Origin of the sequence: Paenibacillus marchantiae (assembly GCF_028771845.1) — a bacterium.
Taxonomy (GTDB): domain Bacteria; phylum Bacillota; class Bacilli; order Paenibacillales; family Paenibacillaceae; genus Paenibacillus; species Paenibacillus marchantiae.
The window spans coordinates 519,045-634,387 of the sequence record NZ_CP118270.1 but is presented as its reverse complement, the minus strand read 5'-3'; the positions used below and the strand labels follow the sequence as shown (position 1 = coordinate 634,387).

Below are 115,343 nucleotides of genomic sequence, written 5' to 3'. Positions count from 1 at the left end.
CAACTTGCGGGATACATTGCCTCATACGGCAGTGCTCGGTGCGATTTTTGTTCTGGTCTGCGATATTTTGGGTCAATTGATTATTTATCCTTATCAGCTCTCCATCAGTTTGACTGTGGGAGTTGTAGGTAGCGTGCTGTTTCTGTATTTATTGCTTCGAAGAAAGGCTTATGAATCATGAGAATGAAGTATACGGCGAATACCTGGAAGTTTGGCATTTTGATTGCAGCGGCAGTGTTGTTAATTGGTGTATTTCTGGTCATTCAATCCGGGGGCAACTGGGATTATATTCTGCCTCGCAGAGGGAAAAAGATTCTTGCCATTGTGCTCACAGGTGCCTGCATCGCGTATTCCACTGCCATCTTCCAAACGATAACCAACAACCGAATTCTTACACCTGGCATTATGGGGCTCGACTCCCTGTATATGTTGTTTCAGACCTTTGCCGTATTTGTGTTTGGGAGCACGCATATCAGCTTTGTGAACAAAAATCTTAACTTTGCGGTATCTGTTCTGTTAATGAGTCTGTTTGCTCTACTCCTGCATCAGTTCATGTTCCGTAGAGAACGGGGGCGCAATATCTATTTGCTGCTGCTCGTTGGCCTTATTCTGGGTACGCTGTTTCAGAGCATGTCCTCCTTCATGGAGGTGCTGATTGATCCCAATGAGTTCCTTGTGCTGCAGGGCAAGATGTTTGCGAGTTTTAACAATGTGAATACGGATTTGCTGATCATCTCAATGGTGGCCATTATTTTGATCCTGCTGTATGCACAGAGGTTTACCAAATATCTCGACGTACTATCCCTCGGCAAAGATCACGCGGTTAATCTTGGCGTGGACTATCAATACATCGTGAAAAGGTTGCTGCTGGTTGTGATGGTTCTGGTGTCGATCTCCACAGCGCTGGTCGGCCCAATCATGTTCCTGGGACTGCTGGTCGTGAATCTGGCGCATCAGATATTCCGATCACATCGTCATAAAGTGCTGATCTGGGGTTCAGTCATTATAGCCGTGGTTTCATTGGTCGGTGGACAGCTCATTGTAGAGCGAGTATTTACTTTTGCTACTACAGTAAGTGTCATTATCAATTTTGTAGGCGGTGTGTACTTCATCTATTTACTGCTAAAGGAGAATAAGTCGTGGTAGAAGTCAGAAATGTAACCAAACAATACGGCGGCGTCCGGGTAGTGGATGACGTATCACTGAATATTGCCAAAGGGAAAATCACTTCATTCATTGGTCCCAATGGTGCAGGCAAAAGCACACTGTTATCCATGATCACCAGGCTAATCAGCAAGGATACAGGACAAGTCCTGATCGAAGGGCAAGAGATTGAAGGCTGGAAGAACAAGGATCTGTCCAAAAAAATATCAGTTCTCAAACAATCCAATCACATAAATATCAGGTTGACTGTGGAGGATTTGGTTGCTTTTGGCCGTTTTCCTTATTCACAAGGAAGACTTACAGCAGAGGATCGGCAGTGGATTCAGGAAGCCATCGATTATATGGAGCTGGCTCCATTCCGCAAAAAGTATTTGGATGAGCTAAGTGGTGGACAGCGACAGCGGGCTTACATTGCCATGGTTATCGCGCAGAATACCGAGTATATTCTCCTTGATGAACCCTTGAATAATTTGGACATGAAACATTCGGTGCAGATTATGAAGGTGCTTCGCAAAATGGTGGATGAATTGGGCAAGACGATTGTTATTGTCATTCATGACATCAATTTTGCCTCCTGTTATTCAGACTATATCGTTGCACTCAAAGATGGGCGTGTCGTGCAGGAAGGTAAGACGGAAGACATCATTAATACAGATGTATTGCAGAAAGTCTATGACATGCACATCCCTGTGCAATGGATTGATGGGCGTAAGATTTGTGTGTATTTTGCTTGAAAAAGTTAAACCAATATAGAGAGAGCGAGAGGTGTCTATTTATGAAAAAGGGTTGGTTGTTTACGTTGCTTGTGGTGTTGTCGGTTGTTCTGGCAGCTTGCGGTGGAAGTAAAACAGCAGAAAATACAGGTGCCAGCAGTGGCACAGGATCAGAAGCGAATGCAGCAGCAGATCAGTCCAATGATGAAATCGTTATTAAACATAAACTTGGCGAAACAACAGTGAAGAAGAATCCGGAGAAAGTGGTTGTATTCGACTATGGTGTGCTGGATACATTGGATCAGCTTGGGGTAGAGGTTGCCGGTGTACCTCAGGAGGGAGTTCCTTCTTATCTGGAAAAGTATAACGATGCAAAGTACGCCAATGTTGGCGGTTTGAAAGAGGCTGATTTTGAGAAAGTAAATGCTTTGAAGCCTGACCTGATTATCATCTCAGGACGACTGCAAGACTCCTATGAAGAGCTTAGCAAGATTGCACCGACCATTTATATGGCGGTAGATACAGAAGATTATATGAACTCCCTGACTTCGAATGTGAAGACGCTTGGAGAGATCTTTGGTAAAGAAAAAGAAGCAGAAGAGGCACTGGCATCCATTGATACCTCTGTTAAAGCTTTAAATGATAAAGTAACGGCTGCTGGAAAGAATGCACTGGTTGTTCTGACGACCGAAGGCAAATTGAGTGCTTATGGTGCAGGTTCCCGATTTGGTATCATTCATGATGTGTTCGGTTTTACTCCGGCAGATGCAAATATTGAAGTGTCGACCCATGGACAAAGCGTTTCATTCGAATATGTTATGGAGAAAAATCCGGATTATCTGTTCGTGGTAGATCGGAGTGCAGTGGTTGCAGGCAGTGGTGAGGCAACGCCTGCCAAACAGGTGGTCGAGAATGATTTGGTCAAAAATACGAATGCTTATAAAGACGGACACATTGTTTATCTTGACCCAGATTACTGGTACTTGTCCGGCGGTGGTTTGGAATCCATTCAGGAAATGATTAAAGAAGTGGACAAGAGTATCAATTAAGTGAATGAAGATTTGATGCAAACTTTTGATGAAACCCCAAAGGTCTCTGTAATTCATACAGAGGCCTTTTTTGTTGTCTGAAATGAAGATGCCATTGGATATTTTATAAAAAGACCACATAATTCTGCGCGCTCTGGCACAAGCTACCTTGTATAAAAAAACAGGAACGGAGGGGCGGCATATGGCGGACAAAACATCAGGGAAAGATGGTTCCAAGGATTCAGAAAAGAAGAAACACATCCCCTTAGGGCTGCCGTCTCCCCCTATTCTGAAACAACCGATAGGCCTTTCACATGAAAGCCATATGTTGGCACTGGAAGACATTTTCTCGGATTGCTCGGATGTGATCTTCCGCAATGTCAAGATTTCACCTGAAGTGGAAGGACTACTGGTGTACATCGAAGGCATCGTGAATTCGACGGATATTCAGGATCATATGCTTCGGCCTCTGATTCGTGGTCTGATCGAACAACGAACCGATGAACCTGCAGCTCCTCTGGATGATACACGTATCGCCCTGACGCAGGTGAAGAAAGTGGATACCTGGGCAGACGCAGCGGATGGTGTGCTTGAATCCTCTGCACTTCTGTTGATCAACGGAAGCAAGGAGGCTTGGCTATTCAACGTCAAGGGCGGCATGCGGCGCGGTGTCGAGGAACCCCAGACCGAGTCGGTTATCCGCGGGCCACGCGAAGGCTTCACCGAAACATTGCGCGTAAACACAGCTCTGCTTCGTTTCAAGCTGAAAACACCTGGGCTTAAGATGTTAAGCATGACGATTGGAACCGAGACCAAAACCAATATAGTCCTGTCCTACATCGATGATATTGCCGATCCCAAGCTGATTAAGGATGTCAAAAAACGCCTCAACAAGATTAAGATCGATGGGATTCTTGAGTCCGGGTATATTGAGGAATTGATAGAGGATCATCCGTATTCCCCTTTTCCGCAGATGCATTATACCGAACGTCCAGATACAGTTGCAGGTAACTTGCTGGAAGGGCGATTTGCCATCTTTGTGGATGGTAGCCCGTTTGTCCTTATAGCCCCAGTAACCATGTGGCAGATGCTTCAGGCGAGTGAGGATTATTACGAACGGTTCTTTATCAGCAATCTGGTGCGGTGGATTCGGTTTTTGTTTGTAGCTATCGCGCTATTTCTGCCTGCACTCTATATCGCCATTACAACCTTCCATCAGGATATGCTGCCGACCACGTTGATTCTGAGTATTGCCGGGGCAAGGGAGGCCATTCCGTTCCCTGCACTGGTTGAAGCCCTCATTATGGAGCTATCATTCGAGGCTTTGCGAGAAGCGGGAGTCAGGTTACCCAAAACGGTAGGTCAGGCCGTCAGCATTCTGGGGGCACTCGTGATTGGACAGGCAGCGGTTCAAGCGGGAATCGTCTCTGCACCCATGGTTATTATCGTATCCATGACAGGGATTGCGTCGTTCACGATCCCTCGTTTTAACTTTGCCATTACGGTTCGTTTACTGCGTTTTCCCATTATGCTGCTTGCCGGAGCGCTTGGTTTATACGGCATTGTGTTCGGACTGGTGCTGATCTCGGTTCATCTGACGCAAATGACTTCTTTCGGTGTACCGTATTTGTCGGGCCTCAGTCCCTACAGCAAAAAGGATACCAAGGATATTGTTATTCGTGCACCATGGTGGAAAATGATCAATCGTCCTTCAACGGTTCATCGTGACCAGCAGCGGATGAATGAGAAAATCAACGGTTCACCTGAAGCTGAGGAGGGGTGGTAAGCACATGTTTTTTGTCCATAAACGGCATGTTGTCGCCATCATGCTCCTATGTACCATTTTCATATCAGGGTGCTGGGATCGGAAGGAAATTAATGATATAGCTTTTGTGATTGGTCTCGCCATCGACAAGGAAGAGGATAATTACAGAACCAGTCTGCAAATTGCCCTTCCCGGCCAATCCGGTTCCACTGGAAGTGAGGGTGGTGGTGGGGGCACAAGTGGCGATAAATCGTGGTTCATGTTATCCAATACAGCCAAAACGTTGCGCGGAACATCTATTGAAGGCCAAAAGGCACTTTCCCGTGAGCTTTATTATGCACATCGGCGTACCATGCTGATCGGAGAGGAGCTTGCACGTGAAGGCGTTGCTCCCATGCTGGACCTACTTACGCGTTACCCGCTTAACCGACTCTCTGCTCTACCTATTGTTACCAAAGGTTCTGCTTACAAGGTGCTGAATACCGATGCGCCGATTGAAAAATTTCCTTCGGAAATGGTACGTGAACTGTGCTTTCTGAATATGCGCAGACCACGTTCTCTCAAGACATTCACGGATGCGATTCTTTCCGAGGGGGTAGATCCATTCCTGCCTGTCGCCTCGACCGTTGACAATGTGCCGAGCAACTGGAAGGACGTCAAGACGAACATCAAGTTGGATGGACTCGCCATCTTTAAGAAGGACAAACTGATAGGCATGATTGAAAAAGCGCCTGCTGGTGCACTTATACTGGCTATGGGGGAAGCCAACGAGCCAGAAATTATGGTTAAGGCTCCTCGTGGGAAAGGTGATATTTTCATCAAGCTGAACGAAAACAACTCTACATTACATCCTCATATTGAAAATGGAAAAATATCGGTGACGATTGAACTTTATGCCAAGGGAGTCTTGGTGGACAACGAGTCGAACTACGGTGACCTGAGAGAGCAAGAGATTAAGAACCTGAATCAAGCACTTCATCAGAAAATCCAGGATGACATCAAGGAAGGGATAAGGCTGATTCAGAAAGAATATCCTGCCGACATTTTGGGTTTGGGTCGCTCGATTCACCAACATCTGCCCAAAGAATGGGACAAGGTTAAGGATCGTTGGGATGATATTTATCCAAGTGTAAAAGTTGTGGTTGAACCACATATCGTTATTGAAAATGTAGGAGTTATCAACAAACCGTTTGGATTACCTGAGGAGGATATTGTCCATGATTAAGCCGCTGCTGTTCACTTATTTGGGTATAGTCGTTGCCGTAATCATCATGGACTTCAAACATTTGAAGCAGGCAGCGGCTATTAATCGCTGGTTATCCTACGGACTGATCGCCATCAGCGCCGGGATTTGGTTCTATGTAACGAATTTGAGCAAAACAGTCTTCGTCACGACATGGCTTACCCAATTCATTCAGCGGTGGCTACCGTTACCATAAGGCTTTTTCAATGAATAAGCATGAAAGATAAGACAGAAAGGAGGTATTCCATGAATCAAAAAGTGACCAGTCGTCAGTTGGTGCTGCTCATCATGCTGCTCAGTATTACAGGTACATTGATTCAGCCCCATGCACAAGCCATCTTTTATGCTGAACAGCACGCCTATTTATCCTATATCCCCGTGTTTCTTGTCATGGTGGCATCCCTATGGATGTTAAGCCGTGTTCAGCGACGGTTCCCCGATCAGGATCTGTTTGAATCTCTGGTGGAGCGTTTCCCCTTTTTGGGACGTGTGACAGGACTGTTGTATATCCTGTTTTTTCTCTTTATATTTGCCCGTGATATCCGCCTAATCGGTGACTATGTGAGCATTACCTTGCTGGAGACGACCCCGATTTCCATGATTTTATTGACCCTGTTGGTCATGGCTGTTTTTATCGTGAGGGGAGGGCTGGGGTCCTTAATTGGGATGTCAGAGCTGTATGTTACTTTGTTTATGCTGAATTCGTTGATTTTGCCGTTTATGCTCATTCAGCAAATAAACATGGATAATCTCATGCCGTATTTTGACATTGATGTTGCGGGTGTTGGCAAGGGAAGCTGGTACATATTTTCCTTTTTTGGAGAGATGATTGCAATTCCCTTTGTAATTAAGGGCAGTGATTTCCGATTCAAGTCGGTCATGTGGGGGATTACGATCGCAGCCCTGTTAATGATTTTGATTATCGTCGAAACTATCTTGGCAGTGGGGGTACCCATCGCATCCAGGTTGGTATATCCCTCCTATGAGCTTGCAAGGCAGCTGCAAATCAGTGATTTCCTTGATCGGTTTGATCTTGCACTAGCAGCAGCAACTCTACCTACGATGATTACCAAAATTGCATTTGATCTGTACTTTGTCTGTTGGGGAATGAAACGAATGATTCCAAAAGTTTCGGGTAAAGTGATGACAGGACCCGTGGCTTTGGTTGGTTACGTGTGTAGTTTCTGGTTTTTCAAAAACGCGGTTCAGCTCTTTCGCTTTACAAGGGAATGGACATGGATTGGGATTGTGTTCGAGATACTATTTCCCATCATACTCTTTGTGTTCCTTCGTCCTCGCAAAAAAGATGCGAAAAATCGCCGAGCAACGGATGACCAGAAGCAAAAGCAGCAACCAAAAGAGGATAAACAAGGGAAAGCATCACAGGAACGAGATGAGCCTGACAAAAGTAAACGTGATGGACATCAGGGTGGAGAACTACAGCCTTCCTGATATATTCCATCAAAAATCGTTATAGATGAACCGCCGAAAAGAGGGGAAACTCGGTTTCCCTCCATAGAAGTACCCTGTATACTGTAGTCAGACTGATGACTTTCGGCTGAATTAACGGGGGGAACATGGATGGCTCAACATTTGGCAGGTATACGCGTAGCATTGACCGGACCACGAAAATCCAAAGAGATGTCTTTGCTGGTTGAGAAAATGGGCGGGATTCCACTAGTCCGACCTGCACAAGGAACTGTTTTTCTGGACGATCGTAATATTCGAGATGGTCTGGTATCCTGGATATCCGACCCGCCAGACTGGACGGTATTAACCACGGGTATGGGATTGGACGCTATTTTTGATATGGCTGAGGATATGGAGATTGCTGATCAATTGCTGGACGTATTATCGGAATCCTTGATTGCTGCAAGAGGGTACAAAACAGTCAATGCACTCCGAAAACGTAAACTGACACCGCTGGTACGGGATGATGATGGCAGCACAGACGGGCTGATTCGTGAATTTGCGCCTCATGAACTTAAGGGACAGAAGGTCATGTTGCAACTGCATGGGGAAACCGCGCCCAAGTTGGTCGGTTGGCTGGAGGAACAAGGGGCGCAAGTACGTCAGGTGCTTCCTTATCGTCACGTCCCGCCCGAAGAGGGCGAACTGGAACAGTTGTTGAATGAAATTTTGCTGCATGAGGTGCATGCTGTCGCGTTTACTAGTGGGCCGCAAGTGCGGTTTTTGGTTGAATACGCGGCGTCAAAGGGCAAGCTCGAATCCATGCAGGAAGCCTTCCGGCAAGGCGTAGTGCCTGCTTCGGTGGGTAGGGTTACGGCAAACGCAATGCGTGAAGAAGGTATTGAGGCGCTCGTAGTCCCAGAGGATGAGAAGATGGGGGCACTAATCGTTGAACTGGGGCGTTATTACGCTGCCCGATCTGCGGACAAGGCTCAACTGCTGCAATAATATGTGATCCCGCCTGGAGTCATATTAAGCGTTGAATGAAACGCATTTAAGATGCCAAGTTGTTCCCGGTTCTGATCCGATATATGGATCAGAACTTTTTTTTGTTGCTTGTCTCTGTGATCGGTTCATTCCCTATAAGCTGAATGAATCTGATTCAAGGTAATTCACCTGAGACTTTGGTCATGAAGTTAGTTGTACCCATTCATAATTAAAGGTTTTTGGATAATAATGTGGAATGAATTAAAGACAGATTAAGCTTGTGAGGGAGGGACAGCATGATGAAAACCGTATGTGTAACCGGGGCGGCCCGGGGACTGGGGTTAGCTCTGACGGCACAAATGCTGAAGAGAGGTTATATCGTTTATGCAGCAGGGTTGGACATGGAAGAGTCAGAAGGAATTCGTCTTCTGACGGATGCCTTTCCAAAACATTTACGCGCCATCGAACTGGACATTGCGGATGATCTGTCCGTAGCTTTGTTCACGGAGACACTTAAGCTGGATACAGAGCATTTGGATATGCTTATCAATAATGCGGCTATACTAGGAAGTATTACGGATCATATCCGCGGACCGTTAAATATGGCGGAGATGGCAGAAGTATTCAACGTAAATACCTTGGGGACATTGCGTGTGACTCATGCCCTGTTGCCCCTCCTTCTTCAAGGGACAAACAAGCTGATCGTCGATATATCTTCGGAGGCAGGCAGTATTGAGCAGTGCAGCCGGGATGGATGGTTTGCCTATTGTATGTCCAAATCTGCGTTAAACATGCAGGCCCGCCTTGTGCATAATGGTCTGAAGAATGAGGGTGGGCAAGTGATGCTGATACATCCCGGCTGGGTACAGAGTTATATGAGCGGGGAATTGAATACCGATGCAGACCTTACGCCAGATCAATCGGCTCAGCATATCACAGCACTCATCGATCGCCATAAGGAGTTCATGGGCGATCAGCCCGCGTATGTAGATTACAAGGGCGATACCCTTCCTTGGTAATTCTGTTAGAGGTAATTTGAAAGGAGTTTTTATTGATGGATCATCGTAAAAAAGCGTTATTACTTGGTGATTATACTCATCCGGACTGGCATCCGCTGCAAGGGGTGGATGCGGAAATTAGTCGGATTTTTCACGATACTATGACTGTGCAGTGCAGTGAGAATCGCAACATGCTGCTGCAAGAAAATATAACTGGATTTGATGTGTGTATCTGTTACATGGATGATTGGAAGGGGAAAGTTTCTCCACAGCAGACGGCAGGCTTATTGTCCTATGTTAGTAATGGAGGTGGACTGGTCATTATACATAACGGAATTTCGCTCCAAAATCGTTATGAGCTGAAGCAGATGATCGGTGCCAAATTCCTGCATCATCCACCTTATGCCCCACTAGAGTTCACAGTAACTGCAGAGAGCCATCCAGTGACGGAAGGCATTTCCGGATTTACGATGGAGGAAGAGCCTTATCAGTTCGAGTTCGGTTCATTTGCCGAAACGAAAATTCTGCTGGAGTATCAATCCGAAGAAGGGCCGAAGCCCGCAGCTTGGGCGCATAGATATGGTCTTGGACGCATTGTTTATTTGATGCCAGGACATCATGTACCATCTTTTGCCCATGAAACCTATCGTCAGTTAATTCTGCAGGCAGGAAAATGGGCTGCGCGCTACGTATAGCCGTACCGTTTCTTTTGTGAGCAGCTGATTAGGGGTATACTATAGAGATCAACGAAGAGGAGGATGACAAGAATGAGCGATTTGTTCAAAAAGGCAATCTCGTTAGGGCTCGGTCTTACTGTTGTAAGTAAGGAGAAAATTGAGAAAACCGTGGATGATCTGGTTAAGCGAGGGGAACTGGCGCCTGGTGAATCCAAAGCGTTGGTTGAACGCCTGATGGAACGGGGCGATGAAGAGCAGGGCCAGTTCAAAAGAATGATTCACGAACAGGTCAAGCGCGTCCTTCAGGAAGTGGGCGTTCCATCCGAGAGTGATGTAACCAGTTTGGAACAGCGTGTTGCCGTCCTTGAGAAAAAGCTTGCGGAACTGGGTCACACACCACAGCTTCAACCTGATGTATCCCCAGCTCCACTTGAAGTTCCTCCTCTCAAAGGAAACGAGATCGAGTAGATGGCTGTGCGAATCAAACATGTCGGCAGATACCGGGAAATTGCCATGGCGCTGGTGCGTCATGGCTTCGGTTATATGGTCGAGGAGCTGGGTTTGTTCCAGCTGCTGGCCATACCCCGGCGGTGGATGTCGCGTGAAGCCCACACCACCAAGACGCTGAGTGAACGCATACGACTCGTGCTGCAGGAGCTGGGGCCGGCTTTCGTTAAGCTGGGGCAACTGGCAAGCACAAGGGCAGACTTGTTGCCCGAGTCTGTGATCCGGGAATTGGTGAAGCTGCAGGATCAGGTCCCACCGTTTTCCTCGGAGACGGCACGGGGTATTTTGGAACAGGAATTGGATACACCGCTGGAGGAGATCTTTTCCCGGTTCGAGGATACCCCTGTGGCTGCGGCTAGTATTGGACAGGTGCATCTGGGTAAACTCCGAAGCGGTGAGGCCGTAGCTATTAAGATTCAGCGGCCCGGCATATCGCGTATCGTTCAGCGCGATCTAGATATTTTACGAGAATTGACAGCGATGGCGGAGAAACGCTGGGATTGGGTGAAGCAATATCAGATTCCGCAAATGGTAGAAGAGTACGCTCAGGCATTGATGGCCGAGCTGGATTATACCGTCGAGGGACGTAATACGGAAAAGATTGCACAGCAATATCAGCAGGATAGCAAAGTGAAAATACCACTGATCTATTGGGATCAAACTTCTTCTCGTGTGCTCACCATGGAGTACATCGAAGGCATCAAGCTCAATGACCGTGACGAGTTGATTAAACGTGGGCATGATCTGAATAACATTGCGCAGCGGCTGGTGGATTCGTTGTTGAATCAGATTTTCATTCATGGATTCTTTCATGCGGATCCACATCCGGGCAATCTGATGGTTCTGAAGGATGGCAGGCTTGCCTTTATTGACTTCGGCATGGTAGGAAGTCTGAGCGATGAGATGAAGCAGCACCTGGCTTCGCTCATTATTGGATTGATGCGCAAAGATACGGACAGCATGATTCGGGCGATTGAGAAGCTGGGCATGATGCCGGATGATATGGATCTGAGAGGGCTTCATAACGATCTGGACAAGCTGCGCAGCAAATACTACGATATTCCCTTCTCCAAAATCAGCGTGGGTCAGGCATTGAATGATCTGTTCGGCGTGGCGCAGCGACATCGGGTTGTGATGCCTGCCGACATTCTGCTGCTAGGGAAATCGCTACTCACGATGGAAGGTGTCATCGAACATCTCGATCCTTCCTTGAGTATCGTAGATATGGCAGAACCATTTGGTCGAAAGCTGATCAAGGAACGCTTCAATCCTGGGAGGATCAAGAACCGTCTGTTCCGCAGTGCTGCGGATATGGCCGAAAGTGTCATGGGTCTGCCAGGACAGTTAAGGCAATTGTCTTCCATTATTAGCAAAGGTAAGCTGAGGTTGGAGATCAGTGTCCCCGAACTGGATGCGCTCATGCGCAGAATGGACCAGATCAGTAATCGGCTGTCTTTTAGTATTGTACTGCTCGCATTTTGTATCATTATGGTTGGATTGATCATCGGTTCTTCGATCAGTCACCAGTCAACCATGCTGTGGGATATTCCGGTCATTGAGATCGGTTTTCTGGTAGCCATTCTGATGGTGGCCTTCTTGCTCTATTCGATATTTAAATCGGGGAGATTTTAAGTGTAGACGTAATCAAGAGAGTCGTTAAGTTTCCTGTCAGGGGAGCATTAGCGGCTTTTTTTTGTTTGGGCATGGAGGGGAATATTTAAACAAGATAAACAGAGCATAACTGAGATATTTTACATATATAAGAGATAATACAAGATAATATACCAATTACGGATACATACTCTGTTCGTGTAGAAGAGACTCTGGGACTATAATAATAGGTCAGTACATTAACGGACCCGGTTTTTCTGAGAGGGGAAAACCTAGAGAACTTGTGATTGGCTCACGATGCCTCGAAAGCAAGACACCTGAATGTTGTAGTGGAAATAAGAGGTGCACACTGGAACGGATGAGACATGTTCAGACATGGTATCGGATAACTTATTCGGATCATGGTCAATCCAACATGTTTTCAACTTATATAGACACATTTTTGCGGGAGGGTATTCCGCTGTTTTGTGTTGTTTGTTGTAGTTGCTCAGTGACGAACCATTCCATTGCCGTTCAGGAGACAAGTCAAATTTGAGTTTAAATACGTAGGAGGACCGGCAAAGGACGATATGAATACTTTAAAACAACAATGGTTTGGTAACATTCGCGGGGACGTGCTGGCAGGTATTACGGTAGCGCTGGCGCTTATTCCGGAAGCCATTGCCTTCTCGATCATTGCGGGTGTCGATCCGATGGTGGGATTGTATGCTTCGATTACGATTGCCATCGTGATCTCGATTGCGGGCGGAAGACCGGGCATGATCTCGGCCGCAACGGGCGCTATGGCGGTACTGATGGTGGGACTCGTCAAGGATTATGGCGTGGAATATCTGTTCGCCGCTACAATTCTGACAGGTATAATCCAGTTTATTTTGGGGATTTTCAAGGTTGGTCGGTTTATCACATTTGTGCCTCATTCGGTACTGACCGGGTTTGTGAACGCGCTGGCGATTCTGATCTTTATGGCTCAGCTGACCCATTTCACAGGTGCGAACTGGATCATGTATGCGATGGTAGCGGGTACGCTGGCGATCATTTATATTTTGCCACGGTTTTTCAAAAGTGTTCCGGCTCCACTGATTGCCATTGTGATTATGACGATCATTACGGCGCTATTACATCTGGACGTCAAAACTGTAGGGGATATGGGGAATCTGACCAGTACCCTGCCTATGTTCCATCTGCCGAATATCGACTGGTCCCTCAATACGCTAATGATTCTGCTGCCGTATTCGTTCACGATGGCTCTGGTAGGTTTGCTGGAATCTTTGCTGACTGCAACGATTGTGGATGAAATGACCGAGACCAAGAGCAGCAAAAACCGCGAAGTACGTGGTCAGGGTATTGCCAACTTTGTTAATGGCCTTTTCGGTGGCATGGGTGGTTGCGCGATGATTGGACAGTCGGTTATTAATGTGAAGTCTGGTGGTCGAGGTCGATTATCGACATTTACGGCTGGGGCTTTTCTAGCCATATTGTTGTTATTGCTTAGCGGTGTAGTGAAAGAGGTGCCAATGGGCGCACTCGTAGGTGTGATGTTTATGGTGTGCATCGGTACGTTTGACTGGAGTTCCATCAAGAACATTGCGCGTGTGCCACGTGCGGAAGCCTTCGTTATGGTAGTCACAGTTGCCATTGTGGTGTACACCCACGATCTGTCTATCGGTGTGATGGTCGGCGTTGTGCTTAGTGTGCTTCATTTTGGTTGGAAACAGACCAAGATTCGTGTGCAGGCATATGAGGAGCAGGGGCAGAAGGTCTATCGGGTCCACGGACCGTTCTTCTTCGGTTCATCTTCCCGCTTCGTCGATGAGTTCAATGCTGAGGCTGATCCGCAGGAAATCACGATTGATTTTGGTGGCTCACATATTTGGGATAATACGGCGGTTGTTGCCATTGGTAAAGTGAAGTTCAAATATGCGAAGCTGGGCAAAACGGTGCATCTGCGCGGACTGAACGAGGAAAGCTCTCGTTTGCTTGAGAAGAGCGGATTTGCTACGGTGCAAGGGCACAGTTCCTAATTCATAGCTATAGTTGAATCCAAATGAGTATCATTGATAGATGATAGGTGCTGTCCTGCAAGTCATGATGGATCATGACAGGGACGGCCCTTTTTTGTTTATGTCAGCAAAATGCTTAGTTAGTTGAGGTCTATAGCGTGGCTGAAGTTCGTCACAATTTCACAGGTTTCCATGACTGCGGTATAAGGTCTGTATGATTCGTTAAGGCTTTAAACACAACGATCCGGGACATTTGTGGACAAATGCAGGAAAGTAACGCCTGATCCCCTTTTGTTTTGCTTGACTAACGTGTAAACTACAGGGTATGGAGAAGAAGAGCAACGGACCGATTGCTTTTTAAAAAATTCATTTCATAATCATGATTGATATACGGAAAACTAGTCTTGATTGAAGCCAAGTGAAAGCAATTATGAAATGGACTTATCTAAATGAATATACAGAGGTGTAACGATTGGCAAACTTTGAACAACTGGGCATTCGCCCGGAATGGTGCGAGATCCTGAAACATCAGGGCATCGCCGTGCCGACTCCGGTACAGGAGCGTTCGATTCCGGTATTGCTGGGTGGGCGTGATATTATTGCTGAGGCACAGACGGGTACAGGGAAAACACTGGCTTTTTTGCTGCCGATTATTCAGAAAATTAATGTATCCGACCGCTCGCCGCAAGCACTGATTATTGCCCCTACGCGGGAGCTGGCGCTGCAAATTACGGAAGAAGCGAAGAAGCTGACTGCAAACGACGATAAGCTGCATGTTCTCGCGGTATACGGCGGACAAGATGTGGACAAACAGCTGCGCAAGCTGCAAAACGGCACACAGATCGTGATTGGTACGCCGGGACGTCTCCTGGACCATCTGCGTCGTGGCACGTTGAAGCTGGATAATGTTAAGAAACTTGTGCTGGATGAAGCCGACCAAATGCTGCACATGGGCTTCCTGGATGATGTTGAGACCATCCTTAGTGAACTGCCACACAAACGTCAGACAATGCTGTTCTCGGCAACGATGCCGAAAGGCATTCGCAACCTGGCGAAGAACTACATGAAAGACCCGGAGGATGTGAAGGTATCCTCCAAGTCCGTGATTCCGATCAATCAGATTCGCCAGCAGGTGCTGGAGTGCACGGATCGTGGCAAACTTGAGGCACTTCGCGGCATGATTGATACGTATCGCCCGTACCTGGCAATTGTTTTCTGCCGGACCAAGCGCCGTGCATCCAAGCTGAATGAAGATCTGCGTGAAGCAGGTTATGCGAGCGATGAACTTCATGGTGATTTGTCTCAATCCAAGCGTGAGAACGTAATGAAAGCATTCCGCGACGCGAAATTGCAAATCCTCGTTGCTACGGATGTTGCGGCACGCGGACTGGATGTTGAAGGCGTAACGCATGTATTCAACTACGATATGCCGCATGATGCGGAAAGCTATATCCACCGGATCGGCCGTACGGGTCGTGCTGGCGGCACGGGTCTTGCCGTGACATTTGCAACACAGCACGACAGACCGGAGCTTGCTCGTATTGAGGAAGGCACCAATCAGAAGCTGTCCCGTATCCAGTGGACAAGTGAAGGTCCGGTAGCATCAACTGGAGCAAATAGACGTTCCATCAACAGTCAGGGTGATGAAGAACGTTCTGGCGGACGCTCCGCAGGGACAGGCAGTGCCCGTCGCGGCGCAGGTCGTACCGGCCGCAGCGAAGGCGGACGTGGCGGTCGTGGTGGTTCCCGTGGCGGCGAAGGTGGACGCAGCGGTGGTCGTAGTGGCGGCCGCAGTGGCGACGAGCGCAGCGCAGGCCGTGGTTCCGCGCGCAGCAGCAGCGACAGCAGTCGCGGTGCAGCGGGTCAAGGCGGGCGTGGTGCAGGTCGCAGCGGCGATGAGCGCAGCAGCGGCTGGGGCGGCCGTAGCGCCGACAAGCGCAGCTCCGGGCGCAGCAGTGAAGGTTCACGCCGACCGGACTCCGCAGGACGCGGGCCGGCCAAGAGCGACCGCCGCGATTCTCGTCGCGGGCGGTAATAACGATAAAACCTATGGCAAGTAGTCTGGAAGAACGCCATACATTTTCCAAACATCAAAACACCTCATCCTAGACCTAAGGATGGGGTGTTTTTTAGTAGAAGCTTATATGATAAAAACTATACAATGTCACGCGTGAATCCAGTATGCATGCAGGGGTAAACGAATTTTGGTTCGTCTATATACAGGGATTGAGTTTGCACTAATTTACATTTCGAGTCCATATACATCAGCTCTATACACGAATATCTGCGTACGAATCCCGATATTTCTCGTTATACACCCGACCAACCGACTCCGCCAGACCACCGCGTGCCTTACCAGGATAGAGCTCCAGAGTTCGATAGAGTCTCATAAACCGATCTTTGGGCATAAAGCGCGCGTAGCGGGTAATAAGACTTGGGAACAACTCAATATATTTACTCTTGCGTACAGCAGCGGCGGCTACAGCCGTCAGAATCTGAATCCCGTTGTGCAGTTGCAAAATATTCACTTCGTACGTGGCGATATACCGGATCGCATCTTCACGGACCAATTCGGGCTTCAGCCGTGCGATTTCACCGATATATTCAGCAAGCAGCCGCTCAAAGCTGTGCAGCAGCAGCGGTTTGAGCTGCAGGTCCATATCACTTCGCAGCACGAAGGATTGCAGCAGCGCAACCTGCTGCAGACGAATCCGGTCGTTATAGACGAGTGAACCGATCTCCCTGAGCATTTCATAGGCTAGCGCTTCATCCTGCTTGCGTGCTTCTGCGACAAGAGCCCAATTCCGGTTAATGCCTTGGCGAATCGCTTCTTCATCCTGACGCAGCATGCGTTTAAGTTCACGCTGCTGTTCCACTTGGAAGGATCGCTTTTGCATGAAGATCAATCCAGCCAGAAGCAGCAGGGAGACACTGGCCGCCGCCATCGTTTGGTCTATGGTTTCACCAAAATAAGTGGCCGCTGCACCAAGGATTACCGTAATGAACAAGTCGCGTGCAATCCGGCGTTTGACGCGGGAAGAGGAGCGTTCTTCCACTGTGGCAAGGGTGCCGCGTCCACAGGCAGTACAGTGATCTTCCCACAGGCAGGTATACTGGCCACACCGCTTGCAGACACGCAACTTTTGAAATGCATGCGTTGTTCTTATAAAAGGTTTGATGGATACAACTTGTTTATTGCTCATGCTCAATCACGCTCGCCATTCAGAATAGTGTAGAGGGTTCGATCGGCATCTTCCCTTGAAACGGGTTTGCGCCGATGAAGCAGGAAAGCAATCACCTTTATAATGACAAAAAGAAACAATATGGCGAGGCATCCGTATGTAACCATAATCCGTTCCTTTCTAGGCATAGTTAAAATATGCGTAGTTATAATGTTTACTGATCGAGCGTCGTTATATTGCAGTTTGCTGGCAATAACTATATCATATTTCCATAGTTGGAACTTTTGTGCCAGCTACTGGCATGAATTCGTCGATTTTTGTCAGTCATTACAAAACTGTAACTGAAGATAGGGGTGCTTTTCAGAATTTATTAGTAGACTGTTAAGATTTCCTTAAGGCTTGACGCCTATAATAAACTATTCCCATTTTAATCTCAAACGTGAAGGAGTACACCCAATGCTGCGGACAAGCAAAATACGCTGGCTCAGCGGAACTCTGGTTCTGCTGGCATTTCTAACGCTACTGCTACCTCAGGCGTTGCTGCCACATGCTGCAGCGGCTCAGGCACAGACAAGCGGAATCGATGCGGTACTTGTAGCCGATGTAAGTAATTCAATGAATACAAGTGACCGTGACAAGATCAGCAATGAAGCCATGAAAATGTTTATTGATATGCTGCCGGTCCAAGGGGACAAGGTAGGGATTGTCGCTTACACCGATCAGGTGGAGCGGGAAAAGGCATTGCTGGAGATTCAGTCCGATGCGGACAAGAGCAGCCTGAAAGATTTTATTGATCAGCTCGGCCGAGGGCCATATACCGATATCTCTGTCGGAGTGGCTGAAGCGGTGAATGTGCTGAACCATGGGGCAGACGCATCTCACTCGCCAATGATCGTGCTGCTGGCTGATGGCAACAACGATTTTAACAAAACCAAAGGTCGCACCCAGTCTCAATCCGATGCGGATCTGGCAAAGGCCGTCAAAGAAGCACAGGATCAGGGGATTCCCGTCTATACGATCGGGCTGAACGCAGACGGCAAACTGAACAAGGACGCACTTGCAGATCTGGCTCAGCAGACCGGAGGCAAGTCTTTTATCACAGATACACCGGATGATCTGCCGCAGATTCTGAGTGAGATTTTCGCCGATCATGCCAAACTGAATGTCGTGAAGCTGCCCTCCATTTCAGGAAACGGCAGTTATCAGGAAGTTACCGTGAACGTACCGAACGACAGTGTACTTGAAGCCAACATCTCGATTATGTCTTCAAAACAAGTCCAGATTGAATTAACCGATCCTTCAGGCAAGGCCGTAGATCTAAACTCTGACGTAGCCAAGCTTTCCACTTCCAAGAGTTATTCCTTGGTGAAGCTGCTCAAGCCTCAGGAAGGCGACTGGAAACTTCGGGTAAAAGGGGCTCCGAAAGACAGCATCGATATCAACCTGTTGTTCAACTATGATCTCCAGCTCGTTGTGGACCCAATTAAGACCAAGTCCTATACGAAGGGCGACAAAGTCGATCTGACCGCCAAGCTGGAGAATGGAGGGCAGCCGCTGCAGGATAATGATCTGTATGCCGATATGAAGGCGACGTTGGTCGTAAACGATCAGGATACAGGCAAAAGCACAGAACAGCCGCTCGAAAACACGGGCTCCGGGTTCGCCGGAACGTTTGAAGTGCCGGACAAACATAACTACGAGCTTGTTATCCGTGCAGAAGAAGACAGCTTCTACCGGGAAAGTGCTCCAATTACGATCAATGCGGGCGGAGCAGCCGGTAGCGGAACTCAGCCAACGACACCTGCGGGCGAGCAGGACAAGCCGTTTCCATGGATGCCTGTTATTTTGGGCGTGATCGCCTTGATCGTTGTAGCTGTGGGTGTCTGGTTCCTGCTAGGCTGGCTGAAACGCAAAAACCGTGGATTTGTCGGACAGATGGTTGTCGAAATTCGCGATGAGAATACCGGGGACAAGTCGTACCCGCAATATAAAAAGCTGGCATCCTTCCGGGGCAGATTCCATCTGCACCAGCTGTTACAGCTGGACCCTGAATTGAAGGAAACCGAGAAATATGTATTTACGCCCAGCAATGGGGATCGAATTATAATCCGTAACACCGCTGGCGGAACGTTGGAGAAATCCGGCCGTACCGTTGATGCAAGCTCAGGCGTTGAACTGAAGAACGGTGACCGACTGAGCATTCCGCTGCAACAGGCGGACAAAACGATTTTAATTGAGTATCTGGTGTAATTTGATTATTTGGTTTAAATAAGGGAGGACTTGGAATGAAACCGATTGTTAGAGAACATATTCAGCAACTGGATGTATCGCTTGGCGGAGGGATTGTCAGTGAGAAAATCAGAGTCGATACGATTGATAACCCGATTCTGATTATCGGTCTTGGAGGAACAGGTATTGATGCGCTGTTGCGTCTTAAATACCAGATTAACCGACGTTTCAAGTTGCCACAGGACCCGGTATCCAAGAAAAAAATGGACAAACCGTCCAACGTGGAGTTTCTTGCTTTTGAAACGAACGAACAGGATCGCGCCAAAAAGTATAAAGGCATCGGACTCGATCCAATTAATGAATTTGTACTGTTGTCCAATGCCGAGATTGGTGGATTGCTTCAGAACCGCAGCGTATTGGAGCCGTATATTACGGACTGGCTGTCTCCGGAGCTGAGCATCACCGATGGCATGAACGGCGCCGCAGGTGTGCGTCAGGCTGGACGCCTGCTTCTTTTCACGAAGATTAACCAGGTCGTGCAGGCGATCGATAAAAAGATCAAAACATTATCTGTAGGCACGAACAAAAAACTGATGGTGTTCCTGCTGACTGGTCTTTCCGGCGGTACGGGAAGTGGATGCTTCCTTGATATCTCCTATATCGTGCGCGGGATTATCGAACGTGATCACGGCTCTGCCGGGATTGACCGCGTGAACACGCTTGGATATTTGTTCACCCCAGACGTGAACCTATCCAACAAAAGCTTGAGTGAACACACTCGTGAGTACATCCGCAAGAATGGATACGCTGCGCTCAAGGAATTGGATTATTGGATGAACGTGGACAGCCGGGGTGAGCGTTTCTCCCAAAAATACGGCAACATTCTGACGGTGAATTCACCGCTGCCACCGTTCAACCTGTGTCATCTGATTTCTGCTACCAATACGGAAGGCAAATTACTGGAGAATGCTTATGATTACTGCATGAACGTCACCGCCGAGAACATCACCAACTTTATGGCGAGTGAGGAAAAGCAATCCGGCGAGGAGTTTGCCATCCACGATTATATCAGCAACATTCGCACGAACATTGCTCAGATGAACAAAGCCTATCCGGCCAACTATGATTACAACATTATCGGTGCATCCTCAGCGGTACTGCCGATTGAAGAAATGACGACTTATCTGGCTTACCGCATGTTCGACAAAATGAACACCATGTTCTCCAAAGCACCGAACCAGGAGGATACCGAGAAGTTTGCCCGCAAGCTGGGCATTGATCTCGAAAGTGTGGTCAAGTCCTTTGAAGCCCGTGTGCCGGAGCCGCTGCCAGGTTACCAGAACAGTGAGCGTCTATCCTATGGCAATGTAGTGAAATCACAGGTCGTGAACATGGACACCGAACTGGAGCAGAACTTCCTGGCTCGTGCCCGTGAAGAATATATCAAGGCGAAGAAGCAGCTGCCGGGAGAGATTGCGGGTCAGTTCACCGAACAGATCCGGCGTATGTTTTTGCATCCTGAACAGGGTCCGTTCTATGTCTCCCGTCTGATCTACACTGAAAAAGGCTTCTGTGTACTGAAGATGATTCAGTCGTACATTGAAACCCTGCGTGAGAATGCCTTCCGCATTCCGCGTGATATTGAGGCTGCTCAGGAGCAGTCGGAAGAGAAGCTGGGCGATGCGAAGAGTGCTTTCGTCTCCAAAGAGAAGAAGAAGAATGCTTATATTGAAGCAAAAATTCATGAGTACTGGCTGCATGCCGATGTGGAACGCAATGATCAGATGATTGAGTTCTACGAAGACCTGTACGAATTGCTGAACCAGGAGAACAGCCGCATTTATAACGTATTTACTGAAACGCTGAACGCACTCAGCTCGATCTTCTCCAAAAACGGGGATATCCTGACACGCGGCGAAGAACAGTCTGATCACAAAGGCAACAAAACGTATTACTGGAACGTTGTAAGTGTGCCGGATATCGTCAGTGTGGTGGATGGACTGCTGGACAAGCGTGATACGGATGATCTGATCCGTGACTTCTCGCGTGAATTGCTGGAGAACTCCAGCCAGTGGGTGAAAGAAAACGAGATCGATATCGTCAGCTCCATCTCTGATTTCCTGACTGAGAAGTTCGGCGATCTGATTACCCGCTCGATGGAGGACTTCCTGGTTATCAAATATGGACAGGACGAGTCTGTCGAGAAATTCGTGGAACGTTTCATTGCAGGCAAACTGGATGATGAGGCGGTTCCGGTGTTCAATCTGAGCAACAGCACAGGCAGTCTGCATTTCCCATCCTGGGGATTCGTATCGGTGCCAGCACAGGCGCCGGGCATTCTGAGAGGGATTCGCAACTATCAGAACAATGCGGTGGGCAAATCTCATTTTACCGTTAAGGAAAGTGAAGTGCGCAACCGGATCTTCTGGCTGAACACTCGCAACGGGGTACCACTGTTTGTGTACACACCACTCAAAGTATATGAGGAAAGTTATGAACGTACCATTTTGGACAAAGAAGGTATCGGACGCCATCTGGTGCAAACCGAAAAGAATAACTGGACCTATCTGCCGTCGCCAATTCCAGAAAAGTCATGGGGAGATGTGTACGAGAACGCCCGGGTCAAGCAGTACAATGCCCGTGTACGTACCGAATTCGAGCAGGCGCTCGGATACAACATTGTGACAGCCAAATCCATTGATGAGAATACAAGCAACCGCTATGCAATTGTGACAACGGAACCGTTCGACCTGTCCGCGAAGCTCGCTGCCTACGACATGCGCCTGACGTCCACCACGCCGAACCTGGGTGAAGTGAAGCGGGCAGTTATTGAATTGAAACGCCTGCAATCCGAAGGATTGCCACGGGTGTCGGTGAAGGACATTTTCGGAAGTATTAATGAAGATATGGCCAAAGAAAACCTGGTGCGTTCCCCGCAGCTGATCGCGCGGGTACGTGAAGAACTGGCGAAGATGAACGCCATCTCGGTCAAAGTCGCCGAGCTGGAAGGCATTCTCGCTCAGCATCAGGACGAGGAGCAGTGGTATGACCGCTTCATCGAAGCACTCTACACCGATACCATTGTGAAGAAAGGCGCGCTGTACGTCTATGACCGTGATCCGGAAGAAGACGCATGGGAGCCGTTTGCGAACCTGATGAAGAGCCGTAACTTTGCCGAATATGAAGTGTTTGGCAACTTCCGTGGATTGGCAGAGAAGGATCGCAGCACATTGCTGCGCAAAGCTTCCCGCCGTGATAACGACCTGACCGCTTCCGAAGATATCACGCCACTGCTTACGAAGTTGGATGATCTGGCTGCATTGTACATGGAATCCCGTGATCGTCTGGAATACGAGCGAGTGGAACTGGCAAACGGGGAAGACATCTACCAGTTCTACAGAACGATGTCATCGAAACTGAATGACATTCGCAGAAGGCTGAAGTAAGGGTGGCGGCCGGGATGGAATTCAGCTCGAATAATGCTCTGAAGCGCAATTTGGAGAAGTATGCAGCACAGTATGCAACAGAGCAGGAGCGTCAAGGCAGCCTGGGTGATGGTCGCAGCAGCATCCATTACCCCGCGTTGTTCCTGTTCGTGGGTGACCAGGTTGCTCCGGCAGTGTCTGCTGTCCAGGAAATCAACCGGCTGAAATGGGATAACGGAGAAGGCGTAGTCTATGTACAGATTGGAACGGAAAATCAGGAGCATGACCAACATCGTGACCATGACCCCGCGCAAACGAAGCATGACCATTACAGCGATGGTGCTCATTCAGGATATGCACGTGTTAACGGCTTGAGTGATGCAAGGAATGGCAGCACTTCGGATGATGGTCAGGTGACCCGTCACGTGCTTCCCTTGTCCACCATACAGACAGATCGACCTTCCAAAACGCTTCGCAAGGATGTGCATCGCAGTTTCCACGATTCAGATCAGGCACTCTTTGGTCTGAATCGTACCTTGCGGCGGGTGAGTAATCGTATTGCCGAATACGGACGCCTATATTCATCGTTCGATCGAATCTACGTGACCGTTGTGACCAGGGCAGATGATCCATTGAATGTATTGTTGCCGGAGCTTACCAAGCTGACCGAGACGATACTGGCTCAATCCTTCAAGTCGGTACAGACCGATTTGCATGTGCTGGTCAGCGAGATGGAGCAGGTGGATTCTTTTGGATATGCAAGCGCAGCGGGACTCGCTTTTCTGCGGGAACTGGATTACATGCAGGGGCTGGACTATACGTTCAGTGGCAATCTGCTGGTTACGGAGGACGGTATCTCCATTCCGGTTGTACATCCCGCTTCTCCGTTATTCGATCTCGTATATATTTTGTCAGACAAAAACGAGCGGGGAACCGGTGTACCCGGCGGGTGGATCGAAAATGCCGAGATCATCTGCCGAATCTGTCTGCTCAAGAATCGGAAGCAGGATGCAGATAGCTCTGGTTCCGTATCAAGCACGGGGGCCAACACGTATAACAATACGTCGTTCAAAAATAACATCCGTACGACCTCGGATCAGCATGGTTATGCCAGTGCAGGTTTTGCCGAGATTAGACGGCCGAACAAACCCATTGCACTCGCGGTGTTGTATCATCTGTATCGTTATTTGCTTGAACGGATGCGGCAGGAACCCGAGTGGAGCATCAAGGACAAGCTCGCCTTTTTCGGACTGGATGGGGCTTCGGTAGAGCGCAAAGTGGAAGGGATTCTTCCCGATGAGGATCTGGTGAGCGGCATGAGCGGCATAATGACGCATAACGTCAGCTTCACCGATCTGAAGCCGCTCTCGCTGCGTGAAGCGGAGAGAGCATTGTTCGGGCATGGGGCAGAGGCGTATTTCCGTGATAATGTGGTCCGTCTTGCGGAGGAGCGAGTACGTCAGCGCAGCACAGAAGGTTCCCTTCGTCGTAAGGCTGAGCAATCGCGCACGGAGCATCCTGAGGTTGGCTATTTTCAGTGGGCTGCCTGGAGTGACAATGGGTTCGGCAGCGTGCGTGAGGCTTTGCTTGGACTGATTCGTGATAAATCGGTGCAACTTGAATCCGCACGTGCCTTGCTGGAGCAGCGTCAGCAGGAGCGGGTAGAGGATCAGTCGTTCAAACGGGCGTTGTTCCGTGACAAACAGAACGTGCGCAACCTGATCGATTGTTTGCTGGAGCGTGTGTATGTGCCCAAAGTTGAATTGCTGCGTCTGGAGAATGAATTGCAGCTGCTTCGTGTCTACGACACAGAGATGGAACAACTGCATACGTTCAGCCGGAGTGTAACGGAGACACTGGCAACGCTGGAACGTGTTTTGCGTGAGACAGCGGTAGAGAGCATAGCGGCTGCAGATGAATATATCGGTCAGAACGTAATGGAGTATTACGGCAAAGTGACGGAAGCGCTGATCGCAGATTTGGAGGCAAAGCGTGGACGGGATGTCTGGTTTGAGGACCGCCATATGGGGGATATGAACGGGCTTGCCACAGAAGGAAACGAGCGACTCTTGCAACGTCTGATGGAGGTATGTCATGTGATGCTGCTTACAGCAGAACCGCTCCGGGTACCTTTCGAAGAAGAATTGCTGTTGCGGGCGAATGTTACAATTACCTATGGGGACAAAAATGTACTGACCCGTGATGATCTGTTCCGCCGATTGTATCGCACACTGGAGGAGCAGGCGGTCGTTCGGGTAAGAGTATTCGACTATACGCAGGAACATCGTTATGAAGAAAAATATTTCTTTGGTGATCACCATAGTGCCTTCATGGACTACGCGGCGTATGCCGAAGAAACGTCACGGATCTATAAGCTGGGTGTGGTATATGAAGAACGAAGCAGTGGTGTGGAGAAGCTGAATCTGATGGGGGGCTTCCATCTGGAAGACCTGATGGTGTATCGCAATGGTCGGGTGTATTACGATTCGTATACAGAGAATGGTTATGAGCTCCATCCCTCCGATCTGGCCGAGAAGCTGTCACCCATGCGTTAAAACATAAGGCTGTATCTTATATGGACGGAAGGGAGGTACAGATCGATCCATCTGTTTCCGTCCAGTACATTATACGTTCATTTTTCATCAACCCATCTTGTATTAATTCAGCCGTTCATCGGCTGTTTTGGAAAGGATGCATGCAAACATGCAGCGAAAAATCAATCTTCTCCTGGTCCTGTTCAGCCTGATTGGCGGAGCTGTGGGCTTTGCGGCTGGAGAAATCATGCTGCGTCAGTGGCTCGGGGAAATGCCCCGTCTATTGCTGATGGGATTATACTTTGGCGTGTTGGCGCTTAGCGTGGGATTATTCTGTTTACTCGCAGAGATGATCTCGCCAAAGCTGAACGGAGCTTCCTGGAAGCTGCGATATCTGGGACTATCCTGGAAACTGCTTGTTCCGGCAACGCTGGCGCTATTGTTTGTCGTCGGACTTGCCCTGCAATTGCTGTATCAGATTAACCCAGGCGGTGTGAAGCAAGTCAAGGATATCGTGCTGATGATCGATAACTCGGGCAGTATGAGTGAGACAGACCCAGATAACGGTCGCTTTGAAGCGGCCAAAACACTGATTAGCCAAATGGAAAGCGATAAACAGGTGGCGGTGATCACCTTTGATGATCAACCCGAGCTGCTTCAGCCGTTCACCCCGTTGGACAGCGAAGCTGCCAAAAATGAGGTGTACAGCAAAATTGATGGCATCGTGACGACCTCGGGCGGAACTAATTTCGATGCAGTGCTGCGGGAAGCGATGGAGCAGATTAAGGGCAAACAGGACCCGAAACGCGGAACGGTAGCGATTCTGCTATCCGATGGATTCAGTGATGCAGACACATCCGGCATTTTGTCTGAGTATGCAAATGAACAGATCGCCGTCAATACGGTGGGGCTGAGTCTGGTGGACCCTTCCGGAACCGACTTGCTGCGTCATATCGCACAGCAGACGGGCGGTATGTACTATGATGTACCAGATTCCGGTGGACTTAATCTGGCATTCCAGCAAATTTACGATACGATTGATGAACGAACGCTGGTGACCGAACGTACAGGCATGATGGAGCACAGTACGTATCTGGCTATTTTCCGAGTGGCTGCCTTACTGTTGATTGGTGTCGCACTGGGCGTGTCGCTAGGACTTGTATTTGATAACCGTCATCTCGCACTCAGTTTCGGAATTGGTGGTGCCGTGTCTGGTTTATTGGCCGGACTTCTGCTCGAATGGGGACTGGACGGATCAACGGTGGGTGATACATTTGTAAGATTCGGAGCGATGCTCATCTTATCTGGTGTGTTAACCCTGTTCAGCTGGATTATTCCGATCAAGGAGAATACACCGCGGAAGACGCGTGGGCGTCGCGATGCTGGTGGAGGAACCAATTCGGTGGAAGGATTCGGTCAGCGGGCAAGAGATTCGCGCAGCAAAGGATTTTGACGTCTGGAGGTAGGCGATAGATGCGTTTTACGGATGCAGACCCTTCAGCGCCCCTGATTCGCAGACTGACACTTGCAGTGGACGAGAGCCAGTGTACACTTCGCTGGCTCTGGCCAGAGAGCGTGGAAGCTGTATATGTTGAACGGCTGGAGCTCGATATGATGGGTGATGATCGTACCGAGGAACAGGCTGCACAGGGCAAGCTGAAGTTATACACAAAAGAAGAATATAAGGCGAGCAATGGATATATGGATCGAATCACGGGTTTTGGTGCAATTCGTTATACAGTGTATGTGTGTCAGATGCAGGAGGACGGGCCAGTTCTGGTGCGTCAGCGTGATGGAGACAACACGGTCGTTGCCAGTGCAGGCAAGGCGGATATTCGCTTTTCCATCCGGTACAAGAGCGGTTTTTTTCAGAAACGAAAAAGTGTACTGATGACCGTTACAACGGAAGCACCTGTTCCGAAGGAGGCACTCTGTTATGTCCGCAAACAAGGCGGGGTTCCGTTGAATAAGGAAGATGGCACGGTGTACCCTTTTGTGAGTGATTTTGCTCCCGGGAGAAATGAGATGCCACCCGTTGAGGTAGCCAAGGACGATTACGTGAGGTTATTCTTCACGGACGGACCAAAGTATGGAGCCGCCTATAGGCTTATATCAGACTAGATAGTTAGGCTTTTTGTCTAACTGATCAGGGGAGGGGAGCGGCTATGAGCTTTTTTAGTCGGTTTTTGAAGAGACAGCAGCCGGAAGAGCGGCCGTTGTTTTACGATATCGTATGTCCGTATTGTTTCAGCAAGTTTTCACCGGAGGAGGTTGTGTTCCGTGCTGCACATCATCGCGACGACGATGAGGACTACGCACTTGGGGAAGATGCGAAGCTGAATCGATATCGCGAACGGTTTGGACTGGATACGGTGTTTGATATGGAGGCCGTGCTGGCTCCGCATGATGTACCTGAGGAACATCGCATCTATTCGGATAACATTGTGATGGGACTGAACGATCGTTACGGTGTGGTTACACGGCGCCGGCTGTGTCCACAGTGCCATAACGAGCTGCCTGTCACGGCAGGCAAAGCACCAAGCAATATCATTTCCATTATTGGGGCATCCCAGGTGGGTAAATCCGTCTACATGACTTCATTGATTCATACATTGCAGCATTACACAGCCGATCATTTTGATGCGGCCTGCATGCCGCTGAACGCGGAGATTAGCCGTCGGTTCCGTGCAGATTATGAAGAACCGCTATTCGAGCGGGGCGATCTGTTGGATTCAACGCAGAAGGAGAAGCTGCAGGAGCCGTTTATTTTCCAATTTGTGTTCAAGGATGAAGATAAAGCTCCGCTGACACTGGTGTTCTTTGACGTCGCTGGTGAAGGTATGGTGGAGCAGGACTATCTGGGACTTCACGGGCAGCATATCAAGAACTCGGCAGGCATTCTGTTCATGGTGGACCCGCTTCAGATTCGTTCCATCCGGGACAAAATCCGCATCAACCTCGGCAACGAGCCAGGCGAGTGGACGCCAAGATACGATGAGCCGCGTGATGTGGTGTTAACGATGTTCGGTGACTTTATCGCGTACCAGGACAAAGCCAAGACGAATATTCCGACAGCCGTTGTACTCACCAAAAGCGACATGCTGCATTCCCTCAAGGACGAAGAGGGTGATTACATCAAATCCAACAGTAATGTATTCCGCAACATGGTGCACCGAGACTGGTTTGATCTGACTGAATTCGAAAATATCGACGGGGAGATCCGGCGGTTTATTGAGAAGGTGGACCGTCCGTTTAAAGGCACGATGGATGTGTACTTTAAGGATACGGCTTACTTTGCGGTGTCTGCGCTGGGAAGCAATCCGGTGGATATGAAGCTGCAAGGCGTGGTCAGTCCAATCCGTGTCGATGAGCCATTCCTCTGGCTGCTGTACAAGCTGAAGTACATTGAGGGGAGAGTGGGATGATGCGTTCTTCCATGACCCCGCCAATTGAACAACAGCTGTACACTCGAGAGCGGCGCGGGGTGTTTCGCACAACGGAGGGGTTCGATACGGTTGCCGCATCGCCGGGACTGGACCCTTCTTTTATCAAAAAAGTGCTTCATCCCTACTGCGTCTATGACGCTCCAGCGGAGCTGACGGGCCGGAGTGAGAAGGATGAGACGAAGTTTCCCCCGTCCATTCATCTGCTGCATCTGGAGAGCGGGGAGACGATACTTGGGCAAAATGTGTACCAGTCTGCTGATTTCACCGGGCTGCGCAGCGCTTTTTTCGCCCATAACTATGTTTTGTCTCCCGAACGCTCGGAAGAACAGATGAAGCAAGGCGGCTGGCTGGATGCTGTGTTCGCCACGTCCTATGACATCGAACAAGGCACAGTGCTGCCTGCGCTTACTGAATTGCCACGAGCAGCTGGGGTTGGACAAAGCTCTCCAAGCCAGATCCTTGGCGCTCTGAAAATGGACGAAGTGGTATTCAAGCGTCTGCTCTACGCCGTCATGCAAGCTGTAGCGACACGTCGGAAGGTATATATTGCGCTGGATGTGCCCGCTGAGGAAGTTACAGCTGGAGCCAAGGGACTGCTGCGTTTGTTATATACGGCGCTGCCTTACGCGTTCCGGCGGCAGCTCGGCTTTATGACGTTTGCGAAGGAGCCTCAGGCGAAGAAAGGCATCCACCTCCAGTTTGTGGAGCGGGGCACCCTGCGTCCGAAGGATCGGAATACGGAGAAGGATTTCACCTTTGATCTGGTATCGGGCAGAGTTACCCATGCAGATGCATCTGTGGCGAAGCTTCCTTATGCGGAATTCGCCTGGTCACTGCTGCACGAACCTGCGGCAGCCGATTCATTTTATGCTTTTGCCGATGAGATGCTGTCCGGAATGGAACCTGGACGGGAGCTCTCCATTGAAGCATACGGGGAACTTTCTATGTTCTATCGTCTGGAGCAGGGGATGGAAGAGTTGTATCTGGATAACAAAAGCGATGTCCTGAGTGGGTTGCTCACCTACTTGAAACCGGAAGGCGGAGCACAGCAACGCTCTCGTTTGAACGAGTTGTTCCTGACGTTGCTCAGTCGTGAGCTGGACAGCGTCAAACGGGAGAATGTACCTGAAGAATCGGTTGCAGCACGCATCGGGGAGTATTTCCGGGTCGCTGCGCCAGTCGTACAGTCCCGAATCGTGGATTATTTCATCTATGGTGTTAATAACGCCCGTTCGCAGAAACGTATGCGTGCCGTGCAGGAGCTGTATGGCTTGCTGGATCGGGACAGCCTGTTAAGCCGTGCTTTCTTCGACAAAGTGCTGGCGAACGAATCACTGACCAAGCTGCTGTTCGAGCCCTATCTGGATAATCAGCTGAAACGCACGGAATCAGCCGCCGATGTTGTGGAAGTGATCCAGAGATGGATTACATCTCACCCGTCTGCCATCCACAATAGTTTCTTGCTGGAACGGACAGCAACCGAGCTGCGTGAACGTTTGTGTTCTGCGCCCAACCCTGTTCAGTCTGCCAATGAGGCACTTAAGCGGGTTAGTGTATTGGATCGTGTACCAGTTGCAGGCTCCCTAGACACGGGTATTACCGCCCGGATTGGACAGTCTGGAGCTTCAGTTCGCGCTAACCGGAAAGGTGGACCTGGGTCCGCTGTCCAACCACCAGCGTATCAGGAGGATTTAACCCGGCTCGCAGATAAGCTGGCTTACGTCATTAACTTGTTTATGATTCAGGATCTCGATCTGGAGCGGGTTAACCGTGAACAGCTGTTAAGCATTGATATTTTGTTGCACGGAAACGAGGTTCGGGACTGGGCTGCTCGCCAGGGCTCAGATGTATCTGCGCGTACAAACATGATGCTGGCAGCGAGAGCATGGCTTAGCGGTGAGGGGAGTGACGAAGAGGAGCTGGAATCCCTCTCTTTGGCCGAACGTAATGAGCTCCAGCGCTGGACGCGTCGCTGGCTTGCCGGAGAGCTTCGTGATCGCCCAGATACGGCTGCATTTGAAGCACTGCCGCTGGCTTTCTATCGCGGTGGCAGCGGCAGCAACAGACTCGATTATCCAGGCCTGATTGAATTTATCTATAGTAGTTCAGGACGTACAGAAGTGTTGTATCAATTTATGGAGTGGTCGGGGACTCAACGCTTGTTTATTCGCGGCTCTAACGCACATAAGGGATACTCGGATGCAATCGTGGCCTATTTCAAGGCCCATGATCGCGAAGCTTTTAAGTCAAAGTCAGCTTTCAAACCCTATTATGCCAGAGCAAGCAAGACGATGAAGCCGGCCTACGACCGCGCCAAAACAGAGTTGTCTTCCCCGCTGGTACGCATGCTGACAGGTAAAAGGAAGAACCTTTTTCTAGGATCGGTTATTGTCATTCTGATTATTGGTATTGCTGGAGGCACGTACGCTTTGATGAGCGATAAGGCGGAGACACCTGAGGCATCACCTCCACCGACACAGGAGCCCGTTGTTCCCGCTGAACCGGAGGTGGAGCTCGCTGAACAGATCGCCTACCTCGTTCCTGCATCCAAAGCGGACGACGGTTCAAAGACGCCTGCCCAGTTGGTGATCCGTTACAGAGACGAAACGGACAGCAACGCTTTGCAAACGGACACTCTCCAATGGAACTTGAAAGATGGTACTACACAGAAGCTCAATGCTGAGGGTGAATGGGAGAGTTTCAACCGAAATGAGGAGCCGGATGGCGAAGGTACAGCTGGTGACAGCTCAGAGGGTACGTCTGAAGGAAGCTCTGCAGGTTCTTCTACCGATAAGGCGGACGATACTCAGCCGAGCGGAGAAGCCGAGCAAGGGGCAGATTCAGCCTCAACGGGGGATACCACTTCAAATCCCGCAGCAGGCAGCACATCGACGGATGCCGGTACTGGCACAGCCTCTGACACTACGGATGAAGGAGCTACACAGGGAGATGCAGGCGGCACGCCTTCAGATTCGTCTCAGTCTAAGGGAACAGAATCATCTTCAGTGGAAAATCTGACTGTTGCTGAAGCAGATCGTCTGTATCCCTATGGGCACCAAGTGGAGCTTCCGGCCGATTTTAATCTAAAGGACATCGTGAGTATCCAGAGTGGAACGCTCGTGATCAACCTAGTCCCGGAACCGAAGCTCTAAGCGGCATTAATTGAATATATTATTAATGGAATACAGCCACCTCGAAGAATTTCGTAGGGGCTGTATTTTTGTTTTTGCTCAATTGATGGGGAATGACATATACAAAATGAATCAATATAGGTCTAATTTTCACAATTCGGACACATTATTAAGATGTTGGGCAAGGATGAACATACGCAAAGCGATGAAATGCACGTACACGATGAGAAAAGCTCTCACATAAAGTGCGAAAAATTTGAACGATTTCTAGTAAAACACTTCAAAAATAGCTTTCAACTATCAAGGAGTTTGGTATTTACTGTTGACAAATGATAATGATTATCAGTATCTTTAGAGTATAAGATCTTGTTGCGCCGGAAATACGCTGAACTACAATTTCGTTTTCGTTGTCATAGCCGGAATACATAACCGGGATAAATGAGAGAGGGATGATCGCATGTTTCGTCTGGAGACGTCCAAGTTGGATATCGCTTATGAGGAAAGACTGATTGTTGAAGATCTGAATATTCAAATTCCCCAAGGAAAAATTACAGCACTTGTTGGAGCCAATGGTTCAGGAAAGTCTACCATCCTGAAAACAATGGCACGGATCATGAATCCAAAAGCAGGTAGTGTATTGCTCGACGGGAAGTCCATCCATAAGCAGTCCACGCGTGAAGTAGCCAAGCAGCTTGCGATTTTGCCACAAAATCCAACAGCTCCTGAAGGACTTACCGTAACCGAACTTGTGTCCTACGGACGGTTCCCATATCAAAAAGGTTTTGGTTCGATGCGTGCTGAAGACAAACGCATGATTGAATGGGCTATCGAAGTGACAGGCATGACGGAGTTCCATGATCGTCCAATCGATCAACTGTCCGGTGGACAGCGTCAACGTGCCTGGATTGCCATGGCTCTTGCACAAGAGACAGATATTCTGTTCCTGGACGAGCCAACAACGTTCCTGGATATGGCTCACCAACTTGAAGTACTGCAATTGCTGGAGCAACTGAATGCCACAGCAAACCGTACAATCGTTATGGTTGTGCATGACTTGAACCATGCTTCCCGTTATGCGCATCACATGATTGGTATTAAAAAAGGTAAAGCCATCGCTACAGGTTCACCTGTAGAGGTTATGAACTCCGATGTGCTTCGCGAAGTATTTAACATTGAAGCTGATATCGTGATTGATCCTCGTTCCGGTGTACCGCTCTGCTTGCCTTACGCCCTTGCGGGTGAACGTCAGCAATCAGCACCTCCAGAACAAGTGCTCATGAACAGTGCAATGGTTCATGCTGGAGGACGGACAGAGCAACGCGTTCGTCACGCGACAGGAAGTTAATGAAACGGGCCATATGTGGTCCTAAACTATAGAATGAAGCCGCTGTGCGTTATGCACGCGGCTCATTCGCATTCTAGGAGGTCTACAGGAATGGGAGCAATCAACTACACCTGGTTACAGCAATATGGACGAATAACAACCGGGACGATCGATGAATCGGTCTTTGGCATGCCTTTGACGGCATTGAAACATCCGAAGCAGGCCAAGCTTATGCTGGAAGCTTATAATGAGCATCTTCGGGCCGATTCTCTTCGCTCAGCGGCTGTTTATTTCATGCATTCGGTTCGTGGCCTGATGATTGGGGTGACGAAGGCAGAGCGGCAAGAGCGGTATGATGCTATTTTGGTTGCGAAGTCAGGCTAAAAAGGTATATGTCCATGTCGATGGACAAAATTTGATTCTACGTATGAACTTGGGCAGGGTTTAATCGCAGATTTGGTAATTGACCGCCTCAGGTCTATAATATAGAGACAGGCTGTGTGCCGCATGCTTATTCGGTACAGTACATACAGCAGCCCAACCTACATCTTACTCATGGGAGGAATCAGTCATGTCCGTATATTCGTATCAGGCGGTAACGACCGCAAATCAGGAAGTTTCACTCGATTTGTATCAAGGCAAAGTGTTGGTGATTGCCAATACAGCCAGCAAGTGTGGGCTGACTCCACAATACGGTGAATTGCAGAAGCTCTATGATCGCTATCGTGATCAAGGCTTGGTTGTATTGGGATTCCCTTGTAACCAGTTCGGAGGCCAGGAGCCGGGTACCAGTGAGGAAGCAGAATCATTCTGCCAAATCAACTATGGCGTTAATTTCCCGGTGTTTGCCAAGGTCGATGTAAATGGTGAAGATGCGCATCCATTGTTCAAGTATCTGCGTGAGCAGCAACCTGGTGTTGGCGAAGACAATAACATCCAATGGAATTTCACCAAATTCCTCGTGAATCGTGAGGGTGAAGTTGTAGGGCGTGTTGAACCAAAAGAATCCCCTGAAGCCATGACTGCAGAGATTGAAAAGCTGCTTGGCGTATAAAATAAACGAAGAAGCCTGCCTCCATATTGGAGGATAGGCTTTTTTTGATACAATTTTTTAGTGCAAATATCCTCTTCATATAAGTGTCTCCTCAGTAGTTACTACGCTTATTTTGAGCATAAACCAGCCATAAGCAGGGAAAACTGAAGTCAATGGAGATTGAGTCGATGACTCGCTTGATCGTAAATAAACCACATCCGAAAAATTTATTTTGATTAACCCCTTGCAATGTGAAAAATATCACATTATAATAAGTGTACAAAGTGAAATAAATCACATAATCAGCATTCATTTAGAAGTGAAATATTTCACAACCACAATGACGTTAAATTCAATTTTTTATTTATATACTCCAAGGGGGAACCTTATAATGAAAATCGCAGTTATCGGATGTACACATGCAGGAACCGCAGCTATCGTTAACACCGCCAAATTGTACCCGGATGCTACCATTACAGTGTATGAGCGCAATGACAACATCTCCTTCTTATCATGTGGCATTGCGCTTTATGTAGGTGGCGTGGTGAAAGATCCAGATGGATTGTTCTATTCTTCGCCAAACCAACTGGCCGAGCTCGGTGTCGTTACCAAAATGCTTCATGAAGTGACGTCAGTAGATGCTGCGGGTCACAAACTTCAGGCTAAAAACTTGAAAACTGGGGAAGAATTCGAAGATACCTTCGACAAGCTGATCGTGACCACGGGTTCATGGCCTGTCGTACCGAAGCTGGAAGGCATCGAGATGGACAACATTTTACTTTGCAAAAACTACAACCATTCCAACACGATCATTGAGAAAGCCAAGCATGCCAAACGCATTACCGTGGTAGGAGCTGGATATATCGGCATTGAGCTGGTGGAGGCTTTCCAAATGAACGGCAAGGAAGTTACACTGATCGATAGCGTGGACCGGATCTTGAACAAATATCTCGACCCCGAGTTCACGGATGCCATTGAAGAAACGTTGACCGGACACGGCATCAAGCTGGCGCTGGGCCAAACGGTACAGAAATTTACCGGAGAGAATGGCAAAGTGAACAAGGTCATTACATCCAAAGGAGAGTTCGAGACAGATCTCGTTATTCTGTGCATTGGTTTCCGTCCAAATACCGAGCTGCTCAAAGGCCAAGTGGATATGCTGCCGAACGGCGCAATCATCGTGGATAAATATATGCAAACCAGCCAAAAAGACGTCTTCGCTGCTGGAGACAGCTGTGCAATTCATTACAACCCAACCGGCAAGGCAGCGTACATTCCACTGGCAACCAACGCAGTGCGGATGGGAACACTCGTAGCACGGAACTTGGTTCGTCCTACGACACGATACATGGGTACACAAGGCACATCAGGTATTAAAATTTATGAGCAAAATATTGCAGGTACAGGTCTGACGGAAACATCTGCTGCGGATGAGGGTCTGGTCGTTGAAGCTGTAACGCTTGAAGATGCTTACCGTCCAGAGTTCATGCCAACGGCAGAGAAGCTGCTGCTCAAAGTAATCTATGAACAGGCTACACGCCGCATTGTTGGTGCGCAGGTGATGTCACAGGCTGATCTGACACAGTCGATCAATACGATCTCTGTCTGCATCCAGAACAACATGACGGTGGATGAGCTGGCCTTCATCGACTTCTTCTTCCAACCACATTACAACAAACCGTGGAACTTCCTGAACTCGGCTGGTCTTCAGGCGTTGCCTCTAGTAGAAGTAAAAACACCAGCGATGGTATAACCATATTATCTGAGAACTGCCGCATTCATTATGCGGTAGTTCTTTTTTTATTTTTTCTGCACACCAAGCAACATACAACGGAAATATTAAAATGTAGTTTTCAGACTTTGTGATAAAAGTAACAAACCTCTTGAAACCTTCGCGATACAATGAATATATCAACCAAACAGGTTGAATTATGATGTTCATGAACTGTGAAGGAGAGGATCGTTATGGCAGCAAAAACACCTCTTGAGGTTGCACAATATACGGTGTATACGGGGATGAAGAAAGCTCAAAATCCGGTGTCCTCCGTATTGATACTCAGTTTTCTGGCAGGCGCTTTTATCGCGCTTGGATTTCTGCTGGATATTCGGGTTATTGCTTCTGCTCCGGCCGAATGGGGCAGCTTGGTTAATCTGATTGGTGCAGCAGTGTTCCCGGTAGGTTTAATATTGGTGCTGATTGGCGGCGGGGAACTGCTGACAGGTAATATGATGGCTGTTCCACTCGCGACGATTGCACGTAAACTGTCCGCAGGCAACATGTTGAAGAATCTCACCTTAGTAACGATAGGTAATTTCCTTGGGGCGATCTTTGTGGCCTATGCGTTTGGGCATGTGCTTGGTCTGACGGCAGAGGGGGCTTATTTGACCAAAGTGGTGGATATGGCTGGACACAAGCTGGACGACAGCTTCCTTCAGGCTTTTATATCCGGGATCGGGTGTAACTGGCTGGTAGCTCTCGCGGTTTGGTTGTCTTATGCATCGGATACGATGAGTGGAAAAGTATTGGGCATATGGTTCCCAACGATGGCCTTTGTAGCTATTGGATTCCAGCACGTTGTCGCCAACATGTTCCTGATTCCTGCTGCGATCTTTGAAGGGCATTATTCGTGGGGACAATACGTCATGAATTTCATTCCGGTATGGCTTGGCAACCTGACGGGAGGGGCGCTGTTTGTTGCAGCTGCTTACTGGATGGTGTACCTGCGCAAGCATGAGCCGGAAGTGAAGCCTGAGGTGGCCATGGCGGCGGCCCAGCCTGTGGAAACGGAAGCCAGACCGATGTGGAGCAAGCAGGCGTAGCGGAATTTTGCCGAGTAATTGAGTAGCGTTGTAAACGTGGTACAAGTGCGAAAACGAATGAAAAGACGAGTGCAAAGTAAACAGGAGAGGCGATTCTGATCTCGTTCAAGTCATGGCTGTCTGCTGTGATGGACGGGAGAGGAATCGCTTTTTTTAATGTAAAAATATCCACGCAAAATAAATTCGCCATGACAAGGTTCGGGGGAACGAAACCTGTTCATGGCGAATTTCGGGAGTGGTCCATGATATGGCATGAGGAGGAAGTGGGGAAACACTAGCCTAATGCCTTATTTTTAATTTACCCCTGAATTTCGAGATTGAATCAAAGGGAAAAAAGATTTTTTTGAAAAAAATTTGGAGCGGTTGTGGCGGTAAAAAAAAGACTGTTCTCTTTACGCGATTACCAGGAAGAAGATATGATATGAGGATAGCTTTGAAGGGGGAGGGACTTGTATATGATCGATCAGGAGAATGGCGTATTCCCGGCAGTTTGCCCGCTCGATTGTCCGGATACTTGCGGCCTGCTGCTTCATAAGGAGAACGGTAAGATCGTGAAGGTAGCGGGCAATCCGGACCATCCGATTACAAAAGGCGCCATCTGTAACAAAGTCCGAAATATGACGGAGCGGGTGTATCACCCCGAGCGGCTGCAATATCCGATGCGACGCATCGGAGCCAAGGGCGAAGGCCAGTTCGAGCGAATCAGTTGGGACGAAGCCATCGGCGAGATTACGGCGAAATTTAGTTCGCTGGCAGATACCTACGGACCGGAGAGCATCCTGCCCTACAGCTTCTATGGAAACATGGGCATTCTTGGTGTGGACGGCATGGATCGTCGATTTTTCAATGCATTAGGTGCGAGCAAGCTCGAACAGACCATCTGTAATGCAGCGGGAAATACCGGGTGGAAATATACGATGGGTGCGAACCGGGGAACCTTGCCCGAGGATACAGAGCATGCGGATGTCATTCTGGTGTGGGGAGGCAACATCGTCAGCACCAATATGCATCAGGTTGTTCTGGCCGAGAAAGCCCGCAAAAAGGGCGCCCAAATCGTCGTTATTGATGTCCATCGCAATCGGACCGCCCAATGGGGAGACTGGTCCATTCCACTCTACCCCGGTACAGACAGTGCATTGGCACTCGGATTAATGCATGTACTGTTCGAGCAGGGCCTGACGGATGAGGCTTTTATGCAAAAATATACCGTCGGCCATGAGGCACTGCGTGATCATGTCCGCAGCTACACCCCGGGGCGCGTTTCGCGTATTACAGGCGTGCCGGAAGCGGACATCGTGAAGCTGGCTGAGCTGTATGGCAATGCGCAGGCAGCTCATATTCATATCGGCAATGGCCTACAGCATCACGACAACGGTGGCATGAACGTACGCAGCGTAGCCTGTCTGCCTGCCATTACAGGCCAGTGGCTAAAGCGCGGCGGTGGTGCCATTCGTACCAACAGCTACGCGAGCACGAATAGCGATGCGCTGGAGCGTCCGGAGCTGCGACAAAACCCGGAGCCGCGCGTGGTGAACATGAACCGGATTGGCGAAGCGCTGCTGGAGGCGGAGCAGCCGATCCGGGCGTTGATGGTCTACTGCAGCAATCCACTGGTGGTGGCACCAGATACCGAGCGGGTGGAGCGAGGTTTTGCACGGGAGGATCTGTTCACGGTAGTCCATGACCTGTTCATGACGGATACGGCAAAATACGCGGATATTGTGCTGCCTGCGACATCTTCATTTGAAACGACGGATCTGTATACGTCCTACTGGCATCAGTATGTTCATTTGCAAGAGCCAGTCATTACGCCTTTGGGTGAGAGCAAGAGTAATGTTGAATTGTTCTCTTTGCTTGGACAGGCGATGGGGTATGACCCGGAGATTTTCGGTGAGACACCGGAACAGATGATCGAGGAAGCACTTCAGGGTACGGGCAATCCCTACATGAACGGAGTAACCTTGGAAGGGCTGAAGCAGCATCATTTCGTCAAGCTGGATATGTCTGCACATGACTCCTATTTGGATCAGTTGCCCACGCCTTCGGGGAAAATCGAGCTGTATTCGGAAACGATGGCACAGAAGGGACTGCCTCCGTTGCCTACGTATAGTGCACTCGTGGAGGGGTATGACGGGGAAAACCCGGCTGGACCTGCGGATGTTTATCCGCTGATGTTTCTGTCGCCGCCAAACCATAATTTCCTGAATTCCACCTTTGCCAATTCGGCCAAACATCAACGTTTGGAGAAGATGCCATTATTGCAAATGCACCCAGAGGACGCCTCTCACAGACAGGTGGAAGACGGGGATGCGGTGGTCGTATGGAACGACCGTGGCCGGATCGAGCTAACCGCCAAAGTGAGTGAATCCATGCTGCCAGGAACGGTGATTAGTCAAGGCTTATGGTGGGATGGTAATGGCAAAAAACAGCGGGCGAACTCGCTCACGTCTAATCGTCTGTCCGACATGGGGAATGGGGCTACATTCTTCTCGGCCACTGTCGAAGTGAAGCGTCAATGAATGTGCTTGCAGATCGGATCTTTTCAGGTAAGATGAACAATGGATAGATCGTAAGCAGAATGATAAAGAGCAAGATTCGGAATTCAAATTTCTAAATTCTAAATTCAAGTGGCCTTCGCTCTGGCTAATTATGCCGTCAGGGCAAGGGTCTATTTTTTATGGCAATATGCTTTTTGAAGGCACTAAGGAGAATAAACAAGATGATGAGATGGCTGGATACGTATCCAAAAGAAGTGAAAATATTTTTGCTGGCAAGTTTGGTCAATGCGACAGGCAGTGCCTTGATGTGGCCGCTGACCACGATGTATGTATTTGACGAGCTTGGACGCACGATGGCGAACGCGGGGTTTGTTATTCTGATCCAGTCGCTGGGCGGCATCTTCGGGCAACTGCTCGGCGGTGCATTGTACCACCGGGTGGGCGTCAAGAAGCTAATCATCGGATCGCTGGCGTTAAATGCGGTAGGGCTGTTTGCTCTGCCGTGGATTAGTGCGTATTGGGTTGTGTTTATATGTGCCATGGGCTGGATCGGCCTGTTCAGTTCATTGTCGCTGCCAGCGATTCAAGCCTTTATTGGCTTCCGGTTTGCGGAGCGACGTGGGGAATTGTTCAATGTGATCTATGTCGCCAACAATATCGGTGTGGCAATTGGTACAGCGCTCAGTGGTTTTCTGGCTGACTTTTCCTATCACCTCAGCTTTGTACTGAACGGGGTGACCTCCGCCGGGTTTGCGATTTTCTTCTGGTATTATCTGTCGCGGGCAGAACCGGATCAGGGCGAAGTACATCTGACCAAACGCAAAACGGTTCCCGATGGGCCGGGCGTCTGGGCGCTACTGGGCAACACCAGGTTATATCTGTTCATGAGCCTGGGCGTGCTGTTCCTGCTATTCGGTAATTCTATCTGGAATACGGGTGTGTCTCCGTATATTATTTCCGAGGGTATGGAGAAAAGAATGTACGGTCTGCTCTGGACCCTGAACGGGGTGCTGATCTTTGTGGGACAACCCTTCACCAATTGGGTCAAGCGTACGATGGCCCGTACATCGACTGCTCAGATGACTGCAAGTGCGGTGTTCTATGGCATGGCCTACATCGTCATGATCACCATGTATAGCTATCCGGGTATGGTGCTTGCAATGGTACTGGCTACCTTTGGGGAAATGCTGATCTCACCTGCTACGCCGGCATTCATCTCAGAGCATGCCGGAAGAGCGGCACCTTTCTACATCGGGATCTCCGGTGGTATCGGTGCGGTTGGACGGGTTATCGGGCCGTATGCAATGGGGGTCATGTACGACAAACAGGGACTGATTCCTGTAGCGTGGCTGGCGACTGGCACGGCGGTTATTGCGGTGCTTGGTTTTGTACTGCATGCGGTGCTGAACCGCAACCGTGAAGTGAAGGAGTACGGATTGGACGCTTAGCTTTTTCTGATTGAGTGCTATGAGGGAGGAAGAGGACAGATTGGAGTGGAGGGGCAAAGAAAGCCGTTTTAATCTGTCGGATCATCCCGTAGATGTAGATTGACAAAAAAATCTTTTTATGCTATAATTTACATATAAAAACATTCCGTATATACTAAGGTTCTCCTGGCCAGGGGGGAATCTTATTTTTGTTTGTACGGGAGGATGAAATATGAAGCAAAATGAGTCCAGCATCACATCCTTGATTTCGGCTTTTGGCCGAGCCTACCACTGCCAGTACGATACACCTCTTATTTTCGATGATTATATAGCTAAAGAGCTTATTACTCCGCAAGAGTTTGCGGGTATTCGCGAGAATATGATTCAAGGTATCCATTTTTTCAACCCGGACATGGCTCACCTGATCAAGGACGACCCGGATACGATTTTAAAATGGATTACTCAGGTACAGTTATCTCCAATAACACTGGCTCGGGCTGCTTATTGTGAGCATGTAATGCTGCATGAAATCACGCTGGGATTGAAGCAGGTTGTCATTCTTGGCGCAGGGATGGATACGTTTGCTTTGAGGCATCCGGAACTGGAGGACACTCTAGAACTATTTGAAGTGGATTATCCAACTACACAGCAATTCAAGCGGGAGCGTCTGAACCAGGCCAAGTTGATCATGCCGGACAATCTTCATATGGTGCCAATGGATTTTACTCATGAACCTTCGTATGAACGTTTGACTGATGAAGGCTTGAAGAAGCAAAAGACATTGGTTACTCTGTTAGGCGTTTCGTATTATTTGACCAAAGAAGATCTGTCTAACTTGCTGCGGCATATATTTTCGGATCTTCCAACAGGGAGCTCCATTGTGTTGGATTATGCAGATGAGCATCTCTTTGAGGAAAAAGGAAGGTTTAACCGGGTTGAAAATATGGTTAAGATGGCTGCAGTGGGGGGCGAGCCGATGCAATCCTACTTCACTTACGAGGAGATGGAGCGGTTATTGGCGGATGTGGGACTTCTTATATATGAGCATCTATCGCCAGAAGACATACAGGATCGATATTTCAGCAATCGTACAGATGACTTATCTGCCTTCGAAACAAACCATTTCATCCATGCGGTCAAAAAATAAAATCCTATTCCTGCTGTGATTATCACAGATTAGGATCTGAATAAGAAAGGGATGTCCCATAAGTCATTGAACATGACGGGGACATCCCTTTTTAGCGTTAGTACTGTTTAACGAACTGAGCGCGTGTTATTGGCGCCAATTTCCACAGGTCTGTGGTTTAACGAAACCAAGAGACGTTACTTCCGCACCTACCCAAACTGGGCTTGATGTAATCGGCTATACGAGCCCTGACGCGCCAGAAGTTCATCATGGCTGCCTTGTTCGGCTACGCCACCGTTCTCCACAACCACAATGCGATCCGCGTGTCTAATCGTTGCCAGTCGATGGGCGATGATTAGCGTTGTACGTCCTTGTGCCAGCTCGGATAAAGCCAACTGAATGGCGGCTTCCGTCTCGGTATCCAGTGCGGAGGTCGCTTCATCCAGAATGAGGATCGGCGGATTTTTCAAAATCATGCGAGCAATGGATAGACGTTGCTTCTGTCCTCCAGACAATTTGACGCCCCGCTCACCAATTAGAGTATCGAGTCCTTCCGGTTGAGATTGTACCAGCTCTTCCAGTTGGGCCCGGCGAATGGCTTGCCAGATTTCTTCATCAGGTGCATCCAGTTTGCCGTAGGCAATATTTTCACGGATCGACCCATCAAACAGGAAAATATCCTGCTGCACAATTCCGATATGGGAGCGCAGCGACTCCAGTGTCATATCTCTTACCGGAATCCCATCAATAGAGATGTGCCCCGCATCCACATCGTAAAAGCGTGGAATAAGACTGCACAGCGTAGATTTGCCTGCACCCGAAGGTCCAACCAGCGCTACCGTTTGTCCTGCCTTAATCTCCAGATTCACCTGATCCAAGGTTGGTTTGTGTTCCCCATAAGCAAATGAAACGTCATGGAAGGCGATGTCGCCTTTCACATGTGGGATGGATTTGGCTTGTGGTGTATCATCCACATCGGGCTCGGCTTCCAGCAGCTCCAGGTAACGTCTGAATCCAGCGATGCCTTTGGGATACGTTTCGATGACGGAATTGATCTGCTGAATCGGTCCAAGAAACACATTGGATAACATGACAAAGGCAATAAATTCTCCGTAGGTCATGCTGCCCTGAATGACAAACCACGTACCGCACACCAGTACAAACAGCGAGACAAATTTCATCAGAATGAAACTGAGCGAGGAATTCCACGCCATAATCCGGTAGGTGATCAGTTTGGTAAGACGGAAGCGTTCATTATTTTCGACAAAACGTTTCACTTCATGCTTTTCATTGGCAAAAGCCTGTACTACACGAATTCCGCTCACATTGTTCTCTACGCGTGCGTTATAATCTGCAATATCCGCAAACATACGCTTGAACGCTTTTGACATTTTGCGGCTGAAATAGAGGGAAAGGAAGATCATCAGTGGTACGATGATGAAGGTCATTACAGCCAGTTGCCAGTTGATACCCAGCATAATGCCGAAGGCTCCAGCCAACGTCATCAGGGCAATGAACAGATCCTCGGGTCCATGATGCGCAATCTCACCTATATCCATCAGGTCATTGGTCATGCGAGAGACGAGGTGCCCCGTCTTGTTGTTATCGAAAAAGCGGAAGGATTGTTTCTGCACACGTTGGAACAGTTCCCGCCGCATATCGGATTCGATGTTAATACCCAGCTTATGTCCCCAGTAGGTGACTGCATAATGGAAAAAGGAACTGAGCAGATAGATGCCCAGTAATCCGGCACAGGCTGATAAGATCATGGACCAGTTGCCTGCGGGAAGCAGCTGATCGACAACTTTGTTTACAGCCAAGGGAAACGCAAGTTCCAGCAGTGCAGCCAGAATCGCACAGGAGAAGTCCAATATAAAGAGTCCCCGATAAGGACGATAATAAGCCATAAAACGGCGAAGCATATGTAGTCACTCCTCTCTCTAACGCAAAAGCCCAGGCAGGCTGATCGGCCTGTCCGGACATTACGTTTCTTCCTATGAAATGATTATTGAATCCATCCTCTTATTTACGATTTTGCTGTGCACGTTCTACGATCATATCAGCGAATTCTTCAGCCTGACTCTGAATTGCAATCGGATCGAAGTACCAGTAGCGATCTTCCTGTAATTCGTACACCTGATTGTTCTTCACAGCCGGGAGCGATTGCCAGATGGAATCACCTTGGTAATTTTTATTGTTTTCCCCTACGGTCAGGAAGATATGGTCTCCTGCATAATCACCAACGACTTCACGCGATATCTCTTTCCACTGGGTATCACCCATCAGTTCTTTCTTGGTGATTTCGAGTGGTGTAAGTTCCAAAGCGCGATAAACGGCTTGTCCACCGCGACCAAAGTTGTCTCCATAGCCATAATAGCTCTTGTCTGATACTTCGAGGATGGAGAAGGTTTCCTCCGGTTTAATGACTGCTTTTACTTTGGCGCGAGCGGCTTCAATACGTTCGTCGTACGTTTTCAGCCAGGCTTCCGCTTCTTCGGATTTGTTCATGAGTTCTCCGAAGCCTCGAATTTCATCCTCTACATTGGTAAACGTGCCGTAGGGAATGACCACGGTAGGTGCGATTTTTTGATAACTCTCAATTTCTTCAGCTTTATCAGAGTAGGTAATGATCAGATCCGGGTCCAACGCGACGACCTTCTCCAAGGATACGGCACCCCGGTCGCCAATATTCTCTATGCCCTCCACTTGATCGGCGTAGAATGGATTTTCCAGATAATATTTAATAGAGCCAACGGGCTTTACACCAAGTGCGAGCAGATCACTTACGTACATATCCGTAACAATCCGTTTCGGTTCAGCCGGTATTTCCACATCTCCACTTAATGACTTGTAGATCCGCGTAGCACCCGAAGAATCGGTATTAGTTTCGGTCGAACTTGTAGTCGATTCTGAACCCGCCGCTGTTGGTTCCGTTGTGCCGGAACCCGTACCGCTGTTACAGGCAGCCAGAATCATGATGATGGCGAGCATGAGCAGCAAGCCGGAAAAGCGTTTTTTTGCAGCAAACATATAATTGTTCCCCCTGTGTATATAATCAATAATGATTATTATTCTCATTACTAACATAGAGGATGACGTAACATTTGTACATGGACATCTATGATGACTAATGCATGGACAGATGTGATGTCAGTTTGTGCATGATGTGCTGAAATTGCTCCATAACCGAGATGGGGTCGAATCCATAAAACATATCCGCATCAATCTCGTACAGGCGCCCTTCCCGGACCGCACTCAAGGTGTTCCAGGACTCTTGAGCAAACAGCTTGTCCACAGCATCCTGCTCTGAAGATTCCCTGGCATAATCAATAAAAATATGATCTGCAGCGTACAAATGAATTTCATTTAGCGGAACATGGATGTAACCTGTGAGTAGTTGTCCATCCTTCTTCATCCGTGCAGGAGGGGTGAAGCCCAGCGATTGATACAAAATATGAGAAGCTCTGCCCCATCCGTGACCATAGATGTACGCTCCACTCTCACCAATCATGAAAATGCATACTGCTGAACCCCGTTCACCTATGATCTGATCGAGTGTACGATTGGCCTCTTGCTGAAGCGTATCATAATGGTCTAACAGCGCACGTGCTTTGGCTTCCAGACCCGTGATACGTCCCAAATGGATGAATTGCTCCTGCCAGTCAAGTTCCTCAAAAGGCATCAAAATCGTTGGTGCAATCTGCCGTAATTCATCCATGCCGGAATGAGGTGCATAACCAAGGATGACATCGGGATGAGCGTCTGCGATTAGATCCGGATGATTAATCAGATCATGCTCATAACACTGAATAAGTCTACTTTTCATCCATCCTGCAACGGCACCCAGATGCGGGATGTGGCCCAGTGCGAGCAAGGAAGCGGTATAGTTGTATGTAAGACTTGCGATTTTTTTTGGCGTTCTCCGATAGAGAGTCGGTGCACAACCTACCGTTTGTTTAAATTTTCGACTTAAATAAAAGGTATCCCTGTATCCCGTCAACTGCGCAAGCTCTTGCAATGTGGGATTGGCAAACAGCAGGTGTTCCTGGGCAATTCGAATTCTTAACCGGGTAACATACTCCACAAACGTAAGTCCGGTGTACTTCTTGAATTCTCGTGAAAAATGCTCTGGACTCACATTAACCTCTCTCGCTAATTGCTCACGTGTAAAAGAATGAGTAACTCTTTCATGGATACGCGCGAGGACGATGTCCAGCCAGGAATGATCTTCATGAGCCAAACGCACAGCGTGATCTCGCAACGTATCCAGCAGCTGATAAAACAGCATATGAGGTTTGAATGGTCCCGACTCATCGCGTTTCGAGCTGGACTGAACCAATTCGGAGATCAGCTCGGCAATAAGGCGGCTTGTAACGGGAACAGGATGTCCGAATGGCCAGAGCCTTTGTTCGTTATCTGCAAAATCAAAGGCCATTGCAATACCCTGAACGGGTGAAAGGGAACCACGCTTGCTTTCATGCTGAAGCAGGGTTCCAGCTTGGCGTACGATAGCAGAGCCGGTATTTACCATCAATTGACCATTCGAACTGATCAGTCTTGCCTGACCAGAGGTGATGACATAAAGAACGTGCTTGCTGCTCCACAGCTCATCGATACGGGAGAAGGCTTCCCGATCATGGAGCTGCACCAGATGACACAGCTTGAACATTGCCGGAGGCACGTTTGTGATTTGCTGCAAGCGGCCGGGGGTGTTCAGGGATGATTTATGAAAGCTTAGATCCAGATTGCTCATAACTTAATGGACTCCTTATAGAGGATTGGACTAATAAGCAGTATAATACCACAAAGGTGTAATGGGGACCCCGCGAATCATTCCCTTCACATATTTCTGTGAAAAATGGATAAAGAGGTTGAAATCGCTATCAACACCGACTATAATGAAAATGTCGAAACGTTTCAATCTATGGTTTACAGGCGTGTTCATTGTGATTTATAATGAATTCTTCCTCTTGTCCAATATTGAAATGTTGTCAATCGACCAAGCTATATGTACAATTAAAGGGTATATGATTCAGCAGTGATGCTTAAAAGACGTGAAGAGAAATTTTTTTTGAAAACACTTCGAAACGTTTCGATAAATGAGAATTGATGCCATTTCTAATGGATAATGCATAGGAATGAGTGGTTGTTGCAACCATTTACAGTATAAAATGATAGGTAACAAGAAAGTTAGAAGGAGCGAACGTGGAATGGCAACGATTAAGGATGTGGCAAAGCTGGCAGGCGTGGCGCTCTCGACCGCTTCCTATGCACTGAATGGGGACAGCAAGGTAAGTGCCAAGACCAAGGCAAAAGTGCTGGCGGCAGCACGGGAACTGAATTATCGCAAAAACGGCTTTGCCATGGACTTGAAACGGAGCCGGACGAACACGATTGCGTTGATTCTTACAGATCTGTCGGGTCCGTATTACTCCGAATTGATTCGCAGCGTACAGGACGTAGCGCTGGCTAACGGATATGATCTGATTGCTTGCAGCTCTATGGGAGGACGCGACTCCACAGCGGTTCGTTTCTTGCGAGAGAAAAGAGTGGATGGTGCTATTATCCTGGCTCATAACATCCATGATGATATCCTGGTGGAATCTGCAGGCGAACGTTTCCCTATCATTGTGATGGATCGGCAACTGTCGAGCAGCCATCTGGTCAACGTGCTGGTGGACGGGGAGCAAGGTGGTTACCTGGCTACACGTCACCTCATTCAGAAGGGGCATAAGACCATCGCCTATATCAGCGGGCCATCCAATTCTTATGATAATGCTCTGCGTTATCAAGGATATTTGCGAGCAATGCAGGAGGCGGGCCTTGAAGAGAAGTCCAAATGGCGTCTAAGCGGTAATTTTGTACGTGAGGGCGGATATAGTGCAACCAAGATGATGGTTATGCAGGGCGAGCTTCCATCTGCTGTATTTTACGGGAATGACGAAATGGCGATTGGTGGACTGAAAGCATTTGAAGAGAGCGGCATTTCGGTACCGAATGACATTTCGATAATCGGGTTTGATGATATTCAACTGTCCGAATATGTTCATCCTCCGCTTACGACGGTGCGGCAGCCCAAGCATGAAGCAGGTTCATTGGCAGGGCATTTGCTCTTCCAGATGCTGAACGGCGAAGCTGTGAATACATCGTATACGTTAACCATTGATCTGGTGGAGCGCGAGTCTGTACGATCGGTACAGGTAGAGTCAGGAAACCAGCCGGCCTAGGAAGTAACTCGCCCTCTTTGAATTAAGAGTTGAATGATGGGGATCACCGTCCGAATTGGCCAGATAAAGGTCATTTCGCAGAGGACCCCTATTCTTTTTCAGATTTATCGAAACGTTTCGATTTTATACTAATTGAAGGAGTGAATAGTATGACAACGATGATTAATGAACCAATCCGGCTGACTGCCGGGGATTTATCCTTTACCTTTTTGAACAGTGGGGACCTGTACCAAGCTAAATCCGGTACGACCATGTTGAATCAATTGCTTAGCAACCAGATCGATGGATCTTTGAATAACCTGTATCTGCGTGTACACGAGGGAGAGAAAATCAGCTCGTTCCCACTGCTGGGTGTGCGTTCGAACAGTAAAGTGATCACAAGCAAAGCGCAATCCGGGAATCAACTGATCTGGGAAGGTACCGTACAGCTTGAAGGCAAAGAACAAGGTATTAGCTATCAGGTTGTGTTTACAGCCACAACGCAAGGCGTCTGGTTCTGGGATGTGAAGCTCACAGGACAACAACATAACGTTGACGTGGTATATGGACAAGATGTAGGTCTTGCTGATCCAGGTGCAGTACGCAGCAATGAAGCCTATCTGTCACAGTACATTGACCATACGGTGTTCGAGGATGAAGCGAAGGGATATGTGGTATGTTCTCGTCAAAACCAGCCTCAGGGCGGTGCTTTTCCTTACATGCAACAAGGTTCTCTGACTAAGGCAATTGGTTACTCTACAGACGGATTCCAATTCTTCGGTCTGTCCTACAAGGAAACAAACCAGCCTGAAAGCCTGAGCCATAATACATTGGCAAATGAGACGTACCAGTATGAATTTGCTTACACAGCATTGCAATCGGAGCGCGTAAGCTTGGATGGGGAAGCCCAAGTGGTCTTCTACGGACTGGCCAAAGCAGATCATCCTGCAGGAATCTCCGCACTGGAATTCGGGGATGAAGTGACTGCAGCATGGAACGAAGTACAAGCATTGACTGTGGAGCAAGGCGAGACGTTGGAACAGGTGAAACTGTCATCCTTCTTGGGTGAACCACTTGCTGCGCTTGATTTGACACAAGATGAGATTAATGATCTGTTCCCTGATCGCCATCAGGAAGAGCGTAGCGGTGATTCGCTGTTATCCTTCTTCACGGGCAGTTATGAACACATCGTCCTGAAAGCGAAAGAATTGCTCGTAGAGCGTCCGCACGGCCATATCCTGATGAGTGGTGGCAATGTACAGCTTGGTGCGCAGGTTATTACGACGACATCGTATATGTACGGTATTTTCAACTCACAACTCGTTATTGGTAACACCAATTTTAATAAAATGATCAGTAATGCCCGCAACGCATTGAACGTGCCGAAGACGGCTGGACAACGCATTTATGTGGAAATGGATGGACAATATCGTCTGCTGACGATGCCTTCCCTGTTCGAGATTGGCTTCAACTATGTACGTTGGATCTACAAAACCGAATCGGATACCATTATCGTGACCAACTACACTGGAGCACACACCACTGAAGTGAGCATGAACGTACGCTCGACAAGTGGCAAAGCATATCGTTACCTGGTAACCAACCAAATTACGATGAATGTAAATGAATACGAGTATCCGCTGCATATGACGCAAGATGGCAACACGCTGATCTTCAAGGCTGATCCGCAAGCGATTAGTGCTGGAACGTATCCTGACCTGCAATATCGCATGTCGGTGGATGGAGCAGCCGTAAATGTTGGGGACGAAACGTTGCTGGCGAGTGGCATCCGCAGTGGATCTGCATCGCTGGTTACACTTAGTCTGGAAGAGAGTGCAGAATGGACGCTGAAGGTACAAGGCGTATTGGAAGGTCAAGCTAACGAAGCAGCCGGTTCTGTAGCAGTAGGATCCAGCCTTACTTTTGAAGAGGAAGTTCAGGCGTACCGCGAATTCTTCGCAGGTGTAATGAACGGTTTCCGTTTGTCTCGTGGGGAAGGCCAAAGTGCAGACGATCTGTTCAAAGTGAACGCACTGGCTTGGTGGTACACACACAACATGCTGGTTCACTATTCCGTGCCTCACGGTTTGGAGCAGTACGGCGGTGCCGCATGGGGTACTCGGGATGTATGCCAAGGTCCGGTTGAATACTTCATGGCAACGCAAAAATACGAGCAGGTTCGCGATATCATCAAAATGGTATACACCCACCAATATGAAGATGATGGCAACTGGCCGCAATGGTTTATGTTCGACAAGTATTTTGCAATTCAGCAGGAAGAGAGCCACGGTGACATCATCGTATGGCCGCTGAAAGTGCTGGCGGACTACCTGACAGCGACTCGCGACTATGCGATTCTGGATGAGAAAGTGCCTTATACCGTTAAGCACAGCTTCGGATTCACGGAAGAAACAGCGACTGTATTGGATCACGCGAAAAAAGAGATCGAATATATCCGCTCACACTTCCTGCACGACACATTCCTGTCTTCTTACGGTGATGGGGACTGGGATGATACACTCCAGCCAGCCAATGCACAGCTCAAACAATATATGGTGAGCAGCTGGACCGTTGCTTTGACTTATCAGTCTGTAAATGTGCTCGCACAAGCGCTGCAACATAAAGACGCTGGATTTGCACAGGAGCTGGACGTTCTGGCTCAAGGCATCCGTGAAGACTTTAATCGTTACATGCTGGGTACAGATGTGATCCCAGGTTTCGTATACATGGAAGAAGCAGATCAAGCGAAGCTGATGCTTCACCCAACAGATACGGAGACAGGCATTCAATATCGACTTCTGCCGATGACGCGCAGCATGATCGGTGAATTGCTGAATGCAGAACAGGCAGAATCGCATTATGCGCTGATTCGTGAACAGTTCCTGTGCCCGGATGGGGTACGTCTGATGAATCGTCCAGCTCAATATGCAGGCGGTGTGAGCACTCACTTCAAACGGGCAGAGCAAGCGTCCAACTTCGGTCGTGAGATCGGTTTGCAGTATGTACACGCTCATATCCGTTACGTTGAAGCGATGGCGAAGCTTGGTAAGACGGATCAGGTGTGGAATGGTCTTGCCATGATTAACCCGGTTGGCATCGGCGAAGTTGTACCTAATGCCGAGATTCGTCAGGCGAATGCGTATTTCAGCAGTTCCGACGGTAAGTTCAATACGCGCTACGAGGCGCAGGAGCATTTTGATCAACTACGCAAAGGAACAGTACAGGTGAAAGGTGGATGGAGAATCTACTCCAGCGGCCCTGGAATCTACATGAACCAACTGATCTCGAACGCACTTGGCATTCGTCAGGAAGGCGGAGATCTGGTTATTGACCCGGTATTGCCGGTTGAGCTGAATGGCATGCAATTCGAATTTGAATATGCAGGAGAGCCAGTAACATTTATCTACCATCTGAACGAAGGTTCGGTTAACCGTGTAACGGTAAATGGCAAGGACATCCGCACCGAGCAAACGGCGAACCGTTACCGTCAAGGTGGGGCTCGTATCTCGCTGGATGAGTTCAAACAAGCGCGTAATGCTTCGGAGCGCACGATTGTTGAAATTTATATGTAAATTTAATACAAGCTCGATGTTTCACTAGAGTGGAAGGTCATCCTCCTTAACAGGCAGGGTGACCTTTTTTTATTTGAAAAGATTTATTGGTAGGTCAGGGGAACTTGTTACGGTGAGATGATCATTCTAACGCAAAGGAACGGCCAGCAACGTGTGCAGAAGCGCATTATGGCGTATATGCTTCGTCACATAGCCTGCGTCCTCCAGCGAGCCGCACAGGCCGTCCAGCAGCGGGAAATGACGTTCCCTTATCGTTTGCAATTGGTCCTCATGACCTGCTGCCTCAGCCTGTTGAATATATGTCTGACGGTGAGCTGCATCAGCGAACATCAGATCTGTCAGGCAGATCCGTCCACGTGCAGTTAACACTCGCTGCATTTCATGTAACGCTAACTGTTGCTGGTCTGGGCTCAGATGATGGAAGGCGAAGCTGGATACGACAAAATCGAAGGAATGGTCGGCGAAAGGCAACGCCAGAAAGTTGCCAAGCTTCACATGCATCTCGGGATATTTGGTGCGGCATGTACGCAGCATCTCCCGGGATTGATCGATGGCAGTCATCGCTGCGCCGCGCTCTAACAGTCTGCCAGCCAAATTCCCCGTGCCTGTACCGATATCGAGTCCTTTTTCGCCGGGCACAGGAGATATCCAGCTTGCTGTCTGCTCCAGCGCCTCGTCATAGTTTTCATATATATTGAACGATCCTGCGCCTACTCTTACTCCTAATTCTCCCGATCCTGATCCTGCATCTTCCGTATACGTTGTATCGCTGTTTGGACTGTGTGCTGTCTGGCTATTGTTCTGGCTATGGATTTCATCGCCGTTATGATCTGGTCCGCCTTTTCGATCCGACTCAACCGCTGCTTGCATGGCTCCAGGTCTCGAATCAATGCTGACGTTTGAGGCAATTTGTCCTGGCAGACGACCATTCGCCGCCTGTACCCGCTGATCGTGGATGGCTGCTTGCATATCGTAATTCCAGCGGTCATGCCAGTTCTGCCGGGCTTCCCTGAGACGGCGCGCACTGTCTGCAAGATCATGCAGATGACTGACATCCAATGGCCCGTCTTGGCGATTGAGATCAATCATGCGCTGGGTTGTATCCAGCATGCGCTTGAGCTCAACCCATTGGGCATACATGACCGCCTGCTGCAGCTCCAGATATTCTTCCAGCCGCTGCTGATTACCCTGGTCAATCTCTCCGAGCGCTTGGGTGATATCCTGAAGCGACATCCCGATTTCGCGCAGAGCTGCAATGGTTTGTAGCCGCCAGATGTCATTCTCGGTATATGTACGATATCCGTTACTTGTCTGTTTGACGGGGAAGATCAGTCCCTTTTCCTCGTAAAAGCGAATAGCTCTCGCTGATATGCCGAGTCTGTCCGCGGCTTCTTTGATGTTCATCACGTGCACCTCCTTATCAATTCAGTATAAACGATGACGTTACGGCAAGGTTAAGTGTTCATTTCTTTCCACTGAGTGAAATTTTAGTCAAGTCTGAGGCTATGCTACAATATAAAGCAAAGGAGCATTTTGCACGTATTCAATTGCAAAATGTCGAAATGAGTAAGGAACAAGCCGTTTTTTCTAACGCTGCTTTGCGCAGTGTTATCGACTATTGCACGAAAGGTTGAACTTTTATGCTTATCAGCCATACGTACACCATTCGGCCATCCGAGATCAAGGATGCCGCCCAACTGATGGAACTGGATGCACTGGTATGGGATAAGCATACCTCTCCGGCCCCGTTTCAGTGGCGATCCAGACAACAATATTTGCAGCATTGTCCTCCAGGCAGTCAGCTGATTGCCGTTCAGGGAGAGCGGGTATGTGGTTATGTGGGCTTTTATCTGCCAACAGGAATGCCTGTTAACCGCCATGTATACGAGATTAATATCGCTGTTCATCCCCATGATCGGCGCTGTGGTATTGCTACAGCCCTGATGGATGCGATGAAACACCATGCCTTTGAACAAGGGATCATCAAACTTAGGTTGCGGGTGTTATCCAGCAATCCAGGGGCGATTGCTTTTTATACACAGTGTGGATTTGTGACGGAAGGCAGACTGGTGTCGGAATTTTATATTGCAGGCAATTATGTGGACGATATTCTTATGAGCTATTTCATCCGGGCCAACGGATAGAACAGAGTAGAAGGAGGAACAAGAATGGACATGGGACTTCGGGGTAAAAAGGCGCTGGTGCTTGCATCCAGTCGAGGACTGGGCAAAGCGGTAGCCGCTCAATTGGCGGCAGAAGGCGCTGATGTCATGCTCGCCAGCCGGAACGAAGAGAAGCTTGCAGCGGTGAAGCAGGAGCTGCTGGAGCTCGGTGGTGGCGGACGTATCGAATACTGTGCAACCGATGTGACAAGCAAGGAAGATATTGATGCCCTGATTCGCAAGACAGGCGAGCGGTTTGGACAGATTGATATTTTGGTGAACAATTCAGGCGGCCCGCCTTCAGGAACATTCGAGTCATTGACGGATGAAGATTGGGAACGTGCATTTGAATTAAATGTACTTAGCTATGTCAGACTGATTCGCGGTGCGCTTCCTTACATGAAGGAGAATGGCGGACATATCGTGAACATTGCCTCCACCTCTGTGAAGCAGCCGATCCCCGGTCTGATTCTGTCCAATACGTTCCGTACGGGTGTGTTCGGATTAGCCAAGACCTTGTCACAGGAACTTGCGCCATATGGCATTCTGATCAATACGGTTGCACCGGGTAGAATTGGTACGGATCGGATACATGAACTGGACGCTGCGCGTGCAGAGCAGAACGGAATAAGTGAGGAAGAGGTTGCCGAACAATTCCGTAAGGAAATTCCACTGGGACGTTATGGTCAACCCGAGGAGTTTGCCAAAGCAGTTGTGTTCCTCTTATCAGGAGCAAATACGTACATTACAGGTACATCCCTTGTGGTGGACGGTGGCATGGTACGTGCGCTCTAAGAAGAAGTCGGATCGAGAGATTCGAAGTTATATGGATGCATAAATGCGCAAATTAGATAAGCCCCTCCTTATTCTCCACATGTTGTGGAGTAGGAGGGGCTTTAAGAGTTGATGTATGCCATTGTGAGGAACATATTTCGTAGTAGTAAATAGTCCTCCAACCATTCAAATTATGTAAGTCTAATTTAGCGTAAAAGTTCCCATTCATGCTGCAGCATGCCATACACCGCATGGTTAACATAGCCCTTAGGCAGTTTCTCAGCCTGACGAATAACGCCTTCAAGGACGAATCCAAGCCGTTCAGGGATGGCCCGGCTCCGCTTGTTGTTGGTTGCTGAGCGAATCTCGACACGGTTCAGATCCAGGGTGACGAGAGCGTAGTCGACCAGAACACGGCATGCGCTGGTCATCAAGCCTTGACCTTCAAAACCTTTGCCAAGCCAGTATCCGATGCTTACCGAGCGGTTGGTCCAGTTGATTTCGTGGAAGCCGATGATGCCTGCAAGATCGCCTTTCAGCCAGACACCTGCGGTGAAACCGCCGTTGTCAGCGCCCTGTTTCAGTGCATTGCTGATAAAATTCGAAGTATGCTCAATCTCAGTAACATTGTCCACCCACGGTAACCAATGCCTCAACTGGTCCCGCGAGCGGTCCGTGAGTTCGAACAACGGTTTGGTGTGCTCCATGGCAAGTGGGCGGAGTTCGGTATATTCATCCAATGAATAGGTAAACATGAGTGCAACCTTCTTTCTTTAAAATAATGAATTATCGGGAATTCTTCGGTAGCTTGCGCTCCAATGCAAACAGGTCTTCTTCCATCGAGGCCATGCGTTGATTCACCGTAGTACGGGCGTCACCCAGTGCCTGATTATATATGAAGGGAGCCAACTGGGTCATGAAAAGATCCAGCACACCCCAAGCTGCCAGATCGCCCAGTTCTTCGCCGCGTTCCTCTTCGAAATACGACTGGATGGTACGTATGGCTTCATCCTGTTGTTCTTTGGTCAGTTTTAGCGCGTTCAATGGGAAACCCTCCCTTAAATTCTGTTTTTCTATCATGCTACATGATTCGTGCGAACCCGTCAAAATGGTTTTGGGCCTATCTTGTGTGTAACTGATCCTGATTTTGGGGCGTTATTTATTGAACTCCTCCCTCGTTAAAGGTATATTTAAATGAAACGCGTACGAAACTTTCCAAGAAAATAGATTTTTTCAGGAAATGACTTCGTTATAAAGGAATTTTAGCCGGAATTGCTGCAAATTCCTGAAAGCTCCAATCAATTCATGAAAGGTTTGATACCTGTGGACAATCGTACAACCCCACCTAACTTTATCAAAAATATTATTACCGAAGATCTCCGGTCAGGGAAAGTCCAGGAAGTCATTACCCGTTTTCCTCCGGAACCGAACGGTTATCTGCATATCGGCCATGCCAAAGCGATCTGGATTAACTTTGCACTGGGTGGCGAATTTGGCGGCAAAACAAATCTGCGCTTCGATGACACAAATCCGGTCAAGGAAGATGTAGAGTATGTTCAATCGATTCAGGAAGACGTGAAATGGCTCGGATATGAGTGGAGCGAGAAACGTTTTGCTTCCGATTATTTTGATGAAATGTACAGCCGCGCGGTCTTGCTGATCCAAAAAGGCAAAGCTTATATCGACGACCAAAGCGCTGACGAAATCCGTGCTATGCGTGGAACGCTCACTGAGCCGGGCAAGAACAGCCCGTACCGTGACCGCACTGTAGAAGAGAATCTGGACCTGTTCACACGGATGCGTGCAGGCGAATTCCAGAACGGTGAGAAAGTGCTGCGCGCCAAGATTGATATGGCTTCACCGAACATCAATCTACGTGATCCGGTCATTTATCGTATTGCTCATGCACATCATCATAATACGGGTGACAAATGGTGCATCTATCCGATGTACGCATTCGCACATCCACTTGAAGATGCCATTGAAGGAGTAACCCACTCCCTCTGCTCCCTGGAGTTTGAGGATCAACGTCCATTCTATGATTGGGTTATTGCCGAATGTGAGATGGAGAACCAACCACATCAATATGAGTTTGGCCGCCTGAACCTGTCGCAAATGGTGACAAGTAAACGGAAGCTGAAACTGCTCGTGGATGAAGGACATGTGGATGGATGGGATGATCCGCGCATGCCAACGATTTCGGGTCTGCGCCGCCGGGGATATACACCGGAAGCGATTCGTGATTTCGTATTCGAAACAGGCATTTCCAAAAGCCAAGGCGTTATCGACCTGCAAACGCTGGAGCACTTTGTACGTGAAGATCTGAAATTGAAAGCTCCGCGCACGATGGCTGTCCTGCACCCACTCAAAGTAGTCATTACCAACTACCCTGAAGGGCAAGTGGAATGGCTCGAAGCTGAGAACAATGTGGAGAACCCGGAGATGGGCAATCGCCAAATTCCGTTCTCTCGCGAGATTTACATTGAACAAGACGATTTCATGGAAAATCCACCGAACAAATATTTCCGTTTGTTCCCTGGCAACGAAGTTCGTCTGAAACATGCGTATTTCATCAAATGTAACGATGTAATCAAGGATGCAGAAGGCAATGTGACTGAAATCCATTGTACCTATGATGTGGAAACGAAGAGCGGCAGTGGATTCACAGGCCGTAAAGTTAAAGGTACCATCCACTGGGTGGAAGCAAGCCAAGCGGTACCTGCTGAATTCCGTCTGTATGAACCTCTGATCGCCGCAGAAGCACCGGATGCTGAAGAGGAAACAGAGCTTGAAGAGCAACCGGAGAAAACGTTCCTGGATCAATTGAATCCAAACTCTCTTGAAGTCGTTCAAGGGTTTGTGGAGCAAGAGATGAAGGAAGCGAAAGCACAGGATAAATTCCAGTTCTTTCGTCATGGTTACTTCAGCGTTGATCCGAAACATTCCGAGCCAGGCCGTCCGGTATTTAACCGGGTAGTATCCCTGAAAAGCTCGTTCCAACTGCCAAAAGCATAAGGTGAAGTACAGAGGTAGGTAAAGGTAAAGTTAGAGGTTTAGGGTGAGAAAACAAGTTAGGGTTATACGCCTAAGCTGTAAACCTAAATCCATAAAATTCAATCTATAAACGTAAAAGGCGTCTCCAGGGCAATAAGCTAATGGAGACGCCTTTCTTTTTACTACTACTATTCTTAATCTTTTGTTTGATTGTTTGAACTTTATTTACACCATAACGAGAGGACAGAATAAAGCTGGAGAAGCGTAGCGTTCGCCTAAAAGCTTTCTGAAAGAAAGCTACATCGGAAGAATACGCTTTATCACCGGATTTTACCCTTATAGAAAGGGAATCAAAAAAATCCGGGGATAACAGCGATCGAAAGATTGTTCTGTCCTCGTAGTGCTCCAGTGTAGATCTTGAAAGGTTCAACCTTTGCCAACAAAAAATTACCTTTCACCCATTTCCGTCAACACTGTTGGCTGATAGCCGTTGCGGCGGTTCGAGAGCCACATGATTGCAAAACCAACAGCACCGATCAGGGAGAAGAATACCCCGATGTTATACATTACTTCGGCACCGAAGCTCTGGAACAGCCAGCCGCCGAACAGGCCGGCAATGACACCAGAGAGGCCGCCCCAGGCCATTGTATACACGGCCTGACCAGAGGAACGGTACGGCCTTGGAATGAACAGCATCGTCAGCTGGGTTCCTACATAGAAATACCCGCCGAACGTAATGGAGTGCATGAGCTGAATGAACACAATCTCTAATGGATTGTTCGCTAAGGCCATGAGCTGCCAGCGAATGGCGAACAACAGACTGATCAGGATGAGCGATGATAGAAGCATGCTCATTTTGCGTTTGAGAAAACGGTCCAGGAGCAAGAAAACACCCACTTCAAGGATGGATGATGTGAAGATGGCCCAGCCAACCATCTGTTTATCGCCACCCATTTCCACGATGTATAATGACATAAATGTACTGTTCATGGCGTTGGGTACGGAAACGAGCACCCCAAGCCCGATAAAGATCATAAAGTACGGATTGAACATCACCCTGCCGAAACGTCGAAAGCTCACTACAGGTGTATCTGAAGCGATCGGCTGTCTGGGTAGAAACAAGGCAAAGACAAAGGCAATGACAATCATGAAGGCAAAGACAATCGATACACTGCCCGCTCCCAGGCGGTCAATCAGCGGTCCGGCAGCCACAGCGGTTAGAGCCCAGCCCAGCGATCCCCATAGCCGAAACGTACCGAATTTCTGAGTCGTGCCATCAATATAACCAAGAATCAGGCTGTTGGTTTGGGCAAACAGTGGACTTTGAAAAAAATAAAAAAAGATCATGGCTGCATAGATCCAGGCATACGTAGGCGCATAGAATACGGCCTGAGCAAGCACAAAGGTGCCACCCATCATCATCATCAGAATAATGCGAATATTGCGTGATTTATCGCTCCAGAAGCCCCAGAACGGATTAGCGAACAAGGATACAAACGGACCAATCGCCATCAGACTGCCAATCTCCAATTTGGTCATCCCGATTTCCTGCAAATACAACTGAAGAAAACCGGCGAAGATTGAAATGGCTCCATAAATGAAAAAGTTATATAGTTTCAGCGAAACCAAAGAGGGATTGCCTCTTCCGGGTGCATATCTGTCCAATAGAGCCATTCCTTTCAGAATCATATTCTTCAATGTATCATTTGTTGAAAGGGTATTCAATGTATAGAATAAGTTTATTGAACGAGGAGGATTACCGTGAGCACGATGGAATGGACAGGTATTGTATTGGCAGGAGGTTTATCCCGCCGTATGGGTTCCAATAAGGCATTGTTGGAATGGAATGGTTCCAGCGTGCTGGAGCAGGTCATCCAAGCGATGGCACCAGCTGTGAATAGTATTATCGTTTCCGCAGGAGCCAACACGGCTGCATACAAGGCATTGCCCTATGACTGCGTTCAGGATTATTACCCTGGGAAGGGACCGCTGGCAGGGTTGCATGCCGCGCTAAAAGCCTCGCAGACAGACTGGAACCTTGTCTGCGCCTGTGATATGCCGCTTATAGAGCCATCCTTTTTCAAAGGTATGAAGTGGCTCACCGAATCAGGTCAAGAGCATCATGCGATCGTTCCACGACTGGCAGGTTGTGTTCATCCGCTTGCAGGTGCATATCATAGATGTGTTCTCCCCGAACTTGAACAGCGCTTAATAGATAATAGACTGAAAGTAACCCAATGGCTTGAAGAGATCAGCTGCCGATATGTCGACGTCGATGAGCTGGAAAGCGCTGGTGTCCATGATGTGGCCATTCAGCTTAGTAATATGAATACCCCGGAAGAGTATGAGCATATTCGCAATAGATCATACGGCCCTTAACCCATCTATTCATTCATCTTCGGATTCCTTTCTTAGTCCGATTCGGTCTCCCAACTCTGGTCCACTGGACCCGATTCGTTGGATAGATCCTGAACGGCGTTGCGATATTGAAGTGGACTCTGGCCCGTCCATCGTTTGAATTGCCGACTGAAGTGCGACAGATGGGTGTAGCCCAGCTTCCATGCAATTTCCCCCAAAGAGAGCTTCGGCTGTTCGATCAGTACTTTGGCTTCCTGCAGCTTCAGGCTGGACAGGTAGGCCCGTGGAGATTGTCCGTATACCTTGCGAAAGATCTGCAACCCATATCCCGGACTGATGCCAAATGAGGATATGATCTGTTCCACTTTGACGGTGGATACATTGCCCTCTTTGATTCGGAGCTGGGTATGGAACGCCTGTTTGATGGCTTCTGCGATGGCTCCTGCATAATGCATGGCTGCGGGAGCTGGAGCATTAGGCGAAGCATCAGATCGGGTGGATAGTGGTTCACGGTCAGCTGCTTGGGACAGCAGGGCAAACAATTCAAACATGCGTGCCTGCATGATAAATTTGTCTGTGGAAGTGTATACCTCCGATGTTCTGATCATGTTCATCCAGTTCTCCAGGACAGGGCGCATTTGCATATTATCTGTGGTGCCTGCCTCATAGATTCGGCTGTGATGTGACATCAGCTTCAGGGTAAATACGGGATCATCTACATTAAAATGAGCACTGAAGTACGTCATGCCCTCTGATGATACACATTGGTTTGTATGTTTGAATCCGGGTGGAATTAGCAGAATCGAACCTTCCTCAACCGTATAGGTATATCCGTGAATTACACTCTCCTGAGTCCCCTTTATAATCAGCATAATTTCAAAGCCCGGATGGCATTCCTCCGGCATCGCCCAACCGTATGGAACTTGTTGGCTGTGCGCTCCATAGAATTTAATGTTACAGTCGATAATAGGCAGCCAGTGAGCCAGTGTATGATGTGGCATTTCTCGCAGCTGCGATCGGATATCCATGACATTCACCTCGGAAAAGGGTAAAAATAACTCGCCTTGTACAATCGGCACCCATAGTATACTTCATTATAATCAGTTTAACGCCAACATTGAAAATCGCAGAACAGGAGAGCGTTCGGCAGATTGCTAAGTCTCTGATGTACTTCAATAGATAATAATGTAAACGTTATCATTTTTCAATTGGATCATTTCATTTTGTATAAATGCCAAGAGCTTCATACTTCCGGATGAAAAGGGGATTTTAACATGGACAAGTTATTGTACGGGGTAGCCTACTATGACGAATATATGCCTTATGAGCGATTGGACAAGGATATTCAGATGATGAAAGATGCAGGCATCAACGTGGTGCGGATTGCGGAATCAACATGGAGTACGCATGAACCACAGAATGGTGTATTCGACTTCTCCTCAGTAGATCGTGTTCTGGATGCCATGCATGCGGCGGGTATTCAGGTTATTGTGGGTACACCTACGTATGCTGTTCCGACGTGGATGGTCAAGGAGCACCCGGATGTTCTGGCAACAACGGTACAGGGACCGGGGAAATATGGGGCGCGGCAGATCATGGATATCACACATCCGACGTATCTGTTCTATGCGGAACGCATCATTCGCAAGCTGATTTCCCGTGTCAGTAAACATCCTGCCGTGATTGGTTATCAGACGGATAACGAAACGAAGCATTACAACACTGCCGGAGATAATGTACAATTGCAATTCGTCAAATATATGCGTAACAAGTTCAGCTCATTGGATGATCTGAACAAGGAATTTGGGCTGGATTACTGGAGTAACCGCATTAATAGCTGGGAAGACTTCCCGTCTGTTGTTGGTACAATCAACGGCAGTCTGGGAGCTGAATTTGCCAAATTCCAGCGCCAACTGGTAACCAGCTTTCTAGCGTGGCAGGTCGGAATTGTAAATGAGTACAAACAGGAGGGGCAGTTTGTAACCCAGAATTTTGACTTCGACTGGCGTGGATATTCGTACGGCATTCAGGGAGATGTGGACCATTTTGCCGCATCCAAACCTTTTGACATCACCAGTGTGGACATCTACCATCCGTCGCAGGATGATCTGACCGGCATTGAGATTTCATTCGGTGGTGACGTGGCACGTTCCACCAAACAATCGAACTATCTCGTACTGGAGACGGAAGCGCAGGCTTTCTGGCATTGGGTTCCCTACCCCGGACAGCTTCGCCTTCAGGCGTTTAGCCACCTGGCATCGGGAGCAAACATGGTCGCCTATTGGCACTGGCATTCCTTGCATAATTCATTTGAGACGTATTGGAAAGGATTGCTGAGCCATGATTTTGAACCCAATCCGGTGTACAACGAGGCCAAAACGATCGGCCGGGATTTTGCCAGACTTAGCCCGCAACTTGTGAATTTGAAGAAAACGAATCGGGTAGCCGTGCTGTTCAGCAATGAGGCGTTGACGTCGATCAAGTGGTTCGGATTTAATTTTACGAGTGACAAAAAATACAACGACGTTATCCGCTGGATGTATGACGAATTATACAAAATGAATATTGGCTGTGATCTGATTGATCCGTCTGTGGAGAGTTATGAAGGCTATGATGTGATCGTTGTGCCTGCTTTGTACGCAGCTTCCGATGTCTTGCTTGAGAGGCTGAACCAATTCGTACAAGATGGTGGGCATGTCGTTTACTCCTTCAAGAGCGGATTCGCTAATGAGCATATTAAGGTCCGCTCTACCCACCAGCCTGGACTGATCAGTGAGGCTTGTGGCATCAGTTACAACCTTTTTGTAGAGCCGAAAAATGTGTCGCTTCGAGATGATCCGTTCGAGGTTGGAGAGGAACAGAATCAGATTCACACCTGGATGGAACTCATCACACCAACAACTGCAGAAGTGCTGGCCTGGTATGATCATCCTCACTGGGGAGAATATGCGGCAATTACCCAGAATTCCTATGGCAAGGGCAAAGCAACGTACGTTGGATGTTATACCAGCTCCGCGGTGATCCGCAACGTGTTGGAGCGTGTCATGAAGGAAGCTGGACTGTGGGGAATCGATCAGGAATTGGCTTTTCCAATCATCGTGAAGAGCGGAGTGAATGATCAGGGGAATACGATTCGGTATTTCTTTAACTACTCCGATCAGGCGATTTCGTTCGTGTATGCCTACGGGGACGGAACGGAACTTTTGGCAGGAACAGCGGTGTCCGGAGGGCAGAATATGAAGCTGGAACCATGGGGGTTCTGCATTATTGAGCAATAATGGGAAATCATAAATGAATTGACAAGTCTGTTTTCAATGATTATAAAAAGAATACCAAGACCAAAGCGCCCTCGGCTTCATGCTGGGGCGTTTATCTTATTTTAGCTCATAGCTCAGGAGTGGATGCCTCGTGTTTACCGAATTATATCGGAAGCTTACTGATCCGTTCAAACGCAGCATTCGCAACAAATTAATCCTCACCATGACGTTTCTGGCCATTCTGCCCGTCATTGCCATGACGGTTGTAGCAGCCGAAAATACCCGTTCTTCCATGGAAGAAGAGATCATGGAGACCAACCGTGCGAATATGAATTGGGCCTCCATCTATTTGGGTGAACAATTCGCGCGGATGAACAATCTCATCTATTCCATTCAGATCAGTGATGAGCTGCATCAGTATTTGGCATTGAACCAGGATGCTCCAGCTGCCAGCCGCTTCGATGAACAGAAGGCTGTGTTCAACATGCTGAACAGTGTATATTATTCGGCTGGCAACTATGTATTTGGCGTGGAATTGTACCTGAAGGAACTGGACACATTGTTTACCTTCAACTCGATGGAAAGCCGAATCCGATCGGTTCCGGACATTCCTTCGGCATACGATGAACTTTTTGAACAGCATAAGGACTTTACGATTATTAATGATCCGAACGATCCGGAGAAGTTCCATATGACCCGCAGCATGAACCGATTCGAGGATCAGGCGCAGATCGGCGCGATCAGTCTGGAAGTCAAGTGGGCCGAATTCAATCAGACACTGGAATTGCTGGACAGCCGGGGAGATTATGCGGTGTACATCGCGGATAGTACGGGAAGTCCGGTCTATCAGCCCAATAAGGAGATACAGCCTTCAGCAGAGGCACTGGAAAGGCTCGCAGCTACAAAGGATAGTTCCGGTTTCATTCGAACAGCCAAGGAATATGTATTCTATCATGCCATTGATCCGTCAGGAATGCGTCTGATCAAAATTGTACCTTCCCATGTCATCAATGAGAGTGCAATGGAAACGATGAAATATGGTCTTGTTGTGGGTGGGCTGGCTACCGTGGTTTCGGTGTTGTTGGCAGCATTAGTGGCTTGGCGAACATCCAAACCGATTGTCAGACTGGCGAATTCCATGAAGGGAATCCAGTTGATCAAGGACAAGGAAGTGGTGCGCAGTGGTCGGGTGGATGAGATTGGCCTGCTGGAGAAAAATCTGCATGGTATGGCAAGCCGCATTCGGGAGCATATCCGGGATAACTATCTCATGAATCTGGAGAAACAGACGGCCGAGCTCAAGGCGCTTCAGTCCCAGATTCACCCGCATTTTCTGCAAAATACGTTGCAGATGATCGGAGGTATGGTGTACTCACAGAAGCCGGCAGACAGTTATAAAGTTATTCGTGCACTAAGTGAGATGTTCCGTTATATTGTCAGAGCGCCGGATGGTCTCGTGCCATTACAGTCCGAATTGGACCAACTGGAGCATTATATGCTCATCCAGAAGCAGCGTTTTGGCAGCAGACTTGAATATAAACTGGAGATTGAAGGCGGGCTGAATGACTGTTACATTCCCAAGTTGTCCCTGCAACCGATTGTGGAGAATGCATTTGTTCATGGTCTGGAGAAAAAGCAGGGAGAGTGGAAATTGAACATTCAAGTTGTCCGACTAGATCATGAGGTAACCATCCGCATTTCCGATAATGGGATGGGCATGGATCAAGAGAGGCTGGCCGAGATGCAATCGAGACTGTCCAAGCTGTCCCAGCAAGGAGACAGAGTATGGAGCTCGGGGACTAGCATTGGTCTGGTCAATGCCGCATCACGCATTTTGATGCACTTTGGGCCTGCATACGGTATGAACATGGAGAGTGGGGAAGGACAGGGAACCCGTGTCACTGTTCGAATTCCTTGCCATACAGGAGGCGAGATCTCGTGAACAAGGATTATTATAGAGTGCTGTTAGTGGACGACGAGCCATGGAATAGAGATATTTTGCGCAATTTGGGCACGTGGGATGAGCTTGGCATGGTGGTAGCAGGTGAGGCAGAGGATGGCGGAGAGGCGATCCGGTTGGTCGAGCAGCATCAGCCCCATATTATCATTACAGACATGCGTATGCCGGGTAAAGACGGCGTGGAACTGCTCCAGACGCTGAGCGCACAATATCCGCATATCAAAGTGATTGTGGTCAGCGGTTATGATGATTTCAATTATGCGAAACATGCCATTCGTCACCGTGCCGCTGATTATCTGCTCAAACCGGTAAATCCCGATGAATTGAATAACGTTCTGGCCAAGTGTAGACGTGAATTGGAAAAGACCGAGTCTGGGCCGGAATCCTGGGAACCTTATCCTTCGGCTTTTTCTGGCGAGTTCTCGTTGTTCCAGCAGCAGGCACGCTTGCGTTTTAACGACTTGAACGTTCAGGGATTGCATGAGCTGTTCGGGCAGCTGGAGCACCGACTTGATACCAGTGATATCCAAAGACCGCAACAGCTGGGGCGGATTGCATATGAATTGCAGACGCTGCTGGGCGAGCTGTGTGTTTCCAACGGCTTATGCGAGCAACCTGTAGCAGCTGTGCTCCCGCCGCCGACGGCTCTGGCGTCCATTGCATCGGCGGTGGACTGGATATCAGCGCCTTACTATACTTCGTTGGAGCAGCTGATTGCGCAGCGCAAATTCAAGAACAAGCTGAACCTGGATGAGGTGAAGCAATACATCGAGCAGCATTGCATGGAGATGATTACGCTGGAGCAGCTTGCCCAGATCTTTTTTGTTAGCAAAGAATATCTCAGCAAGGTGTTCAAAAAAGAACACAGCGTGAATGTGACCGACTATATTGTCCAGTTACGGATGGCAAGAGCCAAGGAGTGGGTGCTCGATGATCAGATTCCATTCAAACATATTGCTGAGATGACGGGTTATGAGGATGTATCGTACTTTTACCGGGTGTTCAAGAAACACTTCGGAGTTTCGCCTGGAGAGATGCGAAAGGGACAACCTCGAATATCAGGTAACAGCCCTAAATAATTCGTTCACAGAGAGCTTACTGTTGGATTAAGGTTTAAAATAATCCAATAAATGAGTCTAATAATGTCCAATGAAGCGCTTTCATTTCGTGATATATAATGATCCTATGAAAGACAAACCAGTTACACCGGGAGGTCATAAGAGATGAAAGTATGGAAAAGCGTAGCAAGTGCGGTACTTGTGAGTGTTCTGCTCGCAGGCTGCGGTTCCAATGCGGGTACGGATGGTAAGACGGAGGGAACTGCATCGGGCAGTACGGTGTCCCTCAAAGTATTCATTGCACAGCCGCGGCTGAAAGAACATTACGATAAATATATAGAACAGTTCAAAGCCAAGGAGAAAGCCGAAAAGAATATTGAGGTCAACGTACAACTGGAGATGCCGCCAGCAGATAATGCGCCTCAGATTCTGAAAACACGACTTGCCTCCAATGATGCACCGGACGTGTTCGCACTTCATGCGGTCAATGAAATTCCACCGTTCAGCAAAGCAGGTTATCTGGAAGACCTGTCGGGTCAACCTTTTGTCGATAAATTACTGGATTCCGTTAAGCCTTCCGTAACGGATGCATCGGGTAAAGTCGTGGCCGTTCCTTTGGAAACGTTATCTTGGGGATACCTGTACAATAAGGATATTTTCAAAGAGCAGGGGATAGAGGTACCTACAACTTTGACGGAAATGAAAGCGGTCGTGGAAAAGCTGAAAGCAGCCAACATCACCCCGTTTGAACTTTCATACAAAGAAGCCTGGATTCCGCAACTGTTCCTGCCACTTACTGTAGGTGCACTGACTCAGTCAGAACATAAAGACTTCTTGGATAAGATGAATCAGGATCAAGGTTCCTTCTCGGATATGAAATCCTTGTTCGACATCTTCGATCTCGTCAATGCCAATGGAACGGAGAAAGCACTCGAAGTGGGCGGCGATGATGGTTCAGCAGCCTTTGCAACAGGCAAAGCAGCAATGTGGATTCAAGGACCTTGGTTCGCGGAAACCATCCTGAAGTCCAATCCGGATATCAACTTCGGCGTAGCTCCACTGCCGATCAATGACAACCCGGATGATACCAAAATCAACCTGAGCACATCGACTTCACTGGCCGTATCTTCCTCCAGCAAAAACAAGGAAGTGGCACTCGACTTCGTGAACTATGTTCTCGATGACAAGGACTCAAGTGCATTCTACGAAGCACTGAAATTCAATCCGGTTGCCAAAATTCATGACTTCAAAAGTTTCCCTTGGGTAGACGATGCCCTGAAATATGTTAATGAAGGCAAAGCGTATCAGGATCCATCCATTCCTCAAGCGGTTAAGGATGAATCAGGCAAAGCGCTGCAAGGTTACTACTCCGGACAACTGGATCAGCAGCAGGTGATTGATGCGCTCGACAAGGCGTGGAAATCCTACAACAAAGTCAACAAGTAAGCAGATGAAACGGCTGGCAGAACGGTCTTCGTTCCCCCGTTTCCGCGAGTATGCTTATAGTGAAAAGGGGGAGAACCAATGGCTACGAATGTATTCAAGAAGTATCTGTCGCTGCTAGCGTTCACTGCGCCTGCCTTTGTCATCTATGCCATTTTCCTGCTGTATCCCACATTTAGCGGCTTGTTCTACAGCTTGACGGACTGGAATGGTCTGAACCGGGATTACAGTTTTATCGGTCTGGGGAACTTCGTGGAACTGTTCAAGGAAGATCCCGACTTTCTGAATTCCCTGTGGTTCACGTTGAAATATGTGGTGTTTATGCTGATTCTGCAAAATGGAATTGCCTTGCTGCTCGCCGTGTTCATTGAGACACGGACGCGCAGCAAGGGGTTATTCCGGACCCTGTTTTTCATGCCGAACATGATCAGTACAATCATCAGCGCCTTTATGTGGACATTCATCTTCTCCCAGGTGCTGCCGCAGCTGGCCGAGAAGTTGGCGGTCTCCTTTTTGGACCAACAGTGGCTGGGTGATCCGAAATTTTCATTCTACTCCATCCTGATCGTATCGCTCTGGAATGGTGTTGGGTATATGATGATCATCTATCTGGCTGCACTCCAGGGTGTGCCGAAGAGTCTGAAGGAAGCGGCTGTTATTGATGGAGCCAACGCGTTCCAGGTACTGCGTAATGTCGTATTACCGATGATCACTCATGCCGTGACGATCTGTTTCTTCCTGACACTGAACGGAGCCTTCAAAGTATTTGAAGTTGTGTACGGTCTGACAGGTGGTGGTCCAGGCAGAGCCACTCAGGTCATTACGATGAATATTTATGAAGAGGCATTCTCCAACAATTTTAGATACGGATATGCCAGTGCCAAGTCAGTTGTGTTATTCGTCATCGTGCTCATCTTCACGCTCATTCAGATTACGGTGATGAAGAAGAAAGAGGTGGAAGCATGAGGATGCAACGAATTAACAGCTACCTTATTCGACTGCTGCTGGTGCTGGGCTCCCTCGTCGCAATGCTGCCAATCTACATGGCGATTGTGAACTCATTCAAAACACAAGGCGAAATGTTTCAGTCTTTTATAGCTCTCCCAACGACATTTCATTGGGAAAACTACTCGGATGCATTTAACAAAATCAACCTGCTGGGCAGCTCCTTGAACTCGGCGATTGTATCCTTCCTGGGGATTGGGGGTATTGTATTCTGCGCTTCATTGGCCGGATACAAGCTGTCGCGTACTTCAGGCAGATTGAGCAACCTGATCTTCTTCCTGTTCGTGGCATCCATGCTCGTTCCTTTTCACTCGATCATGATTCCGCTGACACGGGTTGCCAAAGGACTTCACGTTCAAGGTAGCACATACGGATTGGCCCTGATCTATATCGGACTTGGTGTGAACATGGCGATCTTCCTGTATCACGGGTTTGTTAAGTCCATCCCGCGTGAATTGGAAGAATCGGCACAGATGGATGGATGTAATGAGTTCCAGACGTTCTTCCAGATCATCTTCCCATTGTTGCTGCCAATTACGGTCACCATCGCCATCTTGGACTTCCTGTGGATATGGAATGACTTCCTGTTGCCACTACTCATGCTGACGGATGTAAATCGTTATACGCTGATTCTGTCCACGAACATGCTGTTTGGCGAGTACAATAAGGAATGGCCGTTGATTCTATCCTCCCTGGTACTGACCGCTATTCCGGTGGTTCTCATCTATGCGTTCTTCCAAAAGTTCATCATGGAGGGGATTGCAGAGGGTGCGGTAAAAGGGTAAGGAAAACCTGCCTGCGATCTAGACGAGATGTATCTGTCTCATGAATACAAAAACTCAAAAGAACCGCCATGATCGGAGGGATGTCACTCCTTACGATCAAGGCGGTTCTTTCATTTCATGATGTCATCAGCTTTTTGACTGTCTGTGCCAGAAGGTGAAGGCCCCGCTCCATCTCATCCGGTGAAGCATAGGCATAGGACAGACGAATGTGCTCCGCATCTAGGCGGTCATAAAGATAACCCGGATGAATCAGCACATGATTCTCCAGACAGGCATGGAACAGTTCGCGAATGGAAAGAGGACTGACGGTAAATCGGAGCCAGATATAAAAGCCTCCGGCAGGTATGCTCCACTCGGCGAGTTCAGCGAAATCGCGTTGCAGAAGCTGGATCATGAAGTCTCTGCGTCTGCGCAGTTCTGGCCGCAGGCGATCCATATGCTGCTCGTGGTATCCATCGGCAAACCAGAGTGCAGCAGCCTCCTGAGCGAGGGAGCTAGTGCCATAATCCGTCTGCATCTTGATGTCTGCGAGGCGACGGATGACCGGCTCCGGCCCAACCAGCCAGCCGAGGCGCAGACCGGGGCTCACCGCCTTGGACAAGGTGCCCATGTGCAGCACCCGTCCTTCTTTATCACGCGCCTTCAGCGCTGGCGGCGGGAGCTCGTCCAGCCACAGGTCGCTGTAAGCGGCATCCTCCAATATGGAGATGCCAGTGTTTCGTGCTGTGGCGAGAATTTCTTCCCGGCGGCTGTCACTCATGACGGAGCCAGTAGGATTGTGGAAGCTCGGAATCGTATAGAGCAGTGAGATGCTGTCCCTGTTTGCATTGTTCTGTACGGCATCTTCCAGACGCGGAGTGTGTAAGCCTTCGGCATCCATCGGAATGCCACTCATTTTCAATCCGGCGGATTGGAAGGCATGAATGGAGTACAGATAAGATGGTTTCTCCAGCAGAACTGCCGATCCGCGGGGCAGAAGCCCAACTGAAATAAGGTGCAGTGCCTGAAGAGAGCCGGATACGATCAGAATGGAGTCAGGGGAGGCTTGGATACCACTTTCTTGCAAGTAAACGGACAAAGCCTGACGGAGCTCCAGACTACCCTGAGGTTCGAGGTAGTTTAGTGTACGAGGACGGCTGGATAGAGCAAGGAGGAGGTCGTTAAAAGCCTCCTGGGGCATCAGCTCAGGTGCAAGCTCACCTGTACCAAGCCTGATGATGCCTGGCTGGAACTCAGCCCGGTTAATCTGCTGTACCTCTGGCAGATTGGGGTAATACCAGCCTTCTTCGATGGCTTCCTCCCAGTTGGGCATGGCTCCGTGAGCCAGCGCATGCCAGCCAGAGCCGCAGACATAGGTTCCGCCACCATGTCTGCCTTCAATCATGCCTGCGGCGGCCAGATTTTCCAATGCAGTAACCAGCGTGCTGCGATTTACACCCATGGATTGAGCCAGTGTTCGTTGTGAAGGAAGCCGATATCCTGCTGTCCATTCGCCGGCAGTAATTTTCTCGCTGATATAGACTTCAATCTGTCGGTACAGAGGTAGGGAATGGGACGGGTCCGGCTTCCAGCTGCCCCCCTGTCGAGAATCGGAACGATTCATGGGCAGGTTTGCCTCCTTTATAGAATGAGTGATGGGATTTACGTTTTCTTTTATTTTGAACACTATATCATTTGGTTGGGTCCAATGCCATCCAAGTGGTTGGTTACGCCTGACGTTATCTCTACTATTATGGAGACATGTCTAAGGGGGATGAACGATGGGGGTAATTATTCACGCGGTGGTGCTGGCATTTGGCCTGATTTTGCCACTCGGTGTACAAAATGTATTTATTTTTAATCAGGGCATGAGTCAGCGAAGTTATGCACGGGCGCTGCCAGCGATAGTAACCGCAGGACTCAGTGATACGTTGTTGATTGGAGCAGCCGTCGGAGGGGTGTCCCTCATTTTACTGCAATGGCCGGTGCTGGCGAATGTATTGTATGCAGGAGGGAGTGTGTTTTTGCTCTATATGGCATGGAGCATTTGGAAGTCTTCCGGGCCTGCGAATAGTTCAGCAGCAGTGCTATCTGCGGGAAGGCAGATCGCTTTTGCTGCTTCCGTTTCCTTGCTTAACCCGCATGCTCTGCTGGACACGGTAGCCGTAATCGGAACCAGTTCGCTTCAATACGAAGGGGTCACACGTTTTTATTTTGCGATAACGGCGGCAGTAGTATCATGGGTATGGTTTCTGGGACTGGCGGGTGCAGGCAGGCTAGTAGGTAGAACAGACCGTACAGGCCGGGTCAGTGTTTTCTTCAATCGGTTGTCCGCTGTAGTCATGGTCGGAATGGCGGGCATGATGCTGTGGAAGCTGATTCTATCGTAAAAATAGAAAAGAATCCCCTCACGTTAAGCGTGCGGGGATTGTTTATATGCTGGCCTTATACTTAATGCGCCAAATGAGTATTCTATCTTATTCTGCCTTCAATAGCATGGATTCAATGAAAGACTTGAGATCCTTGGATGCGTTGTTCAGTTGATCAATGACCTCGCTGAACTCGGTGACGAGTTCGGCTTGCTGATTACTGGATTGGGCGATGGAGGTAATCTCCTGTTCCATTTGACGAATGGAATGCTGTACTTCCTTCAAGGAGCGTTCAATGTTCACTGTAGCTTCTTTGGTTCCGGTAGATAATTTGCGTACTTCGGTAGCAACAACGCCAAAGCCGGCTCCTGCTTCTCCTGCTCGAGCCGCTTCAATGGCAGCATTCAGACCTAGCAGGTTCGTCTGCTCCGAAATTTCACGAATGAATGAAGCTACCTTGGTGACTTCACTGGAATTTTGCACCGCCATCCGTGTGTTGTCCAAAATCTGTGAAGATGAAGCGGTCAGTTGCTGGGACTGAGCAGCTACGGTCTGAACCATATCGGTTAACTTACCGCTGATTTCTCCGATCAATTCGGTGAAGTGCCCCAGTTTTTCCTCGTTTTTGAGCGAAAATCCAATGGCCAATGCACCTACGATCTGGCCTGCTTCATCGCGAAGCGGGGTAGCCGCAGAGTTAATGGGAGTCCCGTAATGATGCGCTTCAATACGATTGGCTGAAGTCTCACCATGGATAAGTGCCCGGCGTAGTGTAGGATCTTCAAGTGAGATCGGATCTCCAGCCTTGATACCCAAATCAAGATCTTCGCTCCGTACGTAATACCGGAACTGCTCCATATCGGTAACAGCAATCATCAAATCATTTTCCTTGAGCATGATTTTAAAATACGGGCTTGCTGCAACAAGTGCTTCAACAATATTCAATTGGATCAACTCCTATATATGTGTGCGTATTATCGTGATGTATTGTATATTCATCGTCAGAATTGCGGGATTCTTGAAGGGCTAAAGAGGACATATGACAGATTAATTTTATTTTAATCTTGGAATCAGGAAAATTGATCAACAAGGTTAGAAAAAAGAAAAATACATGACAAAAAAGCTGCTGAGGATCATCTGACCTCAGCAGCTTTTAGTACATCGATAATGGCTGTATTTTGAGAAGTATATCGGGTGCTTACGTTTATTATTTCTTCCTGCTCTGATGCATTTAAACGATGAGCAGGTACCCGCCAGATCACGCTTGCCTATCCGCCGATTTGGGACATGCGTCGTACCGTCGGTGTATGACTTTGCATTTTCTGCTCCAGGGCAAGCGCCATTTCATGATTCTTCGGTTTGGTGCCAAGCGCTTTGAGGAAGAGAGCTGCCATAGCATCGGGGGCATCTACGAAGCGGCGAACGTTGTATTCATCCGACCAGTACAGACAAGCTTTGATATGCCCATCTGCTGTCAGGCGGAGTCGGTTGCAGTTATCACAGAAGTGATCACTGACCGGATGGATCAATCCGAATGTCCCTTGTGAACCGGCAATCTTCATGTTTCGTGATGGACCATTACCTGCCGGACCTGCCGTATTTTCCACCGCCCAGCCAGCCTCGGCGCATACATCCGTGACTGCTTCCAGCGGCAAATACGATTTGCGCCATGAATCTGAAGCCTGCCCAATCGGCATATATTCAATGAAGCGTACATGCAGTGGCTGATCTATGGTCATGGCAATGAAATCCTTAATCTCATCATCATTGATGCCCTTCATTAACACGACATTCAGCTTGATCGGAGCAAGTCCAACTGCCGTGGCGGCTTCAATGCCTTTCAGCACCTTATTTACATCCCCACCGCGAGTAATCATGGAGAAACGGCTCGCCTGCAGGGAATCCAGACTGATGTTAATCCGGTTCAGTCCAGCGTCTTTCAGGGCCTGAGCCTGTTTGTCCAGCAGCAATGCATTGGTAGTTAACGCAATATCTTCAATCCCGTCAATGGCCGAGATCATACTTACGAGTTGATGCAGATCTTTCCGTACCAGAGGCTCGCCTCCGGTCAGACGGACTTTGCGCATTCCCATTGGAGCCAACACTTTGAGCACCTGGGCAATTTCCTCGTAGCTCATAATTTGGTCATGCGGGGCAAATTCCATGCCTTCTTCAGGCATACAGTACACACAACGCAAATTACAGCGGTCCGTAACAGAAATACGGATGTAGTCATGTATTCTGCCAAAAGAATCCTGGAGCATTTCCATGCAGACCACCCTTTCATTGATTCAGATTGGAAAGCTTCTATATGAAATGAACCGACAATGTCTAAACGAACAGTTGCATCAAATTTTAGCTATTTCTCCAATCCGCGTCAATGATGACGTCAGGTAATTACGTTTTTATCGGGATGGGTCAGTTGGAATTGTCCCACAAGCTGTTGCAAGAAGACCGTGATGGCTTCGACATTGTGCGATGAATGCTGAACGTGCAGCATGTCGTTAATAAGCTCGACCATCTCGGCTTCCACCTCCGAAGACGTGGAACGATTTTTGTGGCTGATGGCAGCGATATTCTCCATCAATACCACGACCTGATCTACAACCTGTGTTCTTTGGGGTTCTTCAGCCGTTGCACTTTGGAGTAACTGCGAAGCAGCCTGAACAAGCGTGGTGCCTTCAGCCAGCACCTGATCGCCTTCCTTGATGGATTGCGAGGCTGCTCCTGCCGCTACTGAGATATTATCCAGAATCTGATGAATATCTTCCGTGGAGGAACGGGATAATTCTGCAAGTTTGCGGATCTCACCAGCAACGACGGCAAATCCACGTCCGTGTTCGCCAACATGAGCTGCTTCAATGGAAGCATTTAGTGCGAGCAGATTGGTCTGTGCCGAAATTTCATCAATGACAGCAAGTGCGCGGTAGATATCCTGCATGGTCGCCATAAAGGATAGAATCGTATGGTTGGTGTCGGACACGGCTCCCGAGATCTGAGTCATTTTGTCTCCAATACGCTCCACTTCCTGGCGGGCAACGTCAATCTGCTCTGTGGACGACACTTCAAGCTGTTGTAAGGTGAGGCGCATTTCGTCGGCGGCTACTTTGGCCTGATCCAGGTCCTCAAGCTGCTTGCGTATCCCCTGAATCATAGAGCCAAGTTTGAGATTTACACGTTCGGTTGTTCCCTGTGTAGTTTCCGTTGACGCCCGCATCTGGTGCTGGTTGTTCATCACATCCACGGTGGCAAGCTGTACCTTGAGCATAATTCCTTCCAGAGAGTCGATCATATTGTTGATCCATTTCGCCAGTTCACCTGATTCATCCTGGGCAAAAGCCGACGTGTCCAGACGCTGAGTCAGATCCCCTTTGCCTTCGGCGTTAATCCGAATAAAGCGGCTAATGCGGCGCAAATCCTCATGGCCCCGTTGAACATGTTTTCGTTGCAGCTGGCTTGCAGTCAGGAATCCATAGATGAAATTAAAGGCAGCGATGGCTGCTGCGCTCCATGCACTTCCAGTCAGCGCATATACAAGTGCAGCTCCCGCAATGCCTGACAACAGGATGTACAAGCTATGCTGCTTGAATTGGCGCCAGCCAATGCTGCGTATCCGATACACTTCCTCCAAATCGCCTTCACACATCATGCCCCACAGATCCGGACAGTGGGGAAGCTGGAACGTGATGCCTTTTCCAATAACTGATATATGACGATAGTCTGAATAACCCGGAAAAGCCACAAACAGATTGGAGCCATTGCGAATGGTATTCGCTACACCGGGATGAAGTTCGTTGGTAGAAGGATCGGTAAACATCAGTTCCAATTCGGTATGTTCTTTAACAGATACAACGCCCCATTCGGTGGTTACGCCGTCTTTCAGATTCTCCCCATGGGTGAATGTATGATCCTCGAAGCGGCTGCGGGACAGGGCAGTCCCGGGTTGAAGCGTGGGCCGCAGTTTTGATTCAGCCATAAAAAGATAATTATCCCCCGAATCAGGGTAGATGTGGCCTGATTCACGCTGGATCAGATCGCCCAATACATCATTAGGTACACGACTGCACAGGGAACCGATGTAACGGCCGTTTTCCATGATCGGTACGATAAACGTCAAGGTTACATCATCGTGAAACGTGGAAGAACGTGGTCCAATTTCTAGTGTGAGCGGATCAGAATAAGGTCCAAACAGGCACTTTTGTCCGTTGATATCCGCTTGGGTATACCTAAGTCCTGGCCCGATCAAAGCATTTCCATCTTCGTAGACTTGTCCAATATGATTCTTATATGTAGAAAATACAACCTGGTTTTGCTCGTTCAGCATAAAAAGCTCAGTACTATCCGTAGCGCGTACATAACTTGCTGCGAACCATACCTCTAATCCATGTACATCTTCGGAGCCTTGCAACATACCTTGCGGATGAACAGCTCGTACCTGCTGAAGCAATCGATCCAGATGATTCCACTGCTCCTCAGCCCAATCCATCAAAAGCTGCCGCCGGGTCTCGGCGATGCCCTCAAAGATTTCCTCTACGTCTTGCTTCATATTTGCATTCAACCGATACGACCGCCACAGCGGCCACCCTTTTCTCGATCCCAGCCAATCAAACATACGGACCACCCCGATTTCTGATTTTGAAAATCCTTTGCGAGACTGTTCGGAAACGCGATTATCCAGCCAATATGGGTGGTGGACGGGAATCAATGACACCGCCTTCATGATCCCAGAACCAGACACCGTATCGGGGCGAGAGTTCACGTCCTTCTATATGAGCATTTTGCAAAATGCTGTTATCAATGTTTATACAAGAAAATCAACAAGAATACGAGGGTATATGTCATATTTTCCGAATATTTATTCAATAAATACAAATGATTATGCGCCTTTACTTGGATATTACAAGAGTTCTGTATAAGTGAAGCAGATGTTAGATAACATACACGGACATTGACATGTTTAGGACTGAGAATCGGTATCATTTTACACTGTGTAACATGAACAGGCCCATACTCAAAACAGTCTGTATAATGTAATCCCCGCCCAAAGATATATAGTATTACCTAACAAGCAAAACCTGTTACGTTCGTGTATATAAACCTTCCATTCAGCCTTGGTGTGAAAAGATTGCGAGCTTCCCGCGAAAAGGAGAATGCCCATGTCCTCTATCATCGTCCCCGACACCTGCCATATCGAGCTGGATCACGTGTCCGTTGTATTTGGCAGTGGAGCACAACAAGTTACCGCCCTGTCCGACGTTTCATTTCAAATCCATTTCAATGAATTTGTCTCTCTGCTTGGCCCCTCGGGTTGTGGAAAGTCCACACTGCTGCGACTCGTAGCCGATTTGCTCCAGCCAACGACAGGCAGCATCCGGGTTGCCGGGGAGGAACCGGAGCGGGCGCGGTTGCAGCGCCAGTTCGGTATTGTCTTCCAGACTCCAGCGTTATTCGATTGGCGCACGGTACGCCACAATGTGGAGCTTCCCCTGGAGCTGCTCGGCACAAGCCGGAAGGAGTGCCGCCGCATGAGTGGTGAACTGCTTGAAATGGTCGGGCTGACTCGCTTTGCTGACCATTATCCATGGCAGCTCAGTGGGGGCATGCAGCAGCGTGTTTCCATTGCACGTGCACTCGCGCTTGATCCGCCATTGTTGCTTATGGATGAACCTTTCTCCGCACTGGATGAATTCACGAAGGAGAAGCTGCAATTGGAGCTGCTTGATATTAAGCGATCTACAGGCAAGACATTCCTGTTCGTTACACACAGTATCCCCGAGGCCGTATTTCTATCTGACCGCATCATCGTCCTCTCCGCACACCCTGGTCAGGTGCACTCCATTCATTCCGTCAACCTGCCAGCCAAGCGGGATCGAGAGCTGAGGGAAACCGAAGCCTTTTACCGCATGATGACCACCATCCGAAATTGTTTCTATGAGGAGCGTGATCCAATCCATGTTCCTGCACACCAGTAAGCTGGGTTTTCGCTCCTGGGTAGTGATCTGGATTTTGTCCGTATTGCTGCTGTGGGAAGGTATCGCCTGGATTCTCCACTTGTTCTTGTCACCCCAGCAGGCAGCGTCCCGTCTTCCTTATCTGCACGAGGTTCTCGCAGCCCTGTTTCGTTACTCAGGCACATTGGCTGAACAGGGGGCCGTAACGTTTGGGAATGCAGCAATTGGTTTTGCAGGTGGAACCGTGTTAGGTCTGCTGTTGGCCCTGCTCATGAGTGTGGCGGTTTGGGTAGAGCGTACCTTATCTCCGTATGTCATCTCTTCCCAGATGGTGCCCGTAATCGGTCTTGCGCCCATTGTCTATGGCATTATCCATAACGCCGAGTGGGCCCGAATTATAATGGCGGCTTACGTTACGTTCTTCCCGATTATCATCCACACACTCAAAGGATTAAAAAGTGCAGCGCCGGAGCATCTGGAGCTTATGCGTTCCTGTGGAGCTTCCCTGCCTGCGCGTTATGTCAAATGTCTGCTGCCTTCTGCACTGCCTGGTCTGTTTTCCGGGATGAAAATAGCTGCTCCACTTGCAGTCACTTCTTCCATTGTGGTGGAGCTAATGGGAGCCCCGGATGGACTTGGCGTACTGATGGTCAGTTCCTTGTATTACGGCAGTGCCCAAATCGGCATGTTCTGGGCAACCATCATGCTCAGCATTGGCATTGGACTCATCTCGTATCTTGCCATCAGCCTTGCTGAGCGCTGGCTAACCCCATGGCAGCCCGAATTCAGGGCCAAGGGAGGGCGTGCTGCATGATGAATGAAAGTGTGGTGGTAAGCCGCAAAGGTGAGGAGGGTGCGACGGTCGCTGTCTCTGGCACGGGCACGGGCTCCATTGGGGAATCTATTGTGGATTCGATTAAGGTGCCAACTGCTTCAGGCTCGGATATCCATGGGCAACAGGGACAAGCCGGACAGAGACTGCGGGGTAGTAGTGTTCGCAAAAGATCAATTGGATTGCGCCTACTGCCGTGGCTTGCCGGAGCCTTATTTCTTACCTTATGGCAGCTTCGATTGTTCCATCAGTTATTCTCGCTTGAAAGTTACCAACTGCCTGTGCCATCAGCAATTGCAGCGTCCATCAGCGAAAATGCAGAAATGCTCTTCCGATACGCGATGTACAGCGGAACCGAGATGCTGGGTGGCTTTCTGCTCGGCTCCTTGCTGGGAGCCTTGGCGGCTGCGGGTGCATCCTTCTTCCCGACGAGTGGCAGGGCGGCAGTTGCTGTAATGTCAGCACTGAACGCCGTTCCGATTGTTGCGCTGGCCCCGATTATGAACAACTGGTTTGGGGACGGGATATGGTCACGTATTGCCGTCGTGGCTGTAATTACGATGGCTGCCATGGCTGTGAGTCTATTCAAGGGCTTGACCTCAATTCAGCCGCAATACAGTGATCTGATGGGTGGTCTTGCCGCCAGTAGGATGCAGGTTTTCGTGAAGCTGCGCTGGCCACATGCGCTACCTTCCCTCTTCGCAGGTCTGAAAATTAATATGTCGACCAGCATTATTGGCGCCATTGTGGGTGAGTTTTTCATCGCCTCCCAGGGGCTTGGATACTTGCTCTCGGATCAGATCCGACTGGCGAACATGCCACTTGCCTGGTCCTGTATTGTTATCGCGGCTGTGCTCGGTATTGTGCTGTATGAAGTCGTCGTTCTGGCCGAGAAACGGCTGATCCCGTGGAATCGTGCACGTACAGATCCATAAAAGCTCATTCAGATGCCAACCTTCCACAGATCGATTGACTCGTGAAGCAGGGCTACACAGTACCTGATTGAAAATCCTTATATATAAACAGGGGGTTGTTCTGTATATGTACAAAACGTTAAAACCGGGTTTTCTGGTGTTGGTACTGTTGGTCGTTGCGATGCTGGGAGCGTGCTCCGCAAAATCAGAGCCGTCCGTCACTCCTGCTGCTGCCAGCTCTGAGGGAGCGGGAGGGGCAGATCAGCCCTTAACCAAAGTGAAAATTCAGCTCAAATGGGTGCCACAGGCTCAGTTCGCGGGGATATACGCCGCTAAGGAGAAAGGTTTCTTTGCAGATGAAGGTATTGATGCCGAGATCATTCCGGGTGGCCCGGATATCGTGATTGAACAGCAGGTGGTCAACGGCGCAGCCGATGTGGGTATCACTGGGGTAGACAGTTTGCTGGTCAGCCGGGATAACGGTCTTCCGCTGGTCTCCCTCGCCCAAGTTTCGCAGAAGAGCAGTTATCGATTGATTGCGAAGAAGTCCGCGGGTATTACCGATCCCGCCCAGATGAAAGGCAAGAAAGTGAGCACATGGTTTGGCAGCCAGCAGTTTCAGGTTCTCGCTTTTATGGAGAAGAACGGCCTTGATCCAAAGAAGGATATTGAACTGGTGAAGCAGGGCTTCACGATGGATCAGTTCTTCAACGATCAGGTGGATGTCGCCACGGCAACGATCTATAACGAATATCACGTGGTACTGGAAAGCGGAACGAAGGAGTCCGACCTGGATGTATTCAACATTGAGGATGCCGGGGTAGGCATGCTGGAGGATACGCTGATCGCGAAGAAGGATTGGGTGGACAGTAATAAAGAGCTGGCGGTGAAAGTGACCCGTGCCGTTCTGAAAGGCTGGAACTACGCCATCGACAATCAGAATGAAACGGTGGATATCGTCATGAAAAGTGTGACGGACGGCAGCACGACCCGAGAACATCAGGTGACCATGCTGGAAGAGATTGCGAAGCTGATTCGCCCGGAAGGGTTTACGGAGAAACAGGTGGGCAGTTTTGTGGATGAATCGTTTACCCGGACTGCGGATATTGCCCTGAAGTATGGCCTGATCAAGAAAGCCGCCAATCTGGACGAAGCACTGGAGAAAAGCATCTATGAAGAAGCGGTGAAGGATGTGACGAAATAAATAAGCGTGGAGCGTTCGGAAGTGGGCACTGCAATCGGAGTGGTCAAGTGTAAAGTCCATAGATTCAGGTTAGAGAGGAGGATGACGAATGAGCTCAGTGGATCAGCAACCCCAGCCGCGTGGTGGTACAAAGGAAGAGTGGCTGGAAAAGGATCGCAAATATGTGTGGCATCACATCTCGCCTCATAACGATCATCCGATGATTGCCGTAAGCGGGGAGGGCAGCTGGATCACGGATCAGGATGGCACACGGTATCTGGATGCGATGTCGGGACTGTGGTGTGTGAACGTCGGGCATGGACGCGAGGAGATTGCCCAAAGTGCCTATGAGCAGATGAAAGCTCTAGCGTACGTGCCCATGACCCAGAGCCATGAGCCGGCGATTCTGCTGGCAGAGAAGCTGAATGACTGGCTGGAGGGGGAGTATCGCATATTCTTCTCCAACTCGGGTTCAGATGCCAATGAAGTGGCGTTCAAAATAGCCCGTCAGTTTCATCATCAGAATGGTGAACCAACTCGTCACAAATTCATCTCCCGTCACCGCGCCTATCACGGCAACTCCATGGGCGCACTGGGCGCTACCGGGCAAGCGGCCCGCAAAATCAAATACGAGCCGCTGGGCGTAGGCTTTTCTCATGTACCACCTCCCTATTGCTACCGCTGTCCATTTGGACGAAACAAGGATGGATGCGGACTGGAATGCGCCACTATCTATGAAGAGGTTATTCGTTGGGAAGGGCCGGAGACGGTAGCTGCGGTCATTATGGAACCAGTCATTACAGGGGGCGGCATGATTGTCCCGCCTCCGGAGTATATGCGTACCGTGCAGGAGATTTGTGAGCGTTATGGGGTGCTGTTCATTGTGGATGAGGTCATCTGCGGATTTGGCCGCTCCGGGCAAAAATTCGGTCATCAGAATTACGGGGTGCAGCCCGATATCGTCACGATGGCAAAGGGCATGACGAGTGCGTACGCTCCACTATCGGCGACAGCCGTTCGAGCAGATCTGTATGACACCTTCAGACAACCCGGACTCGATTCACACTTTCGTCATGTGAATACGTTCGGGGGCAACCCAGTCTCCTGCCGCGTGGCACTGACCAACCTCGATATCCTGGAACGAGAGAATCTGGTCAGCCGTGCCGATGAACTTGGATACCTGCTCCGGGATAAGCTGGAGCCGCTGCTGGAGTTATCGGTGGTTGGAGATATCCGTACATTTGGCTTCGCCTGCGGGGTAGAGCTGATTGAAGCCGATGGTTCACCTGCTCATGCGGATAAGGTCATGAAAGTGCTGGCAAGCTGCAAACAGGACGGCATCCTGATTGGCAAGAACGGCGATACCGTACCGGGATTTGCGAATATTTTGACCATCTCTCCGCCGTTTGTCACCACCGAGGAAGAATTGGACCTGATCGCTGGTAGTTTGCTGGCTGCACTACGCAGTTTGGATGCAGGGTAGTGATGGAGAGGAAGTGGAATATAGGTGGGATCTCTATTTATATCGTGCTTGTAAATGTGCGAAAGGAGGCGAGGGAGGATGCAGACCACCACTGGAAAAATCATCAATCAGCTGCGTCTGGATGATCGAATTGAACAGTTGTCCTGTATTGGCCGAATTGTGGAGACGGGTGTCTGCCGACTCGCCTTGACTCCGGAAGACATGGAGGGCATTATCCAGGTTCGTCTCTGGATGGAAGAGGCCGGACTTGTGACTCGCCTTGATCCGTTTGGCAATCTGATTGGTCGCTTTGAAGGTACAGATTCGTCCTTGCCGATCCTCATGATCGGTTCGCATATCGATTCCCAGCCATATGGCGGTCGGTATGATGGGGCCATCGGCGTCCTTGGTGCGCTGGAAGCTGTTCAGTGTCTGATGGAACAAGGCATTCGACCTCGGATGCCGATTGAGGTCATTGCCTTTTGTGATGAAGAGGGCTCGCGTTTTAACAAAGGATTATTTGGTTCACGTGGCATAACCGGACAGCTGGAAGAAGGAGAATTGGAGCGACAGGACAAAAATGGGGTGACCCGACGAGAGGCATTGGAGGCCTTTGGCTGTGCACCAGAACAATTTGCCGAAGCGATCTATCCGGCTGGCTCTATTGGCAGTTATCTGGAGCTGCATATTGAGCAAGGACCTGTGCTCGAATCGCTGGACGCTCCGGTAGGCCTGGTGACTGGCATCTCGGGCCCGCTGTGGCTCACGGTGACAATGAAAGGCATGGCAGGGCATGCCGGGTCCGTACCGATGGGGATGCGGCATGATGCGCTGGTGGGCAGCGCCAAGGTCATTGCGGCTTTTGACGATATGGTCAGAGAAGATCCGGAAGCTCCGACAGTAGGGACCGTGGGGAGCCTCCGTGTCTTCCCGGACTCACGCAACATCATTCCTGAACAAGTCAGCTTTACGGTTGATTTGCGAGATATGGAGATGGAGCGCAGAAATCGGCTTGAAGAAAGGTTAATGAGCCTCTTGGATGACGTTAGCTCGGAATACGGCCTGACCTACTCTTTGACCGAAGATACCAACAGCGAGCCGCGATATTGTGCAGAACGAATCAAGAATGCCATTCGCTCTTCTGCCGAAGAAATCGGCCTGCCTTTACCGGAGTTGATGAGTGGTCCGTTTCATGATGCACTTGCTCTTTCTTACGTGTGTGACTATGGCATGATCTTTGTTCGCAGCAAGGATGGAATTAGCCACCATCCAAGTGAGTATTCTTCGCCCGAGGACATTGCTCTCGGTACAGAAGTGCTGTACCGCACGATCAGGCAGATGTGCAGCCCGGAAACCGGCGAGTAACGAGGGGAACATACCAGGAGGGAGGACGCTGGAAGTTCATTTCGTAGGTAACAATCCAATGGATACTTCAAATCCAATCATATTCGGTGGGTTTTACAGTCATATAAGATGATGGTGATTTTCATATAAACGGACAGCGGACAGTTTCTTAGAGGAGGCGATGTGGCGTATGGGTAAAATCAGCATCGGGATGATTCAAGCTTCACACGAGGTGGAGGGCTCGGCCCCAGTTGAAGTGCATAAGGAGGCCGCCATTCAGAAACACATTGCGCTGGTGCGTGAGGCGGCTGCTCGGGGAGCGCAGATTATCGGCTTGCAGGAAGTGTTCTACGGGCCTTACTTCTGCACGGAGCAGAGCCCCAAGTGGTATGCATCTGCCGAGCAGGTGCCGGAAGGACCGACAACCATGCGTTTTCAGGAGCTCGCGAAGGAGCTTGGCGTGGTAGTCATTTTGCCTGTATACGAGGTGGAAGGGATCGCTTCGTATTACAATACGGCTGCTGTTATTGATGCGGACGGCTCCTACCTGGGGAAATACCGCAAACATCATATTCCGCATGTGGAAGCAGGCGAAGGCACCAATGGGTTCTGGGAAAAATATTATTTCAGACCCGGTAACCTGGGCTATCCGGTATTCGATACAGCCTACGCCAGAGTGGGCGTGTACATCTGTTACGATCGTCATTTTCCGGAAGGGGCACGGCTGCTTGGGCTGGCGGGTGCAGAGATTGTATTCAACCCTTCCGCAACGGTAGCCGGAACATCGGAATATTTGTGGAAGCTGGAGCAGCCTGCCCATGCGGTAGCTAATGGCTATTATGTGGCTGCCATTAACCGAGTGGGAGTGGAATCGCCATGGAATATGGGTGAATTTTACGGTCAGTCGTATCTGGTGGACCCGCGAGGCAGGATGGTGGCCATGGGCAGCAGGGATCAGGATGAGGTTATCATTGGCGAGATGGATACGGAGTTGATTCGGGAAGTACGCAATGTATGGCAATTTTACCGCGATCGACGGCCTGAGACCTACGAACATCTTGTTAACTTGTAGCTGAGCGAAGATAGTTTTGGCATCGCAGTCCCTGTGTGAGTCAGTCATTAACTTTATCCGGCGGCGAAAGGAAAAACAGAGATCAACCTTATGGAGGTGCATGATATTGATGAACAGCGCAGGAGCAACGTTGTCTGATTACGGATGGGAGAGTCGTTTTACCGAAATGAAGCCTGCAATGACGGGCAAGGAAGCGATGGAGGAATCGAACCGCTGTCTGTACTGTTATGATGCACCCTGTATCAAGGCATGTCCAACCGACATTAATATTCCTTCGTTTATCAAAAAAATCTCAACAGATCACCTCAAAGGCTCGGCTCGGACTATTATGGAAGCCAACCCGGTAGGTGCTAGCTGTGCACGGGTCTGCCCGACAGAGGAACTTTGCGAAGGCGCTTGTGTACTGAACGAGTCATCTAAGCCGATTCGGATCGGTGATTTACAGCGATATGCAACAGACTGGGCACGGACGAAGAATGAACCGTTATTCAAGGCAGCGCCTGCCAACGGAAGAAGTGTTGCAGTTGTAGGCGCAGGGCCTGCGGGATTGTCTGCGGCCAGAGAGTTAGGGCGTGCAGGGTATGAGGTGACGATCTATGAAGCCAAAGCGAAAGGCGGAGGGCTTAACACGTATGGTATCGTGTCCTTTCGCCTGCCGGAATCCGTAGCCTTATGGGAAGTCGAACAAGTGCAGGCACTGGGGGTGCAGGTTCGGTATGGTGTACGCATTGGGGTGGATGTATCCGCTGAAGAGTTATTGGAGCAGCACGAAGCCGTTATTCTGGCTTGCGGGATGGGCGCTGTTCCGATGCTCGGCATTGAAGGAGAGACGCTGGAAGGTGTCTATGATGCCATTGAGCTGGTGGAATCCACGAAGCAGGGTGTGCCCCCGGCTCTGAACGGTCTGAAGGTTGCCATTATTGGTGCGGGCAATACGGCAGTGGATGCAGCGACCTGTTCGGTACGCCTAGGTGCCGAGCGTGTGCAGATGCTTTATCGACGTGGGGAGAGCCAGATGACAGCGTATGCCTTCGAATATACATTTGCGAAGCAGGAAGGTGTGGAATTTCGCTGGTTCACCATGCCGAAGCGCATTATTGGAGACGAGAATGGCCGAGTCCAGGCTATAGAATGTATGAAAATGAAGCTGGTTACTCCACCTGGAGGTGGTCGGGCATTGCCTGTGCCGATTGAGGGATCGGAGTTCATGCTTGAATGTGACACCGTTGTTCGAGCCATTGGACAGAACCGTTTGCTGCCATTAATTGAGGTATTTGGCCTGCGTCATCACTGGGGCGTTGTTGAAGTGGAACCACAGACGTACCGTACGTCCCATCCACAGATCTATGCGGCAGGCGATGTTATCTTCGGACAGGGGCAGGGCGAAGCAATGGTGGTCTCCGCAGCTCAACAAGGCAAGCTGGCGGCTGCATCGGTGATGAAGGCGTTGCCCGGACAGGTGGAAGAGACGGCATGAGATATATTTAGTTATAGCTAACGAATCTTATGCACCAAGCCTTCTACGATTCGTTAAAACGCTCACCTACCGCATTTGCACCAAACAGAAGGTGTACGGTTCGTTAGAATGTACACAAACAGTATATAACAGCAGGTTGGCAACACCAATCACTCATACTAACCCTGATCAAGCAGGATTCCTGGGTCATACGTGAGATTCCAGTCTATCTTGTGAAGTTCAAACAAACACCATTGTGAGTTCAAACCACACCAAGGAGGGATCGTTATGGCTGACTTATCCATTAATCTGGCAGGTATTCGATCGCCCAATCCATTCTGGCTGGCCTCTGCGCCGCCGACCAATACCGGATATCAGGTTCAGCGCGCCTTTGAAGCAGGCTGGGGTGGTGCCGTCTGGAAGACGTTGGGCGAGCCGATCATTAATACCTCTTCGCGTTTTGCAGCCGTTCATTTTGGTGGACAGCGCGTCGCGGGTTTTAACAATATTGAGTTAATATCCGACCGGCCGCTGGAGGTGAATCTACGTGAAATTGCTGAGACCAAGAGGCGTTTCCCAGATCGGGCAGTGGTTGCTTCACTCATGGTGGAACCGAAACGCGAGAAGTGGCATGAGATTGTGAAGAAAGTCGAAGCTGTCGGCGTAGACGGGCTGGAGCTAAACTTTGGATGTCCGCACGGCATGGCCGAGCGTGGTATGGGAGCAGCGTCTGGTCAGCAACCGGATCTGGTTGAATTACAGACGATGTGGGTGAAGGAAGTGGCGACCACACCTGTCATTGTGAAGCTAACGCCAAATATCACCGATATTACGGCGACTGCCCGGGCAGCCGTGCGTGGCGGTGCGGATGCGATTTCCCTGATTAATACGATCAACTCCCTGGCGGGTGTGGATCTCGATTCATGGAATACCGTGCCGCATGTAGGTGGCAAAGGGGCGCATGGCGGCTACTGCGGTCCGGCTGTGAAGCCAATCGCGCTGAACATGGTTGCCGAGTGTGCACGCAATCCGGCAGTTGGTGTGCCGATTTCCGGCATCGGAGGCATATCCGATTGGCGGGATACCGCAGAATTTTTACTTATGGGAGCGACGGGGGTCCAGGTATGTACCGCAGCCATGCATCATGGCTTCCGTATCGTGGAGGACATGATCGATGGCTTGAACGATTATTTGGATGAGAAAGGTCTGCGAAGTGTATCTGAATTGATTGGTCAGACGGTTCCGCGTTATTCGGATTGGGGCAATCTCGATTTGAATTACAAAGTGGTAGCCCGCATCAACCGCGATGTCTGCATCAATTGCAACAAATGCCATATCGCCTGCGAAGACACCTCGCATCAATGTATTGATATGTTGTCTGACCCCTCTGGCTCGTATCTGGAGGTCGTTGAGGAAGATTGCGTCGGATGTAATCTGTGCTCGATTGTCTGTCCGGTGGACGGCGCAATTGAGATGGTAGAGATCGCACATGAACAGGAACCGTTAACCTGGAATGACCGTCAGTCTGCGATTGCCCTGCTGCAATCGGCCAGAGACCAATCCACCAAGGAGGCGATATCATGAGTACCCGCAAATTGATTCGTAATGGAATGTTGGTCACAGCGTCGGATACGTTTGAAGCGGATATCTACATTGAAAACGGAAAGATCGTGCAGATTGGCATGGGACTTGTGCCGGATGAACGAACGGAGGTTGTGGATGCGTCTGGCTGTTATGTCATCCCTGGCGGGATTGATCCGCATACTCATCTGGATATGCCGTTCGGCGGAACGGTGACGGCGGATGATTTTGCAACGGGTACCGCAGCTGCTGCCTTCGGTGGCACAACGACGGTCATTGATTTCTGTTTGACGCAAAAAGGTCGACCTTTGCTGGAATCCCTTCAGGAATGGCATGCCAAAGCTGAGGGCAAAGCCGCCATTGATTACGGGTTTCATTTGATGATTGGCGAGATGAATGATCAGGTGCTGGAGGAACTGCCACAGATCATTGAAGAAGAGGGCGTGTCTTCCTTCAAGGTGTTCATGGCTTATAAAAATCAGTTCCAGGCCGATGACGGCATTCTCTTTCAGACGCTGCAAAAGGCCAAAGAGTTCGGTGCACTCGTCATGGTGCACGCCGAGAATGGTGATGTTATCGATCTGCTGGTCCAGCAGGCGCTGGCGGATGGAAGAACTGATCCGATCCACCATGCACTTACCCGACCTTCCATGCTGGAGGGAGAGGCTACAGGGCGTGCGGCCCGACTGGCAGCACTTGCCGATTCACAGCTTTATGTAGTGCACGTCACCTGTGCTGAAGCTGTGGAGCAGATTGCGCGTATGCGAGACATGGGCTATCGAATCTGGGGCGAGACCTGTCCGCAGTACTTAACTCTGGATCAATCGAAGATGGATCAACCGGATTTTGAAGGCGCGAAGTATGTCTGGTCCCCACCGCTGCGTGAAGCCCATCATCAGGAAGTGTTGTGGAATGCACTCAAGAATGGTCAATTGCAGACGATTGGCTCGGACCATTGTTCGTTTAACTTCAAGGGACAGAAGGATCTGGGACGGGATGATTTCAGCAAAATTCCAAATGGAGGGCCTGTCATTGAAGATCGGCTCAGCATTTTATATTCCGAAGGGGTAGTGAAGGGGCGAATTTCGCTTAATCAGTGGGTGGATTTATGCTCTACACGGGCAAGCAAGCTATTTGGTTTATTTCCGCAGAAAGGAACCCTTGCTGTGGGGACAGATGCGGATATCGTTATTTTTGACCCATCTATCTCAAGGGTGATTTCGGCAGCTACCCACCATATGAATGTGGATTATAGCGCCTTTGAGGGCATGCAGGTTCAGGGATGTCCGGTGACAGTGCTATGCCGCGGGGAATATGTGATTCGGGATCGACAGTTTGCCGGAGTGGCAGGAGCGGGTCAGTATGTGAAGCGTGACAAATATGATGCCGGTGCACCATTACCTGTGAGACAGCCTGTGACGGCAGTGAATGGAGGGTGAAGCTGATGTCTGACCATGATGTATTTGAAGAGGAAAAGATAGCGATTGAACGAATGGTGGCCCAGGGTTACCGGATCTATGCCGTTCGGGAACATCTGGAGGGTGCTCATGTCGTGTGGGGGCACCCCGATCTTCCCGGAGAAAAACAGGAGCAATATGTGGGTACAGCGTCTGGACGGAAGTGGTTCAGTCATATCCTGATCAGGCAGCTTCAGGAGCAAAAAGGAGCGTAGAAGGTCACACGAGTGGCCCATGAACGTATTCATATGCATAGATGGCAAGTTCGATGGCGACGCGTTTCTCGGGGAGAGTATAGTCGTCACCCAGAAGTATCTCAATTTTGTGTAATCTGTGATATAACGTCTGTCGGACGATAAATAAAGCCGTGGCCGTCTCCTGTTTGGAGCAGCATAGAATAAAATATTGTTTAAGCGTACGCAACAACTGACCGCCTTTTTCGGTATCATAACGAATGACTGGCCCGAGATATTCTTCAATGAAATCATCCAGACTGCCGCTCTGCTTCATGCTGGCAATAATGCGGTAGCAGTGAAGATTGCTGTAAAAGGGCTGCTGCATCACACCGATGTCCTTCTGAATGCGCAGGGTATCCTTGGCTGCCTCAAGGCTGTCTTTCAGACGTGATAGATCAGCGCAGCTGTGACCGATGCCGAACAGACCCGAGAAGAGGCGATGGGTCTGTTCCTGTTCATGCTGCTGCAACTGTTCAATGCAGCGCCATAGACTGCTTTTTCGCTGAGATCCAGGCAGAGGGTCAACAATAATCAGAATGATCTGGTGGTTTAGCACGGTGCTGTACAGGGCGAATCCTTCCCGCGCGAACACGGAACGGGCAATGATGTTGCGTTGAATTAGCAGTTTCTGTAGCTTGAGACTGTCTGTGTAGCTGGGATTGCTATCGAACAAAATGACGGTACCTTTTCCAGAAGCAAGCTGGGCATTGGCAGCAGATACATATTCATGAATTTCTTTCGCAGAATGATGTCCGTTAAGCCAGTCAATGACCCACATATCTTCCTTGTAGCGTCGCTTTTCCTCCATGTATTTGGTGCGCATCCAGTCCTGAGCAATGGCGGCTGCGCAACGTTCCAGTGCCTGGATGATGAACTCATCAGAGGGTCTATTATGCAGATCCTGATCGTGATCCGACAGCTTGTCGAGCATCAGCACCAGATCGGCAAATGCATAATCAAGCGCCTGTACAGGCAGAGTGAGTGCATCCGGTGAATGCACCGAATGATTCCTCTGTAAAGAATGATCTCCCAAATGCTCTCCCTCGTCCGAATGACCACGACGTGACAACCACTCCTGCCGACGAATCTCCAATTGGGCTGGAGGGCAGTAGGGAACGGCACTTGCTTCCCCATCCAGTGGATATAGCGCTACAGGGTAACCCGTTGTTCGAGACAACAGTCGGAGCAGTGGTTGTACACCGTCTCCATTCAAAAGAAGTTGGTTGAACGAGGTAGTGAGGCTGTCGAGATCAGCGAGCATACGCTGGTGGCTGCGAATCAGGGCGAAATGCAGGTCCTGTGTAATATCGATATAACGTACTTGTTCGTGGAACCAGATCAGTGGAAAATCCTCTTCTGCTGCAAGTTCCTTCATAGGTCCGAGCTGGGACTTGGTGTGAGCCCCCAGTTCGATACAGAGTCCCGCAGCTCCACGAGCAATTAACTGGCGCATGAAAGACAGTCCCTGCTTTTCATCATCCTGCCAGCCAATGCCAGTCGTTAGCACCAGTTCCCCGCCATTCAGCAAGTTGCCTACTTCGGTAACCTCCATAATGTGCACCCAACGCACATATCGCTCCAATGCCCGTTCACTGGCGAGTACCTCAGCCTTGCGGAACACTGGACGTTTCAGCATGTCTCTCATCTGAATATGCAGCGTCGTTTCCCCCACAAAGCCACCGTCCTTCCCTCAAATACATGCAGTTTACATACCCGCTTTGTAAGTCGAGCTTCTGAAGAGCGTTTGTCTTGATTATAAGTCTGTTAACAACAGATGAGCTGAAATCTCACGTTCATTTGTTTTATTTCACAAAATGATCTCTTCCTTTTATGAAATAAAACAAAATGGATTATTTCTATGTAGTTCTATCTAACATCTAGATGTTTCTATGACCGATGCTAAGAAACTATAGTTAAATGTAAAACACCCCTTAGCCGCAGATCAGAATGTACAAACCATTCTAATGTGGACTAAGGGGTGTTCTATGTTAGAAGCTCATCATAATTCTGAGTGATGATTTAATTCAATCAACAGAAGGTGTCGATTAATCTTCAATTCTTTTCTTTTTGAACTTCATCAGGAACTCATACACGATTGGCACGATAACCAGAGTCAGCAGCGTAGAGCTGATCAGACCACCGATTACGGTAATTCCGAGACCTTTCGAGATGATCCCTGCGCTTTCTTCAAGTCCTGTCACCAGTGGCAGCAAGGCACCAATGGTAGCCAGAGCTGTCATCAGAATTGGACGCAGACGCGTTGCTCCGGCTTCCAGCAAGGCTTCACGAGTAGGCATTCCCTCTTTTTCCTTGTGAATAACACGGTCGATCAAGACGATGGCGTTGGTGACCACGATCCCGATCAGCATCAGTCCACCCATCATGGCAGATACGTCAAGCGTACCACCAGCTACGAACAGGCCGACCATAATACCAATGACGGTAAATGGCAGGGAGAACAGGATGGCAAATGGCGCCAGTCCACCGCCGAACGTAACAACAAGCACAAAGTATACAATCGCAATGGCTGCCAGCATGGCCAGACCAAGTTGGGTAAACGTATCATTAATCTGTTCGGTTGTACCGCCAAACTTCACTTCAACTCCATCTGGCAGATCCAGTTTGTCGATGTTCGCCTGCAAGTTTGATGATGCTTTTTGTACATCGGAAGCTAAGATGTTGGCTGATACCTGCACAACGACTTTGCCATCAATACGCATGATGGAGTTCGGTGAAGTGCCTTCTTCCACTTTCGCGACATCTTTGATTGGTACTTCAATGCCGAGTGGTGAAGTAACTTTTTCGTTTTCAATATCAGCAATGCTGGTGAATGTCTTTTTGTCAGTCTCTACATAGACTTTATACGTTTTGTTTTCGATATCCACTTCTGTGAGTACAGGGCGTTCACGTGCAGGGCTGAGCGTCATAGCCAGTTGGCCAGCAGTCAGACCGAGCGAGCTCAGTTTTTCCTGATCCGCGACGAGCGTGTATTGCCCGTAGGTATCAGAGAGCGTAGTGTCGGCTTTTTCAAAAGATTCGGTATCTGCTTCAACCAGCTTCAGAATTTCATCCGAGACAGGTTTGATCTGATCTACATTGTCACCATAGATGGAAAGGCTCAAGCTGCTGCCTCCCAGTCCCCCGGACATATCAAGCTCATTCCAGGTTCCTACAGTAACTTCTTTCTTCAGACCTTCCACAAGCTGTTCTTTCACTTTTGTAAAGTCTTTCGTATCTTCGTTATATTCGATATAGAAGAGAGCAGAGTTGGAGCTGCCTCCACCCATGCTGCTCAGTGGATTGCTGCCGCCGATGGAATACTGCATTTTCTCCAGACCTGGCTGCGTCAGCAACCATTTCTCAGCTACGAGTGCTTCTTTTTCAACATCTTCACGCAAAGCTCCAGTTTCCGGGCTATACGTAATGGTCACATATTTATCCTGTTGTTCCGGCAAGAAACTTGCACCGATGAACGGATACAGGAACAAACTGCCGACGAGCAGCAATACAGCAACGCCGACGGTGATGAGTTTGTGAGACAATGTCCAGTTCAAGAGACGTTTGTAACCCTCCGCCATCTTGCCTGGTTTTTCCTCATGATTCTGCTTGTTCTTCAGACCTTTGCGGAACAGCGTATGTGCCAGCATCGGTACAATCGTAACAGCCACAATCAGGGATGCCAGCAAAGCAAAGACCATGGTCAAGGCAAATGGCATGAACAGCTCACCGACCATACCACTCACCAGTGCCAGCGGCAGGAATACCGCAATGGTTACGATCGTGGAAGAAAGGATCGGAATGAACATTTCACGGGTAGCTTCCCGGATCAAATCACGGCCTTTAAGTTTCTCTCCCTTGAGTGTCAGTCTGCGATAGATATTCTCGATAACAACGATGGAGTCATCGACAACCCGTCCAATCGCGACCGTCATGGCACCCAGGGTCATCATGTTCAGCGTAATGTCCATCATATTCAGTGCTGTCAATGCAATGAGCAAGGAGAGCGGGATGGAGACAATGGAAATAATGGTGGAGCGAATATCACGCAGGAACAACAGAATGATCAAAATGGCGAACAAAGCACCAAACATCGCTTTGAACAGCATCGTGTTTACGGAGTCCTGGATAGGTTTACCTTGGTCAAGCAAAACAGTCAAATCGGCGTTTTTGAACTGCGTCTGCAACTCTTCCGCTTTGTCTTTAACCGCCTTAACGACATCAACGGTGTTGGCATCATTGGACTTAACGATGGAGATCCCGATGGATTCCTTACCGTCTGTCCGGGAAATGGATTCCGCCTGGCCAATGACTTCAATCTTGGCGATCTCGCTTAATTTAACGGTTGGGATTCCAGGTGCGTTAGCGGCACCTGAAGTACTGCCCACACTGGCATTTCCGCCAGCGGCTTGTCCTGCAGCCTGGTCAGCATCTTGTGCAGAGCCTTGAGCTGCCCCGCCAGCTTGTGCGCCGGCGCCTTGTGGTGCTGTGGCTGAACCACTGCCCGCTCCTGCACCGCTTGGTACAACCGGAATAGCGAGATTTTTCAGATCATCCAGATCGATGATATTACCGTCAACAACAACAGCTTTCTGTGCTTTGTCCAGTTCGAACAGTCCGAGTGGTACACGGACAGAAGAGCCTTGAACGATGCCGTTGACTGTATCTTCAGTCAAACCGAGTTCATTCATTTTTTTCTGATCAAACTTCAGTTGAACTTCCTTAACATATTGGCCCGAAACTTGGACTTGAGCTACACCGTCAATATCTTCGAGTGCAGGCTGGATATCCGTTTCAACCAGTCGAGTCAATTGTTCCAGATCGCCGCCGTCCTTGTCAGACAAGCTGAGCGAGACAACCGGGAAGGAGTTGATGCTGAACTTCGAGATGGTTGGTTTCTGTACACCATCCGGCAACTGCACCTCATTCAGTGCTTCGCGTACCGCTGCGGTAGCGTTGTCCAGATCGGTACCATAATCAAATTCGAGGGTGATGGAAGAAGCATTCTCCATGGAAGTAGAGGTGAGTGTCTTAATTCCCTCTACATTTCTTAAGGTCTGTTCGAGTGGTTTGGTGACATCCTCGACAATACCTTCTGGAGCTGCCCCTGGATCAATGGCCGTAACACTCAAGAATGGCACATTGATGTTTGGTATGGTCTCCTGTTTCATCGTCAGTCCGCTGTACAAACCGGCGAAGGAAACGATGATGGTCAGAATCCAGATCGCAAACTTGTTGTTCAGTGAAAAATTAATAATCCCTTTCATACGATGGTTTCTTCTCCTCTCTGTTTCTCCCTGTATTTCTTTATTGTTGTGACGAGTCAGCCTGGATGAACCGGCTATACATGGCATCCATAATGTGCTGAAGCTCGGAGTGCAATGGCTGGATGACAGGAATGTGATCCAAATTACGCATCATGCCCAGAATAATGGCACGTCGCGGTGTGAATTCCATGATTTCCTGTCTCAGGATGGCGATGGTCTCCAACGCGTCATTGCGCAATTGCCCTGGAGGCATATCAGAAGAGATGATATCCTTCATCTGTTTGATGATATGAATAGGATGACGCATCATTGTGGAATCTGTATCTGAATCGCTGCTCCATGCTGGCCAATGTTCCAAAGGAACCAAAGGGGCAGGGCGTTGATCGAGCAATCCGCGAGCTGCATAATCGATCGTTTGCAGCATGTTGCTTGCCATCTTGGATACGGTAAGGGAAGGCATTTCCGTAAACCAGATTTTGATGTAGGAGAGGAACAGACCATGCGTGAGCAAAATAAGGTCTAAGGTATAGGGTCCAATCTCCGGTCCGTACAGATCCTCCAGTTTGTCCTTGAACCAGTGCAGGGTACGGATCTCCAGATCCTTGTTTTTCGGTTTGCACTTTTCCTTGCGATGCTGCTCTTCATCCATCATCATGCTGCGCATTTGCACGCGTAAAAATTCTTTCAGCTCGGATACATGGACAAGCAGTGTTTCAATCTGCTTGTGCAGACGTTCTCTCGAAGTGAGCCCAGCTTCATGTTCAATCTGGGAGATTTCGTCCATGAGCGTGAATATGCAGTACTCCATCGTACTGGCCTCTAATTCCTCTTTGGATTTGAACATGAGGTAGAGGCTGCCTTTCGACATCCCGCATATTTCTGCAATCTCCTGCATGGAGGTTGCAGCACTGCCTTTGGCTGAGAACAGCTTGAGTGCTGTGGTAATAATGAGCTTTTTCTTCTCATTCATTTCATGGATAGGGTTCATTAACGATACATCCACCTCACCTGCGGAACTTATGAGTTCTTGAATTGACTTTAGGGTCAAACCAAGTATAAACGATAAAGACAATGGAATTCAAATGGGAGAAAAATGGAAAAAGAAGAGGGTGTACTATATGAGGACTGGAGCATTTTTCCTACGTAATGCAGACGCAGTAAAGGCTGTATATATGAGCGACGAATGTTCATTGCAATATGTATGATCTATTTCATGATCCGCCTTTAAAGACGTAAATGGCTAGAAGAATAATAGCTACAAGAGCAATCAAATAAAAGGTTCCCACAGCGACCAGAAAGATATATCCGGTAAATGAACCCATACGCGCGAACCATTTCTTCATCATCACGACTTCCTTTCTTACGTAACAGAGTGTGGTGAGGTTTCTTACTTACATCATATCCCAAAAAGACGACTTTCTGATCGAAAGTCGTCTTTTTGGGATAATTAAATATTATGGAAGATATATAATGGAGGTATTTACGTTACGTAATCAGTTTCAATCCGATCGCCGCCACCAAAATCATGGCAATAAACAGCAGCCGCTTGGCTTCCTTCCGCTCACCGAACAGGAACATACCTGTTAACGTACTGCCCACCGTACCGATTCCAGTCCACACCGCATACGCGGTACCCATGGGAATAGAAGTCATCGCGTAGGATAACAGGGAGAAGCTGAATGCGAACGATACGAGCATGAGCACGATATAAGGCCAGCCTTTTCGGGTAGAAGCACCATTAATGCCGATGACGCCAAAAATTTCACATATGCCTGCGCCCACAATTGCCATCCAAGCCATTATGCTTCACCTCCTTTTGCCGATTGTTGATCCGTGACCAGTTTCAGTCCGATCACACCACATAGCAACAGGCCGATTAACAAAACCTTGGCAAGTGAGAATGCTTCACCAAATAGGAGCATTTCAGCCAGTACCGTACCTGCAGTACCAATCCCCGTAAATACGGCATACACCGTACCCACAGGCAATCTTTTGGAAGCAGCAATGATTAATCCAAAGCTCAGGATGATGGCTAGGGCCGTCAAAGCCCACTCCCAAACATTAGAGGCGTGTTTCAGCCCACTTACCCATACAATCTCAATGAGTCCTCCGATAAATACATATAACCAGTTGCGGTTCATGATGATGAATCTCCTTTCAAAACAACGGGCAGTGCCTCTTGTTTCAGATGATGAATGCCATGCCAGTAGACTGGCCAGGAAGCTTCAATCCGTCTTCTGTATCGACGTGAACTTCCATAAATAATCTCAACCGTGATGCCATCGAGAAAAGTCATATAAGTAATCGCAGCTTGTTCTGCTGGAACAGCCTGTAGTTCCCCCTTGCGCGTCTCCCTTTGCAGCAGTCGTGTCAGTGACCGCTCCATACCGTCCAGAAACGGATAAACTAAATCCATCACTTCGCTATATAGCGAAAGCGGCGGGAAGTAACACATACGCAGCATAAAGCGGGCAGAGGCATTACAGTTATACTCTTGCTCAAACCATATCAGCAAACCTTTCAACCTTTGTTCCAATGGCAGATCGGCGTGATCACGGAAGTATTCGAGCGTTCGACGCTGAACATCCTTAAACGCATGCGCAAGGGTTTGCAAAAACAGGTCATCCTTGCCGCTAAAATGTGCATATATAGACGGTTTTTTAATCCCGACTTCGTCAGCGATTGCTCTTAAGGAGGCTCCTTCATATCCATCTCTTGCAAAATGGAACAGGGCTGCATCCCGAATCGAATGTGCAGTCATCAATATCACCTTCCTAACGGTCGTTAGGTAACCTATATTTTCACATTTTACATTCCCTGTCAAGGCACAAAAAACGCCTGCACGATAGTGTACAGGCGGCTTTATGCTTGGAATTTCATTTTCCATTAGAAGGTCGTTAAACCCAAAATCAGTTGCAGCTTATATACGATTTCTTTCAAAAATGTAGTCTTTTCCTGAAATTCATCCAGGTTCAGGGTGAACTCGGCATCTTCATTATTCCATATCCGGTCAAAATAATTCGCCACATCATGAGTAAATGAGTTGTCTGGTGGTGCAGCAACCCAGAGGTCATTTTCCAGATTGTAATCATTCATGTTTCTGGGGGTGAAGTTGGTCGATCCTCCAAGGACGATATGATCCCCGGTGGCTTTGGCAATGTACATCATCTTAGTATGATATTGCTCCTTGGTTGTGTTATACCAGCGAATTTGGATTTTGCCATCCGATTTATCATGTAACTCAGCAGCTACAGGACGATTGGGAATGCCAGTCTTCTCCTGACCAAAGGCATTTTCGTTCGGGTCGAGTACAAGCCGTATCTCGGTTCCCCGTTTCGAGGCTTCGAGCAGTGCATCCAGTACTTTGGGTGAAGCGATGTAAAACATGCCCATCCACAAGATGTCACCTTTTGCCGATTGATTAATCTCATGGAGCACTGCGTCATTCACTTTGCCCTCGGTCAGATAGCGAATTCGCAAATCTCCTTTATTCGGGTCTGTGGTAGGAGCTGTATAGGAAGGAATTTTACCTCCACCCGAGATGTTTAGTACGGCCTGCTCGGACTGAAGAATATCTCCGATGATTGGTCCGGTTATTTCAAAAGCAATGTTCGAATGATAGGCACTGGCATCATGAACATTGCCTGAGGAGACAATAGCTGTCTTCTCGCTGACCACCACTTTGCGATGATTGGCCTTCACATTGAGCAACTTAAGGTAGGAACGCACGGTGACATCCGGTCCATCGGTTGCCATCAGGTTCGGAATCCAGCCATTGCCGGATTGTCCAAACCACTGGAAGAAGGTGCGCCAGACCGCAGAGTAGACAGGAGTGGAGTCACGTAAAGGGTCCACATCTGTGATGACCACGTGAATTCCGGCCTGCTTCATCTGCTCCAGTAACGGGTTCGGTGCGGAGTTATAGTTGGTGTTCACTTCATCCGTAATGAACCACATATCCATATCCGGTTTCTGAAGTTTTTTGGCAACCAGTGTTTCCGTAAACTCTGTGCTGATGGGTGGAAATTGCTGACCTTTGTGCTGGTAATTATTGAATAAAAACATATCAACGACGACGAACTGTTCCGCGTCCTCGATAACCTGAAGCATGCGCTGGAAGATCTGCTGTTCGTGCTCCATCTGTCCATCAGCGGATGGATAGGTCAGATCATGCAAAAACTGTACCTGATCCACCCGGTATTCAGGACTTTCATAGGCAATGCCGGATGGTAACGGTTTATAGGTCTGATAGAGCATGACGGCGATGAGCCATAGTGCCAATAGGACGAGTCCTGTTCGTATGTATGGAAATTTGCCGCGTGAAGACTTGCGGTCTGATGTCTGGCGGCGATAAGAAAACAACAATAACTCCCCTTTCTGAACGTGCTGACTTCTATTACCACCCGGATGACAACATTGACGCAGAGAGCCTGACAGATTATTTAAGTCGTCAGGAAAGGCAAAACCATTTCGATCGATTCAATCGACATGCATATGACCGTTGTGTATAATGAGTGTATTATTTTTGTGGAATGTTCGGATTTTCATATACCTGACAAAGACGGGATAAGGATTCGTTTAACCTGCGAAAGTCTGGCTATTTCAGGAAAGAAAGTGGGTAATAAGGTGTATTCCATCAAACAAGTCGCTGCCATGCTGGGTATTCCGACGGTAACGCTCCGGGCTTGGGAGAATCGGTACAGTGCGGTCACCCCTGAGCGGACGGAATCGGGTTATCGCTTGTACACGGAAGAGAATGTTGCAGATCTGCGCTGGTTAAAAGAGCAGGTGGAGCAGCACCAGACGAATATTTCGGAAGCAGTACGTATGCTCAAGGTGAACAAAACCAGTTCACATGAAGCTGCAGTGCCTACATCGTTAACGCCTCCAGTACCCACGATGGAAGAGGCTTATGTACGTATAGCCGATCAGATCTATGACTCGCTATACAACTTTCAGGGTGAACGAGCCAATGGTCTGATTGATTTTGGCTTCACCATGTACGGATATGATTCCATGTTTTATCATGTGCTGGTGCCCATTCTGGTTCGGGTTGGGGATGCATGGGAGCAAGGCAGGGCTTCGGTCGCTCAAGAGCATTTTATGACACAACTGATCTCACAGCGCTTTTATCAGTTTTTCCATCTGTTCCCGATCTATCCGCATCTGCCCAAAGTTCTGGCCTTGTGCCCGGAAGGGGAGCATCATCAGGTGGGATTATTGTTGTTCTCCCTGTTTATGCGTAAAAATGGTGCAGAAGTGCTCTATCTCGGAGCCAACACACCGGAAGAGGGGCTATTCCCAATTATCCGGGAGCAGAACATCCGATTGGTCTGTCTATCGGTTACTAGTTCCGAACTTCTTGAGCGGTGTGATCAACTCATAGGGCGAATTGTGGACGAGTTCCCGCATATGCGTTTTGTACTTGGAGGCAAGGGTTATGAGCGTACAGAGAAAGCACGATATCCGCAGTGGATTATGCCTGAAGATTCATCGGATTGGCAAGCGTGGATGGAACGTGAGTATTTTGTTGAACCATCGCCTGGGCGGAGATAACTGATTCGTGTCTTTTTAAAAATGTATTTTAAAATAGAATGTATAGGTTTGGGTATACAGGACATCCTTTGACGCAAGAGCGCAGAGGGTGTTTTTTTGTATTCCAAAATATCTTATTAGAGAATTTGACCAGTCGGTCATTTTTTGATTTAATAAGTTGTATAATATTTGTACTACATTTGTATAATGTTTTTGCGTTTACCCGCTTGAACTGTTCATGGGCGGTTTAATAATAGGTTAAAGACTATAGTCCTAGAGATAGTTCTTAACATAGGAAAGGTGAGTGGCATGATACCGAATCAGCAACGTAAACGTGCAGCTGTCATTGGTGCAGGTCCGGGTGGACTTGCAGCAGCGATGTTATTGTCCGGCCAGGGGTACGAAGTAGATGTATATGAGAAACAGCCAGTCATTGGGGGACGTTCTGCCAGACTGGATCTGGGCGAATATCGGTTCGACCGTGGTGCAACGTTTTTGATGATGCCGCAGTTGATTGAAGAGATGTTCGACGTTGTAGGACGCAAGCTATCAGACTATGTGGAGATGAAAGAGCTGACTCCGCTGTATGCCCTAAATTTCGGTGATAAGGTGTTTACGCCTTCTCGTAATCGTGAAGATACAGCCGCACAGATCAAGGAGCTTTTCCCCGGCAACGAGGACAATTACCTTCGGTTCATGCAGGAAGAGGAAGTGAAGTTTGGCAAAGTCATGCCTTTGCTGCGCAGGCCTTTCGGCAAGCTGGCAGATTATTTGCGAAAAGATGCCATGACAGCTCTGCCGAAACTCGATATTAACAATACAGTTTACGGCATTCTGTCCCGCTATTTCACAGATGAGCGCTTGCGCTGGGCATTCACGTTCCAATCCAAATACCTCGGCATGTCCGCTTGGGATTGCCCGGGTACGTTTACGATTCTGTCATTCATTGAGCACCATTATGGATTATTTCACCCCATTGGCGGCGTCAATCGCGTATTTCAAGCCATGGCTGATGTAGTTGAAGAATATGGAGGAAGAATACATACATCCTGTCCAGTTAAACAGGTCATTGTTCGCAATGGTCGTGCAGAAGGCGTTTTGCTTGAAAATGGCGAACGCATTGAAGCGGACCATGTCGTTGTTAATGCAGACTTTGCACATGCCGTGAACCATCTGTTTGAACCAGGCGTACTCAAGAAATATACACCGGAGAAAATGAAGCGTAAAAAGTACTCTTGCTCCACAGCCATGTTGTATCTGGGCGTGGACGGTGAAGTGGATTTACCGCATCATTCGATCTATTTTCCCGAGGACTATCGACTCAACGTCGACGAGATTACGAAGCACAAAGTGTTGTCTGCGGATCCATCCCTCTATATTCATAACCCTTCCAGACTCGATTCGACGCTCGCACCGGAAGGGAAATCTGCATTATATGTTCTCATGCCTACGCCGAACCTTACCGGAGACATCGATTGGGAGGTAGAACGGGAGAATGTGCGGGAGGCGATGATGAAGCGGATGGAATCGATTCCTGAGTTGTCAGACATCCGCAGTCGTATTGAAGAATCCATGATGTTTACACCGCTGGATTGGCAAAATGAACTCGACGTGTACCGTGGAGCAACATTTAACATGGCTCATAATCTTGGGCAGATGATGTATCTGCGGCCGCATAACCAGTTTGAAGAGTTGAAAAGGGTATGGCTGGTGGGCGGCGGAACGCATCCGGGCAGTGGGCTGCCGACCATTTTTGAATCAGCTCGAATCAGCGTGAAGCTGATCCAGGAAGAGGACGCTCGCAAGCGCTCGAAACCATCCTCGTATGTGAAAACGGCGGAAGCGGGAGGCCATTCATGAAACGGGCAGCCATCGTAGGTGCAGGCATTGGCGGTCTTACTTCAGCATTGCTGCTGAATAAACAGGGTTGGGACGTAACGGTATACGAACGGGGTTCCAGAGTTGGAGGTCGTATCGGCTACGAGCAGGAAGGGGAATATCGGATCGATCAAGGCCCGACCATCGTACTTCTGCCCGAGATGCTGCTTGGCATTTTGGAGGAAGCGGGGGTGGATCGTTCGAAGATTGAGCTGCTGCGTTGTGATCCATTGTACAGGGTTCATTACAGCAGCGGACGTGTGATGACCAAAATGACGGCACGTGAACAGCAGGCCGAAGAGATTGAACGTCTCTTCCCTGGAGAAAGCCAGGGATTCTCGAAATTTATGAAAGATATGGACACGCTGTTTCCGGCGGGACGGGCTGCGTTTCTGGAACAGGCTTTTCCACGAAAAAGGGATTTCTTCACTCCGTCTCTGATGTCCCTGATGGGCCGATTACGTGCTCACAAAAGTGTACGGAAGGCTGTAGGCGATTATTTTCAGCATGAGGAACTGCTGGATGCATATTCGCTGCAAAGTCTCTATATTGGAGGATCTCCCTTCGGCACGCCGGGTATTTATTCCCTGCTTCCTTATGCAGAGCATGAATATGGCATCTGGATGGTGAAAGGTGGCTATGCTGCATTACCTGCCATACTGGAACAGGAACTGATATCACGAGGTGGTCGGGTGGTGCTGAACACGGAAGTGACGGGACTGAATATTAAAAATGGTGTATGCGAAGGTATAGAAACTGCCGCAGGCGCAGAAAATGTGGATGCAGTTATCTACAATGGCGATTTCCCCCACCTATCGGGTCTGCTGGGTCAGACGACTGAATTTTCACGCAAACGAAAGCCATTTCGCCCCTCATCAGGATGTGTGTTGATCTATGCGGGCGTAGACAAAACCTGGGATGATGCAACGACGCATCAGTTTTTCCTGCCTCCAAGTCTGGACGGCAGTCTGCGGGAAGTGTTCGACCAGCGCCGCATTCCGGCGAAGTCCTCTTTTTATGTATTCAATCCGGCTGCATTGGACGAGACGGCAGCTCCGCCAGGTCAGAGTGTGTTGTACTTCCTCATTCCGGTGCCGGATGCCGATGGTGTCGACTGGTCTCGGGAGAGCGAAGCGCTGGCAGAACGAGTGTTGGAAGAAGCGGAACAACGCGGATTTCCGGGACTCCGTGAAGCACTCAAGTGGAAAAAAATACGTACTCCCGCTGACGCTGAGCGTGACGGGCTGTATGGCGGCGGCAGCTTTGGCATCGCACCCGTACTGTTTCAATCCGGTGTATATCGTCCGCAACCGAAGCCATTCCCGGCAATCCGGGGACTGTATGCGGCAGGAGCTTCTGTACATCCGGGAGGCGGGGTTCCTATTGTGATGCAAAGTGCACGGATGGCAGTGAATTTACTGACGAAGGAGATGGAAACATGAATGAAGCGATTTTGAACAAGTGTGAGGAATTAATGCAAAAGGGCTCGTCATCTTTTTATCAAGCCTTCAGAGGTCTGCCCAGCCCACGCCGCGAGGCCGTGTACGTGATCTATGCCTTTTGTCGCATGATCGATGACAGTGTAGATGAGCCGGAGCAGTCGCCCTATACGATTCATGAAATCCGCAATCTGTTCAATCAACTGGAAGAAGCGGAAGGACATTTTATTTGGCCGGCATTACGATGGCTGTTTACGAGTTTCCCTCATTTGGACAAGGGGCCTTTCTTCCGTCAAATGGACGGACAATTAACTGATCTTAAAGTCACACATTATACAACGATGGAGGAACTGGAACAGTATTGTTATCTGGTTGCCGGAACCGTCGGCGAGATGTTGCTGCCTGTATTGCGAGATGACAACGGTACAGACGTGGCTATGAACGGGATTGCGCTGGGCAAAGGTATGCAGATCGTCAATATTATCCGTGATGTGGGCGAAGACCGGGCAAGAGCCCGTCGCTACGTTCCGCTGGAGTTGATGGAGAAGCATGGATATTCCGAACAGGATTGGGCTAACGGTGTTGTTGACGAAAGGTTTAAAGCCATCATTCATGAATTAAAAGCAGCTGCGCTGGGCTGGTTCCGTATCGGTATGGACCATCTGGATACGTATCCAACCGAAAGTGCATTTGCCATTGAGCTGGCTGCAGCCTTTTATTCGACTATTCTGCATGCGGTTGAGCGCAACGACTATGACGTGTATACGAAGCGTGCATTTGTTAGTGATGAACTGAAACTGGAGATGCTGGGTGCCATTGTGAAACGTTATCCAATGCTGGCTTACCAAGCCTCCCGCACGGCGGTATCCTGATGGTTCAGGGCCTGTACTGGGCGTGGTACTTCATCGGAGCGGTACTGATGCTGACAATCGGTGTTCCGGATGTACTGTCCTTCTCCAACGGTTTGTTTCTAATCTTCTATGCACTGTATGTGATGGATCTGATATATCAAGGACGGAAACGGACAGGGTTGTCCGACCAGTCAGTCATTTGGATGAAACCTGGACTCTGGCTGGTTTCCTTTATTATATGGCTGGGTGGCATGGGGGTAGAATGGGTCGGCGTGCATACACACTGGCCCTTTGGCGAGTATTCGTATTCAGACTTCTTCGGAATCCACCTGTTTAGTGTACCCGTTACATTAGGCTTCGCCTGGATTGCCGTGGTGGGTAACTCGGCTCTGCTCAGTGGCGGTGGCTCGACCTGGACCGGCAAGCTGATCCGGGCGGTTAAGACTGGATTTTGGGCCATCGTGCTCGATCTGGTGCTGGACCCGGTTGCGCATGCCAGAGGATTCTGGCAATGGCAAGCCCCAGGTGGATTCTACGGTGTGCCCTGGACCAATTACATAAGCTGGTTTGTAATGGGAGCGTTCCTCTCTTTGTTTCTTCCGGCAATGCCTTCAGATCGAAGCTCATTGCTGCGTGCAAAATGGTTATATCAGCTGTTTATTCTACTGTTTGGGTTGTTAGCTCTCAAAGAAGGAATTACAGGTAGCTTCATCATTGCTATTGTAGGTGTGCTTCTTGCTGAGGGGAGCTGGCTATATGATTCGCGCCGTAAAATCAAAACCGTTTAACCGGATTTTTTTCTTATACAATCATTATTATTTGCTGCGGAGACGTTTTCGCTCGTTTACGTTATCAGGGTCACTGGACCCGCTGCTCCCGAACAATGACTCACCCATGGACCCGGATCAACCGGTCATCTATTTCATGAACCACAGCTCGTGGTGGGATGGTCTGCTGCTCTATCATGCATCTCAACAGACTTCCCGAGGCGATCATTATGTCATGATGGAAGAAGAGCAGCTGCGACAATATGCCTTTTTCCGCAAACTTGGCGCGTATTCAATCAATAAGGAGAATGCATCCAGCATTCGAACCTCCTTGCAATATACGACCGAGCTGCTTCACTCCGGCAAAAGGGTCTGGATCTTTCCCCAAGGGGAAATTCTGCATCAGGATGCCAGGCCAATCGAGTTTCGTCCAGGCATTGGTTTGCTGTTACGCCGCTCTCCACGCGCCGTAGCTGTACCTGTGACTTTGTGCCATGGCATGGTTCAACATGATTTACCGGAAGTATCGATGCAGGTGGGTGCGCCTGTAATAGAAAATTGGAAGACATGGAAGAGTGACGAGATTGCCACCAGATTGAGCAGGGTGCTGGAGCAGCAGTTGAATGACCATAAATCAGAGCTGGTACGCATCGGGCAGGGGAGTTTACCGGGCGCTTTTCCACTGATTCGTCATGTACGTTCTACGAGTGAAAAATACGATGCGGCACGAAAGCGGGTGAACCGTTAGCGATGAGTGCATCTGAAATAGGATGGATTATACTGACTTGTGTACTGGGCGTTCAGGTGGTGTTTGCAATATGGAACGTCACCTGTCTGCCCAAAGTGCGTTCATTCAACGCAGATGAATTGAAAAATAAGGATATCCTGGTCTCTGTACTGATTCCTGCCCGCAACGAGAAACTGCACATTCAAGGATGTCTGGAAAGTGTGCTTGCCAGCGATACATCCGGATTTCGAATGGAAGTACTGGTGCTGGATGATCGCTCGGAAGATGAGACCGCAGCTATAGTTCAAGCAATTGCCGATTGTGATCCACGTGTGCGCCTGCTGCATGGCGTGGAACTTCCCGTAGGCTGGATGGGAAAATCTCATGCTTGTCACCGACTGGTACAGGAGGCCAAGGGTGAATGGTTTATGTTCGTGGATGCCGATGTACGCTTGGAACCGCAAGCCATCCGGCAGACTATTGCTGCGGGGTGTGAGCAGGGCGGCGGCCTGGTAACGGGATTCCCCTATCAGGTGACGAAGACCTGGATGGAAAAGCTCGTTGTGCCTATGATGGTGTTCACCATCATCAGTCATCTTCCCATTTTCATGATACGCAGATCATCCAATCCGATGTTTGTAGCCGCTACTGGGGCGTTTTTGCTCATTCACCGTTCCAGTTATAAGGCCTCGGGTGGACATGCTGCAATTCAGGCTGATCTGGTCGATGACATGAGTCTGGCGAAGGCGGTTAAGCGTGCGGGACATCCCGTCATGTTGGCCGATGTTCATGATGTAACGAATACACGAATGTACCAGAATGGTGCAGAAGTGTGGAACGGCTATAAGAAAAACATGTACGAAGGTATGGGGCGCAAAGATGTGCTGCTGTTAGGCACGATGCTGATGTATACACTGATGTATATTGTGCCTCCGCTCGGTCTGATGATCGGTTTGTTGGCGGGCAATTCTACGTCCATCATCTATGGTCTTGTGGGAACCGTGCTCGGGATGGCAGTCAAAAGGGTATCGGATCACGCTGGAGGACAACCCTGGTGGCTTGCTTTCCTGCAACCGATAAGTATGGCCTGTGTCATTGCGATCGGCATCGCTTCCTGGCAGGCAGGTCGTTCCGGCAAGGGGTATGTATGGAAAGGTAGGCGGTACAGTTGAAGGGTAACGTCATTATCATCGGAGCAGGATTTGGAGGTCTATCGTGTGCCATTCGGCTAGCTTCGCAGGGCGTACGGGTCACCATTCTGGAGCGGCAGGAGCGGGTCGGTGGGAAGCTGCAACACATTGAGCAGGATGGATATCATTTTGACCGAGGGCCAAGTACGATCACGATGCCTGCAAGCTTCCGTTCTGTCTTCGATCACGCAGGTGTAGAAATGGAAGATTACGTGCAGTTATATGAGTTGGAACCACGTACGCGTAATATATTCCGAGATGGGACCGTGGTCGATTTGTCGGGCAATCGAGGGTGGATGAAGGAGCAGATTGCTGTCTACAGCCCGGAGGATGCAGCCCGTTACGATGCATTTATGGATGAGTCTGCTGCGCTGTATGCGGAAGCTAATCGTCATTTTCTTGGAAAGCTACTGTTGTCGCCAAAGGATAAATATAATCTTCGAATGCTGCGCAGTCTGCTGCGCGTACGACCTACAGTGAAGCTGGATAAGCTGCTGCGTTCTTATTTCCAACACCCTCATACCCTTGCGATGTTCGGTCGGTATGCTACCTATGTTGGGTCATCACCATATCAGGCGCCTTCAATCTTTGCCATGATGGGTCATGTGGAAGCAGAAGAGGGCATCTATGGGGTCAAGGGTGGAACCTATCAACTAATAGAAGCAATGACACGGCTTGCACAGGAAAAAGGGGTGCAGATCGTTACTGGCATTGAAGTCCATCAAATTGTTGTCAGACATGGTAAAGTGGCAGGTGTGGATACGGATCAGGGCTTCCGGGAAGCCGATCAGGTCGTTGCCAATGGAGATGTGCTTAGCGTCAATCGGCTGCTGCTTGCACCAGAATATCGCAAACAGATGAGCGATGAGCGAATTCGCAAGTATGAGCCGTCGATTTCGGGGTTCGTGACACTGGCTGGTGTGCGAAGACAGTATGAATCCCTGCTGCACCATACCGTCTTTTTCCCAGAACGGTATGAACCGGAGTTTGACCATATTTTCCGTGACCGAAAAATGCCTGCCGATCCGACGATCTACATCTGTTATTCCGGTTATTCGGAAGCGGGTATGGCTCCGACAGGAGCGAGCAATCTGTTCATTCTGGTGAACGCTCCGTATTTGTCGGACTCATGGAATTGGGGTGAACAGATGGACCGTTACGGTGAATTGGTGTTGGAGAAGCTGGCCGAGCGGGGAATTATGGGATTGAAGCAGTCGGATGTGCTGATCCGGTACACACCTCAACATATAGAACGGGATACACTCGCCCATCAAGGGTCGATCTACGGCATCTCGTCCAACTCCGTGAAGCAGACCTTCATGCGTCCCGGCAATAAAAGCAAGGATGTACAAGGGCTGTGGTACGTGGGCGGAACAACGCATCCGGGCGGTGGAACACCGATTGTGACATTGTCCGGGCAGCTTGTTGGAGCGCAGCTTGCATCGGAAATCGTAAAGTAATTTATAGAAGAGATTCATCTAACAGAATGACTGACCCAACCTCCAAATATCTAGTTATCAAATATATGTAGAACCTCGAAACTCAAGTTATTATTGGGTTTCGGGGCACCCTTTCCATTGCTGGGCCGGAACGTTATACTGGTAGAGTTGACGCGCTGAGTGTGAATATCATTTATAATATAGATCCAAATTATACCGTTTGTACGTTACATAATAAGAATTAATATTTCTGAGAATCTCTCTGCTGTATCGGGCAAATCCTGAACGGAACCTAGCCCACGTTGGCAATGATCCTGTCCATCAGCACTATTCTCACATAAGGAGGTCTCATCATGAATGAACAAGAGCGAGCCGGCAAACGGCTGCTTCCCGAGGTGGCTACGGGGGAACGGAAGCTGGAGCATGTGCGCCTCTGTCTTGAAGAGAATGTGGCAGGAGAAGGGGTAACCAGCGGAATGGAGCGGTATGCTTTTCGTCATAACCCGTTACCTGAATTGAATTTTGAAGAGGTAAGTTTGGAGACTTCGTTTATTGGTAAAAGGGTGCGTACACCCCTGCTCATCAGTTCGATGACGGGTGGAAGCAAAACAACGGGCGCCATCAATGAGCGGCTCGCCCGTGTGGCAAACGCCCGAGGCTGGGCACTCGGCGTAGGTTCGATTCGGGCTGCCGTGGAACAGCCCGAACTGGCAACCACCTTTGATGTGCGGCGCTGGGCACCGGATATTCCGGTCATCGCGAACCTTGGCGCGGTGCAGCTGAACTACGGCTTTAACACTGCTGATTTCCAGCGGGCCGTTGAGATTGCTGGCGCAGATATGCTGGTGCTGCATTTGAACAGCTTGCAGGAGATCTTCCAGCCTGAAGGCAATACCGATTTTAGCGGATTACTTCATCGAATCGAGGGTTTGTGCCAGCAATTGGATGTACCTGTTGGCGTGAAAGAAGTGGGCTTTGGCATCGATGGCGTGACGGCACAGCGATTGTACGAAGCAGGTGTGGCTTTTATCGATGTGGCTGGAGCAGGTGGCACCAGCTGGGTGCAGGTCGAAAAGTTCCGAAATTCGAATCCGGTACGTCGTGCGGCAGCAGAAGCTTTTGCCGACTGGGGCATTCCGACAGCGGAGTGCATTCAGGAAGTGAGAGCGGTAAACCCGGAAGGTGTTCTGATTGGTAGCGGTGGATTGTACACTGGCGTGGATGCGGCCAAAGCCCTTGCGTTAGGTGCAGATCTGGCTGGGTTCGGCCGATCTCTGCTCGAATCCGCGGTTGCTTCCGATGATGCGCTGAATGAGCGGCTGGAACAGGTTGAATTCGAGCTGCGTACCGTCATGTTTGGCATTGGTGCAGGGCGGATCGAGGATTTGAAGCAGACGTCGCGTCTGGTAGAACGGCGTTGAATTCGATTTGGTTTTATGTGAGCTGAGCTAACGAACCTAGACAATTAAAAGGGGAACCCCGTCAGTTCATGACGAATTGGGGAGCCTCTTTTTGTTGTTTAACGTGGGAGAGAAGGGCTACATACAATCTTCTCTCACGGTTATCGTTTCGTTGGTTACAGTCACATAGGAGTTGCCAGATAAGTATTCGGTATAGCCGCATACCGTTTTGTTATAGGTTTCACCACGGCTGTTCGTAAACTCCAGATAGACGGATCCTTCACCGGAGAGTTGCAGCTGTGGAGCGAACTTCACTTGTTCCCCGCTGGGGACTGCTTTATTTAAGTTGTATATAGTACCCTCATTGTTTGTATTGAACGAGTCAACGCCGCTGCTCACGCGTGCTGTAATATTTGAAAGATCATAGTCGGACTGATTATGAATCGTGATCCTTAAATGTCTGAAGGGGTCCAGCGCCTGGTAAACCATAGAAATAACTAATCCAATGAAGAGAATCACTGTAGATAGGATGATTATTTTCCTTTTTGAAAAGGGACGACGCGTATTCATAAGTAATCTGCTCCTTTCTTTCATATAGATATAAACAGAGTGAGGTAACTAAAAGTTGTATAGGATTTGGCTTGAATTGCATCATGCAGACCATGGTATAACAAGATACAATACTATAGAGTGCAAAAAGATCATACATAGAACACTCGAACTAGGAGGGAAACCAATGGAACTGATCCCCATGAATCAAGAAGAATATGCTAATTTCCGTGTTCGCTCAATTAAAGATTTTGCAGAAGAGAAAGTGGAGGCGGGTACTTGGGCTGCAGAAGAGGCGCAGGGACTTGCGGAGGCATCCTACGACAAATATTTACCTGAAGGGCTGAATACACCTGGTGCGTACCTCTATAATTTGGTGCATGCCGTGGACGGGAATGTGGGTTATATCTGGTTTAACGTTACGGATAACCGCCGTGGCAAAGACGCTTTTTTGCTGGATATTGTGGTCGAAGAAGCCTATCGGGGCAAGGGTTACGGTACAGAGACGATGGAGGCGCTTGAAAAGGAAGCCTTGAGCCTTGGCGTGGATCGCATTGGTCTACATGTCTTTGGACATAATGTGCGGGCAAGCAGCCTGTATCGCAAGATGGGGTATGAGGTAACGGATCTGACGATGTACAAGGAAATCAAAGGGTAAAACTAAAATCGGATAATCTAAGTCAAACGTATGATCTACGCAAAACGAATCATCCGCAGTAACCAGGGATTTGGGGAAGCGGATGGCGCTCTGGTCGAATTGGCGAAGTTCCTTGATGCCTTGGGGTTTGTCATATATAATGTATAGGATTATCCATACCGAACAAGTAATCAATGAGGAGTTGTCATATACATGGCTTTGAAAGCAGGAATTGTAGGGCTTCCGAACGTCGGGAAATCTACGTTGTTTAACGCAATTACACAAGCTGGTGCCGAATCGGCAAACTATCCGTTCTGTACGATTGACCCTAACGTGGGGATCGTTGAAGTACCGGACGAGCGTTTGGACAAATTGACAGAACTCGTTGTACCGAAAAAAACGGTACCAACAGCGTTTGAATTTGTAGATATTGCAGGTCTTGTTCGCGGTGCGAGCAAAGGCGAAGGTCTTGGTAACAAGTTCCTTGCACACATTCGTGAAGTAGACGCAATTGTACACGTGGTACGCTGCTTTGTAGACGAGAACATCACACATGTCGATGGCAAAATTGATCCGGTAAGCGACATCCAAACGATCAATCTGGAGCTGATCCTGGCCGATATCGAGAGTGTTGAGAAAAAAATCGATCGCTCCAAGAAAAACATGAAGGGTGGCAACAAGTCAGCTGCTCAGGAAGTGGAAGTACTGGAGAAAGTGAAGGCTGTTCTGTACGAAGACAAACCAGCACGCAGCATGGAGCTTACGGACGAAGAGCGTCTGATCGTGCGCGATCTGCATTTGCTTACCCTGAAGCCTGTTCTGTACGCAGCCAATGTAGCTGAGGACGAAATCGGTGATGTGGCGAACAATGCTTATGTGCAAAAAGTAAGAGAATTCGCAGCTGCTGAAAATGCAGAAGTGGTGCCGATTAGTGCGAAAGTGGAAGAAGAGATCTCGGAGCTGGAAGGCGAAGATAAACAAATGTTCCTGGAAGAACTCGGTATCGAGGATTCCGGTCTGAACCTGTTGATCAAAGCTGCTTACAAATTGCTGGGTCTGTACACGTACTTCACAGCAGGCGTACAGGAAGTTCGTGCTTGGACGATCCGTAAGGGTACAAAAGCACCTGGCGCAGCGGGTGTCATTCACACCGACTTCGAGCGCGGATTCATCCGTGCAGAGGTTGTTTCCTACGACGATCTGGTTGCTGCCGGTTCCATGAACGGTGCGAAAGAACGCGGACAACTTCGTCTCGAAGGTAAAGAGTATGTTGTAAGCGACGGCGATGTTATGCATTTCCGCTTCAACGTCTAATCTGGATAATCTAGATAAGAAAACATACTTGAATATACGAGTATAGCAGCTCTGTCGTCTTCTAATGAAGATGGCAGGGCTTTTTACATATTGTAGAATAATTTTCAATAAGCTTAAGACAATCGACAATAAATTTGTCTGTATCTCCTGTACATTTACTGGATTGTTTACTCGCTCTGGATATAATAAAAGGAAGAAGGCTCATGGGAGATGAGCTCTTATACTCTTATAGCGGTTGCAAATCAATCTGGTTGCTTAAAATAAAGTAATTCAAAATTTGGATGCAGCTGCTGCAAACAGTTGCTATTCAGGAGCATAAGAATATGCTATAATTAAGAGTCGTATACCTATGTTAAATTTATCGCTCAGCTTAATGAGTTGAAGCGGGTTTGACACCGGGTACGCGATTTCTTTTATATAACTTAAAAGTAAAGGATTTGATGACGTTGTAGCGATGTTATACGTCGATCATAAAATGAATGTTACGGTCAGGGATTTCTGAGAACTCCGTGCCTTGTGAAATATAAATGGTCTGATAACGCATGAATGAATTGAATGCCTATCGGAATCGAATGAATCGAATGAATGTTGAAATGCTGGAACGAAAATAATGCGTGAGGTGACTATACATGTTTGATAAATTACAGGCGTTAGCCGACCGTTACGAGAAACTCAGCGAGCTGCTGTGTGACCCGGATGTAGCAAGTGACAACAAGAAGCTGCGGGAATATTCCAAAGAGCAATCGGATCTGCAGCCTACCTATGAAGCATACAATGAGTACAAACAAGTGAGCCAGGATCTCGAAGCTGCGAAAGAAATGCAGGGCGAGAAGCTGGACGACGAGATGCGTGAAATGGTCAAAATGGAAATTGATGAACTGAGTACTCGCCAGAAAGAACTGGACGATCTGATTCGTGTTCTCATGCTGCCCAAAGACCCGAATGATGATAAAAACGTCATCGTTGAAATTCGTGGAGCTGCTGGTGGGGATGAAGCGGCGTTGTTTGCAGCGGATCTCTATCGGATGTATACACGTTATGCTGATACGCAAGGCTGGCGCGTGGAACTGATGGACGTTAACACAAATGATTTGGGCGGATTCAAAGAGGTCGTATTCCTCATTAATGGACGCGGCGCGTACAGCAAAATGAAATACGAAAGTGGCGCACACCGTGTGCAACGTATTCCTACAACGGAATCCGGCGGTCGGATTCATACGTCTACTTCGACAGTAGCCGTTATGCCTGAAGCCGAAGATTTCGATATTGAAATCCATGATAAAGATATCCGTGTAGATACGTTCTGTTCCAGTGGTGCCGGTGGACAATCGGTTAATACCACGAAATCGGCTGTACGGGTAACTCACGTTCCAACGGGAATTGTGGCTACGTGTCAGGATGGTAAATCCCAGAACTCGAATAAGGAAAAAGCATTGCAGGTTCTGCGTACGCGTATCTTCGATATGATGCGTCAGGAAGAAGAAGCGAAAATTTCGAGTGAACGGAAGAGCAAAGTGGGTACAGGTGACCGCAGTGAGCGGATTCGTACCTATAATTTCCCACAAAGCCGTGTTACGGATCACCGTATCGGATTGACGATGCACAAGCTGGATCAAATCATGAATGGTGAGATTGCTGATATCGTGTCTGCACTGACGATTGCCGAGCAGACGGATATGATGGATAGAGGAGAATAATGCTGTGACCCGCGCGCAGTTTGTCATGACGCCGGAACAGAGTTGTCGGGAAGCCTTCGTGGAGGCTTCCTCTTTTTTGGAGAAGTGCGGCGTGTACGAGCCGCACAACAATGCCCGGCTGCTGCTGGAACATGTACTCGGCCGCGAAGGGGCCGCGTACTATATGATGCAGCCGGAGCCCTTTCCCAGCGAGCTTCGCAGCCGCTGGGAAGACGCCGTCACGCGCAAGGCTGCGGGTGAGCCGGCGCAGTACATTATCGGCAGCCAGGAATTCTACGGGCTGCCGTTCGAGGTCACGCCGGCCGTGCTGATCCCGCGGCCGGAGACCGAGTTGCTGGTCGAGGCTGTGCTGCGCGAAGCCGACCGCGTGTTTCCCGGCGGCGCTCCGCTCGCCGTCGACATTGGCACGGGCAGCGGAGCCATCGCGGTGACGATGGCTTCGCAGCGCCCGCACTGGCAGGTAGGCGCCGGAGATATCTCGGCGGCTGCCCTGCAAGTGGCCGCGCGGAACGCGGCCGCGAACGGGGTACAGATCGACTTCCGTGAAGGCGATCTGCTGGCCCCGTTCGCCGGGGCACGGGTGGACATCCTGGTGTCCAACCCGCCTTACATCCCGGCGGCAGATATGGCCGGGTTGCAGCCCGAGGTGCGCGATCATGAGCCGCGCACGGCACTGGACGGCGGCCCCGATGGGCTGGGGCCGTACCGCATCATGCTGGAGCAGCTGGCACTGCTGCCTGCACCGCCGCAGATCATCGGTTTTGAGCTGGGTCAGGGACAGGCAGGGGACATCGCAGCTCTGCTTGAATCGGCCGGATATTGGCCGGAAATTATCGTCGTGCCAGACCTTGCAGGCATTGAACGGCATGTACTGGGTGTTCGTACTTCGGAACAGGTGACGAAAATGTAAGGTTCCACGGGTTTTCTTTTTGCCGTGAAATCCTCTACAATGAGATATACCGAAGATT

Annotated in this window: 89 protein-coding genes (1 of these 89 only partly in view); 67 read left to right on the top strand and 22 right to left on the bottom strand. The window is 49.0% G+C overall.

Translation table 11 applies throughout. From position 1 onward, the window contains the following. From PTQ21_RS02965 to PTQ21_RS02895, 15 genes are all read left to right on the top strand, one after another. Nucleotides 1-181, top strand: the final stretch of a protein-coding gene (locus PTQ21_RS02965) for an ABC transporter permease (protein WP_076287502.1). Its footprint begins 773 nt before the window's first position; the window shows 181 of its 954 coding nt (coding positions 774-954); its start codon lies off the left edge, out of view; its stop codon occupies nucleotides 179-181. Beyond that, a complete protein-coding gene (locus tag PTQ21_RS02960) occupies nucleotides 178-1,146 on the top strand; it encodes an iron chelate uptake ABC transporter family permease subunit (protein ID WP_269453530.1) in 969 nt (322 codons plus the stop codon). The genes PTQ21_RS02965 and PTQ21_RS02960 overlap by 4 nt, the downstream gene beginning before the upstream one ends. Continuing rightward, nucleotides 1,140-1,898: an iron ABC transporter ATP-binding protein gene (locus PTQ21_RS02955; RefSeq protein WP_063567230.1), complete on the top strand. Its 759-nt coding sequence runs from the start codon at nucleotides 1,140-1,142 to the stop codon at nucleotides 1,896-1,898. The genes PTQ21_RS02960 and PTQ21_RS02955 overlap by 7 nt, the downstream gene beginning before the upstream one ends. 41 nt (nucleotides 1,899-1,939) lie before the next feature. After that, a complete protein-coding gene (locus PTQ21_RS02950) occupies nucleotides 1,940-2,926 on the top strand; it encodes a siderophore ABC transporter substrate-binding protein (RefSeq protein WP_274568764.1) in 987 nt (328 codons plus the stop codon). A 304-nt stretch (nucleotides 2,927-3,230) separates the two neighbouring features. Next, on the top strand, nucleotides 3,231-4,691 hold the full coding sequence (locus tag PTQ21_RS02945) for a spore germination protein (protein ID WP_240321539.1): 1,461 nt from the start codon (nucleotides 3,231-3,233) through the stop codon (nucleotides 4,689-4,691). 4 nt (nucleotides 4,692-4,695) lie between these two features. Further along, nucleotides 4,696-5,895 carry a Ger(x)C family spore germination protein gene (locus PTQ21_RS02940; protein ID WP_176854491.1) on the top strand — a complete coding sequence of 400 codons (1,200 nt, stop codon included), beginning with the start codon at nucleotides 4,696-4,698 and terminating at the stop codon, nucleotides 5,893-5,895. Then, nucleotides 5,888-6,109, top strand: a complete 222-nt coding sequence (locus PTQ21_RS02935) for a hypothetical protein (protein WP_063567234.1) — start codon at nucleotides 5,888-5,890, stop codon at nucleotides 6,107-6,109. Before PTQ21_RS02940 ends, PTQ21_RS02935 begins: the two co-directional genes overlap by 8 nt. Before the next feature lie 50 nt (nucleotides 6,110-6,159). Beyond that, complete coding sequence (locus PTQ21_RS02930; RefSeq protein WP_063567235.1) at nucleotides 6,160-7,365, top strand: GerAB/ArcD/ProY family transporter; 1,206 nt, start codon at nucleotides 6,160-6,162, stop codon at nucleotides 7,363-7,365. 129 nt (nucleotides 7,366-7,494) lie between these two features. Next, a complete protein-coding gene (locus tag PTQ21_RS02925; RefSeq protein WP_063567236.1) occupies nucleotides 7,495-8,331 on the top strand; it encodes a uroporphyrinogen-III synthase in 837 nt (278 codons plus the stop codon). Nucleotides 8,332-8,606: 275 nt separating this feature from the next. Next, complete coding sequence (locus tag PTQ21_RS02920) at nucleotides 8,607-9,329, top strand: SDR family oxidoreductase (protein WP_240321537.1); 723 nt, start codon at nucleotides 8,607-8,609, stop codon at nucleotides 9,327-9,329. A gap of 35 nt (nucleotides 9,330-9,364) precedes the next feature. Further along, complete coding sequence (locus PTQ21_RS02915; protein ID WP_063567237.1) at nucleotides 9,365-10,003, top strand: ThuA domain-containing protein; 639 nt, start codon at nucleotides 9,365-9,367, stop codon at nucleotides 10,001-10,003. A 72-nt stretch (nucleotides 10,004-10,075) separates the two neighbouring features. Continuing rightward, nucleotides 10,076-10,453, top strand: a complete 378-nt coding sequence (locus PTQ21_RS02910; RefSeq protein ID WP_053782782.1) for a phasin family protein — start codon at nucleotides 10,076-10,078, stop codon at nucleotides 10,451-10,453. Next, complete coding sequence (locus PTQ21_RS02905) at nucleotides 10,454-12,124, top strand: ABC1 kinase family protein (RefSeq protein WP_063567238.1); 1,671 nt, start codon at nucleotides 10,454-10,456, stop codon at nucleotides 12,122-12,124. Nucleotides 12,125-12,672: 548 nt separating this feature from the next. After that, nucleotides 12,673-14,124: a SulP family inorganic anion transporter gene (locus PTQ21_RS02900; RefSeq protein ID WP_063567239.1), complete on the top strand. Its 1,452-nt coding sequence runs from the start codon at nucleotides 12,673-12,675 to the stop codon at nucleotides 14,122-14,124. 451 nt (nucleotides 14,125-14,575) lie between these two features. After that, nucleotides 14,576-16,138 carry a DEAD/DEAH box helicase gene (locus tag PTQ21_RS02895; RefSeq protein WP_079695562.1) on the top strand — a complete coding sequence of 521 codons (1,563 nt, stop codon included), beginning with the start codon at nucleotides 14,576-14,578 and terminating at the stop codon, nucleotides 16,136-16,138. A gap of 235 nt (nucleotides 16,139-16,373) precedes the next feature. On the opposite strand, the gene PTQ21_RS02890 is transcribed toward PTQ21_RS02895, so the two are convergent. Beyond that, the gene (locus tag PTQ21_RS02890) at nucleotides 16,374-17,306 is read right to left on the bottom strand and encodes a hypothetical protein (protein WP_274568762.1); all 933 of its coding nucleotides are present in this window, start codon (nucleotides 17,304-17,306) and stop codon (nucleotides 16,374-16,376) included. A 435-nt stretch (nucleotides 17,307-17,741) separates the two neighbouring features. On the opposite strand from PTQ21_RS02890, the gene PTQ21_RS02885 reads away from it, so the two are divergent. The 15 genes from PTQ21_RS02885 (at nucleotide 17,742) to PTQ21_RS02815 (ending at nucleotide 42,299) form a co-directional block, all read left to right on the top strand. After that, entirely contained in the window at nucleotides 17,742-19,535 is a 1,794-nt protein-coding gene (locus PTQ21_RS02885; RefSeq protein WP_274568761.1) for a vWA domain-containing protein, read from the top strand. A 35-nt stretch (nucleotides 19,536-19,570) separates the two neighbouring features. Continuing rightward, a complete protein-coding gene (locus PTQ21_RS02880) occupies nucleotides 19,571-22,960 on the top strand; it encodes a tubulin-like doman-containing protein (protein ID WP_274568760.1) in 3,390 nt (1,129 codons plus the stop codon). A 14-nt stretch (nucleotides 22,961-22,974) separates the two neighbouring features. Continuing rightward, a complete protein-coding gene (locus tag PTQ21_RS02875) occupies nucleotides 22,975-25,494 on the top strand; it encodes a transcription initiation factor TFIID (protein ID WP_274568759.1) in 2,520 nt (839 codons plus the stop codon). Between the two features lie 148 nt (nucleotides 25,495-25,642). Beyond that, nucleotides 25,643-26,926 (top strand): vWA domain-containing protein, encoded by a 1,284-nt coding sequence (locus PTQ21_RS02870; protein WP_090952038.1) that lies wholly within the window; start codon nucleotides 25,643-25,645, stop codon nucleotides 26,924-26,926. Between the two features lie 20 nt (nucleotides 26,927-26,946). Next, the gene (locus PTQ21_RS02865; protein ID WP_063566907.1) at nucleotides 26,947-27,594 is read left to right on the top strand and encodes a hypothetical protein; all 648 of its coding nucleotides are present in this window, start codon (nucleotides 26,947-26,949) and stop codon (nucleotides 27,592-27,594) included. A gap of 44 nt (nucleotides 27,595-27,638) precedes the next feature. Next, nucleotides 27,639-28,898, top strand: coding sequence for a TRAFAC clade GTPase domain-containing protein (locus PTQ21_RS02860; RefSeq protein ID WP_024632789.1), 1,260 nt, complete (start codon nucleotides 27,639-27,641; stop codon nucleotides 28,896-28,898). Further along, nucleotides 28,895-32,071 carry a GAP1-N2 domain-containing protein gene (locus tag PTQ21_RS02855; protein WP_274568757.1) on the top strand — a complete coding sequence of 1,059 codons (3,177 nt, stop codon included), beginning with the start codon at nucleotides 28,895-28,897 and terminating at the stop codon, nucleotides 32,069-32,071. Before PTQ21_RS02860 ends, PTQ21_RS02855 begins: the two co-directional genes overlap by 4 nt. A 436-nt stretch (nucleotides 32,072-32,507) precedes the next feature. Then, nucleotides 32,508-33,395: an ABC transporter ATP-binding protein gene (locus tag PTQ21_RS02850; RefSeq protein WP_063566910.1), complete on the top strand. Its 888-nt coding sequence runs from the start codon at nucleotides 32,508-32,510 to the stop codon at nucleotides 33,393-33,395. A gap of 90 nt (nucleotides 33,396-33,485) precedes the next feature. Further along, nucleotides 33,486-33,758 (top strand): hypothetical protein, encoded by a 273-nt coding sequence (locus PTQ21_RS02845; RefSeq protein ID WP_063566911.1) that lies wholly within the window; start codon nucleotides 33,486-33,488, stop codon nucleotides 33,756-33,758. Between the two features lie 187 nt (nucleotides 33,759-33,945). Continuing rightward, the gene (locus tag PTQ21_RS02840; RefSeq protein ID WP_063566912.1) at nucleotides 33,946-34,428 is read left to right on the top strand and encodes a glutathione peroxidase; all 483 of its coding nucleotides are present in this window, start codon (nucleotides 33,946-33,948) and stop codon (nucleotides 34,426-34,428) included. Nucleotides 34,429-34,798: 370 nt separating this feature from the next. Beyond that, complete coding sequence (locus tag PTQ21_RS02835; RefSeq protein WP_274568756.1) at nucleotides 34,799-36,160, top strand: FAD-dependent oxidoreductase; 1,362 nt, start codon at nucleotides 34,799-34,801, stop codon at nucleotides 36,158-36,160. Between the two features lie 212 nt (nucleotides 36,161-36,372). Then, nucleotides 36,373-37,227 carry a formate/nitrite transporter family protein gene (locus PTQ21_RS02830; RefSeq protein ID WP_269053980.1) on the top strand — a complete coding sequence of 285 codons (855 nt, stop codon included), beginning with the start codon at nucleotides 36,373-36,375 and terminating at the stop codon, nucleotides 37,225-37,227. Between the two features lie 455 nt (nucleotides 37,228-37,682). Then, complete coding sequence (locus PTQ21_RS02825; RefSeq protein ID WP_274568755.1) at nucleotides 37,683-39,746, top strand: molybdopterin-containing oxidoreductase family protein; 2,064 nt, start codon at nucleotides 37,683-37,685, stop codon at nucleotides 39,744-39,746. 203 nt (nucleotides 39,747-39,949) lie between these two features. Then, nucleotides 39,950-41,173: an MFS transporter gene (locus tag PTQ21_RS02820; protein ID WP_063566966.1), complete on the top strand. Its 1,224-nt coding sequence runs from the start codon at nucleotides 39,950-39,952 to the stop codon at nucleotides 41,171-41,173. 211 nt (nucleotides 41,174-41,384) lie between these two features. Further along, complete coding sequence (locus PTQ21_RS02815) at nucleotides 41,385-42,299, top strand: class I SAM-dependent methyltransferase (RefSeq protein WP_274568754.1); 915 nt, start codon at nucleotides 41,385-41,387, stop codon at nucleotides 42,297-42,299. A 188-nt stretch (nucleotides 42,300-42,487) separates the two neighbouring features. On the opposite strand, the gene PTQ21_RS02810 is transcribed toward PTQ21_RS02815, so the two are convergent. The 3 genes from PTQ21_RS02810 to PTQ21_RS02800 all read right to left on the bottom strand — a co-directional run bounded on the left by PTQ21_RS02810 (nucleotide 42,488) and on the right by PTQ21_RS02800 (nucleotide 47,031). Continuing rightward, nucleotides 42,488-44,200 carry an ABC transporter ATP-binding protein gene (locus PTQ21_RS02810; RefSeq protein WP_090808981.1) on the bottom strand — a complete coding sequence of 571 codons (1,713 nt, stop codon included), beginning with the start codon at nucleotides 44,198-44,200 and terminating at the stop codon, nucleotides 42,488-42,490. A 100-nt stretch (nucleotides 44,201-44,300) separates the two neighbouring features. Then, nucleotides 44,301-45,308, bottom strand: a complete 1,008-nt coding sequence (locus PTQ21_RS02805; RefSeq protein WP_063566919.1) for an ABC transporter substrate-binding protein — start codon at nucleotides 45,306-45,308, stop codon at nucleotides 44,301-44,303. 97 nt (nucleotides 45,309-45,405) lie between these two features. Next, nucleotides 45,406-47,031: an ABC transporter substrate-binding protein gene (locus tag PTQ21_RS02800; RefSeq protein ID WP_274568753.1), complete on the bottom strand. Its 1,626-nt coding sequence runs from the start codon at nucleotides 47,029-47,031 to the stop codon at nucleotides 45,406-45,408. Nucleotides 47,032-47,488: 457 nt separating this feature from the next. Between PTQ21_RS02800 and PTQ21_RS02795 the strand changes: the two genes are divergently transcribed. Next, nucleotides 47,489-48,505 (top strand): LacI family DNA-binding transcriptional regulator, encoded by a 1,017-nt coding sequence (locus tag PTQ21_RS02795; RefSeq protein ID WP_063566921.1) that lies wholly within the window; start codon nucleotides 47,489-47,491, stop codon nucleotides 48,503-48,505. A 149-nt stretch (nucleotides 48,506-48,654) separates the two neighbouring features. Beyond that, on the top strand, nucleotides 48,655-52,056 hold the full coding sequence (locus PTQ21_RS02790; protein ID WP_274568751.1) for a GH36-type glycosyl hydrolase domain-containing protein: 3,402 nt from the start codon (nucleotides 48,655-48,657) through the stop codon (nucleotides 52,054-52,056). Nucleotides 52,057-52,182: 126 nt separating this feature from the next. Here PTQ21_RS02790 and PTQ21_RS02785 read toward each other — a convergent pair whose 3' ends face one another. Continuing rightward, complete coding sequence (locus tag PTQ21_RS02785) at nucleotides 52,183-53,460, bottom strand: methyltransferase domain-containing protein (protein ID WP_274568749.1); 1,278 nt, start codon at nucleotides 53,458-53,460, stop codon at nucleotides 52,183-52,185. A gap of 236 nt (nucleotides 53,461-53,696) precedes the next feature. Between PTQ21_RS02785 and PTQ21_RS02780 the strand changes: the two genes are divergently transcribed. Both PTQ21_RS02780 and PTQ21_RS02775 read left to right on the top strand, forming a co-directional pair. Then, a complete protein-coding gene (locus tag PTQ21_RS02780) occupies nucleotides 53,697-54,200 on the top strand; it encodes a GNAT family N-acetyltransferase (protein WP_063566924.1) in 504 nt (167 codons plus the stop codon). A 24-nt stretch (nucleotides 54,201-54,224) separates the two neighbouring features. After that, nucleotides 54,225-55,013 (top strand): SDR family oxidoreductase, encoded by a 789-nt coding sequence (locus PTQ21_RS02775; RefSeq protein WP_274568748.1) that lies wholly within the window; start codon nucleotides 54,225-54,227, stop codon nucleotides 55,011-55,013. A gap of 185 nt (nucleotides 55,014-55,198) precedes the next feature. Here the strand turns inward: PTQ21_RS02775 and PTQ21_RS02770 are convergent, their stop codons facing one another. Continuing rightward, nucleotides 55,199-55,747: a GNAT family N-acetyltransferase gene (locus tag PTQ21_RS02770; protein ID WP_076287542.1), complete on the bottom strand. Its 549-nt coding sequence runs from the start codon at nucleotides 55,745-55,747 to the stop codon at nucleotides 55,199-55,201. 31 nt (nucleotides 55,748-55,778) lie between these two features. Continuing rightward, nucleotides 55,779-56,036: a DUF2164 domain-containing protein gene (locus PTQ21_RS02765; protein ID WP_097115777.1), complete on the bottom strand. Its 258-nt coding sequence runs from the start codon at nucleotides 56,034-56,036 to the stop codon at nucleotides 55,779-55,781. 261 nt (nucleotides 56,037-56,297) lie between these two features. Here PTQ21_RS02765 and PTQ21_RS02760 point away from each other — a divergent pair, with 261 nt between their 5' ends. Next, on the top strand, nucleotides 56,298-58,007 hold the full coding sequence (locus PTQ21_RS02760) for a glutamine--tRNA ligase/YqeY domain fusion protein (RefSeq protein ID WP_162842457.1): 1,710 nt from the start codon (nucleotides 56,298-56,300) through the stop codon (nucleotides 58,005-58,007). Between the two features lie 426 nt (nucleotides 58,008-58,433). On the opposite strand, the gene PTQ21_RS02755 is transcribed toward PTQ21_RS02760, so the two are convergent. Beyond that, nucleotides 58,434-59,660 carry an MFS transporter gene (locus tag PTQ21_RS02755; RefSeq protein WP_063566968.1) on the bottom strand — a complete coding sequence of 409 codons (1,227 nt, stop codon included), beginning with the start codon at nucleotides 59,658-59,660 and terminating at the stop codon, nucleotides 58,434-58,436. Nucleotides 59,661-59,756: 96 nt separating this feature from the next. Here PTQ21_RS02755 and mobA point away from each other — a divergent pair, with 96 nt between their 5' ends. Continuing rightward, entirely contained in the window at nucleotides 59,757-60,365 is a 609-nt protein-coding gene (mobA, locus tag PTQ21_RS02750; protein ID WP_274570433.1) for a molybdenum cofactor guanylyltransferase, read from the top strand. A 32-nt stretch (nucleotides 60,366-60,397) separates the two neighbouring features. Here mobA and PTQ21_RS02745 read toward each other — a convergent pair whose 3' ends face one another. Beyond that, nucleotides 60,398-61,372, bottom strand: coding sequence for an AraC family transcriptional regulator (locus tag PTQ21_RS02745; RefSeq protein WP_274568747.1), 975 nt, complete (start codon nucleotides 61,370-61,372; stop codon nucleotides 60,398-60,400). A 246-nt stretch (nucleotides 61,373-61,618) separates the two neighbouring features. Here PTQ21_RS02745 and PTQ21_RS02740 point away from each other — a divergent pair, with 246 nt between their 5' ends. The 6 genes from PTQ21_RS02740 (at nucleotide 61,619) to PTQ21_RS02715 (ending at nucleotide 69,852) form a co-directional block, all read left to right on the top strand. Next, entirely contained in the window at nucleotides 61,619-63,622 is a 2,004-nt protein-coding gene (locus tag PTQ21_RS02740) for a beta-galactosidase (RefSeq protein WP_274568746.1), read from the top strand. Between the two features lie 130 nt (nucleotides 63,623-63,752). Next, on the top strand, nucleotides 63,753-65,543 hold the full coding sequence (locus PTQ21_RS02735; RefSeq protein ID WP_269053969.1) for a sensor histidine kinase: 1,791 nt from the start codon (nucleotides 63,753-63,755) through the stop codon (nucleotides 65,541-65,543). Beyond that, nucleotides 65,540-66,640 carry a response regulator gene (locus PTQ21_RS02730; RefSeq protein WP_274568742.1) on the top strand — a complete coding sequence of 367 codons (1,101 nt, stop codon included), beginning with the start codon at nucleotides 65,540-65,542 and terminating at the stop codon, nucleotides 66,638-66,640. Before PTQ21_RS02735 ends, PTQ21_RS02730 begins: the two co-directional genes overlap by 4 nt. Nucleotides 66,641-66,784: 144 nt before the next feature. Further along, nucleotides 66,785-68,065: an ABC transporter substrate-binding protein gene (locus PTQ21_RS02725; RefSeq protein ID WP_063566932.1), complete on the top strand. Its 1,281-nt coding sequence runs from the start codon at nucleotides 66,785-66,787 to the stop codon at nucleotides 68,063-68,065. A 78-nt stretch (nucleotides 68,066-68,143) separates the two neighbouring features. Beyond that, the gene (locus tag PTQ21_RS02720) at nucleotides 68,144-69,028 is read left to right on the top strand and encodes a carbohydrate ABC transporter permease (protein ID WP_064641854.1); all 885 of its coding nucleotides are present in this window, start codon (nucleotides 68,144-68,146) and stop codon (nucleotides 69,026-69,028) included. Then, nucleotides 69,025-69,852 carry a carbohydrate ABC transporter permease gene (locus PTQ21_RS02715; protein ID WP_024632759.1) on the top strand — a complete coding sequence of 276 codons (828 nt, stop codon included), beginning with the start codon at nucleotides 69,025-69,027 and terminating at the stop codon, nucleotides 69,850-69,852. The genes PTQ21_RS02720 and PTQ21_RS02715 overlap by 4 nt, the downstream gene beginning before the upstream one ends. A 115-nt stretch (nucleotides 69,853-69,967) precedes the next feature. Here the strand turns inward: PTQ21_RS02715 and PTQ21_RS02710 are convergent, their stop codons facing one another. Then, a complete protein-coding gene (locus PTQ21_RS02710; RefSeq protein ID WP_274568740.1) occupies nucleotides 69,968-71,455 on the bottom strand; it encodes an aminotransferase-like domain-containing protein in 1,488 nt (495 codons plus the stop codon). 157 nt (nucleotides 71,456-71,612) lie between these two features. On the opposite strand from PTQ21_RS02710, the gene PTQ21_RS02705 reads away from it, so the two are divergent. Further along, a complete protein-coding gene (locus PTQ21_RS02705; protein ID WP_274568739.1) occupies nucleotides 71,613-72,221 on the top strand; it encodes a LysE/ArgO family amino acid transporter in 609 nt (202 codons plus the stop codon). Between the two features lie 87 nt (nucleotides 72,222-72,308). On the opposite strand, the gene PTQ21_RS02700 is transcribed toward PTQ21_RS02705, so the two are convergent. The 3 genes from PTQ21_RS02700 to PTQ21_RS02690 all read right to left on the bottom strand — a co-directional run bounded on the left by PTQ21_RS02700 (nucleotide 72,309) and on the right by PTQ21_RS02690 (nucleotide 76,812). Next, the gene (locus tag PTQ21_RS02700) at nucleotides 72,309-73,145 is read right to left on the bottom strand and encodes a methyl-accepting chemotaxis protein (protein WP_274568737.1); all 837 of its coding nucleotides are present in this window, start codon (nucleotides 73,143-73,145) and stop codon (nucleotides 72,309-72,311) included. A gap of 323 nt (nucleotides 73,146-73,468) precedes the next feature. Then, nucleotides 73,469-74,470 carry a GTP 3',8-cyclase MoaA gene (gene moaA, locus PTQ21_RS02695; RefSeq protein ID WP_063566937.1) on the bottom strand — a complete coding sequence of 334 codons (1,002 nt, stop codon included), beginning with the start codon at nucleotides 74,468-74,470 and terminating at the stop codon, nucleotides 73,469-73,471. Between the two features lie 119 nt (nucleotides 74,471-74,589). Next, nucleotides 74,590-76,812, bottom strand: coding sequence for a methyl-accepting chemotaxis protein (locus tag PTQ21_RS02690; RefSeq protein ID WP_274568736.1), 2,223 nt, complete (start codon nucleotides 76,810-76,812; stop codon nucleotides 74,590-74,592). Nucleotides 76,813-77,356: 544 nt separating this feature from the next. On the opposite strand from PTQ21_RS02690, the gene PTQ21_RS02685 reads away from it, so the two are divergent. The 11 genes from PTQ21_RS02685 to PTQ21_RS02635 all read left to right on the top strand — a co-directional run bounded on the left by PTQ21_RS02685 (nucleotide 77,357) and on the right by PTQ21_RS02635 (nucleotide 89,667). Beyond that, nucleotides 77,357-78,172: an ABC transporter ATP-binding protein gene (locus tag PTQ21_RS02685; protein WP_274568735.1), complete on the top strand. Its 816-nt coding sequence runs from the start codon at nucleotides 77,357-77,359 to the stop codon at nucleotides 78,170-78,172. Continuing rightward, entirely contained in the window at nucleotides 78,141-78,965 is an 825-nt protein-coding gene (locus PTQ21_RS02680; RefSeq protein WP_240321522.1) for an ABC transporter permease, read from the top strand. The genes PTQ21_RS02685 and PTQ21_RS02680 overlap by 32 nt, the downstream gene beginning before the upstream one ends. Continuing rightward, nucleotides 78,962-79,918, top strand: a complete 957-nt coding sequence (locus PTQ21_RS02675) for an ABC transporter permease (protein ID WP_274568734.1) — start codon at nucleotides 78,962-78,964, stop codon at nucleotides 79,916-79,918. Before PTQ21_RS02680 ends, PTQ21_RS02675 begins: the two co-directional genes overlap by 4 nt. Nucleotides 79,919-80,024: 106 nt before the next feature. After that, complete coding sequence (locus tag PTQ21_RS02670) at nucleotides 80,025-81,101, top strand: ABC transporter substrate-binding protein (protein ID WP_274568733.1); 1,077 nt, start codon at nucleotides 80,025-80,027, stop codon at nucleotides 81,099-81,101. Nucleotides 81,102-81,189: 88 nt separating this feature from the next. Then, nucleotides 81,190-82,563, top strand: coding sequence for an aspartate aminotransferase family protein (locus PTQ21_RS02665; RefSeq protein ID WP_274568732.1), 1,374 nt, complete (start codon nucleotides 81,190-81,192; stop codon nucleotides 82,561-82,563). A 78-nt stretch (nucleotides 82,564-82,641) separates the two neighbouring features. Continuing rightward, nucleotides 82,642-83,907: a M20 family metallo-hydrolase gene (locus tag PTQ21_RS02660; protein ID WP_274568731.1), complete on the top strand. Its 1,266-nt coding sequence runs from the start codon at nucleotides 82,642-82,644 to the stop codon at nucleotides 83,905-83,907. A gap of 169 nt (nucleotides 83,908-84,076) precedes the next feature. Next, complete coding sequence (locus PTQ21_RS02655; protein ID WP_072733644.1) at nucleotides 84,077-84,958, top strand: nitrilase-related carbon-nitrogen hydrolase; 882 nt, start codon at nucleotides 84,077-84,079, stop codon at nucleotides 84,956-84,958. A gap of 109 nt (nucleotides 84,959-85,067) precedes the next feature. Then, nucleotides 85,068-86,435 carry an NAD(P)-dependent oxidoreductase gene (locus PTQ21_RS02650; protein ID WP_274570432.1) on the top strand — a complete coding sequence of 456 codons (1,368 nt, stop codon included), beginning with the start codon at nucleotides 85,068-85,070 and terminating at the stop codon, nucleotides 86,433-86,435. Between the two features lie 267 nt (nucleotides 86,436-86,702). Continuing rightward, nucleotides 86,703-87,998: an NAD-dependent dihydropyrimidine dehydrogenase subunit PreA gene (preA, locus tag PTQ21_RS02645; RefSeq protein ID WP_063566946.1), complete on the top strand. Its 1,296-nt coding sequence runs from the start codon at nucleotides 86,703-86,705 to the stop codon at nucleotides 87,996-87,998. Next, the gene (hydA, locus tag PTQ21_RS02640; RefSeq protein ID WP_274568730.1) at nucleotides 87,995-89,434 is read left to right on the top strand and encodes a dihydropyrimidinase; all 1,440 of its coding nucleotides are present in this window, start codon (nucleotides 87,995-87,997) and stop codon (nucleotides 89,432-89,434) included. The genes preA and hydA overlap by 4 nt, the downstream gene beginning before the upstream one ends. A 5-nt stretch (nucleotides 89,435-89,439) precedes the next feature. Continuing rightward, nucleotides 89,440-89,667 (top strand): hypothetical protein, encoded by a 228-nt coding sequence (locus PTQ21_RS02635; protein WP_063566948.1) that lies wholly within the window; start codon nucleotides 89,440-89,442, stop codon nucleotides 89,665-89,667. 4 nt (nucleotides 89,668-89,671) lie between these two features. Here PTQ21_RS02635 and PTQ21_RS02630 read toward each other — a convergent pair whose 3' ends face one another. From PTQ21_RS02630 to PTQ21_RS02595, 8 genes are all read right to left on the bottom strand, one after another. Beyond that, nucleotides 89,672-91,360 (bottom strand): PucR family transcriptional regulator, encoded by a 1,689-nt coding sequence (locus PTQ21_RS02630; RefSeq protein WP_090808944.1) that lies wholly within the window; start codon nucleotides 91,358-91,360, stop codon nucleotides 89,672-89,674. 373 nt (nucleotides 91,361-91,733) lie between these two features. Further along, complete coding sequence (locus PTQ21_RS02625; RefSeq protein WP_274568726.1) at nucleotides 91,734-94,952, bottom strand: efflux RND transporter permease subunit; 3,219 nt, start codon at nucleotides 94,950-94,952, stop codon at nucleotides 91,734-91,736. Between the two features lie 40 nt (nucleotides 94,953-94,992). After that, nucleotides 94,993-95,940 (bottom strand): TetR/AcrR family transcriptional regulator, encoded by a 948-nt coding sequence (locus tag PTQ21_RS02620; protein WP_090951953.1) that lies wholly within the window; start codon nucleotides 95,938-95,940, stop codon nucleotides 94,993-94,995. 223 nt (nucleotides 95,941-96,163) lie between these two features. Continuing rightward, the gene (locus tag PTQ21_RS02615; RefSeq protein WP_274568725.1) at nucleotides 96,164-96,298 is read right to left on the bottom strand and encodes a hypothetical protein; all 135 of its coding nucleotides are present in this window, start codon (nucleotides 96,296-96,298) and stop codon (nucleotides 96,164-96,166) included. A gap of 139 nt (nucleotides 96,299-96,437) precedes the next feature. Then, nucleotides 96,438-96,752, bottom strand: coding sequence for a DMT family transporter (locus PTQ21_RS02610; protein ID WP_063566950.1), 315 nt, complete (start codon nucleotides 96,750-96,752; stop codon nucleotides 96,438-96,440). Continuing rightward, entirely contained in the window at nucleotides 96,752-97,093 is a 342-nt protein-coding gene (locus PTQ21_RS02605; RefSeq protein ID WP_063566951.1) for a DMT family transporter, read from the bottom strand. Before PTQ21_RS02605 ends, PTQ21_RS02610 begins: the two co-directional genes overlap by 1 nt. Next, nucleotides 97,090-97,713, bottom strand: a complete 624-nt coding sequence (locus PTQ21_RS02600) for a TetR/AcrR family transcriptional regulator (RefSeq protein ID WP_274568722.1) — start codon at nucleotides 97,711-97,713, stop codon at nucleotides 97,090-97,092. The genes PTQ21_RS02605 and PTQ21_RS02600 overlap by 4 nt, the downstream gene beginning before the upstream one ends. 125 nt (nucleotides 97,714-97,838) lie before the next feature. Further along, nucleotides 97,839-99,314 (bottom strand): phospholipase D family protein, encoded by a 1,476-nt coding sequence (locus PTQ21_RS02595; RefSeq protein WP_063566953.1) that lies wholly within the window; start codon nucleotides 99,312-99,314, stop codon nucleotides 97,839-97,841. A 132-nt stretch (nucleotides 99,315-99,446) separates the two neighbouring features. On the opposite strand from PTQ21_RS02595, the gene PTQ21_RS02590 reads away from it, so the two are divergent. The 9 genes from PTQ21_RS02590 to fni all read left to right on the top strand — a co-directional run bounded on the left by PTQ21_RS02590 (nucleotide 99,447) and on the right by fni (nucleotide 110,199). Beyond that, a complete protein-coding gene (locus PTQ21_RS02590) occupies nucleotides 99,447-100,508 on the top strand; it encodes a MerR family transcriptional regulator (protein ID WP_274568721.1) in 1,062 nt (353 codons plus the stop codon). 288 nt (nucleotides 100,509-100,796) lie between these two features. Next, nucleotides 100,797-102,347: a phytoene desaturase family protein gene (locus tag PTQ21_RS02585; RefSeq protein WP_274568720.1), complete on the top strand. Its 1,551-nt coding sequence runs from the start codon at nucleotides 100,797-100,799 to the stop codon at nucleotides 102,345-102,347. Beyond that, nucleotides 102,344-103,807 carry a phytoene desaturase family protein gene (locus tag PTQ21_RS02580; RefSeq protein ID WP_274568719.1) on the top strand — a complete coding sequence of 488 codons (1,464 nt, stop codon included), beginning with the start codon at nucleotides 102,344-102,346 and terminating at the stop codon, nucleotides 103,805-103,807. Before PTQ21_RS02585 ends, PTQ21_RS02580 begins: the two co-directional genes overlap by 4 nt. Continuing rightward, nucleotides 103,804-104,676, top strand: a complete 873-nt coding sequence (locus tag PTQ21_RS02575; protein ID WP_274568718.1) for a phytoene/squalene synthase family protein — start codon at nucleotides 103,804-103,806, stop codon at nucleotides 104,674-104,676. Before PTQ21_RS02580 ends, PTQ21_RS02575 begins: the two co-directional genes overlap by 4 nt. Further along, entirely contained in the window at nucleotides 104,676-105,443 is a 768-nt protein-coding gene (locus PTQ21_RS02570; RefSeq protein WP_090951942.1) for a carotenoid biosynthesis protein, read from the top strand. Before PTQ21_RS02575 ends, PTQ21_RS02570 begins: the two co-directional genes overlap by 1 nt. After that, nucleotides 105,412-106,170 carry a lysophospholipid acyltransferase family protein gene (locus PTQ21_RS02565; protein ID WP_274568714.1) on the top strand — a complete coding sequence of 253 codons (759 nt, stop codon included), beginning with the start codon at nucleotides 105,412-105,414 and terminating at the stop codon, nucleotides 106,168-106,170. Before PTQ21_RS02570 ends, PTQ21_RS02565 begins: the two co-directional genes overlap by 32 nt. Before the next feature lie 2 nt (nucleotides 106,171-106,172). Continuing rightward, entirely contained in the window at nucleotides 106,173-107,321 is a 1,149-nt protein-coding gene (locus PTQ21_RS02560; RefSeq protein ID WP_274568713.1) for a glycosyltransferase family 2 protein, read from the top strand. Then, a complete protein-coding gene (locus PTQ21_RS02555; protein ID WP_274568712.1) occupies nucleotides 107,318-108,799 on the top strand; it encodes a phytoene desaturase family protein in 1,482 nt (493 codons plus the stop codon). Before PTQ21_RS02560 ends, PTQ21_RS02555 begins: the two co-directional genes overlap by 4 nt. 332 nt (nucleotides 108,800-109,131) lie before the next feature. After that, complete coding sequence (gene fni, locus PTQ21_RS02550; protein ID WP_274568711.1) at nucleotides 109,132-110,199, top strand: type 2 isopentenyl-diphosphate Delta-isomerase; 1,068 nt, start codon at nucleotides 109,132-109,134, stop codon at nucleotides 110,197-110,199. 117 nt (nucleotides 110,200-110,316) lie between these two features. On the opposite strand, the gene PTQ21_RS02545 is transcribed toward fni, so the two are convergent. Next, complete coding sequence (locus tag PTQ21_RS02545) at nucleotides 110,317-110,748, bottom strand: hypothetical protein (RefSeq protein ID WP_274568710.1); 432 nt, start codon at nucleotides 110,746-110,748, stop codon at nucleotides 110,317-110,319. 166 nt (nucleotides 110,749-110,914) lie between these two features. Here PTQ21_RS02545 and PTQ21_RS02540 point away from each other — a divergent pair, with 166 nt between their 5' ends. The 4 genes from PTQ21_RS02540 to prmC all read left to right on the top strand — a co-directional run bounded on the left by PTQ21_RS02540 (nucleotide 110,915) and on the right by prmC (nucleotide 115,285). Then, nucleotides 110,915-111,385: a GNAT family N-acetyltransferase gene (locus PTQ21_RS02540; RefSeq protein ID WP_274568709.1), complete on the top strand. Its 471-nt coding sequence runs from the start codon at nucleotides 110,915-110,917 to the stop codon at nucleotides 111,383-111,385. A gap of 192 nt (nucleotides 111,386-111,577) precedes the next feature. Then, nucleotides 111,578-112,678: a redox-regulated ATPase YchF gene (ychF, locus tag PTQ21_RS02535; RefSeq protein ID WP_063566964.1), complete on the top strand. Its 1,101-nt coding sequence runs from the start codon at nucleotides 111,578-111,580 to the stop codon at nucleotides 112,676-112,678. A gap of 629 nt (nucleotides 112,679-113,307) precedes the next feature. Continuing rightward, a complete protein-coding gene (gene prfA, locus PTQ21_RS02530) occupies nucleotides 113,308-114,375 on the top strand; it encodes a peptide chain release factor 1 (protein ID WP_063566965.1) in 1,068 nt (355 codons plus the stop codon). Nucleotides 114,376-114,400: 25 nt separating this feature from the next. After that, nucleotides 114,401-115,285 carry a peptide chain release factor N(5)-glutamine methyltransferase gene (gene prmC / locus PTQ21_RS02525; RefSeq protein ID WP_274570431.1) on the top strand — a complete coding sequence of 295 codons (885 nt, stop codon included), beginning with the start codon at nucleotides 114,401-114,403 and terminating at the stop codon, nucleotides 115,283-115,285. Nucleotides 115,286-115,343: the final 58 nt, after the last annotated feature.

Coding starts and splice junctions, on each gene's coding strand:
- PTQ21_RS02665 (WP_274568732.1), top strand. CDS start 81,190: ATGAGCTCAGTGGATCAGCAACCCCAGCCGCGTGGTGGTACAAAGGAA.
- PTQ21_RS02940 (WP_176854491.1), top strand. CDS start 4,696: ATGTTTTTTGTCCATAAACGGCATGTTGTCGCCATCATGCTCCTATGT.
- PTQ21_RS02950 (WP_274568764.1), top strand. CDS start 1,940: ATGAAAAAGGGTTGGTTGTTTACGTTGCTTGTGGTGTTGTCGGTTGTT.
- PTQ21_RS02830 (WP_269053980.1), top strand. CDS start 36,373: ATGGCAGCAAAAACACCTCTTGAGGTTGCACAATATACGGTGTATACG.
- PTQ21_RS02560 (WP_274568713.1), top strand. CDS start 106,173: ATGAGTGCATCTGAAATAGGATGGATTATACTGACTTGTGTACTGGGC.
- PTQ21_RS02720 (WP_064641854.1), top strand. CDS start 68,144: ATGGCTACGAATGTATTCAAGAAGTATCTGTCGCTGCTAGCGTTCACT.
- PTQ21_RS02915 (WP_063567237.1), top strand. CDS start 9,365: ATGGATCATCGTAAAAAAGCGTTATTACTTGGTGATTATACTCATCCG.
- PTQ21_RS02690 (WP_274568736.1), bottom strand. CDS start 76,812: ATGTTTGATTGGCTGGGATCGAGAAAAGGGTGGCCGCTGTGGCGGTCG.
- PTQ21_RS02795 (WP_063566921.1), top strand. CDS start 47,489: ATGGCAACGATTAAGGATGTGGCAAAGCTGGCAGGCGTGGCGCTCTCG.
- prfA (WP_063566965.1), top strand. CDS start 113,308: ATGTTTGATAAATTACAGGCGTTAGCCGACCGTTACGAGAAACTCAGC.
- PTQ21_RS02945 (WP_240321539.1), top strand. CDS start 3,231: ATGTTGGCACTGGAAGACATTTTCTCGGATTGCTCGGATGTGATCTTC.
- PTQ21_RS02900 (WP_063567239.1), top strand. CDS start 12,673: ATGAATACTTTAAAACAACAATGGTTTGGTAACATTCGCGGGGACGTG.
- PTQ21_RS02605 (WP_063566951.1), bottom strand. CDS start 97,093: ATGAACCGCAACTGGTTATATGTATTTATCGGAGGACTCATTGAGATT.
- PTQ21_RS02575 (WP_274568718.1), top strand. CDS start 103,804: ATGAATGAAGCGATTTTGAACAAGTGTGAGGAATTAATGCAAAAGGGC.
- PTQ21_RS02565 (WP_274568714.1), top strand. CDS start 105,412: ATGATTCGCGCCGTAAAATCAAAACCGTTTAACCGGATTTTTTTCTTA.
- PTQ21_RS02625 (WP_274568726.1), bottom strand. CDS start 94,952: ATGAAAGGGATTATTAATTTTTCACTGAACAACAAGTTTGCGATCTGG.
- PTQ21_RS02710 (WP_274568740.1), bottom strand. CDS start 71,455: ATGAATCGTTCCGATTCTCGACAGGGGGGCAGCTGGAAGCCGGACCCG.
- PTQ21_RS02660 (WP_274568731.1), top strand. CDS start 82,642: ATGCAGACCACCACTGGAAAAATCATCAATCAGCTGCGTCTGGATGAT.
- PTQ21_RS02740 (WP_274568746.1), top strand. CDS start 61,619: ATGGACAAGTTATTGTACGGGGTAGCCTACTATGACGAATATATGCCT.
- prmC (WP_274570431.1), top strand. CDS start 114,401: ATGACGCCGGAACAGAGTTGTCGGGAAGCCTTCGTGGAGGCTTCCTCT.
- PTQ21_RS02705 (WP_274568739.1), top strand. CDS start 71,613: ATGGGGGTAATTATTCACGCGGTGGTGCTGGCATTTGGCCTGATTTTG.
- PTQ21_RS02890 (WP_274568762.1), bottom strand. CDS start 17,306: ATGAGCAATAAACAAGTTGTATCCATCAAACCTTTTATAAGAACAACG.
- PTQ21_RS02725 (WP_063566932.1), top strand. CDS start 66,785: ATGAAAGTATGGAAAAGCGTAGCAAGTGCGGTACTTGTGAGTGTTCTG.
- PTQ21_RS02920 (WP_240321537.1), top strand. CDS start 8,607: ATGATGAAAACCGTATGTGTAACCGGGGCGGCCCGGGGACTGGGGTTA.
- PTQ21_RS02820 (WP_063566966.1), top strand. CDS start 39,950: ATGAGATGGCTGGATACGTATCCAAAAGAAGTGAAAATATTTTTGCTG.
- PTQ21_RS02865 (WP_063566907.1), top strand. CDS start 26,947: ATGCGTTTTACGGATGCAGACCCTTCAGCGCCCCTGATTCGCAGACTG.
- PTQ21_RS02620 (WP_090951953.1), bottom strand. CDS start 95,940: ATGAACCCTATCCATGAAATGAATGAGAAGAAAAAGCTCATTATTACC.
- PTQ21_RS02600 (WP_274568722.1), bottom strand. CDS start 97,713: ATGACTGCACATTCGATTCGGGATGCAGCCCTGTTCCATTTTGCAAGA.
- PTQ21_RS02885 (WP_274568761.1), top strand. CDS start 17,742: ATGCTGCGGACAAGCAAAATACGCTGGCTCAGCGGAACTCTGGTTCTG.
- PTQ21_RS02675 (WP_274568734.1), top strand. CDS start 78,962: ATGATGAATGAAAGTGTGGTGGTAAGCCGCAAAGGTGAGGAGGGTGCG.
- PTQ21_RS02930 (WP_063567235.1), top strand. CDS start 6,160: ATGAATCAAAAAGTGACCAGTCGTCAGTTGGTGCTGCTCATCATGCTG.
- PTQ21_RS02905 (WP_063567238.1), top strand. CDS start 10,454: ATGGCTGTGCGAATCAAACATGTCGGCAGATACCGGGAAATTGCCATG.
- PTQ21_RS02545 (WP_274568710.1), bottom strand. CDS start 110,748: ATGAATACGCGTCGTCCCTTTTCAAAAAGGAAAATAATCATCCTATCT.
- PTQ21_RS02875 (WP_274568759.1), top strand. CDS start 22,975: ATGGAATTCAGCTCGAATAATGCTCTGAAGCGCAATTTGGAGAAGTAT.
- PTQ21_RS02910 (WP_053782782.1), top strand. CDS start 10,076: ATGAGCGATTTGTTCAAAAAGGCAATCTCGTTAGGGCTCGGTCTTACT.
- PTQ21_RS02685 (WP_274568735.1), top strand. CDS start 77,357: ATGTCCTCTATCATCGTCCCCGACACCTGCCATATCGAGCTGGATCAC.
- PTQ21_RS02880 (WP_274568760.1), top strand. CDS start 19,571: ATGAAACCGATTGTTAGAGAACATATTCAGCAACTGGATGTATCGCTT.
- PTQ21_RS02540 (WP_274568709.1), top strand. CDS start 110,915: ATGGAACTGATCCCCATGAATCAAGAAGAATATGCTAATTTCCGTGTT.
- PTQ21_RS02610 (WP_063566950.1), bottom strand. CDS start 96,752: ATGGCTTGGATGGCAATTGTGGGCGCAGGCATATGTGAAATTTTTGGC.
- PTQ21_RS02590 (WP_274568721.1), top strand. CDS start 99,447: ATGACCGTTGTGTATAATGAGTGTATTATTTTTGTGGAATGTTCGGAT.
- PTQ21_RS02635 (WP_063566948.1), top strand. CDS start 89,440: ATGTCTGACCATGATGTATTTGAAGAGGAAAAGATAGCGATTGAACGA.
- PTQ21_RS02670 (WP_274568733.1), top strand. CDS start 80,025: ATGTACAAAACGTTAAAACCGGGTTTTCTGGTGTTGGTACTGTTGGTC.
- PTQ21_RS02925 (WP_063567236.1), top strand. CDS start 7,495: ATGGCTCAACATTTGGCAGGTATACGCGTAGCATTGACCGGACCACGA.
- PTQ21_RS02855 (WP_274568757.1), top strand. CDS start 28,895: ATGATGCGTTCTTCCATGACCCCGCCAATTGAACAACAGCTGTACACT.
- PTQ21_RS02770 (WP_076287542.1), bottom strand. CDS start 55,747: ATGTTTACCTATTCATTGGATGAATATACCGAACTCCGCCCACTTGCC.
- hydA (WP_274568730.1), top strand. CDS start 87,995: ATGAGTACCCGCAAATTGATTCGTAATGGAATGTTGGTCACAGCGTCG.
- PTQ21_RS02745 (WP_274568747.1), bottom strand. CDS start 61,372: ATGGATATCCGATCGCAGCTGCGAGAAATGCCACATCATACACTGGCT.
- ychF (WP_063566964.1), top strand. CDS start 111,578: ATGGCTTTGAAAGCAGGAATTGTAGGGCTTCCGAACGTCGGGAAATCT.
- PTQ21_RS02870 (WP_090952038.1), top strand. CDS start 25,643: ATGCAGCGAAAAATCAATCTTCTCCTGGTCCTGTTCAGCCTGATTGGC.
- PTQ21_RS02805 (WP_063566919.1), bottom strand. CDS start 45,308: ATGTTTGCTGCAAAAAAACGCTTTTCCGGCTTGCTGCTCATGCTCGCC.
- mobA (WP_274570433.1), top strand. CDS start 59,757: ATGGAATGGACAGGTATTGTATTGGCAGGAGGTTTATCCCGCCGTATG.
- PTQ21_RS02570 (WP_090951942.1), top strand. CDS start 104,676: ATGGTTCAGGGCCTGTACTGGGCGTGGTACTTCATCGGAGCGGTACTG.
- PTQ21_RS02760 (WP_162842457.1), top strand. CDS start 56,298: ATGAAAGGTTTGATACCTGTGGACAATCGTACAACCCCACCTAACTTT.
- PTQ21_RS02755 (WP_063566968.1), bottom strand. CDS start 59,660: ATGGCTCTATTGGACAGATATGCACCCGGAAGAGGCAATCCCTCTTTG.
- PTQ21_RS02615 (WP_274568725.1), bottom strand. CDS start 96,298: ATGATGAAGAAATGGTTCGCGCGTATGGGTTCATTTACCGGATATATC.
- PTQ21_RS02935 (WP_063567234.1), top strand. CDS start 5,888: ATGATTAAGCCGCTGCTGTTCACTTATTTGGGTATAGTCGTTGCCGTA.
- PTQ21_RS02840 (WP_063566912.1), top strand. CDS start 33,946: ATGTCCGTATATTCGTATCAGGCGGTAACGACCGCAAATCAGGAAGTT.
- PTQ21_RS02835 (WP_274568756.1), top strand. CDS start 34,799: ATGAAAATCGCAGTTATCGGATGTACACATGCAGGAACCGCAGCTATC.
- PTQ21_RS02815 (WP_274568754.1), top strand. CDS start 41,385: ATGAAGCAAAATGAGTCCAGCATCACATCCTTGATTTCGGCTTTTGGC.
- PTQ21_RS02785 (WP_274568749.1), bottom strand. CDS start 53,460: ATGAACATCAAAGAAGCCGCGGACAGACTCGGCATATCAGCGAGAGCT.
- moaA (WP_063566937.1), bottom strand. CDS start 74,470: ATGGAAATGCTCCAGGATTCTTTTGGCAGAATACATGACTACATCCGT.
- PTQ21_RS02780 (WP_063566924.1), top strand. CDS start 53,697: ATGCTTATCAGCCATACGTACACCATTCGGCCATCCGAGATCAAGGAT.
- PTQ21_RS02775 (WP_274568748.1), top strand. CDS start 54,225: ATGGACATGGGACTTCGGGGTAAAAAGGCGCTGGTGCTTGCATCCAGT.
- fni (WP_274568711.1), top strand. CDS start 109,132: ATGAATGAACAAGAGCGAGCCGGCAAACGGCTGCTTCCCGAGGTGGCT.
- PTQ21_RS02585 (WP_274568720.1), top strand. CDS start 100,797: ATGATACCGAATCAGCAACGTAAACGTGCAGCTGTCATTGGTGCAGGT.
- PTQ21_RS02580 (WP_274568719.1), top strand. CDS start 102,344: ATGAAACGGGCAGCCATCGTAGGTGCAGGCATTGGCGGTCTTACTTCA.
- PTQ21_RS02655 (WP_072733644.1), top strand. CDS start 84,077: ATGGGTAAAATCAGCATCGGGATGATTCAAGCTTCACACGAGGTGGAG.
- PTQ21_RS02810 (WP_090808981.1), bottom strand. CDS start 44,200: ATGCTTCGCCGTTTTATGGCTTATTATCGTCCTTATCGGGGACTCTTT.
- PTQ21_RS02845 (WP_063566911.1), top strand. CDS start 33,486: ATGGGAGCAATCAACTACACCTGGTTACAGCAATATGGACGAATAACA.
- PTQ21_RS02715 (WP_024632759.1), top strand. CDS start 69,025: ATGAGGATGCAACGAATTAACAGCTACCTTATTCGACTGCTGCTGGTG.
- PTQ21_RS02850 (WP_063566910.1), top strand. CDS start 32,508: ATGTTTCGTCTGGAGACGTCCAAGTTGGATATCGCTTATGAGGAAAGA.
- PTQ21_RS02860 (WP_024632789.1), top strand. CDS start 27,639: ATGAGCTTTTTTAGTCGGTTTTTGAAGAGACAGCAGCCGGAAGAGCGG.
- preA (WP_063566946.1), top strand. CDS start 86,703: ATGGCTGACTTATCCATTAATCTGGCAGGTATTCGATCGCCCAATCCA.
- PTQ21_RS02800 (WP_274568753.1), bottom strand. CDS start 47,031: ATGAGCAATCTGGATCTAAGCTTTCATAAATCATCCCTGAACACCCCC.
- PTQ21_RS02650 (WP_274570432.1), top strand. CDS start 85,068: ATGAACAGCGCAGGAGCAACGTTGTCTGATTACGGATGGGAGAGTCGT.
- PTQ21_RS02790 (WP_274568751.1), top strand. CDS start 48,655: ATGACAACGATGATTAATGAACCAATCCGGCTGACTGCCGGGGATTTA.
- PTQ21_RS02825 (WP_274568755.1), top strand. CDS start 37,683: ATGATCGATCAGGAGAATGGCGTATTCCCGGCAGTTTGCCCGCTCGAT.
- PTQ21_RS02960 (WP_269453530.1), top strand. CDS start 178: ATGAGAATGAAGTATACGGCGAATACCTGGAAGTTTGGCATTTTGATT.